Consider the following 115343-nt stretch of genomic DNA (forward strand, 5'->3'; position numbering starts at 1 on the left):
CTTCGGAGGCAGCCATGATTACGTGCCTCGTCTTCCAGTACGAGAAGGAACACGTGCACTTTGTGGACGGGGCGGACGGTGGCTACGCTCATGCGGCACGGGCCTTGAAAGCGCGGGAACGAGCCCGTGGGGCGTGATCGGAAAACGCAGTAGACGGCTCAAAATGTCAGCGGTTGGTTTGTCCCTGGTAGAGCCAGATGTGACTCTCGGTGCCCTGATCAAACCTGCTGTTGACCACCGCGAGATCTCCACCGGCGTTTGCCGCGAGCTTTTCCATCAGCAGGCCCTGTTGACTGCCGTTGAAGCCGTGTTCGGGGTCGGCACTTCCCGGTACGGCCGACGGAGAATCGAACGTGCCCCCACCGTCGGTTGACGTCGTGTAGGCAAGGCCGCGCGGGCGCTCGCTCCGATTTGGGTAGCGTTCCCAAAGAACGTGCACCGTGTCCTGAATCGGTGCACGGAGGGTTGGAAAATGTGCTTGCGCGTCGGCTTCGGCCCGATCAGAAAGGGCAGTGGATTCGCGGAACGAATCCACTCTGGGGGAGGAGCGAGTGTAGCGCACGTGGTACCGCTGAAACGGACCGGTCGGGCTTTCGCCGTAGGCGAGGTGGACGGTGCCGGACGGGGCCACCGCGAGCGATGGGGCGTCAGAATGGCCCTTGCTTTCGGCGACGACCTGAGGTGGAGAAAAGGCGTTCCACGCGTCAGTTGTGTGCGTGTACTGGATGTCGGCACTCGGATCTTCGCCCACGGCCCACGCAAGATGCAGCGTCCCGGTGGAGTCGACGTCGAGGGAGGGGCCACGAGCCGGTCGTTTCGTGCTGCCGGCCACGTGCAGAGGAGAGGAAAAATGAGCACCCGCGTCTGTGGAGTGGCTAAGTAAGAGGCGCCCTTCGTATTCGGTCCAGGCGGCGTAGACCGTGTCCTCCGGTCCCACTGCGAGGTCGAGGCTTCCGTTGTGCCAGAGTTGCTTCGTCAATCGTCCCTTTCCGTCACCCGCCTTGGACTGCGAAAGATTGGTCGGTTCATTGAAGGAGCGCCCGCCGTCCAGCGACCGGGCAAAGAGTGTCTCCCCGCCGTGCGTGCCCCCGGAGAAGATGATTTCCTGCCAGAGGACGTACACCGTATCCGGCGAGCCGGTTGGGAAGGCGACGCGGGGGAGCCAGGAGAAGGTTTCCGGATTGCGGGAGACGTTCACCGGGGAGGAGTGTCTCGGCGTCCCGTCCGGCCCGTAGATCTGAAAGAAGAGATCCTGTGCTACGTGATCGGTCCAGACGACCCCGGCGGTGCCCTCTCGGCCGAGGGCCGCGGTTGGATCATCGACGAACCGCCAGTCCGACTGATTCATGCGCCAGGGACCGCGGTATGCCTCACCACTTGCTATTTGTACAGGGGGACTCCACGACACCCCAGTCGGGACTGACGAATTTGTGAAAGGAGAGGGAGAAGAAGACCACACGAGAATCCCGAGTCCCCCCAGCAGAAGCAGGCCGATCCAGAGGCGAAGTCGAGGCATGGAGCGAAACCGTTCAGCGCGTGAGTGCCTGCCCTCTTTAAGGAAGGTTTCGCCGCCGGAAAATGAAAGGGTCCGGGCACACTGGATCGTGAAAAGGCGCTCGCACAGGGGACGGGACCTATGAGGAGGCCGCCGTCGATTCTTCAGACGACTGCACCGCGCGCCACACCAGCCAGAGGCCAATGGCCACGGCGGGGATACTGAGGAGCTGTCCCATGCTCATGCCAAGGGGGAGCGCCATCTCGAAGTGGGCCTGTTCCACCTTGAACTGCTCTAGCACGATGCGCACGCCAAACACGAGCGTGAAGAACAGACCGATGAGCATGCCGCGCGGCGTCTTTTCGCCCCATTTGCGGTACAGGCCCCACAGCAGAACAAAAATCAGGAAGTAGGAAATCGACTCGTACACCTGCACGGGGTGGCGGGCCGTCTGGTCGATGCGCTCGAAGACGACGGCCCAAGGGAGGTCGGACGGTACGCCCAGGATTTCGGAGTTGAAGAGGTTGCCCAGCCGGATGAAGCTACCGGTGAGGGCGACGGGCGCGGCCAGGCGGTCGAGTAGCCACACGAAAGGCTGATCGTCGCGCCGGCGGCAGTAGAGCCAGATGGCAAAGGGAACGCCGATGAGACCTCCGTGGCTGGCAAGTCCCCCCTCCCAGATGGCAATGATTTCGACTGGATTCATCAGATAGTAGCCGGGCGCGTAGAACAGGATGTGTCCGAGTCGGGCGCCGATGACCGTGCCGCCGAGAAGGTAGAGGAGCAAAAAGTCCAGGTCCGTTTCCGGCCGATCCTCGCGCTGGAAGACGGATCGCATGAGATAGAAGCCGATGAGGAAGCCTGACGCAAACAGCAGGCCGTACCAGCGGGGGGCAAGAGGCCCGAGGCGAAAGATCGTCGGGTCGACGTTCCAGTGGAGTTGGGCGAGCATACTGATACGTGAATGGGTTTCTAAAGAGGTTTCCGACCGGTAGCATACCACGGTCCTCCCCAGACGGAGAATATTGTTTACCTACCCGTGAACGGATCAGTAAACCGGTCGCTGATTGCCGAGTGTAGCGAAGTACGGATCGAGAGCCTGTCAGCCCCGGGCCGCAGGGAATTCCGTCATGAGTCCCGAGTAGGGAATGACTGCCGATGCTACTAGCGATTGCACACAGGTACGTTCGGGCTTCGTTCAACCTTTACATCTCCGTCAACGGCCACAGAAACTTTGGTTGTTTATATTCGATCTAAATAGATAGCATTGCTTACTCACCGCTCGACTCGTCCCCCAACATGAGCTCCACTACGCTTGACACCTCTACGCTGTTTGCCACCGAGCACGGGGCCGTGGACTGGACGGCGGACGAGCGTCTTGCTTTTACTCTTGGAGATCGGGATTGGGTTTTTGAGAGGAAGGAGGTCCGGGCCCTTCACGAGGCGCTTCAGTCCCTGGCCGCGCAGGTGTATCGATGCAACTGCGATTGTCGATGGCAGGTGCGCCTGGAGGGACGAGAGACCATTGTTCTGAGTACCGATGAAGTTCTTCGCCTTCACTCCTTACTGGATGGGGTGGGGGCAATGATAGAACTCTACTCGCTCCTCGACGACGTGTCGGTCGGGCGTCCGACCACGTCGGATCGGTAATCACACGTTGGGGCGCCCACGTCGAGTTGGGACTGCTCGTGTCGCTGGTCCCGGGCGCTTTTGCACCTTCCACTGCAGGTCTCTACGTTTACCTTCGAGTTTCTGGTCCGGCGGTGCGTGGACCAGCATCGCATTCTTTGGTCCTGTGCTCGAAGGTCATGATGTGTCGGTGCGCCTGGTGCGTGTTTCTGAGTCTTCTTCTGATTATGGGGGGAGGGTGTACCTCTGATTCGTCGTCTCCTTCGTCTTCCAGTCGGCCAAACGTCGTTTTTATCCTGGCCGACGACATGGGCTATGGAGATCTTCGAAGCTATAACACAGAGTCCAAGATCCCAACGCCGCACCTCAATCGCCTGGCAGAGAACGGCATGCGATTTACGGATGCCCATTCGTCCGGGTCGTTGTGCGTGCCGTCCCGGTATGGGTTGCTCACCGGGCGATATCCGCATCGGGAGAACATGACCGATTGGACGCAGCGGTCTCTCATCGACGCCGACCAGGCGACCCTCGCCACGCTGCTTCGGGATCGCGGGTATACAACGTACATGGTGGGGAAGTGGCATCTCGGCTTTGAGGGAGGCACCGACTATGACTGTTCGCAGCCCCTCCGTGGAGGTCCCCGTGATCGCGGCTTCGACCATTATTTTGGGCTCCCGGCATCGCTCGACATTCCTCCCTACTTCTACATTCGAAATCGGCAGTGCGTCGCGGCTCCGACCGACACGATCGGGGCAAATCAGAGCGACGCGAAGATCTGGACCGACATTCAGGGCGCATTTTGGCGCGGAGGAAACGTCGCCCCGAACTTTCGTCACGAGGAGGTCCTTCCGCGCCTGAAAGAAGAGGCGCTTTCGTATCTCCAGACGCATCATGAAGAGCGAGAGCAGCGCCCGTTCTTTCTGTATTTGGCGCTAACGGCTCCGCACACGCCGTGGCTTCCGCCCGATTCCCTTCGCGGCACGAGCAATGCAGGCCTCTACGGCGACTTTACGGCCCAGGTCGACGGGGTCGTCGGTCGGGTGGTGAACGCGCTCGATGCGATGGGACTGCGAGAGAATACCGTAGTCATCTTTTCCAGTGACAACGGGCCGGTCTGGTATTCCAAAGACGAGAACCGCTTCAATCACCGATCGACCCACCAGTATCGGGGCATGAAAGGGGACGCCTGGGAGGGCGGGCACCGCGTACCCTTCGTGGTCCGCTGGCCCGGACGGGTCCCGGCCGGCACCAGCAGCGATCAGCTTCTCACGTTTACGGATGTAGTACCTACGATTGCGGACCTGACAGGTCCGGCGCTGCCGGAGGATTCGGCCGATGGGGACAATCTGGCTGCGGTCTGGACTGCGGACCGCGACTCGGTAGCGCGGGGGCCTACAGTGCACAATGCCCTCTCGTATCTCGTGGTGCGGGACGGTTCGTGGAAGCTAATCCCCGGCCTAGGGAGTGGAGGGTTTACGGAGCCTCAGACGCGATCTCCAGCGGCGGGCGACCCCGAGGGGCAGCTCTACCATCTCGGGAGGGATCCGGCCGAGTCGAACAACCTGTACGAGGCTCGCCCCGACGTGGTGGATCGGCTCGAAGAGCAACTGGAGCACTATCGGAGCCAGCGCCCACAGACGGACACTGAGTAACCTGTTTGAACAACGAGACGCCGCTATGACTCTGATTCGCTCGCTGGGCCTCGTTCTCCTTGCTCTTTCGGGAGCCGTATTGGCATCGTCGTTCGGGACGGCGAGGGCACAGGCCCAGGACCGTCCGAACATCGTCTTCATCTTCAGTGACGATCACGCCGTGCAGGCCCTGGGGGCGTATGAGGGGCGCCTGGCTGCCCTCAACCCGACTCCGGAGATCGACCGGATCGCAGAGGAGGGCATGCTTTTCCGCAACGCCTTCGTTGGGAATTCGATCTGTGCCCCGAGCCGCGCCACGATCCTTACTGGACAGCACAGTCACATGAACGGCGTGCGAACCAATGGGGACAGATTGAAGAGGGGCGTGCAGACCTTTCCGGAGTTGCTACAGCAGGCGGGGTACCAGACCGCCATGATTGGCAAGTGGCACCTGAAAAGGAAGCCGGAAGGGTTTGATTACTGGGAGGTTCTTCCGGGACAGGGGCGGTATTATAATCCTCGCTTCCGTACCCCCGACGGCACGACCTCGTACACGGGGTATGTCTCGGACATCATTACGGACCGGGCCCTCCGCTGGCTGCGAAACGGCCGGTCGGAGGACGAGCCATTTCTGCTGATGTATCAGCACAAGGCCCCGCATCGCAACTGGCAACCGGGGCCCGATCACCTCACGACCTATGAGGATGTCAAGGTTCCGGCCCCGCGGACGCTCTTTTACGACTATGCCGGTCTGGCTGCACCGGCGACCATGCAGGAGATGGAGGTGCAGAATGACCTACGGTGGGGATGGGACCTAAAACTACCGCAGCCGCCCTCGGCCTCCAACGACAGTCTCGGGGGCTTCCAGCGGTTTTTCAGCCGATATACCCCCAGGCAGAAGAAGGCCTGGCGGGCGGCCTACGAAGATGAGAATGAAGACTTTTACGAGCAGTATCGGTCCGGAGCACTGCAGGGCCGAGATCTGACGCGGTGGAAGTACCAGCGCTACATCAAAGACTATCTCCGCTCGATTCGGTCGATGGACGACCAAATTGGACGGCTGCTCGATGCGCTGGACCGACAAGGCGTAGCCGACGAAACCATCGTCGTCTATGCGTCCGACCAGGGGTTCTTTCTCGGCGAAAAGGGGTGGTTTGACAAGCGATGGATGTACGAGGAGTCCCTCCGAATGCCGCTGCTAGTGCGGTGGCCTGGGGTTGTGGAGGAAGGGGCGGAGAGCACGGCACTGGTCCAAAATCTCGATATTGCCCAAACGTTTCTCGACGCGGCGGGCGTCAAGGCACCGGGATCCATGCAGGGCCGGAGCCTCGTGCCGTTACTGAAGGGCACAGTCCCCGAACAAGAGCGAGCGGCGATCTACTATCACTACTACGAATACCCGGCCGTCCACAGCGTCATGCGGCACGAGGGCATCCGCACGGACCGATACAAACTGATCCACCACTATTGGGTCGATCAGTGGTCCCTCTTCGATCTGAAGACGGATCCCCGTGAGCTACACAATGTGTATGGACACCCCGACTACGCGCAGGTTACCGAGCGCCTGAAGCAACGTCTCCGTACGCTGAAAGATCGGTACGAGGTGCCGGAGGACGAGACGGAGGTGGAGCCCTATGAGTAGCTGTATTGATTGCATTGGACAGTCCGGAGGACCGTAGGGGAGGACTCCGAAATCCAAGTCTACATGTTCCGCGGCGCCGAGATGCCCAGAACCGTGAGGCCGTTCTTGAGCACGGTCTTGGCAGCGAGGGCCAGGTGCATCCGGGCGGTAGCGAGGTCCTCGTCTTCGCCAATGATCTGGCAGTTGTCGTAGAACTGCGAGAAGGCCGTTGCCACATCGCGCAGATAATTGGGCACGAAGTGCGGAGCACGGGCGTCAGCAGCGTTCTGAAGGGCGCGGGGGAAACGGAGCAATTCTTTGATGAGAGCAATCTCGTCCTCGTGCGTCAACAGGGACAGATTCGCGTCCTCGTCGTACGAGAACCCCACTTCCTCCGCCTTGTCGATGACGGAACAGATGCGAGCGTGAGCATACTGGAGATAGAACACCGGGTTTTTTTCACTTTCCTCCTGCGCCAGTTCGAGATCGAAGTTCAGGTGCGTGTCCGGGGAGCGCATGAGGAAGAAGAAACGGGTGACGTCCTCCCCCACCTCGTCGATCAGGTTGTCAAGCGTTACGTAGTTGGCTCGCCGCGTGCTCATCTTGACCGGCTCCTCGCCTCGCACGAGTGTCACGAACTGGTAGAGTACGACCTCCACCTTCTCCTTGTCGTATCCCAAAACATCGATGGCGTTGAGAACGTCCGGATAGGCCGCGTGATGGTCGGCCCCGAAGACGTCGATCATGAGGTCGAAGCCGCGCTCGAACTTTGTTTTGTGGTAGGCGATGTCCGGTGTGCGGTACGTGGGCTCCCCGCTCTGCTTCACCAGGACGGTGTCTTTCTCCTTCCCGAACGTCGTGGTTTTGAGCCAGAGCGCTCCCTCGTCCTCATACGTCAGGCCTGCCTCCGTGAGCCCGTCAATGACCTCCTGAACCGTTCCCTCGTCGTGCAGCGCCTGCTCGTTTGCGTAGCCGTCCATTTCGATGTTGAGGCGCTGTAGGGTGGCCTCAATTTCGGCAAAGATGGCCTCCTCGGCGGCCTCCTGAAAGGGGGCCAGCGACTCAGTGGTCAGAAGGGAGGCTCCGTGCTCCTCGTAGACCTGTTCGGCAATGTCGATGATGTACTCCCCCAGGTAGCCGTCCTCCGGAAAGCTGTCGGGGACCTCGACAGTCGTATCGTCGTCGAGTGTGAGCGCCTTGGTGGTCACATCCTCGCTGACGAGCGCCTCGTAGCGAGCGCGGACCGACTGGGCGAGCACGCGCATCTGCCGCCCGGCGTCGTTGAAATAGTATTCCCGCGTCACGTCGTACCCAGTCCACTCCAGAAGATTGGCAATCGTGTCGCCGAGGACGGCGTTGCGCCCGTGGCCTACGTTGAGCGGACCGGTGGGATTGGCGCTCACGTACTCCACGAGGGCCTGCTGGCCTGAGCCCACATCGGTGTGCCCAAAGTCGTCGCCTTCTGCCAGTAGATCGGCGAGACCCTCGAACAGATAGTCTTGGGCGAAGCGGAAATTGATGAAGCCCGGCCCGGCCACTTCCACGCTTTTGACGCGACGTGGGTCGACGCGATCGCGAAGCTTCTCGGCCACCGTTTCAGCAATGGAGCGCGGGTTGTCCTCCAAGATGCTACCGAGACGAAGGGCCGTATTCGTGGCGAGGTCGCCGTGTTCTTCGCGGGCAGGGGCTTCGAGGGAAACCGCAAAATCATCGGGCACGTCCCCGAGGTCGTCGAGCACGTGGCGAATTTGGGTCTGTAGATAGTCCTTCATGGAGTGGCGCGGTGATGTGAGAAGCCCAGTAGTATAGAACTCAAAGCTACGGAAGCGGGAGAGAGGCTGAAAGCGCACATGGGGACGTTTTGCTAGGTTTTTGCGGAGAACGTCCTTGGCTCCCTGCAGATGAACGCGGTGCGTCCGCTCGTGACGGACCGGACGCGCGTCTTGGACTAGTTCTATAAAACGGCTGACTCTCCCGAAGCTCAGCAACACATGGAACGGGAGCTTTGCGGCAGGAGAACATCGAGGTTATTGAGCACGTGTATAGAGATTGGAGTCACGTGCCTCCGACCAGGGCCGGTTTTCCCTGAAAGTGGAAGAGGACATCGCTCATTTCAGGCGCCTTCAAAAAGGGGCATATCTCCCGGGGTCCTCGATAAAGAGAGGGCGCCAGAGCTCGCTACCCTGGCGCCTCCTGTGTTCCATGCTCGGCTTTGGATTTCACCGCTCGGGTTCCTATCGTATCACCGTCATCTTACGCGACAGGCTCTGCCCGTCGATCTCCAGGCGGACGAAGTACATTCCGCTGGTCAACCCATTCGCCTCGACAGTCACTTCACTACGCCCCGCTGGCTGATGCTGCGCCACCAGGTTGGCTACATGCTGCCCTAGTGCGTTAAACACGTCGATTCGCACGAAGCTCGGCTGGGGGAGTTCGTAGTGAAGCACGGTGCGATCCCGGACGGGATTGGGGAAGGTCTGATGCAGTACCAGGCGGGTGGGAGCCGTCCGGCTGAACACGATCTCCGGCGAATATGTGGTGGTCCCGTCCAGATCGAACTGCTGAAGCCGGTAGGTGATCGTTTCGGCGTTGAAGGGCAATGCCGAGTCTGTGAAGCGATAGATCTGGGGGGCAGTCGTCGTGCCGGCTCCCTCCACGAACCCGATGGACTCGAACGTGTGCTCCGCGTCGATACGCCGCTGCACCTCAAAGCCAGCATTGCTGGTCTCTGAGGCCGTTCCCCAAACGAGCCGTGCTGCGTCATCTGTTTCAGCAACAGTAAACGAAGTGAGCTCGACGGGCAGGATACTATCGTACGAGAAGGTGAGCCGGCTGTCGTTCTCCCAACCGGACACGCCGGCGTTCCACGCTTGATCAAGAACCTCCAGCAGGTTGTCGTTGCTATCGTACGCCAATTCAGATCGCGTGTCATTTACCCACGCTGTCCCCGTCCATATTTCCGTCACGGTGACGGTCGGCAAGTGACCGCTTTTGCTGGTGAGGGCCAGGCTGTTGCCGCCGTACACGTACGAAATGAGCTCACTATTTTCCCAGCCATTGCTATTGGTGTCCCACGTCTCAAGGAGCTCCTGGATTAGGCTGCCGCCGCTGTAGGTATTCGTCGTGCGCTGGAAATTGATGAGCTGATTGAGCAGGAAATTCCGCGTCTTCAAGACTTCCTCGATCAGGTTGCCACTGCCGTCGTATGCAAATGTGACCTGCCGCTGTGGTATCCAGACTCCCCCACTGGGAAATTCTTCTAATTCCTCAATCAACTGACCACTTGCGTTGTACGTGTATGTAATACGTACATTGTCCAACCAATCCATTCCTGCGGGACTCCAGCCTTCACGGATTTCAGTCACGAGTCGTCCACTGCCGTCGTAGGTGAACAGGACCTGTTCGAAGTTTACCCAACCGCTGGTGGTCCACAGCTCTTGGAGGCGCCGTGTAATCCTGCCCGACCCATCGTGCTCGTAGGTGTAGCGGGTGGCATTCAACCATGCATCGTTTTCCCACGATTGCAGAGTGCACGTTTGCCGACGACTGCCGCTAAACGTCTGGAGCAGTCGCCCATTCGAGGCCCATGCGTTCCCAGATCGCAATTGGAAAACGAGCTCGACGAGGTTCCCGCCCTCATGCGTAAAGATATTCCGGGCCGTCGCCGACCAGTCGTTGCCGGTCCAGTCCGCAGACAGCGTGCTGCGAATGTCGTCGGGCTGATCGAACCCGAACGAGATACAAATATCGAACCCCGCCGGTGTGGACTGTGCCTGTAGCCGAGGGGCCGTCAGGAGGACAATCGGTAGAAAAAGGGCAAGTACATAGAAGTATTGTTGATGTGTCTTCATGGGATCGTCCCGTTTTGAGGTGATCTGGGTGGAGTAAATCGGACAGTGCCACTACCCATTATGACTACGGTTGTATAAAGAACGGCATCGCCATCCGTTGAGGCGCAGGGGCTTTGGAGACTATCGATGTGCGCGATAGGTTGCAAAACGAGGTGCTGCACCGCACGCTCCCGGCTCGGGCTCAGTATGTTCCCTTCAGTGGCTCTTTCAGGATGTCCTTATCGAGGAAGGGGACAGCGATGAGTTTCTTCAGCCGAGCATTCTCGTTTTCGAGATCTTTCTGCCGCTTGAGTTGATCGCGATCCATCGTGCCATAGTCCCGCTTCCATCAGTAGTAGGTCTGCTCGGCGACACCAACGCCGCGGACTGCGTCTACCACGGTGTACCCTTCCATGGTGACAAATTCTATCAACCAACCGTACCAGTGACGTGACAATCCAGAGAGCCACGCCAGTGACAGCGCCACGTGAGGCGTGAGGGACTGTTAAGATGTGTGCTCATCCACAGACGGCTCTGTCACGGCTACTACGTGGGGATGAAGGGCACGGTTGATCCGGTCTTCCGGCCTTTACCTCCTCTGCCTCACCGCCGCCGGCCAGATCCGTACACGCAAGCTGACTGTGGTTCAGTAGGGGGGCGGTAGGAGCTGACATTGACGGCTTTCACGCGGGATGGTCACACCTGCAGGTGGCCCGGCGCTCAGGGGCGTTTTTGCTCTATTCCCGAAGAGGCCCTCAATCCCACGCTCCTGTGAGGGAAATGGAATGGGGAGACCATTGGAAGCGGTGAATTTAAACACGTCCCGAAATTCAGGATCATTGGAGGACCGGCTCGACGAGCGATTCTTCGTACTGTAGCTGATCCCCCGATCGGAGTGTAGTCGAAACGGAATTTCTCGTCGCTGTCTTTACCAGCCATCCGGCGGAGATATCCTGCCGCTCTCCAGGATGGGTTCGAGCTCCGAGGCATCGATCATGTAGAGCGCTTTTTTTGCAGTAGGTGGTGAATATTGACAGTTTCAAGAGGTACAAAGGTTGTGTTTCTCTCTGGTCGTGAGTTCTGAAACCCGGTCGGGCAACTCGCTTCTAACAGATCGGGCCGGGCGGTTCCTGCTGCTGAACATCAAACCGCTCCGGGTGTATTTTGGATGCTTTTGGACGCCAATTCCGGGGACGACGTCGATCTGCCGGATTGGACGCAAGCATTCTGCTCTGCTCAACGATTTTCTTCTGCATGATCCCTCTCATTTCCCCCGACGACACGGATCGGCTCAATGCCATCCTCAGCCGCGATGCCACGTTCAGCGACGAGGTGGACGCGGCGGTCGACGACATTCTCGCCCAGGTGCGGCAGAGCGGCGATACGGCGCTCCTCGACCTCACCAAACGGTTCGACGGCGTGCGGCCCGATCCGGTCAAGATTCCCCCGTCGCTGCTCGACGAAGCGTCCGACGCGCTCGAGGGCGATTTGCGCGAGGCGATTGGGGAGGCGGCGTCTAACATTCGCCAGTTTCATGAAAAGCAGGTTCCCGAGTCCTGGTTCACGGACGACGGCGACGGCGTGATTCTGGGGCAGCGCGTGGTCCCGATGGAGCGAGCCGGTCTCTACGTGCCGGGCGGCACAGCCTTTTATCCCTCTAGCCTGCTTATGAACGCCATTCCCGCGCAGGTTGCCGGGGTGGAAGAGATTCACCTGGTGTCGCCGCCACAGGACGACGGGCGGCCGCATCCGCTCGTGATGGCGACCGCTGCGTTTCTTGGGCTGGACAATGTATACGCCGTTGGCGGCGCGCAGGCGGTGGGGGCACTTGCGTTTGGAACCGACACGGTGCCGGCCGTCGATAAGATCGTGGGACCGGGCAACGCGTACGTGGCCGCCGCGAAGAAGAAGGTGTTCGGTCGGGTGGGAATTGATTCGGTCGCGGGCCCCAGCGAGATTGGCGTGCTGGCCGACGAGACCGCCGATCCAGCGTTCGTGGCGGCGGACCTTCTTTCGCAGGCAGAGCACGACGTACGCGCCTCCGCGATTCTGATTACGCCGCACCGCCCGCTGGCTGAGGCCGTGCAGGCGGAAGTGGAGGCACGGGTGCCCGAACTGCCGCGGGCCGACGTCATCGAGCAGGCCCTTGCCGACTACGGCGCCTGTATCGTGACGGAGACGATGGAGGAGGCCGTCGACCTCATGAATGAGCTTGCCGTGGAGCACCTGGAGATTCACGTGGACGACCCCTGGCAGGCCATGACGCGCATTCGTCACGCCGGGGCGATTTTTCTCGGCGAGTATTCCTCGGAGCCCGTCGGCGATTATTTTGCCGGGCCGAACCACGTGCTGCCGACGGGCGGCACCGCCCGCCACGCCTCGGCCCTCGGGGTCGACGACTTTATCCGCACGCAGTCGATTTTGTCCTACTCCCGCGACCGGCTGGAAGAGACCGGCGAGCAGATTGTGACGCTGGCGGAGGCCGAGGAACTGCAGGCCCACGCCGAGGCCATCCGCACGCGTCTGAATCGGGAGGAGTGATCGGTACGAAAAAGCCGTGACGGGGAAGACATTTCGCCCGTCCGGTGGTATGTTGGAGATGCATCGTCGTTGGACGAGACTCGTTCGTCCGTGCTTTTGCCAACCGTGTTGCTGTTATGGCCGCTGAGACCTCCGCGACCGACGACGTGCTCGATCTTATTCGTCCCGCCGTGCGGAACGAGAGCGAGTACATTGTGGGCACGCCCCCGGATATTGAGGTCAAGCTCAACCAGAATGAGAGCCCCTACAATCTTCCGGACGAACTGAAAGACGAGTTGCTGGCATCCTTCTCGGAGGTGGAGTTTAATCGGTATCCCACCGAGCAGCCCGACCGGTTGCGCCGGGCTCTCGCCGAGCACAACGACGTGCCTGCCGAAAGCATTATTGTGGGCAACGGCTCGAACGAAATTACCTACACGTTTGGGCTTGCCTTTCTCGAGGCGGGCGCCCCGATGGTGCTCCCCCGCCCTCTCTTTTCGCTCTACGAGAAGGTAGCGCGTCTTCAGGACGCCGATCTTACGCAGGTACCGCCCCGCGACGATCTCCGGTTTGATACCGATGCGCTCGTGCAGGCTGTGCAGGACACCGGGGCCAAACTCACGGTTCTTGCCACCCCCAACAATCCCACCGGTCGGGCCATGCGCCTCGACGAGGTTGAGCGGATTGCCGCTGCCTCCCCGGGCATGGTGGTGGTCGATGAGGCCTACGTCGAGTTCAACTCGGAGACCAGCGCCGTCCAGTTGCTCGATGACCACCCGAACGTGATCGTCCTGCGCACCCTCTCGAAGGCGTTTGGGCTCGCGGGCATCCGCATTGGATACCTCATGGCCCATCCGTCGGTGGTGCGGGAACTCATGAAGGCGCGGCTCCCGTTCATGGTGGACCGATTTGCGGAGCAGACGGCCCTGGCGGTTCTTCGTCGTCCCGATCTTGTCGAAGAGCGGGTCCGGCAGATGCAGGTCTCCATCACAGAGGTGAGTGAGGCCCTGAAGACCTTCGACGAGGTCGACGTCGTGCCGTCGGAGGCAAATTTCGTGATCTTCACGACCTCAATGCCTGCGGATAAGTTACAGGAACAGTTAGCTGATCAAGGGGTGCTCGTACGCAACATGAGCGGGTACTCCGAGCTGGAAGGGTATCTCCGGGTCAATGCGGGCACCCGCGCGGAGAACAAGGCTTTTCTGACTGCGTTGGAAGAGACGCTTTAGGCTGGGGGGAGTGCTGCCGAACGACAAGCCACGCCCCCTCAATCGCTAACGTTTCGCGGCCGTGCAGGCCGCAGGGATCCACGGTCGCAGTCCCCCTGCTGGGGGATGAGGATTGAAATGAATACACTGACACCGCGATGGATTTTACTCGAGTAGACATCATCGGTCTCTCTACGAGTCCGTCCAGTGGAGGCGCCTACGCGCTCGTGCTGGGAGAGGTAGAGGGCAATCGCCGTCTGCCCATCATCATTGGTGCTTTTGAGGCGCAGGCGATTGCGCTGGAGCTGGAGAAGATCCAGCCGCCTCGTCCGATGACGCACGACCTGCTACGCGATACTTTTGAGGAGCTGGAGGTGGAGGTCACGGAGGTCGTGATCGATGAGCTTCGGGAAGGCACCTTCTTTGCCAAGATCCGGTATCGCCACAACGGCGATGAGCACCAGCTCGACTCGCGTCCGAGCGACGCGGTGGCACTGGCCGTGCGGGTGGATGCGCCCATCTTCGTGGCGCCGATGGTGCTCGATGAGGCCGGCATTGTGGCCGAAGACGAGTCCGGCATTTCCTCAATCACGCAACAGGCGGAGGAAGCGTCGGCGGGGGAAGAGGAGGAAGAGATGGGGGGCACCGAACTCGAGCGGAAACAAAAGCAACTCGAAAAGGCGGTCGAAAAGGAAGACTACGAGCGGGCCGCCGAGCTCCGCGATGAAATTCAGCGCTTAGAACAAGAGGAAGAGCAAGAGCAGGAGCAGAATAAAAATTAGCTGCGGCCGTCTTGCGTGACTGGCGCTTCTATGAGCTCGGCCGCTGAACTGGGCGAAGCCATGAGGGATTCCCCTCGGGCTTCGCCTTTTTTGTTGCCGGGCCCTCTGGTTTTTCGATTCATCCCCGCGATTTTTCCATCCCCGCATGCCCACCACTGCCGCTGACGTTCGCCGCTGTTCTCCCGCCGATCTGAATGCCTTTCCTGATCTCTTCGTTGACTACTGCACGAATTACGATGCGGTGGCCGACTTCTATGCCGGCGACTGGCGGGAGGTCGGCGTGCGCCGGGACGTTGCGGAGCGGGCCGCTGCGCGTCCAGTGGATCGGGAGGCGATGGCCGACGCCCTCGCCGATCAGAATGCGGAGTGGAGGGGTGGGGGTGCTACCCAGCAAAATGTAGAAGCGCTCCGCGATCCGGAGACGGTTGCCGTGGTGACAGGCCAACAGGTCGGTCTCTTGACCGGACCGCTATATACCATCTACAAGACGATCACTACGCTTCAACTGGCGGACGAGTGGGCCGAGCAGACGGGCCGAACGGTCGTTCCTGTATTCTGGGTGGAAGGGGAAGATCATGATTTTGAAGAGATTGCGGCCGCCCACGTGCTGCGGCGGAATGAGGTCGTCTCGCTTCCATATGAGGCCGACGTTCAAGAGAATCCGGGAGCAGTTGGACGCCTGCCGTTGACGGATGAGATCGACGACGTCCTGGATCGTCTCGACGAAACGCTGCCGGACTCCGACTTTAAGCCGGCGGTGATGGAGCACGTGCGGGCTGCGTATCGGCCTGGAACGCGAATCGAAGATGCGTTTGCTCAGCTTCTTCGGTCGCTGTTTGAGGGGGAGGGCCTCGTATTTATGAATCCGGACGACAAACGGTTGAAGGAGCTGACGCGTCCGCTTTTTCAGCGCGAGCTGGACGATCCGTCGACCCCCGCTGCCCGTGTCAACGCGACGAGCCAGGCGCTCCGCGATCGGGGGTATCACGCTCAGGTTCACGCCCGCCCAACCAACCTCTTCTGGCTTGAGGAGGGCGGGCGGTATCCCATCGACCTCGCCGACGACGGACACTTTGTGCTTCGTACGACCGATCGGACGTTTTCGCGGTCGGAATTGCAGGAACGCCTCGAGGCCGAGCCGGAGCGCTTCAGTCCGAATGTGATCCTGCGTCCGCTCATGCAGGATCACCTTCTCCCCACGGCGGCCTACGTGGCGGGGCCGGGGGAGGTCTCGTACTTTGCCCAGTACGGCGACGTGTACGAGTGGGCCGGTCTTGAGCGTCCCCTCATCCATCCTCGCGCGAGCGTCAGTCTCGTTGAGGGGAAAGTGCAAAAGGTGCTCGACAAGTACGACCGCTCGGTGTGCGACTTTCGCGCCCAGCTCGATGCGTTGTTCCAGGAGGTGGTGGTCGAGACGATGGACGTTGACGTCGACGCAATCTTTCAGGAGGCCACGACGGAGATGCACAAGGCCCTCAACGCTCTCAAACCCGAGGTAGAGGACGTTGACCGGACGCTTGGATCCTCCACCGAAGCAGCGCGGGCCACGATTGTCGAGGAGATGGAGGATCTGAAGCAACGCACGGTTCGGGCCGAGAAGCGACACCACGATGAGGTTCGGGCCCAGCTCCAGAAAGCACAGGTGAATCTTCGCCCACAGGGAGCGCTGCAAGAGCGCGTCGTGAACGTACTGTACTATCTGAACAAGTATAGCCTTGACTTGATTGGGGATCTCCGTGCGACGCTCAGCACGGACACGTCCTCGCACCAGATTGTTGAACTGTAGTCTTACCCTCGAATCCCGTCCCTCGAATCGATGACCGACGTACCCTCCCCCGACGCGTTGTTCAGTCCTCTCATTGAACACGCCATTGAGTTGTCGGCGCAGTGGCATGACGGCACCTACCGCAAGAGCGTGTGGCGCGATCCGGCTTTTGAAGTACCCGAAGGACAGGACATCCAGATTCCTGTGATGGCGCACCTCGCCGCCGTAGCCTCCATTGTGCACCGGGCGGGGTGGGACGAGGTGACAGTGGCTGCGGCCTACCTGCACGACACGATTGAGGACATGAACGAGCACGGGCAGCGCCTACGGCGTAAGCAGCTTCGCGAGGCGGTAGGGGCCGAAGTGGCGAAGCTCGTAGCACAGGTGTCGGAGCAGAAATTGGATGAGGAAGGAGAGATGCTTCCGTGGCGAGACCGGAAGGAAGATTATCTTACAAGTCTTCGGGACGGAAGTCCTGAAGGGGCGGCCATCAGCCTGGCCGACAAAATCCACAATCTCTGGTCGATCAATCAGAGTCTAGAGTCGGGGGAGGACATTCTAACAGTACTCAGCGGAGATCGGGAGGCGCAGGACTGGTTCCACCGGGCGGTGTTGGAGGCCTCAAAGGCGCATGACGATTCCCGCCTTGTTCCGATGCGCGAGCGTCTGCAGCAAGAGATTGAACGGTTTGAGGCTCACGAGTAGAGGACCTGTACGAAGGGCCAACACTGGGGACGCGTTTTCCGCTCTTTTCGCCAACGCTATCGTTCATACATGTCATCCGTAAGTGCTTCTCACGCTCTCGTGACCGGTGCCAATCGGGGCCTTGGCCTCGAATGGGTACGCCAACTCGCTGATTCCGTCGAGTTCCTGCTTGCAACTTGTCGTCGTCCCGGAGCGGCCGAGGAGCTCAACCGACTTGCTACGAGCCATCCGGATACGATCGAGGTCCTCTCACTGGACGTGACTGAGCCATCGGCAATTGAGTCGGCTGTGGAGCGTGTACAGCACCAGACGGGAGCGCTGGATCTGCTTGTGAACAATGGGGGGATCAGCGGGGGCGGGACGGGCGACCGGTTCGGTACCGTCGAAGCAGAGACGATGACGCAGGTTCTGCGGACAAATGCGGTGGGTCCACACCTGATGACGCAAGCCTTTGCGGATCTGCTGCGGGCAGGGGCCCAGGCTGATGGCGCAACCGTCGTGAACATCACGTCACAGCTTGGGTCGATTTCGCGAACGTCGGGGGGCGGCTGGCATAGCTACAAGGCGAGCAAGGCGGCACTCAACATGTGCACCCGCCTACAGGCGGCCGAGCTGAAGGACGACGACGTGAAGGTAGTGGCGATGCACCCGGGATGGGTGCGCACCGATATGGGCGGTTCTAATGCGCGCTTATCGACTGAGGAATCCGTCTCAGGTATGATTGAGGTGGTGAAGAATCTGACTCGTGAGGATGCCGGGTGCTTTCTCGCCTACGACGGGGAGGAACTTCCCTGGTAAGTCCCGTTCCCGCAGGCGTTTCCAGGGCAATTGCATTTTATGTTTGGCGACTTCCCGGTAAGGTGGGCAGAGTGGACGATCCTCTCCTCTTCTCTCGTTCGCCCGTTCGTTTTGGGCAGAACCGAAGAGCGCAAGGCACGTGAACGTCCATCTCCCCATCGGCGCTCCACCATGTGACTGTCCTGCAGGCGTTTCGGGTCGTTTGGAGATTTTCAGTCCTACTTGGTATTATTTGAAGCACGTGCTTGTCCCTCAAACCCATAGATTTTGCGTCGGCTTATGACCAACGTTTTTTCTCTTCGATCCTCTCACGCGGCATTCATTGACCGTCTCCGAGAGGAAAATGCCTCACTCCTTCTACAGGTGGCAGGTGTGGTGGGCTTTGCCTTCCTGACCGTTTTGGCGGCAAAGATCCAGTTTCGGGTTTATCTCTGGGAGGTGCCGATCACCCTGCAGACGGCAACGGTGTACGCAAGTGGGTTGTATTTAGGGACTCGTAACGGCTTCCTTGCCCAGCTTCTATATCTGGCCCTCGGTTTGTTTATGCCCGTCTATGCGGGGGACGGATACGGAACGAGTTATCTTTTTGGAGCGGTATCGGCAGGATATCTATTCTCCTACCCACTGGCTGCAGCCGCCATCGGGGCGCTCTCAAAACGGTGGAAGTCCTTTTCAGGAAGCACGTTCGCCACTCTTCTTGGAGCCGCCATTATTTTCACCATCGGCGTCGTGTGGCTTCACTATGCCGCGGGGCACGCCACGTGGTATGAGTCGATTGACAAGGGCTTTCTCCGCTTCGTGTTGATCGATGCCGTGAAGGTCGTTGGCGTCGGCCTTCTCTATTCTGGAACACGATTCCTTGGGGGAGGCTTAAGTGAGGGGGCGTAGGGACAATTGCCTCTAGGCAGAATTGCGGGCGGCCCTCCGTAGGGCGGCGGGTGGGCACACATTTTGTTGTGATCCAGACGACTCCGGGGGCGATGTCTCTTCCTCCTCCGTGATGCGCCGTTTTGAAGCATGATTCCTGAGGTGAGCGCAATGCGCCATTCTTCCTTTCCTCCCGAGCTTCGTAAATTTGTTGAATCGGTGGAAGAAAACGCTCAGGCGGCTGGGCACGCCCCGGCTACGGCCCGAATTTTTGGGGCCTGGGCGGCCTGCTTTGTCCGGTTCTGTACGGTGCACGATCGGGGATGGCGCGAACCGGAGCATGTCTCGCCGTTTCTTGAGTACCTTCAGGGCCGGGATGATGTCGACGACGCCTCCTGTGATCGGGCCGCAGACTCGATGGTTTTTCTCTTCGAGAATCTGCTCAAGACGGACGTGAGCGGGGCGGTGTGGCACCCGGACCGCCAACAGGCAGAAGAAGAGGAAGAAACGAAGGAAGAGAGTGTAGACACCGAGGCCAAGAAGAAAGAGGGGGAGCAAAGCACACTTCTCACTCGGCTTCTCTTTCATACATCTCTTCCCATCAACGAAGCCCTTGAACTTTGTGCTGGAGACGTGGATCTGGACGCTGGGTTGATCTACGTGAGCGATCCGATGGGGACCCCGAAGCGAATCATCGAACTCCCCGATACCTTGCATGACCCGCTTCGGGACCACCTCGATCGTCTGCGGAAGGAGCATGGACCGCGGTTTTTCGATGCCCCGCTCTTCCAGGCCCGGGCGATTCAGGGACGTGTCGATCGCGATGAGGCTGAGGAGCAGGAGGCCGATGAGCCGGTGCCTGCCGACCCGCCGGAGGAAGGAGAGGCCTCAGATCGCCCCGCCTCCCTCTGGGGATATGCCTCAGAAAACTGAGGGCTTCTGCTCTCGTCTCGTACGCCCCGGGGAGGATCCTTGAGGGAGCGTTCCCATCTATAATTCTTCGAACCGGGCGGTTCGACGATAAGGCGCGGCGCAATAAAAAAGGAGGAGATGACCCAGCAAGGGACACCTCCTCCAATCTAATGGGTAGGATTTTTGGGTCCATCCGAAGTCCCCGTTCAACGGACCCGAGGTACTAAAGACTGTCGAGGTCAACCTTTTCCTTAATTGCCTTATAGGTTTCCCACGAAATTAGGACTGCGTGGGGTTCATTGTTCTTTTGAATGAGAACGCCGTTGTTCGTGTCCCGAACATGATCGATGAGATCTGAGGTCTCCGATCGGAGTTCAGTGATCGTTGCAACGGAGTCTACGCCTTCAGTGTTATACATCTGGTGGGGGTAAGGGTAGGTCATGAAAGGACGTAGTGAATCCCCTAGGTGCGGGGATATATGCCCTGCTGAACAGGAAGTAAATGTTCGCCTCTTCTGCCTAGAAAGGTCCCGCCCGATAGCATGTTAACGTAATATTTCTGAAAGTAGGTAAAAACATCGTCTGAGCAGGGGGGCATGACGTGGAAAATCCCTCAGAGAGTTAGCATGTATGTGTTAGTGATAAGTCTCCTCTCATGTCCGTCTCCTTTCTTGTGACGTATGGGACCCTCATGCGCACCTACGGGAACCTAGATGCATTCGGCCTCGAAAAGTCCCTAACGTTTCTTTCCCGGTGCCAATTCAAGGGGAAGTTGTATGATCTTGGTTCGTTTCCGGGGGCCGTTCCCGGATCGGATGTTGTGCACGGAGAACTTTTTCGGTTGACGTCCCCGAGCGTTTGGGACGTTCTCGATGACTATGAGGGGTACGTCCCGAACCAGGAAGAGGCGTCGCTTTTTGTGCGTCGGAAGGTGTCGCTTCAGCACCCTGCCGACCGGTTGGCCTGGGTGTACTGGTACAACGGAGATCCGTCGGGGCATCCACGGGTGCCGTCGGGGGATTGGGCAGCGTACACGGATGGGAAGGGAACCTAACAAGGCTCGTTTGCTCCGATCTCGTGGGCCTTGGGGGTACAGGAGAGCGGAGGAGTCGCCCCGGCCGGCCGATTGACAGGAAGGAAAAAGGGCACCAAACACACAATTTTTATCCGGATCGCTACCATCTCCCGTCTGTACACCTTACGTTCTACAGATGCGAAGGGCTGCTTACCCGATCCCGTATATCAACACTACGACAGTACACTATGGGCAAAAACGTTGCAGAGAAACTAATTGAGAGTCACCTCGTCGAGGGCGAGATGGAGGTGGGGGAGGAGATTGGTCTTGAGATGGACCAGACCCTCACTCAGGATGCCACTGGGACGATGGTGATGCTTGAGTTTGAGGCCATGGGCATTCCGCGCGTGCAGACGGAACTGTCTGCGCAGTACGTGGACCACAACCTCATCCAGTCCGACTTTAAGAATCCGGATGACCACCTCTTCCTCCGCAGTGCCTGCAAGAAGTTTGGGGCATGGTACAGCCGGCCAGGCAATGGGGTGAGTCACCCCGTCCACCAGGAGCGATTCGGGGAGCCGGGCAAGACGCTCATCGGCTCGGATAGTCACTCGCCCGCCGCGGGGGCTATCGGCATGCTTGCCATCGGGGCCGGAGGGCTCGACGTGGCGATGGCGATGGCCGGCAAGCCGTATACGATCAACATGCCCGAGGTCTGGGGCGTGAAGCTGACAGGCGAGCTGCCGGACTGGGTGAGTGCGAAGGACGTGATTCTGACCATGCTGGAGCGCCACGATGTGGATGGTGGCGTGGGCCAGATCATTGAGTACTACGGACCGGGCCTCGACAGCCTGAGTTGCATGGACCGGCACGTGATCGCCAACATGGGCACGGAGCTGGGGGCCACCAGCACCGTCTTCCCGGCCGACGAAGAAGTGCGTCGCTTCCTGAAGCGGCAGGGTCGTGAGGATGCCTTCCGTGAGATTCAGGCAGACGCCGACGCAGAGTACGACGAGTACGAGGAAATCAATCTCTCCGAGCTGGAGCCGAAGATCGCCAAGCCGAGTAGCCCGGGCAATGTGGTGCCGGTGCGTGAGGTCGAAGGCAAGGAGATCTATCAGAGCTACGTCGGCTCGTCCGCCAACCCTGGCTTCCGTGACTTTGCAAGCGCCGCCGAAATTGTGGACGGCCGCCAGGTGCACGACCGCGTTTCGTTCGACGTGAACCCGACGTCGCGTCAGATCCTGGAGAACCTGATGAACACAGGTCACCTCCAGATGCTGACCCGTGCCGGCGCCCGCATCCACCAGGCCGGTTGCAATGGTTGCATCGGCATGGGGCAAGCTCCGGCCACCGGTCAAATCTCGGTGCGTACGGTGCCGCGCAACTTCCCCGGTCGTTCCGGCACGAAGGAGGACGCGGTGTATCTCGTCAGTCCCGAGACGGCTGCTGCCTCGGCCCTCACCGGCGAGATTACCGACCCGCGCGACTTGGCGGATCTCTATGATATGGAGTATCCGAATGCCGAGGAGCCGGACGACATCAGCATCAATACCGACCAGCTCGTCCCGCCGGTCTCCGAGGAGGAGGCGAAGGGCATGGAGCTGGAGAAGGGGCCGAATGTGGTGTCGCTTCCCGAATTCGAAGAGCTGCCGCAGGAGTTTGATCTCCCGGTGCTGTTGAAGGTGGGCGACGATATCTCGACCGATGAGATTATGCCGGCCGGCTCGCGCATTCTTCCGTACCGCTCCAACATTCCGAAGATTTCGGAATTCGTCTTCGAGCAGGTCGATGAGAGCTTCTTCGATCGCGCGATGGAGCACCAGGACAATGGCTTTGCCGTCGTCGGGGGCACCAACTACGGACAGGGATCCAGTCGGGAGCACGCTGCCATTGCGCCGCGGTGGCTTGGCACGCGCGTCAAGATTGCCAAGAGCTACGCTCGGATTCACCGGCAGAACCTGGCAAACTTTGGCATCCTGCCGCTCCTCTTCAAGGACGATGAGTCCTACGACAGCATTGAGCAAGGCGACACGCTTCAGTTCCGCAACCTGCGCGATCAGGTGAAGGCGGGCACGGACGTGGAGCTCACCAATGCGGATAAGGACGAAACCTACGTTGTGGAGCACGACCTCTCAGAGCGCGAGCTCCAGATGGTGCTTGAAGGCAGCCAGATTAGCGTCGTGAAGCAGGAGTTTGCTACGGCGTAGTCGGGGGATGAACATTCGTAAAGACGAACGGGGAAGCCGGCTTTTCGGCTTCCCCGTTTGCTATTTCTGGGCGGTACGTGGATTTGAGGGCATTTCGTCGGTTGTGTGCTGGCGTCTGAGACTGTTGTTGATTGTTGGCCGGATGGAACATCGGAGGGGGGTTTGCCGACCGGGGGACCCTTAATCGTTCGGAAGCCCCCAACACAGACGGATCTCGACGATCTGCGGTCGTTACGCTCAGCCTAAAATGCGATCGTGTGAAATCAAAACAGGCTCTAAGTTCGAGTGCCTACTGATGGTGAGAGCGGACTCCGCTAGAATGGGGATCCAAGCAACATTCTTTTTCCCGCTACGTAGCCACTCTGTGTGTTTGTAGCCAGTCACAGCCCCAAAAATCTGCTCGTTCTTGGCCTTCTTTCCGAGTAGGATTCCGCCGTGTCGTATTGCGGAATGGATCGCCAATCGAGAGCCGCTCGGACTACGCAGGATTTCAGATGAGGGGGCGGCCCCTCGTCGTTCGTACGCACCCATTTTTATACTGAGTTGTGGACCTTCCTCGACCATTTTACAACCAGTGGTCCTCCCAGCGACGGCCCGCTGCCCACGCCCTTTGGGATTGGCACTCGGCCCTCACGCAACCGCAACCCATTGGAGAGAACGGGACCGAAGAACGTCAGCAGCACTTTTTTGAGGAAGAACGGGCCCGCGCCGAAGCAGGCGAACCGATGCGTCTGGTTCGTAAAGAGGTCTGGCAAGAGGCCTATTCAGTGTGTCACGAGCATGACCTGGATCGGTCGCTTCTGGCGGCGCAGGTCGCCGGGGCCCGTCATCTTCAGGGGACTGTCCAGTTTGAGACGAGCGCAGTGCTTAAGCAGTTTGTGGGCCTCTGGGCCGTGCCGCACGGACAGCTATTGGCCGGATTGGCGGGCGCAGGGCTTTCCATCCATCGCCAGTACGCTGGGGAACTCGCTCGAGGGTTTTTCCATCTCAACCGGCTCATTTCCCTCCCGCAAGATGTAAAAAAAGGGAAGCTGTTTCTTCCCCTGGACAATCTAGAGCAGCGAGGAGTATCTGTCGAACAACTCCGCACCGGTGACATCGACGAGGGCATGCGGGGGCTTTTGTGGAAGGAAAGCGTTCGGATTCGCGATGCCCTCGCGCAGGGGCGTCCCCTGATCGCAAACCTCTCGTTGCGGCAGCGCTTTGCGCTGAAGCGATTTTGGGTGGGGGCGCTCGAACTATTAAAGGAACTGGAGCGTCGTGACTTCGATCTCTGGAGCCGTCCGCTGAACCTCCCGTTCTTTCGGCGCGTGCAGGTATACGTGCAAACTCTCCTCGGCCGCTCGGTGTCACAGTAGCCGGCCAAATCGTATGGCAGGGCGCCTCGGGGGCCTTGAGGAGACGGAGTAAGGAGGCGCCGATATGCGAATTGTTCTCCATTACCCACATCCCGATAGAAGCAATGACTACCTACAAAGAGGCTGGGGTCGACGTCGACGCCGGTGACGACGCCGTCGATCGCATTCGCCCAATGGTCCGCGAGACGTTCACGCCCGGTGTGCTGGCCGACATTGGCGCATTTGGGTCGTTTTTTGAATTGGACCTAGACGGGGTGGAACAGCCGGTACTCGTTTCCTCCATCGATGGGGTCGGGACGAAGGTGAAAGTGGCGGCGCGGGCCGAGCGCTACGACACGGTGGGGCAGGATCTTGTGAATCACTGCGTCAACGATATCGCCGTGTGCGGGGCCAAACCCCTTTATTTTCTGGACTACGTGGGGACTGGCGAACTGGATCCTGGCGTGGCGGAAGAGGTGGTGCAGGGATTTGCAACAGCCTGCAAGGAAAATGAGTGTGCCCTCGTAGGCGGGGAGATCGCGGAAATGCCGGACGTTTACGGATCCGATGATTTTGACCTTGTAGGGACCATTGTCGGCGTGGTCGACAAGCCGAAGATTGTAAATGGGGAGACAGTGCAGCCGGGCGATGTGCTTCTGGGGCTGCCGTCGACGGGGATTCACACGAACGGATACACTCTTGCTCGGACCGTTCTCTTTGACCGCTATGACGTGGACGATACGCTCGACGAGCTGGGCGGCGAGACGATTGGGGAGGCACTGCTTCGGGTTCACCGCTCGTACCTCAGCGCCATTCAGTCCCTCGTAGACGCAGGCCTAGCGCAGGGGCTCGTGCACGTGACTGGAGGTGGGCTGCCGGGGAATCTGCGCCGCGTTATGCCGGAAGGCTGTCGCGCGTCCGTCGACTACGAGGCCTGGACCCGACCGCCCCTCTTTGATCGCATTCAGCGGGATGGGGAGGTGCCGGAGGCGGATATGCGACAGACCTTCAATCTTGGCATTGGCCTCGTGGCCGTTGTGCGGGAGGCCGACGTCGAGGAGGCGCGGCGCGTACTGGAGCAGGACGGGGAGTCTCCGGTCCGTATCGGCGAAGTGACGGCTACGGATTAGGGGGAGACGGGTTGAGGAACAGGGGGGAATAGGAACATTCGGCGGGAAAGGAAGGGTAGGATTCGTGCTTCGCGTCTCGATCCACGGGTCGTACCGAAGGGACCGAAGCCTTTTCACGGACGGTTGCTCATCCACGCGGGTCCACTATGCTGAGTCTTTTTCTAATCGCACTGATCAGTTACTTCCTGGGCTCCATTCCCGGTGCTCTATGGTCAAGCAAAGCCCTCCACGGTGTAGATATCCGCAACTACGGAAGCAAAAATGCGGGCGCTACGAATGCCTTTCGGGTTGTGGGATGGCAGGCCGGGGTGCTCGCGACGATTGTGGACATGGGCAAAGGGTACCTTGCGGCGGGGGTGGTGGCGAGTGTCATCCGAATCGATCCGCTGCCAGCCCTGAACATCTTTGGATGGGACACTGGTGTTGTTGTGGGACTGATGGCTGGACTCGTGGCCATTCTTGGTCATATGTTTCCCATCTTTGCGCGCTTCGAAGGAGGGAAAGGCGTTAATTCGGCAGCCGGCATCCTCATTGCCCTCACGCCGTGGACGATGCTCTACACGATGGCCGTGTTTGTGTTGGTGCTCTTTACGTCCCGATACGTCTCATTGGCCTCAATTACGGCCGCGGTGGCGTTTCCTACCATCGTTGCCATTCGAAAGTACGGATTTGGGGTGGATCTTGACCCCAGCCTCCTCGTCGTTGGGATTCTCATCGCGACCGCAATTGTGGTTGCCCACCAGTCCAATATCCGGCGCTTGCTGCGCGGAAATGAGAATCGCGTAAGCTCGTTTTCCCCTGCACAGGGCATGCTGGGACGGGGAGAGATTTAACCGGACTGGGTTTTCCGTATCACCCCTTGCTTGTCGCTTAGTCGAAGTTCATGTCCTCTTCTATTACACTCCTCGGGGCTGGGAGCTGGGGGACAGCCTTGGCCGTGCATCTCGCTGAAGCCGGTCGAGACGTTACGCTCTGGGCCCACCGCCCGGCGGCCGTGGAGCGGATGCGCCGCACCCGGCAGAATGCGCCCTACCTTCCCGAGGTTCACATTCCGTCGTCCGTGCGCCTCACCGCCGACCTTGAGGCGGCCACGGCGGCCGCTGACCTCTGGGGCGTGGCGGTTCCCTCTCAGCACCTCCGGAGCGTAGCCGAACGCCTCCGCTTCGTTCTGCGTGACGATGTGACCATCGTGTCCCTTGCGAAGGGCATCGAGAACGACACGCTTCTTACCATGTCGCAGGTGCTGGAGGAAGTGCTTGGGACAGAGGACCCGCAGGCCCACATTGGAGTGCTGTACGGACCGAGCCACGCTGAGGAGGTGGCCGACGGTCGGCCGACCACGGTAGTGGCCGCGGCGCCGGAAGAGACGGTGGCCGAGCAGATCCAGGCGGCCTTCATGACGGAGCGGCTTCGGGTCTACGTGAATACGGACGTGATTGGGGTGGAAATTGGCGGGTCGGCCAAGAACGTGCTGGCCATCGCTGCGGGCATCGGGGATGGCGTTGGGTATGGGGATAACGCAAAGGCGGCGCTGATTACACGGGGCATTGCCGAGATTCGCCGCCTGGGCCTTGCCATGGGAGCGAAGCCACAGACGTTTGCAGGGCTTGCTGGGATCGGCGACCTCATCGTGACGTGTATGAGTCAGCATAGCCGGAATCGGTACTTGGGAGAGCAGATCGGACGCGGAAAGACCCTCGAAGAGGTGCTGGACGGAATGGAAATGGTGGCCGAGGGCGTGCGAACGACACAATCCATCCACGATCTGGCAGAGACGTACGGGGTCGAGATGCCGATTACAGAAGCCGTCTACGCCATCTTGTTCGACGGACGCCGTCCCCGCGAGATGGTGGAGCGACTCATGACCCGATCCGCCAAGCATGAGAACTGGCTTCCTGATGCGCTTCAGGAATCACGTCCCAAGTCGTAGGAATACGCCAGAACAGCGAGCACATCCTTAGAGACTGTTTTGATTGTTGACCGGATGGGAAATCGGAGAGGTGTTTCGCGACCTGGGGAACCGTTAATAGCTCGGAAGTCCCTAACATAGACGGATCTCGATCATCTGCGGTCGTTACGCTCAGCCTAAAATGTTATCGTGTGACATCAAAACAGCCTCTTTGAGCAGAGGTATCGGGAAAAAGCGTTCGTCGGTCGTCGGAACGGGTAGTGTGCGCTAGAGCGGGACTCACGTTTCTACTTTCCTAAACGCCACTCCCGTAGCCACGCGTTGCCACCGCCAATGTGGGAGACGGCACGCGGCGATTCTGGCATGTTGCATTATAGACCTGAACCATGACCCTTCGTGAATTAGAACAGTTGGTCGAACTCGGCGAAGGGATCAGTCTGGAGTTTAAACGCCGCGTGCCACGCCCGGAGCGGATCGCGAAAGAAATTGTCGCCCTCGCCAACACGAATGGGGGGCGGATCGTGCTCGGAGTCAGTGATGACGGCACGATCGAAGGATTTGAGAACATCTCTGAACAACAGTTCTTGCTTCGTCAGGCCACGGAAGCACACTGTGCACCTCCAGTCGACTACGAGACGGAGCGCATCATGGTGGCCGACCTGCGCGACGTCATTGTCGTGACGGTACCGGAGAGCAATAACAAGCCCCACTTTGTTGTGTCGGATCCGTCCTCGAACGGGGAAGGGCCGGCGTACGTGCGGGTGGAGGAGCGCAGTGTGGAGGCCAGTAAGGAAACTGTTGAGCGCCTTCGTAATCAGGAGACGGACGGGGGGGTGACGTTCGAATTTGGGGAGACAGAGTCGCTTCTTATGCGCTACCTCGATGATTATGGGCGAATTACGGTTGCTCAGTTTGCCCAGTTGGCTGACATTTCTCCAGAGCGTGCATCGCAAACGCTGCTGCGTCTTACCCGGGCCGATCTTCTCTACCTGCACAATGCCGAAGAGGGAGACTACTTTACGCTGAACTACTGAGCCAGCGGACAGGACAGAGTCGGCCTCCACTGGGGTTACTTCTGTTATTGCATAGGAGGCAAAACCCAAGGAGTCTCAACTGTGGGCAAGGAGGAAAGAGCACAGGAAAGTCGTCCGTGAGCATCGATACCAAGAATGCAATACGGGACGTGGGCCGCTCTGGTCGGTCGAACTGCTGGTGTATCGGAGCGTTGACCTAGAGCATCCCTGGAAACCCCTTGTAGTCGGTCGGGGGTTGTATCTCCGATCGAGTGTATGTAAAATATGTGTGCGCGATCAACCTCCGTTATTGATCGTCTCCGGAATCCCGCGATCCTTTTCCATCCTGACTGCGTGTTATGCCTGTTACGGAAACGATCCCGCTTCACGAAACTGCGCGCAAGCGGTATCTGAACTACGCCCTCTCGGTCATTACCAGCCGGGCCCTGCCCGACATCCGAGACGGTCTGAAGCCGGTACAGCGTCGCATCCTGTATGCGATGTTTAACAACCTGAACCTATATCCCAACAAGCGGCACCGGAAGAGCGCTACTGTCGTCGGAGACACGATGGGGAAATACCATCCGCACGGCGACAAGGCGATCTACGACGCGATGGTGCGAATGGCGCAGCCGTTCTCGCTGCGGGCTCCCCTGGTGGATGGACACGGCAACTTTGGATCCATCGATGGGGACAATGCCGCTGCGATGCGGTACACGGAGGCGAAGCTCCGCCCCCTGGCAATGGAGATGCTGGAAGAGTTGCGGGATGAAACGGTCGACTATCGGGACAACTTCGACGGCACGATGGAGGAACCGGTCGTGTTGCCGTCGCGCGTACCGAATCTTCTGGTGAATGGCGCCAGCGGCATTGCGGTAGGCATGGCGACGAATATTCCCCCGCATAACCTGGGAGAAGTGGTGGATGCGGCGCTGCACATGGTAGACGAGCCCGATGTGTCGAGTGCTACGCTGGTGGAGGAGCACATTCAGGGACCGGACTTTCCCACGGGAGGACAACTCCTGAACACCCAGGAGGAGATGAAGGAGATCTACGAGACGGGGAAGGGGACGATTGAGATGCGAGGGGGGTACCGGAAGAAGGGAAAGACGCGGGTCATCATTGAGTCGATCCCGTACGGCGTGGACAAGAGCAAGATCGTGGAGGAGATTGCCGATCATATTGCGGATGAAAACGTGCCGCAACTCTCCAATGTGCGGGACGAGTCGACGGACGACGTGCGGATTGTGTTGGAGTTGAAGCGCGGCTCCGACACGGAAGCGGCGATGGCGTACCTTTTCAAGCACACGAAGCTTCAGAAGCGATTCCACGTCAACCTCACGTGCCTCGTGCCCACCGACGACGCCGAAGTGGGAGCGCCCCGACAGGTGGACCTCCGCACAATTTTGCGGCACTTCCTGGACTTCCGGATGGAGGTGGTGGTCCGGCGCCTTGAAAATGAGCTGGAAGAGCTGGAAGACCGGATCCACATCCTGGAGGGATTCGAGATCATCTTCGATGCGCTCGACGAGGCCATCAAGATGATTCGGGCGTCGAAGGACAAGAACGATGCGGCCCAGCGGCTCATGCACCGATTTCAGCTGGACCGTGAACAGGCTGACGCAATTCTGGAGACCCGGCTCTTCAAATTGTCGCAAATGGAAATTGAGGCCGTTCGGGAAGAGTTGTCCGAGAAGCGGGAGCGGGCCGAGGAGATTCGCGGGCTGCTGGACGACGAGCAGGCCCGGTGGGAGCTCATTAAGGGGGAGCTCAGAAATGTCCGGGACGAGTACGCCGACGAGCGACGCAGCACACTGGTGGGGCCGGATGCGGAGATGGAGTATACGGAGCGCGACTACATCGTGGACGAGGACGTGTTCGTGATTGTGACGCGGGACGGGTGGATGAAGCGACAGGGCTCGTATTCAGATGTCGACTCGATTCGGGTACGGGATGGAGATGAGGTGGGGTGGGTCTTACCGGGCTCGACCCGCGCCACGGTCGGCTTCTTTACGAACTACGGCACCTGCTACACGACTCGCATTGCGGATATTCCCAGCACGACCGGCTACGGGGATCCCGTGCAGAAGCTGTTTAAATTCGACGACGGGGAGTACGTCGTTGGGGTCGTCTCCTTCGATGAACGCGTATTGCCCGATCCCTATCCCCCGGAGCCGAACGATCAGGCCGATCTCTTTGACGAAGAGGACTTCGATCCGGACGATCCGGACGCACCCGATCAGCCGTATGTCGTGGCATTATCGAAGGGAGGACAGGCCACGCGCTTCACGGTGAACGGATTCATGGAGCCGTCTACGCGGACCGGGCGCATGTTCATGAAGCTTGAGGACGGGGACGAGGTGGTCGGCGCGCGGCTGGCACGAGGACAGGAGAACGTCTGCCTCGCCTCGCACGATGGCCGCGCGCTCATCTTCCCCGTGCATCAGGTCTCCGTATACAAGGGACCGGCGAAGGGGGTGCGGGCGATTAAGTTGCAAGAGGACGACCGCGTGCTCGGCTTTACGTTGAGCACCAAGGCCCGCGAGGGGTTCAAAGTGGCGACGAACAACGGGCGGGAGGAGATCGTGCGCACCACGAAGTTTGACGTGACGAATCGGGGGGCGAAGGGCACGCTCGTAATCAAGCGCGGATATTTCGCGGACGTGTTTCCGGAGCCCATCGTGCGGTCGGTGGACGGAGAAGAATAACGGACCGCGGACTGGATGCCTCAAGAGGGTCCGTCGTCGGTTGTTTCTGAGGACGATTTCTTCGCGCAGGGGCAACTCCTTCCCTTCACATGCCCAGACGCACACACTCACACACGCAGTAGCACATGCCCACGACGTATACCGGAAAAGACATCGACGTTCTTGAAGGCCTGGAGCCGGTGCGTAAGCGGCCCGGCATGTACATCGGCGGCACCGGCCGGCCCGGCCTGCACCACATCCTCTGGGAAGTAGTGGATAACGCGGTCGACGAGGCCACCAACGGCTACGCCTCGACCATCGAGGTAACGCTGCACGAGGATGGGACCAGCGTCACCGTGTCGGACAACGGGCGGGGCATTCCGATCGACGAGCACCCGGAGAAGGGCGTTCCGACCCTGGAGCTGATCCTGACCACGCTCCACTCCGGCGGTAAATTCGACGCCAGCAACTACATCACGTCCGGCGGCCTGCACGGCGTGGGGGTCTCGGTCGTAAATGCCCTCTCCGAGGAAATGGTGGCCACCGTGAAGCGGGATGGGCAGGAGTACCAGCAGACCTTCCGACGTGGAACGCCCGTCACTGAGCTGGAAACCACGAAGAATGGGGCACGGGGAACGGGGACGTCGATTTTCTTTCGCCCTGATCCCGACATCTTCGAGTCGGTGGAGTTTGATCCGGCCTGGATCCGAGAGCAGCTGGAGGTGAAAACATACCTGAATCGGAATCTGCGGATTGTTTTTACGGACGAGACGAGCGGCGAGCGGGTGGAGCTCCAGCACGAAGGGGGCATCGAGGAATACCTGGAGCACATGGTGGAGGATCTCCAGGTGAGCACCATCCACGATGACATCTTCATGCTCGAAGATGACGATGTGGAGGGAGAAGGACGGCTCGAAATTGCTCTTCAGTGGACCGACGCGCCCAACCAGCAGCTCCATACGTTCGTGAACGGCATTCCCACGCAGGATGGGGGCACACACGAGCAGGGATTAAAGAGTGGCATTCGGAGCGTGGTGCGGTCCTACATGGATACCCATGATCTCGTCCCGCACCGCTTGGAAATCAAAGGGGAGGACACGCGAGAGGGGCTCGTGGGCATCGTGAATCTCTTCGTCGTCGACCCCCAGTTTCAGGGGCAGACGAAGGACAAACTCAACAATCCGTCCGTGCGATCGATGGTCACGGGGTCGCTTCGCACACACTTCGAGCAGTATCTTAACGATCACCCGTCGACGGGCGAGGCCATCGCGTCGCGGGTGATCCAGGCGGCGAAGGCCCGGCGAGCGAGCCGATCGGCCTCCAGCGGGGGCGGGGGCAGTTCCGGCTCCAAGACCCGCCTCAATCTGCCGGGCAAGCTAGCGGACTGCTCCTCGAGTACACCGAGTGAGTGTGAGCTCTTCATTGTAGAGGGCGACTCGGCGGGCGGCTCCGCCAAGCAGGCCCGCGACCGGTCGACGCAGGCCGTCCTGCCGTTGCGGGGGAAGGTGCTGAATGCTGAGCAGGCCTCTCTTAGCCGGGTTCAAGGCAATAAGGAGCTTTCCAACATCGTGCAGGCGCTGGGCTGTGGCATTGGGGACGATTTGGATCTGTCCGATCTCCGCTACCACAAAATCATTCTCCTAATGGATGCGGACTCGGATGGGCACCACATCGCTACGCTTCTCCTTACATTCTTCTACCGCTACATGACACCCCTGCTGGAGGGCGGTTTCGTCTACATTGCCCAGCCACCGCTCTACCGCATCGACGCGGGGAAGGAGACGCACTGGGCGCTCGACGACCAGGACAAGGCGCGCATCCTTGAGGAGATTGAACAGGACGGACGCAACCTCTCAGTCGACATCCAGCGCTTCAAGGGCCTCGGCGAAATGATGCCGGACACGCTTGACGAAACGACGCTTGCGCCGGACACGCGGCGCCTTTTGGAGGTCGACATTCCGGACACGGAGCGCATGGTGACGGAGCAGACCATCACTGAACTCATGGGGCGGGATAGCTCCGCCCGGTTCGACTTCATCATGCAGCATGCTGCCGATGCCGACGAGCTGGATGTGTAATGGGAGGAGGAAAGGGCCGTCCACGCCTTCAGGGGCGGCCCTCAATCAATCGTGGGTTTGCGTTCATCCCACCTGTTGAATTCATTGTTGAAGCGTGTGTAAACACGTTTCTCGCTTTTTGGTCTCAATTCCGTACTCGTATGTCACGTCGACCGTTGTATCGGGCGTTCCTTCTCATCGTCCTTTTTGCTTTTGGCTTTGTGCTTCCGGTTGCAGCACAGGAGGAGCCCGAGTCCGACGAGCCGACCCCTACGATTGCCGAGAAAACAGAGGGCATGGAGGCATTGGACGGGTTTGTTCCGCTCTACTGGGATGCGGAAACGGGGACGCTTTGGATGGAGATCTCGCGTTTCGATACTCCTTTCTTGTATGTGTCCTCTTTGCCGGTAGGATTGGGATCGAATCCTGTCGGGCTCGACCGAGGACAGCTTGGCACCCAGCGCGTGGTGCGGTTTGAGCGAACAGGGCCGAAGGTGCTTCTCGTCGAGCCGAATCTCGACTATCGCGCGGTGACCGAGAATGAGGCCGAGCAGCGCGCTGTTCGACAGGCATTTGCTTCGGGCGTGGTGTGGGGGTTTGAGGTTGCAGCGGAGGAAAAAGGGGGCGAAGCTGTGCTCGTAGACGCGACGGAGTTTGTCGTACGGGATGCGCACGGGGTGGTCCGACGTCTCAAGGAGACCGATCAGGGCAGCTATGCCCTCGATCAGAGCCGGAGTGCGCCGTACCTGGACAACGTAAAGGCTTTTCCCGAAAACACGGAGATGGAAGCCCGGCTCACATTTACCACGGATGAGGATCCTGGAGAGTATGTGCAGCGGACCGCCGCGGACCCCTACGCCGTGACTCTTCGGGTGCGGCATTCCTTTATCCAGCTCCCCGACACGTCTGGGTACGCTCCCCGCTCATTTGACCCTCGGTCCGGTCTTTTCTATGAATCGTTTCAGGACTATGCAACCCCGATCGGAGCCTCGATGGATCGACGGTATATCAATCGCCATCGGTTGTCGTGCGCCGAAGCACCGGGCCCCGATGGCCTTTGTCCGCCGGAAGACCCGATCGTGTACTACCTGGATCCCGGCACGCCCGAACCGGTGCGTAGTGCCCTCCTTGATGGCGCCCGGTGGTGGGCGGAAGCCTTCGAGGCAGCAGGCTTTGAGGATGCGTACCGTGTGGAGGTCCTGCCGGACAGTGCCGATCCGATGGATGTTCGCTATAACGTGATTCAGTGGGTGCACCGGCGGACACGAGGCTGGAGTTACGGAGCTTCCGTAACGGATCCGCGGACCGGCGAGATTCTAAAGGGACACGTGACGCTCGGATCCCGACGCGTTCGACAAGACTACCTCCTGGCGGAGGGACTCTTAGCTCCGTATCAGGGGGCGCACGTCGATGGGTATGCTCCGGAAAACGATCCCATGCTCGACATGGCGCTGGCTCGGATCCGACAATTGTCGGCACACGAGGTGGGGCATACGCTAGGCCTTGCCCATAATTTTGCCGCCTCGATCAACGACCGGGCATCTGTGATGGATTACCCGGCGCCTTTGGCGCGTGTGCAGGGAGATTCCATTTCGCTTCGGGAGGCCTACGACACCGGTGTGGAGCGCTGGGACAAGGTGGCGACCCGCTATGCATACGCACAGCCCGACTCGGGCGAAACGGAAGCCGACATGCTGGATCGCATTCTTCGAAGTGCTCGGGAGCAGGGACTACTGTACGTCACCGATCGTGATGCTCGACCCGCCGGGGCGGCGCAGCCGGAGGGCAACCTGTGGGACAATGGGGAGAACATGGTCGACGCTCTCGAGCGCGAGATGAACGTCCGATCCGTGGCGCTGGATCGCTTTGGACAATCCGTCGTGCGTAGCGGGGAGCCGCTGGCGCTCATGGAGGAGGTTCTCGTGCCGCTCTATCTCCGCCATCGGTATCAGGTCGAAGCGACGGCCAAACTCGTCGGCGGCGTGGCCTACGACTACGCCCTTCGAAATCGGGGCACGCCGCGACTCTCGGCCCGTGTGCCTGCCGATCGGCAGCAGGCGGCCCTGAATGGGCTTTTGGAGACAGTGACGCCTGGTCAGCTTGCGCTTCCGGACGCGGCCCGAGAGTACATCCCCCCACGTCCCCCCGGACATTCGTCCAATCGAGAGCTGTTCGATGGGCGGACGGATCCGACGCTCGATCCCTATGCTCCGGGGGAAGTGGCGGCGACCATGGTCTTGGAAGCTCTGGTTCAGCCTGAGCGTGCCATGCGCCTCGTGGTTCAGCACGATGCGAATGCAGATCTTCCGGGTCTACGGGCCGTTCTGACTCAGATTACCAACCACGTGTGGAAGAATGAACAGCCGAAGGACCCGTATCGGGCGGAACTCCAACGCACAGTGCAGCAGGTTTGGACGGACATCCTACTGAGCCGTGCCAGTGGTGCGCAGGCTGCTCCTGCAGTGCAAGCGCGCCTCGTTCAGCATCTCCGTGATCTTGAGGATTGGCTTGGCCGAAACCAGGGCACGGATGCTGAAACCCAGGCCCACCGTCGATCACTTCAGGCCTTGATCCAACGGTACCTCACCCGAGATTACAGCACCGAGTCGTCTGCTCCTGAGCTCGAAACGCCTCCGGGCTCTCCGATTGGAACTGCGTCGCCCTCGTACAATCAACGGCAATCGCGACGTCATAACTGGCTCGAAACCTGGTCTCCGGCACTCCCTGCGTGTTTTCGGTGAGAGTAAAAAACCGTTATTGCCGCAAAGGGGAGGTAGTGCAGATCTTATGAATCAACGTAAGAATGGGCCTGGTCGGGTGTTTTTTCCTGTGTTTGGTACGGAATTCGTGCATCCATAACCCGCAGGCCTCCAATACTCCAGCAGTTTCATTTTCTGGAGGTTTGTCGGAGGACTTCCTTCTGGCTTTTATAGGAGAGTATGAATAATATTTTCCCCTAGCGACCGCTCCGTTCATGTCTGATGCACCGGTCGATAAGGAGGCTTTATTTGAGCTTGTTGATGAAGATCCGGAATTCTTGAAGCGCCTCATCAAGACCTTTCTGGACGACTGTTCGGTCTACATGGAGGGGATTCGAGAGGCAATAGAGACTGAAGACGCCGATTCTTTGACGAGAGAGGCACATGGATTGAAAGGAGCTGTGTCAAATCTTCAGGCCGAGCCTGCTCAAGAGGCGGCCCGCCGCCTGGAAGAGATTGGACGGTCGGACACCCTTGAAAAGGCTCCAGGCGCTCTGCAGGACTTGGAGGAGGAAATTCAGCGGCTCCGATCTGTGCTGAAGGCGTATACAGACGAACTGTGATACTGGAGGAATACCCGATCTCAGGATCGGGAAGGACAACCGCTCTGTGTTGGGTTGTTTTGTACACCTGGAGAGTTAAGTGGTAGTTCTGTTACTCTATGGAGATTGAGTGGGTGGTATTTTCCGGTTGGAAATCGAGGGCGGTGGGGCGAGAGATACGACAGGCGCATTGCTGCAAATCGTGAAGGTCTACCGACGAAAGGCCGCCCTGTCTCTCAAGTCCAAGAGCGCTCCACACCCGTTCGACATATCGGAAGGGGAACCCGTGCGTTTATTCTAGACCTCTGTCCGGTCATCTCATGATTTCTTAGAGCAACGTCAGGTGCTGACATCTGCCGGGGCGATATCGCATGAGTCCCGTGGGGTCAGGGAGCCTGCACCGAGAGGAACGGGACCGTAAACCCACGACAAGAGGGACGTGGCGAGGTGACACCTCCGACCGAGGCTTCTAACGACCGCGCTCAGATAGCCTAAGCAAATGTGAACGCCCTCGTCGGCATAATACCGCATCCGGCAACATTATTCAGTACGAGAAAGGCATCCGAAGCATCATTGGCCTCCAGCATCACTTCGGATTGAGTTTCCATCTCCGAACGATGCTGAAGGAGTTGGTATCCCCTGGTGGATCCTAATTGCAGACGGCAGGAATTGGGAGATCCCGTTGCGCCATTGGCGATATTTTTTCCGTCCAGTTGAGCAAGTTCACTAGGACTGGGGGGGGGCTTCGTCGTCGAAGTGATCGAATCCGCCCGGCTGCAGGGGGACGTTTTCGCCGTCGGCTCGTTGAATCAGAACAGGATGCTCCGGGTCGTCCGGCTCCACGATGTCGCCGATGACCGTGTACGACTGCGGATCGGCTGCGTCCAGCTCGTCCTCTGGAATCGTAAAGACCAGCTCGTAGTCCTCGCCGCCGAAGAGGGCGTAGATGCTCACGTCTTCGCCAAAGTCAGTGGCGGTGTTCCGGGTTTCCGGGTCAATGGGGAGAGCCGGTTCGTACAACTGTGCGCCGACCTCGCTGGCCTCGCAAACGTGATGCACCTCAGAGGCAAGGCCGTCGGAGATATCGATGAGCGCATGCGGCTTAATACCGGCGTCGGCCCAGTCGCGCACAGTTTTGAGCTGGGCGGGAGGGGCGAGATGACGTCGAATCACGTACGAGAACGGATCCAGGTTGGGCTGGAAGTCCTCTCCCTGCTCCTCCATGCGTTGACGGTTACGCACCAGTGCCTTCAGGCCCGCGTAGGATGCGCCAATGTCGCCGGTTACGCATAGCTTATCGCCGACCTTGGCGCCGCTGCGATAAACGACATCGTCTTCCTGGGCCTCGCCCACTACGGTGACGGAGAGCGACAGCGCGTGTGCACTGACCGTGTCGCCCCCCACCACGGTGACATCGTAGGCATCGCAGGCTTCTTTTACGCCCTCGTAGATGGTTTCCACCATCTCGACCGACACCTGCTGGGAGAGGCCAAGCGTGACAGTAGCGTATCGCGGCTCCGCGTTCATAGCGGCAATGTCGCTCACGTTCACCGACATCGCCTTAAAGCCGAGGTGCTCCATTGGCATGAAGGCACGGTCGAAGTGAATGCCTTCCGTGAGCGCATCCGTAGTGAGCAGGTGTACCCGGTCGTCACCCACGCGGTAAACAGCAGTGTCGTCTCCAATACCGGAGACGAGACTGTCGTCGGACGCGTGGCCGAGCGTGTCGCGCATGAGGGCGATGAGACCGAACTCGCCAATGTTGGCAATGTCGGTTTGCTGCGGGGCGTTTGGGGCTTCCATGAGGCAACGCGGAACTGGAAAGCGAAAACAGCTCGTAGGGAAGAGATCCGTACCCCAAGCAAAGGGGGGATGTTTGCTTGATTGCCGCTTCTTTGTCCACCTTCGTCAGCTTTTTGTGTCGCCCGGTCGTTAGGCTGTTGTATGCGGGACGCTGATGCTCCCAAGCAGTGTAGGGGCGGATGCCCCCGTTACGGACGGAAGGTTTGTTGGCTTCCCGTTCACGGTTTCGTGTGCCAGGACGGCGAAGCAGAGAGCCTCTTTCGCGTCGGCGTCGAGGCCATAGTCGGCGGCGGAGCGGACGGGGATTGGGGAGAACGCATTCTCCAACATGCCCATGAGGGTGTCGTTATGCACGCCTCCCCCGCTCACGATGAGCGTGTCGATGGACTGTTCGGGATGGAACTCCGCAACGTCTTCGCCAGGGGCAGGCCGAATATACCGGGCGTAGGCCTGATACACCGAGGCAGCGGTGAGGAGGGTAGCCGTGGCGATTGTGTCTTCCGCAGAGAGGCTACGGGACTGAGCTGCTCCGATCAGTCGATCCACATAGTCTTCCCCAAACTCTTCCCGACCGGTCGATTTTGGCGGTTCGCGATGGAAGTAATCGCCCTCCAGTAGATCGGCAAGCAAATCGTGGTCCGGCGTTCCCGCGGCGGCGTGTCGTCCGTCTGGATCATAGGGCGTGTCGAAGAGGCGGTTGGCCAGGGCGTCGATCACCATGTTGGCCGGTCCCGTGTCGAAGGCGCGCACCTCAGTCGGGAGGCCACCGGCAGGAAGGACGGTGAGGTTGGCAATGCCGCCCAGGTTGAGGAGGCCTCTATGCTCGTCCGGCGCCGTACACGTCACGTAGTCGAAGTAGGGAACGAGGGGAGCGCCCTGGCCGCCCAGGGCCATGTCGGCAGAGCGAAAATCGCCTACCACCGGCACGTTGAGCCGATTGGCGAGAAGAGAGGGATTGCCAATCTGGAGCGTCCCGCGAACGTCCTGTCCGGCACAGTCCGCCGGTTCAGGAAGGTGGTGCACCGTCTGCCCGTGCGAGCCGACGAGGTCGAGCTTGTCGCGTGCGGCACCAATCTCATCCAGCACCCGATCGACCGCATTCGCGTACACGTCCGCCAGACGAGCATTCAGGCGGGTTAGATCTTCGACCGAGGAGTGTTCAGGAGTGGAGTTGCGGCGGAGCAGGGACGAAAGGGCCTCCGGGTAGGGCTGGTGCACAAACGCGTCCTGGTGCACCGAGAGATCCGTTCCGCTGCCCTCGACCGTAGCGAGCACAGCATCCACGCCGTCTAGTGAGGTGCCGGACATGAGGCCCGCAACCCGTCGAGAGGATTGGTCGTGGAGGCGGAGGAGGGCGTCCATAAGAGGAACTCGGAAGACGAAAAAGAAACAGGACGGGACGGCCCGGTGCAGGAAGAAGACGCCACAGCAGCGCGGCAGGGCAGCAGTCACTCAGAGTTTTCCTGTTCTGCCTTCTGCTCCGCCTTCTCGCGCATTTCGGCAGCCTTCTGGAGATGTGCACGAGCCTCGTCCGGTTCCTGCGAGGCCAGTTTGACGTAAATCTGTGCGGCTTTTCGGTACTGGTCCTGGGCCTCGTGGATGCGAGCCAGCGTTTCCGAGACGATATCATCCACGTCATTCTCCAGATCGGGAGGCGGGATGTCGTCCACGTCGGGGCGGGGCTCGATGCGGGCCGACTCCAGCTCGTCGATCAGGCGGTCGAGATCGTCCTCATCGTCCCCTTCCTCCTCCAGCTGGTCGGCCCGATCTTGGGGCGTATCGACCGACTCCTCGCTCGACGACGGGGTCTCGGGGTCGGCAGTGGCGGCAAGACCCGCTCGTGCCCCTCCTTGGCGAGCTTCGGCCTCGGCCTGGCGGCGCAGCTGTTCGAGCTCGGAAACTGCCTCCGTAGCAGTTGTGGGGGAATCATCCTCTGACTCTTCCTCCTCGGAGGACGCATCCGCAGCTTCGGGGGCTTCCGCTGACGACTCGTCAGTGGGGGGCGCGTCGGACGGGGCGTCCTGAGACGCCGTCTCTTCCGAAGAAAGGCGCTCAGAGGGAGTATCGTCCGCTGTGGAAGCCGGCTCGTCGAGTCCTTGCAGATGGCGGAGCACACGCTGCTTCCCTTCTCGCCCGACGGGGCTGTTCGGCATCAGGAAACGCACGTTCTCCCAGCACTTGAGGGCAAGATCCCACTCTCGCTTTGCCTCGTACGCACGAGCCAGTAGCACGTGGGCGGTAAGGTGGGCCGGAAGGTCGTCAATTTTGTGCTCCAGCGATTGGATGGCCGCGTCCAAGTCCTTTTGCTGGAGATGATTGATTGCGTCCTGGAGGTCAGGGACAGCCATGAGTGCAGAGTGTCGGCAGAACCACGTGAGGGGAATGAGCGGGGCAGCGGAAAAGCGGCACACACGAAAGTACAGTGCAGCCGGAACGATTGAAAGATGACGATCCGCGTATGTTGGCAAGAACGAGAGAAGGAAGAGAGGGGGGCGGTCGTTTCAAAAAGCCTGGGAACTCATCGATATTGCGTATTTCCTATCGCCACGTAAATCGCGGAGCCGAGCAAAAAACGGGCACACGCCATACTGATCTCTTTCGAGACGCCTCGGGTTGCACAGTGCAGGGGAAGGTCGGCTTCTGGAGTCCCTCGTGGCCGGTGCTGGCCGAAGAAGTCGGCGGTGCAAAGCGGGGGCACGGGCTGTTCAGGCCTGTGCAGGGGTCGCCTGGCGCACGGTGAACACCTGACTGAGGCTAGAGGCCGTTACTAGTATAAACCCGACGGCAAAGAGGGCCTGGAAGGGGATGGCGGCCCATTCCCCGAGAGCGATCACAATCCCGAGCCCCGCCGTGCAGTAGACGGCCAACAGGGCTTCCCACCACACGACCTGTGGAAGGTCGGCCATGGCGTATCGACTTTGCCACCATCCATCCGAGCCGTCTCCTCCGTACTTCGGCGTTCGGATGAAGGCCGTATCGGTACCGCGCAGGGCTTGCCAGAAAGCATTGGTATTGCTGAGGGAAAGGCCCATCGTGCCGGCCATGAAGGCCGGGAAGAGACGCAGACGGTGTCCCCAGTCGGGATACAGCCGGCGCTGGGCAAAGAGTTGGGCCAGGAAAAAGCCGAGAAAGCCGAAGAGTCCGAAGCCCATCACGGCGAAATACATCTCTCCGGGGCCGTGGCCGAGCCCTTTCAGCAACAGAAGGGGCGCGTGCGTGAGCGCAGCCAGGAGGATGAACGGAAAGGCAAAGTGGGCTGTGAGGTGGAAGGTGCCCTGGAGCTTGACGCGGACAGGCTCGTCGGAGTGCCAGAGTCGGCTGGTGAGTTTGAGGGCTGTTTCCACGCCGCCTTTCGCCCAGCGGAATTGTTGGGATCGCAGAGCATTCATGTCCGGAGGAAGCTCGGCAGGGACCTCCACGGAGGGGACATATTTGAAGTCCCAGTCCCGTAGCTGGGCGCGGTAGCTGAGATCGAGATCTTCGGTGAGAGTGTCGTGCTCCCAGCCGCCCGCATCCTCAATGCAGGTGCGACGCCAGAGGCCGGCCGTGCCGTTGAAATTCATGAAGCAATCGGCTTGCTCCCGGACGTGCTGCTCGATGGCAAAGTGAGCGTCGAGCCCGAAGGCCTGCACCTGCGTCAGCAGTGAATCGTCCTGATTGAGGTGGCCCCAGCGGGCCTGGACCATGCCCAGGGTTTCGTTCTCGAAAAAGTGGGGGACCATGCGACGCAGGAAGTCCGGATCGGGCACAAAGTCGGCGTCGAAAATGGCGACGTACTCGCCGCGGGCAAGGCGAAGCCCATTGGCAAGGGCCCCGGCTTTATACCCCGTTCGGTCGTCGCGGCGCACGTGGACAATGTCGATGCCCTGGGCCTGCCAGTAGTCGACGCGATTGGCGACGCGTTCGGTCGTCGCGTCGGTTGAGTCGTCGAGCACCTGGATTTCGAGCTTCTCGCGGGGGTAGTCCAGGTCGACGCAGGCATCGATCAAGCGATGGGCGACCTCGGCCTCGTTGTAGAGGGGCAACTGCACAGTGACGACCGGCCAGTCGTCCGGAGGAGCAGGGACCGACGTGTGGTCGGGCACGGGGCCGTCAATGAGCTGTTCGTTGCCGGCATGGAAGAGGGCCAGCCATAGCAGGTTGCCCCCGTAGGCTGTGAGCACCACGATGGCGATGGCGTACAGAACCGGGAGGGCAACTTCAAGCGTGGCGAGCATGAACGTTGGACGTTATCGGATGAATCATGGAGGGGGCGGGGAGAGCGCCGGATGTTGCCCCCGATGATAGATATTGGTTCGCGCGTACGTGTTTGCTCGAGGATCACCGATTGCGCCCGTAGGTTTCGTGGCTCGACACCCAGTCAGAGGAGGAGATCGCGGCGCCCAGTGATAACTCGCCGGCCAGGGCGGCCCCTGCCACGACTTCCGCAAACTTCTTAACCTTGCCTTTGCCGTAGCAGTCCATCACCTCCAGGCACTCGCGCTGCGTGGCAAGACTGGTCCCCCCGCCATACGTCGCGACGATGAGCGACGGAATCGTGAGGGAAATGTAGAGGTCGCCGTCTTCCGTCAGGTCGGTGTACAGGACGCCTGCAGAAGATTCGGACACGTTGGCCACGTCCTGGCCGGTGGCAATGAACATGGCCGTAATGGCGTTCGGAGAGTGCGCCCCGTTGTTGTTTGCCCCGGAAAGGAAGGCGCCGACGGTCGAGACATTCCAGTGGTAATGCAGGCTTTCCGGTTCTACTCGCATGTGCTGAATGAGCGCCTCCCGTTCGATGGTGGCCTCCGCCGTCACGCGCTTGCCTCGCGTATTCATCACGTTAACCTGCGAGGCCTTTTTGTCCGTGGCAAAATTGGACTCCAGGTAAAAGTGCTTCACGTCGTGCGGGTACTGGTCGATGATCCAGCCGCAAGCCGTGAAGGTGGCACGGCCCACCATGTTCTGCCCGGCAGCGTCGCCAGTTTCGTAGTTGAAGCGCAGGTAGGCAAAATTATTGGACAGGTACTGGTCGATATTGAGCAGCGTGGCGACGCTGGAGGTGGACTCAGCCTCCTCTCGGATCTCGTCCATGTGGTCCTCTACCCAGTGCGTGAAGTCGCGCGCCTCCCGGGCGTCGTCGAAGACGAACACCGGTGCGCGTTGCATGGCATCCTCGACTACTGTGGATTTCACCCCGCCGCTCAGGTTACAAACCTTAATTCCACGGTTGTACGAGGCGACCAGCGTTCCTTCCGACGTGGCCAGCGGGATGAGAAAGTCGTCCGTTGCGTGTTCACCATTCACCGTAAGCGGGCCCGCAAAGCCAAGGGGAATTTGAGCAACACCGGTGAAGTTTTCGACATTCCCCTCCGTCGTGTGGGGATCGAACGAGTAGTGCGTTACGTGGTCGAGCGACGTGTCGCTGTAGTCGGCAACAAACTGCTGCCGCTTGTCGATGATGGCCTGGCTGTAATTGTCGTCGGGGTCGCGCGGAATGCGCTGGATGGTGTCGTTTTGCTCTGAGATGGAGTCCTCAACCGCAAAGCTGAGCTTGCCGAATGGCTTCGCTCGGAAGGAGAGCTCGATTTTGTGTTTGCCACTTTCGAGGGTGGGATGATCGACCCGCAGGTGAAGCGTACGGCGGAGGGGGAAATCGATGCTGTTGTCACTGGAAATTTCCTGAGCCGTGTACGTGTCCCCGTCCCCCATAAAAAGGTGCACGTCGTCGTGAGGCACCGACGTACCGTCGATCGTTACGTCGATCAATTCGGTGAGCGTCGCGTCCTTGAGGCGATTCTTGAGGGCAAATTCGACGCCTTGGTCGGTGTTTTCGAGACTGCCGAAGGTGTAGAGTTGCTTCAGCAAGGCGCTGGGTACGAACATAGGCACGGAAGCGGTCGGCCAAGAAAGGAGTCAGTTTGCAGTAGATGGCGCATCAACGGGAAGAATGCGAGCGGGTTCGCAACCGGAGGTTACGCTTCTTCCGAGGCAAAGTGGACCCGGAGCCATCCTTCCTCCAACGTGTGCTCGGTGAGGGAGAAATAACTCAGGAAATTAGGCAGGATGTAGTTGCGGCGTTGGTTGGCGACCTGCACGACGAGCTGGTCGCCACGATGACGGACGTCAACCGACTCGTCTTCCACAAACGGCAGCCGAATCTCCAGCATGTACCCGTCATCGCCTTTCTCGCGCACCTGGAAGGTGGGCTCGTCGTGGAGAACAGCGGTCGGGTCGGTATTGTCGTACATTGCTTCGGCGATGCGTTCCAGTCGCTCCGCCCCGAAGACCTCTTCTCCCAGGTGGGGGACCTCTAGGATCGGGAGGGGACTGAAGCTCTGGCGGATTTGCTCCAGATACTTTCGCTGGGAGGTGACGTAGCCTTCAAAAAACGAATTCTCCGGGACCTGCTCTTCCGGCAGCACGCGGTTCACGATCACGCTATCCACGGCGTAGCCGTACAGCTGGAGGTACGTGTAGGCACGCCGTGCTTCCTCGATCACCATCTTCTCCGGATTCATGACGAGACGGATGGAGGTGGTTGCGGGAGTCGCCAGAACATCCTGGATCCGTTCCAGCTTTTCGAAAATCACCTCCAGTTCTTCGTAGCCTTTGTCCAACGGAATCCCGGTTGTTTTTCGGACCCCAAACCCAAGCGACTTAAACGCGAATTTCTGAAATGGGAAGGCCTTTGCGAGCCACCACTGCGTCACCTGCGGCAGGGTGAGGAGCGTGAGCGTTTCGCCTGTAGGCGCACTGTCCACCACAATGAGGTCATAGTCGTCTTCGCGGAGGGCCTGCTCCAGCCACAAGAGTACCGACCCTTCGTTCATGCCGGGCAGGGCCGCCATCTCCTCTGCCGCAATCTGGTCGACGCCCTGCCAGCGGAAGACGGTAAGCATCAGCTCGCGCATGTTGCCCCAGTACTTCTTCATCGAGTAGTAGAGGTCGACCTCTTGGGCAAAGAGGCGCTCCTCGATGGCTTGGGCCTCGGGGCCGAGCTCCTGGTCGAGGGCGTCGGCAAGGCTATGGGCAGGATCAGACGATAGGATGAGCGTTTTTTTCCCGTTTCGGGCTGCACGCTGGGCCGTGGCGGCCGCACAGGTGGTCTTTCCTACGCCGCCCTTGCCGGTGAAGAGAAGAATGCGCGTACCGATGTCGGAGGGCGATCCATTCTCCCCGGTCGGAAAAAGCATAGACGGCAGCGGGCGTGGGTTAATGGAAGAAGAGACAGGGAGAGGCAATACTCGGGACGCTGATCCCAGTTCACTAATGCCCTTGGCTCTTAAAAGTGCCAGTCCCATCCATGTGCATAAGGAAGGGGCATCAGTCGCAGGAGCGGATCTTAATCAAGGGGACGCATCCGCATCGACGGTTCGGAGATCTTCAGGCCATTCCCAACGTGCCCGGGCCAGAAACGTGCTCTACGGTGCCATTACATGATCTCCCGTGTCCTTCCGGACGGGAAAATTCAAAATCCCAATTCCTGATCCTATCCGTGGCACGTTGATTTTTCTAAAATCTCCGCCAGGGTCTTCCCGAACCGATCCCGCTCCATATTACCTTTATGTTACTAAAATCGGATCCTGAATTGTAAAGCTGGATCATGATGTCTTGCCTTCGGTGGTTGTTCGCACTTTTTCTTCTCCTGGGGATCGCTTCTGAGCGCGCAGCAGCGCAGAGCGTCGATCTGGGAGGACGGATCTATATGGATTACCTCTACAACATTGCTGATCCGTCTCCCGAGAGAGAAGGACAACATGGATTTCAGTACCGACGCTTGTACTTGACGGCGGACTTTGACCTTTCGGAAGAGTTCGCGGGGCGGGCTCGGCTGGAGGCTCCGGAGGGCGCGACGGGCGTAAGTGGGGTAGAGGTCAAAGACTTGTGGTTGACGTGGGACTACAGCGAGGAGCATAGTGCAACGATTGGAGTGACCCCCCCGCCGGCATTTGGCCTAGCGGAAGACGTCTGGGGATACCGAAGTCTCGAGAAGACCATCATGGATCTCCAAGGCGTGGTGGATTCGCGTGATTTTGGAGTGCGAGTCGATGGGCCTCTTCTCGCCGACGGCACGGTGCGCTACGCCGCTATGGTTGCCAATAACACAAATACGGGATTTACGGAGACGGACAAGTACAAACGGGCCTACCTACAGCTTCAGGCCCGCCCCACCGGACGCCTTCTCTTTGTGGCCGGGGGCGACTACACCGCCTTTCCGGACGAGCGGAAGAGTGGCACGCGGCTGTCTGCCCTCGTCGGCTACACGGCGGAGACGGTTCGCGTTGGCCTGGAGACGTTCTGGTACCGTTTGGCTCGGACGGCAGCAGAGGCCCGGACGGACGTAGGGGGAAGTCTGTACGGGCGCGTGCAGGTGGCCTCGGCCTGGGAGGTGGTCGGGCGCCTCGACCGGATAAGGACCTCCGGTGTGGGGCCCAATCAATACGAGACACTCATCGTAGGTGGGGTTGCCTACTATCCGCATCCGAATGTGGCCTTCATTCCCAATCTTCGGCTGCAGGACCGGGACAGCGACACGGCAGCCGTCACAGGGCGGTTCACCCTTGAGGTGAATTTTTAGGTGGGGGACTGTCCGCGTGATTGAAGAGAGCCATGTTCGGGGCTACACCATCGGTCCGCTGCGGTATGCATCGAGGGAGCGCGGGCCTGCCCCGGCAATCGACAGCACTAGTGAGCCCAGCAGCATTGCCCAGTCCGTACGGGCGGCGTGCATCATGGCCCAAAAGCCGTACGTCTCCAGCTCTCGTACGCCGAAAGGACCGAACCCGTGTCCCAGGAGGATGGGCAGTTTTGTGATGAGAAGAGCGCCCGTCATCAGAAGTACGAGCGGCATGGCGGCCCAGCGGGTGTACAGGCCCACGAGCAGTAGGACCCCGCAGATGACCTCCACGGTGCCCACGCCGAATCCAAAAAACTCGGGGGCAGGAAAGCCGATCTCCGCAAATCGGCCCGGGCCCCGCAGGGCCGGGAATAGAAACTTTTGAAGCCCTTCGGACACGAACACGACGCCCACCATCAGACGAATAAGCGGAAGTGTCCTCAGGGCCCGGCGGGCATCGGCGGAGGAAAACGGCATGGGAAGGAGCGGTTAGCAAAGATAGATCGGGAGTGCGCAGTTACTCGCGCAGTGAAAAGGCGTCAGGGAGGAGCTCGACCATCTTGTGCGAGCCTGTAACGAAAAGGGCGTCGCCCGGTTGAGCAAAATGCTGGTAGTCCGTGAGGGCCTCCGCAAGAGGGCGAGTGGGGAGGACCTTGACGCCGTGCATCCGCAAGGTGTCGGCAATGTCTTTCGGAGAGAGGGCGCGTGCAGTGTCGACTGGAATCGGTATGACGTGGGCGTCGCGTTCAGCGAGGAGACGCGCGATCTCCGGCAGATTTTTACCCTGGACGGCGTTCATACAAACGTACAGTTGTCCGCCCCGCTGTGTAAGAGCGGCATCGATCGTCTGGAGGCCGGCGGCGATGCCCGGGGGGTTGTGGGCCACGTCGACCACGATGAGAGGCTGTTCTTGAAGGACGTCCAGGCGCCCGCGGAAGCCGGTAAGGTTCCGCACGTTGCGCAGCCCCTCGTGTACCGGATCCGGACGGGCCTGTACGGCCGGAACGACGAGCTCCGCCGCCCGAAGCGCCAGCGCCGCGTTGGCCTGCTGGTGCTCACCGGCCAGGGCCAGATGAATGCGATCATAGTCCCGCAAGGGGGTCTCCACATCCATAATGCTGCCAAAGAGGTCGGCTTTCGGCGCCCACCATGCCACCTCGTCCCGAAGATTGTACAGGGGCACATCCTGTGCCCGCGCCACCTCGGCAATAGTCGCTTTGGCGTCGCGTTGGGTGACCCCAGAGAGTACGGGCGTCTGGGGTTTAATGATGCCCGCTTTTTCTCGAGCAATTTCCGGGAGCGTGTCCCCCAGCAGGTCCGTGTGGTCGAGGTCAATGTTGGTTATGACCGACAGTGCGGGATGGAGCACATTCGTGCCGTCGAGGCGCCCCCCGAGGCCTACCTCAATCACAGCGAGATCGACCCCCCGGTCGGCAAAGTACCGAAAGGTAAGGGCGACCATGACCTCGAAAAAGCTGGGGGATACGCGGTCGAAGAGGTCGCGGTATTGATCGATGGCATCCACGAGCCACTCCGTAGGGGCAGGGACGCCGTCCACCCGCATCCGCTGCTCAACGTGGGTGAGGTGAGGCGAGGTGTGAAGGCCCGTGTTCAGTCCCGCCGCGGTGGCAATGGCGGCAATCATCGACGATACCGATCCTTTGCCGTTGGTGCCAGCGACGTGCACTGCGCGCAGGGCTTCGTGGGGGCGGCCCATCGCGTCCATCATGGTGTCCATGCGCTCCAGGCCCGGTTTTCGTGCGTCGTCACCGACGCTTCCGTACTGCGGAAGCCCGAAAAGATAGTCGAGGGCGTCGGGGCGAGGCATCGAGGCGGCCATGGTTTAGACAGGAAAGAAACCCATGGGAAGAAGCGATCCAATGGATCACCGTTCCGTTACCTTTTCGTGTGTTTACGGAGCGTAAGGCGGCGTTGATGGGCAGCCACGTGGGTGAGGGCCAGGTGCAAGGTGTGCGCCGGAAGGAGGGACTCTACGCGGTCGGCCCACTCGATACAGGTAATGCCGCTGCCGTGTACGTACTCTTCAAATCCCAGCTCGGTGAATTCGTCCGGCGACTGTACTCGGTAGGCATCAAAGTGGTAGAGAGGACAGCGGCCGTTTTCGTAGGTGTGCAAGATGGTAAAGGTGGGACTTCGAACCGCGGCGGCCGAGAGGCCCAGTCCTTCGGCAATGCCTTTCACGAGCTGAGTCTTTCCCGTTCCGAGATCGCCGTAGAGGGCTACGACGGCACCCGAAGAAAGCGTTTCAGCAAGCCGCGTGCCCAAGTTTTGGGTCTCCGATGCCGATTGGGTCGTCGCGGGAAGAAGAGACTGGATGCCGGCAAGGGGGCAGTCGGAAGGAGAGGGAGGATCGGACATAGGATCTTCTGTACAAGGCACTCCGGCAGTCGGGGCGGTCACTGATGGGACGGCTCTCGTATGCAAGGCACGGGGCATACGGGCTAACGGGGCGTCAGGGTGGCGATGGGCAGAATCATCTCTTGCATGGAGGCTCCTCCGTGCTGGAGTGTATCGCGGTAGAGGTTTTCGTAGTGGTGAAAGTTCGTTGGGTAAACGAAATAGAAATCCTCTTTTGCAAAGATGTAATTGGTGTTCATGCCGTATCGGGGCAGACCGAACTCCTTCGGGTTACGCACGAAAATAGCGTCCTCTTCGTCGCATTTGAGGTTGCGGCCGTATTTGTACCGGAGAGCAGTGGAGGTTTCACGGTCCCCAATTACCTTTGAGGATCGGAGGCTTCGGATGGCGCCGTGGTCGGTGGTAAGGACGACGGTACAGTCGGTGTCGGCAAGGGTGCGGAGGCTGTCCAGGAGCCACGAGTGCTCAAACCACGTGCGGGTCAGGGCTCGGTAGGCTTCTTCGTCCGGCGCCAGTTCTTTTAGGACATCGGAGTCGGAACGGCTGTGTGCCAAGATGTCAACGAAGTTGACGACGACCGCGCTTAGATCGTGCTGCGTGAGATTAGTGGCCTGCTGGGCAAATTCTTGTCCTTCCTTGCCGGTAATGAGCTTGTCGTAGCGGATGCTGAGGTCGCCGTAGTGGTGGCGGTCCAACTGGTCGTGGAGGAAGGGCTCCTCGTGTTGGTTGCGGCTATGCTCATCCTCCTCGTCCGTTTCCCAGGCCCCCGGAAATCGGTCCACCAACTCCACCGGAAGAAGACCGCTGAAGATGGCGTTACGCGAGTACGGAGTAGCGGTGGGGAGGAGGCTGTAGTAGAAGTCGGTCTCGATCGAAAAGTGAGGATGCAGAAGCTCCTCAAAGGTGCGCCATTGATCGTAGCGCAGGCAGTCGATCACGAAGAATACTACTGGATCGTCTCCCAACTCGGGAAGAACGAACTCGGAAATGACCTCGTGAGAAAGAGGCGGCCGGTTCGGGTCGGGAGGCGCATCCGTCGCGTCAATCCAGTCAGCGTAGTTGCTCTCGATAAAGTTTCCAAACTCTCGGTTCGCCTCTTTGAACTGGTCCTGAAAGATCTGACGCGCGCCCTCGTCCTCCGTCAGCTCCAGATCGTAGTGCACGAGCTTGCGGTAGAGGGCGGTCCAATCGGCGTGTGTGAGCGGCTCGCGGAGAGCCTGCGAGATTTCATTGAACGATTCGAGGTAGTCCTGGGAGAGGGTTTCCTGCCGCAACTGCGTGCGCTCGAGCAGACGCTTACAGGTGAGGAGAATCTGACTTGGATTGACAGGCTTCGTGAGGTAATCGCTGATCTGGTTGCCCAGGGCCCGCTCCATGAGGTCCTCTTCCTCGCTCTTTGTAACCAGGACCACCGGCAGTTCCGGGCGCACCTCCTTGATCGCTTCTAGCGTTTCGAGCCCGTCCATTCCGGGCATTTGCTCGTCAAGGAGTACGACGTCAAACAGGTCTTCCCGGACATAGTCCACCGCGTCGGCCCCGTTCGAGGTGGTCTGCACCTCATAATCCTTGTTTTCCAGAAACATGACGTGGGAGCGGAGCAGATCGATCTCATCGTCCACCCAGAGAATCCGGGGTGCGCTCATGGTCGGGTGTGGAGTTCGGAGTATGAACGGGGGAGGGAGAAATGGAGTGAGGGAGGGGCCCCTCTGGAATTCCGAATCGTTTCGCCTCACCCACGGGGGCCTTTCGGCTTACCATTCGGAGGGAGCGCGTACGGGGGTGCCGTTGAGGGTGATGTAGCCCATTTCTCCATTTTGCAGTGTCACGCGGGCTAATCCGTCCCGGAAAGTCCCGGCCGTTGCAAACTGGGGCGGAATAACGACATCTCCGTCTCGGTCAATGAAGCCCCAGAGGCTGTCGGGACGTACAGGGGCCAGGCCCTCGGAGAATGGACCTGCGGCCGCGTACGACGGCGGAATGACAGCCGTGCCGTTCGTATTGATGAAGCCGTACTGCCCATTTTGACGAACGAGCGCTCGGTTGTCAACAAACCGATAGGCCCGGTCAAACTGAGGCGGAATGGCCGGTGTGCCCTCGCGCGTCATATAGCCCCATTCGCCCTCTTGTTCGATCGGAAACAGAGGGCCGGACGCGTCGAGGGCCGGCTGAGAGACCTCGCGACAGCCGGTGAGGCCGAGTAGGAGGACGACGATCCCCAAAAGGGTAGGGTGACGAAGAACCATGATTGGAATTGGGGCGTCTGGACAATTTCACGCCGACCTCCATGTACCCGCCGGTACGGAAAACGTTCACTCCGATTCCTCATCCCATAGGCTCTCCTGCGTATACGGACTGCCGGGCATGGACCAGATCTTGCCGGGGACGTAGCGGCGATGACGGTCGAGCTCTTCGATGGCGTTCATGTCCTCCTGGGTCAGAGAGAGCTCGGCGGCGGCCAGGTTTTCTCGAATGTGTTGGGGCGTAGTGGACTTCGGAATAGTGGCTGTCCCCCGTTGAAGCGCCCAACTAATGAGGACCTGTGCGGGCGTGGCGTCGTGCTGGGTGGCAATGTCGGCGATGGTGGAGTCCTCCAACAGAAGAGGTTCATTTTCTGCCTTCATCCCTTCGGGCCGGTCCTTTGAGCCGAGCGGGGAATACGCAGTGGCATGGATTCCCTGATCGTTCATGAAGTCGAGCAGGTCCGGCTGCTGGAGGTACGGGTGCAGCTCTACCTGATTCATCTCGGGCAGGTGGTCGGCCGCGTCGATGAGCTGATCCAGCTTCTGGGCGCTGAAGTTGGAGACGCCAATGTGCCGGGTAAGACCATCCTCTACGAGCGGCTCCATTGCGGCCCACGTTGTGGCTGGAGGCAATTCCTCGGGCGAGAAAATGTGGTCGGGGGCGTCGGGCATGTCGAGGCCCGATTGAATCGCCACCGGCCAGTGCATGAGGTACAGGTCGAGATAGTCGAGCTGAAGGTCGGCGAGTGTGGACTTGAGTGCCGGACGGACATCCTCCGGGGCGTGGGCGTCGTTCCAAAGCTTCGAGGTAATCCAAAGCTCGTCTCGGGAGACGAGGCCTTGATCAAAGGCGTCGGACAGCGCCTCTCCGACCTCTGCCTCGTTTCCGTAAATGGGGGCGCAGTCGATGTGTCGGTAGCCGGCCTTCAGGGCTTCCAGTACGGCGTCGTAGACCTTTCCCGGCTCTGATTTCCAGGTGCCGAGCCCAAGCATGGGCATCTCGTCGCCGTTGTCGAAGGAAAGTGTTTGCATGATGTAGAGGTCCGATTCGAATGTGCGGTGGAGGATAGGGAAAAGGGTACTTTCCCCGTCCGTCGTCGTTCGGGGAAGACTCTGTAAGGACAAATCCAAGGGGAAATTGTTGCCCTTTCGGGCGAGGGAGTCTCCTTTCGTGGGCGACAAACCGGAGGAGAAGGGAGAAGAACCGTATCTTGGAGGAAAGCCATTCGGGCTGTCTTATGACCTCCTGGAACTATTCCGTGTGTTGCCACGCAGTCTTCTTTCGGCCAAACGGAAGACATACGGCAGACCAGCCGGGTTCTCTTGACCCGAGTGTTGAATACTGCGGGCCGGGCAATCTGCAATCATCGCCGCCGATTTGTATTCTGGAGCTAGATCATTTCCCAATCTACACTCCGCTATGTATCCTTGCTTCCGCTCTGCGCCCGTCATTGGGGGCATGCTTGTTGTCCTGTTGGTCGGCGCAATGGGAGGCTGTGCGTCCGATTCGTCCTCCTCGTCCGACGCAGCGTCCACTTCTGGTCCTCGGATTTACGTAGGGACGGGAAATGACAACCCGGACAGTGGGATCTACACCTACCGTCTCGATTCGTCCAGCGGGGCCCTTACTCGGACCCAGGACGTCACGCCGATTCTGAACCCGACATTCCTTGCCTTGTCGCAGAAGGAAGAACACCTCTACAGTGTTCGGGAGACGGTCGACTCCGCGGCGGTAGCGGCCTTTGACGTCGAGGCATCAACGGGACGCTTGCAACAAATAAACACGGTTTCGGCGGAGGGAGGGGCGCCCTGCTTCATCAGTCTGGACCAGACCGGCCAGTGGGCGCTCATTGCCAATTACGTCGGCGGGAATGTGGCTCTCTTTCCGGTGCGGGCAAATGGAGGGCTTGGGCCTGCGTCGCAGGTTGTGCAGCATACCGGGGCCGGAGCCGATCCGGACCGGCAGGCAGCGCCCCATGCGCACTCATTCCAGGTGGACCCACAAAATCAATACGCTCTGGCTGCGGATCTTGGCATCGATGAAGTGCGAATTTACCCGTTTGATGCCGACACCGGCCGGCTCGATACCACCAGCGTGCGGGTCGTATCCACTCCCCCGGGCACGGGACCGCGTCACCTCGACTTTCATCCGAATGGCGAGTACGTATATCTCATTGGTGAGCTCAGTGGTACGGTCATCGTGTATGAGTATGACGCCGAGGAGGGACGGATGACTGCTGTACAGACGGTGTCTACTGTGCCCGACGACTTTGAGGGCAACGCCGCCAGCGCCGATATTCACGTGCATCCGTCCGGGAATTTTCTCTACGCTTCCAATCGAGGCGATGCGAATGACATTGTTCATTACACGATTGACGAGACGACGGGCCGTCTCAGCAAAGCGGGGCGGCAGCAACAGGCCGTTCGCTGGCCTCGAAACTTCGCCATTGGCCCAAGAGGCGAGTTTCTCGTTGTTGCCAACCGCCGCGCCGATGCCGTTACCGTCTACCGTATTGACGCAGATACCGGAGTCCTCACGTATACCGGCCAGTCCGCTGAGGTCCCCGAGCCGACTAAGATTGAGTTTGCTACGGATCCGGGATCATAGCACGCTCTGGGGCCGAGGGAGAGGCTCAGTCGCGGGAAAGGAAACCAGTCTAGATGTTGTCGGAAAGACGTTCTGTGGCCGTCGACTTCGTGGATTTTGTGTTTCACATTGACCCTCCAGGCAGCTTCATATTCTCCTTTTCGGGGGAGACGTACAGGCAGAGCGCTCCGTCCCGCTCTTCGGACAACCGGGTGAGTTGGTGGTACGCGAAGTCCGTGTGGGGCTGAGCCGGAATGAACCACATCTGCTAGTGGGTCTCCGGCCGGTCGGTCGGGTTTGTCTCGCTGTGAATCATGCCGTCGCGCCCGGCACTGATGAGCTGCATTTCGCCCACTGAAATGTCCGCCGATCCTCCCCGATTGTTGGGGTGGCGGAAGACCCCAGAGGTGATGTAGCTCACGATGTCTACATTCCGATGTGGGTGGGCATCGATGTGGGTGGGCATCGAATCCGGAGTGCGGCTCGATCTCGCTTTCAATCAAGACGCGCAAGGGGCCAAAATGCATCCAGTCGGGATCGTAGTACTCCGCAAAGGAAAAGCTCATTCGGTTCACGGCCCCCCCGAGATCCTGATGGCCTCGCTCTTGACTTCGACGGATTCAGGGGGAAGAGAGGATGGATGTGGGGGACGGAGAAGGCATAGAAGGGGCAATTGGTGAATGATCGAAAAGGGGCGAGGGCCGTCACGGGAGACGGACGGAGACACGTTCTAGGCGGAAGGAACGGGTTGATCTGCATCCGCCTCGATTTGAAGCCGGGCGGCCACCTGTGTGACGCGCCGGCCCAGCGAACGAGCGGTTTCTTGTTCGGCCGGAACGGGGGCCTCCACATCGTCGCGCTCCTCTCGGGGCATGGTCGAGGCGCCGTACGGCGACCCCCCAACGCCATCGGGGGGTCATCATCTGGTCGTTGGCGCTGTACCGCACCCCGACGAAGACCATTCCCAGATGGAGGAGAGGCACGAGGCTCGTGAGGATGTCGGTCATGTTGGCCTGTGCGGCTTCGTACGCGTCCTGACCGGACATGGCGTCTTTCGCCGAGGATAACTCTGGAATGCGACGAAGCCGAACGGTCGAGCCCGGCAGGTCGGAGGCTCCGTTCCGAACCGCCTGGGCCAGCCGGTGCGTGGTGCCGTAGGAGGAATAAAAGGGGATGACGATGTTTGCAGAGGGATCCATGGTATCGGGTTGGAATGATAGATTCGGAAAAGGCGAATAGACCCCCACGGTTCTAAGTTTAACCGTTCAACATTGAACTATATATCCAAAAAAGTTAGGGTATACGCGCATTAGTCTACGTTGGCGAGTCCCAGTTTCTTGCAAAGACGACCGAGCTCCTCGATTTCCTCATCGTCCAGGGCACTGAAGGTCTGTCTGATGGTTTGTACGTGTTCGGGAAAGAGGTCTTCGATTAAACTTTTCCCTTCCGCAGTGAGGTGGATCTTGACGTAACGCCGATCCGCCTCATCTCGTCTGCGTTCGACGAGGCCGCGGTCCGCAAGATTGGTAACGATGGTGCTGATGTTGCCCTTACTCTGGAGAAGTTTCTCTCCGAGCTGACCCTGATACATCGGGCCGAGGTGGTACACCGACTCCAGAACGCCAAACTGACCGGAAGTGAGGTCGCGTGCCTGGAACGTTTCACTGATTGTTTGATCAATAGTATTGAAAGCCCGAGTAAAACGAATATACGCATTGAGAATGCGTTCTTCGTCGTCGGTGCCCTGGTAGTGTGTCGGCATCGGAAAGGGAGGTCAGCTATACGAGGCAGTAGGGCGGGGCGGGCCCACTCTGGGCAGGCCGTTCCGCCTCCTTCTCTATCTACGCTGGCTTAGATGGGGTTTTCTGCTGAACTGTTCAATATAGAACTATCAATTGGTTTTTTCTTTACATTGTGGCAGTGGCATGGAGGTGGTCTTCCGGTAGACAGAAAAAAGCACGCGGTTGTGTCCCGAATTTTGGACCGGTTGGACGGCCTATTTTGGGCAACTCGCAGCGGAGGCTCTCCGTTTGAGTTCCATTGTTCAGATGCTGTATGAGGGCGAAACCACATTCTGAGCGGCGGTCATCCGTTTTGGGACAGAACAGCCGGCAGGCCGCCCCGTGGTGCTTGAGGGACAGGGCAGGGACATGCCTCGTCCGGATTTGCTCGAGATCGAATTAATCGTTGATCCAGTTCGAGGATGAATCTTGCGAATCTACAGCGTAATTTTAACAGGACCTAGCCGAACAAAGGGATTGCCGCTGATTGCATTTTGCCTAGGCGCCTCCTATTTTCGGCGATAGATTTGTCCCGGTGTCGTGCCGGACATTCAATGAGGGGCCACGAACGCCCTCTTGATCACGCGTTACCGTTCTCACCAAAGGATTCCTCACATGGCATCGCGTAGCAAGCAGATTCGAATTGGCATTCAGGCACTGCTATTCGTCGCGATCATCGGGTTGGCGTATTTTCTGTATTACTCGATCACCGCGCCCTACGATCGAATTGAGCGTCAGCAGGAAATCACCGAGCGGACACGCACCCGCATGTCTCACATCCGAACGGCACTGATCGATTATGAGCGGGATAGCACCGCCTATCCGGACTCGCTGGACGTTCTGCTCCGGCATATTCAAAACGATTCGATCCTTTCGAATGCCCGAGACAGTGTCTTCGGCGGCCCCATCAATCTTGATTCCCTCTTTTACTCTCCCCGTACCGGCAAGCGGTTCCAGTATGCCGTAAGCGACACGGGACGAGTGGAGACGTACCTGCTTCAGGATCCGGATACCGACGATGAGATCGGAACCCTGAGCGGCGATCCCACCCAAACCAACGCTGCAAGTTGGGAGTAAGGGGACGGTTCTTTCGGGCGTCGGGGCGTCGTTCGGCTTCGGAGGAACCGGTCCGGGAGACGAAGAGCACCAGTGACGGGAGCTGTTTCTTGGGGGAGAAGAGAGATAGGGCCGGGCGAGCACGGGCTGTTTACGAACGGGCTCAGCAATTGGTATGAGCGAGTCGGTCTCGGCCGCAATCTCCATTCAAGGACAGACGCTTCGGTGTGCCGAACTCGAGCGTCGGGACGAAAGCTACGTTCTGCGTCGACTCGGGGAAGAGACGTTTTCCTTTGAGCTTTCGCAGGCTCTGCTTCGTCCCGAGGGCGATGCCCAGAAGGCGAGGACGGTGGGCCAGGCAGTGGCGGAGGAGTTGGCGGGCACGGAGGCACGCATTCTCCGGGTGGCCATCCATCCGCCCGACGGCTACAGCTTCTTCACGCCCATCTCATCGGATGTCCCGGTGCGGGATCGAAAGCGCCAGCTTCTGCAGCAAGCGGCCCTCGTTACGGGGGTGCGCTCGACTAAGGAGCTTCACATGACGTCCGATACGGTGCGGACCACGCAGGATAGCGAGGGGGAGCCGTTCATGTGGGTTCACGTGCTGGCCGTGCCCGATGCAGTCGACCAGCGGATGGCGGAGCTCGTGGATCCGCTTCCTGTGCGCGAGCATCAGTGGATTGTCAGCTCCGAGGCAGCGGCTCGTGTGACCAGCCGGACCGAACGGACGGGAGGGTCGGCCACGGAGGCTCTCCGTCCCTACACGCTGGCGGTCGGGCAGTATCCATCGCATACCGAGTATGCCCTTTCGCGGAATCGAGAGTGGTACCACGCCCATTATGCGGAAGAGGCGGAAAGTCCCGAGAATCGAGCGTACTTTGCCGTCGGGTTCATGAATCGGGTGGACGTTCCCCTCAACGCTGTCGGCCGGGTGTACGTATACGGGATGGATGTCGACCTGGACGAATATGTCTCCTTCGAAGGGGTCTTTGGACGAGAGCCGCAGGCTCTTAATCCATTCCGAGTTGTGCGTACGCCTTCCGAGGAGTCTTCGGACCAGGCGTGCGCCTATGCCCCCTGCATTGGGGCCGGCATTGATCCGTACATGGGGTAGTATTGCGGGACCGGTTGATCGGATCTCTTTCCGGATCGGTCGTTACTATGGACGGACGTGAGGCATAAGTTCGACCGACCCCCCCCGCTTGAAAGAGCGGGGACGGTGCCCGTTATTTGCCGGATCGGCGAGGCCCACGTGCGTGGTTCGCTTCTGTTGGATAGCATTGCATGCTCACGATGAGAATTATTGCCGGCCATTACGGCGGTCACGGACTCAAGTCGCCCCAAGGCCACGAGACCCGCCCGTCTACGGAGCGCGTCCGTGAGTCGCTCTTTAGTCTCGTAGACGCCCGCATCTACCTGGAAGGGGCCGAGGTCCTTGATCTCTTTGCCGGGACCGGGGCACTGGGGCTGGAAGCCATCAGCCGAGGCGCCTCGCTCGTTACCTTCGTGGAGCAGAAGGGACACGTGCTCGATTACGCCCGTGAGAATGCCGAAAAGCTTGGCGTAGAGGACAAGTGCATCTTCATTCAGGCGGATGCGGTTGAGTATCTTCGGCAATACCAGGGGCCGGAGCTTGACCTCATCATGGCGGATCCTCCCTACAAGCTTGAGGCAATGCAGGAGCTTCCGGATCTGGCCATCCCGTGTCTCGACGTGGATGGGGTCTTCACGCTGGAGCATAGCTCGCACGACTGGTTTGACGACCATCCGCATCTGATGACCAGTCGTCCGTACGGGCGGACCATCGTGAGTTTGTTTCGCCCCCCCTTGCCGCCGGCGGAGGGAGACGAAACTGCGGAGGCCGATGCGTCCAACAACGAGTCCGTCGCCTCGTCTTCCTGAGTCTTTCCTCTGGTCATGGACAAGGATTTTGCCCTGTATCCCGGTACATTTGATCCGTTTACGTATGGCCATCGTGACGTTCTAGAACGAGCCCTTCGCGTGTTTGACCGTGTGGAGGTCACGGTGGGAGTGAACGTGGAAAAAGATACGCTTTTTACCACAGAGGAGCGCACAGCTCTCGCCCAGCGATGTACCGACGACCTCGACGGCGTTTGCGTCGTGGCCCACGAAGGACTCATTGTGGATCGGGCACAGTCGGTTGGCGCCGCGGCACTTGTTCGTGGGCTTCGGCAGGTGAGCGACTTCGACGCGGAGTTTCGAATGGCCTTTGCAAACCGAAAACTGGCCCCCGAGTTGGAAACGGTCTTCTTCATGACGTCGGAAGAGTACGCCCTCATCAGCTCCTCCATGGTCCGCGACGCTCATCGGTGGGACGGCGATGTCTCAAAGTTTGTGCCGCCCCCGGTTGTGGAGGCTCTGGAACGAAAGAAGGCCGAATTGGCAGAATGAGGTGCCGGGGCCGCCTCGCAGGAGCCCATGCCTGCCTGTTCCGCCGGCGTTCATCGCCGCCGGTTCTGTCCTGCTCAATAGGATTGTCGTATCCCCCTTACGTTTTGTCTCGCAATTGCCTATGCCTTCCTCCTCCCAGTCCATTCGCCTGAACAGTCGTGTCGCCGACATGCAGCCGTCGGCTACGCTTGCCATGAGTGCTAGAGCCGAAGAGTTACGTCGAGAGGGGCGTCCCGTCGTGGCCCTCAGCGCCGGCGAGCCGGATTTCGACACGCCTGATCCCATTGCCCGTGCGGGAATGGAGGCGATCGAAAATGGCTTCACGCATTACACCGAAAACACGGGGATGATGGAGCTTCGGGAGGCCATCTGCGAGAAGTTTGAGCGCGACAATGGACTTGACTACTCCCCGGAGCAGGTGGTCTGCTCAAATGGGGCCAAGCAGTCGCTCGCTCTTGCGATTCACGTCCTCGCCGATGAGGGGGACGAGGTGCTCGTGCCTGCTCCCCATTGGGTGAGTTATCCTGAGATGACGCGTTTCGCTGGGGCCGAGCCTGCCATTGTGTCCACAGGGGTGGAGGAGCAGTATCGAATGTCGGCGGAGGCACTGGATGCGGCATTGACGGAGCGTACTCGTGTCGTGGTTCTTTGCTCGCCGTCGAACCCGACGGGCTCTGTCTACCCGCCGGATGAGCTGGCGGCCCTCGCCGAAGTGATTAGCGACTACGACGATGTCTTCGTGATCTCCGACGAGATTTACGAGCACGTCCGCTTTGATGCCGAGCATCGATCGTTCGCGTCTTTTCCTGGCATGATGGAGCGGACGGTCACCATCAACGGCTTCTCGAAGGCCTATGCCATGACGGGATGGCGTCTCGGCTATATGGCGGCGCCCCAGCCCGTTGCCGACGCAGCGGCTAAGATCCAGAGCCAGTTTACATCGGCGCCCAGCAGTATTTCTCAAAAGGCGGGCGTGGCTGCACTCAACATGGATCCGGCTCCAGTGGAGGAAATGGTGGCAGCATTTCGTCGTCGTCGGGATCACGTGCTGGAGCATCTGCGCTCGATCGACGGGGTGCGCTGCCCGACGCCGGAAGGGGCATTCTACCTGTATCCCGATCTGTCGGATTTTTTCGGAATGACGACTCCGGAGGGAGAGACCATTGAGAATAGCACTGACCTTTGCTTCTACCTTCTGGAAGAGCACGACGTGGCCCTCGTGCCGGGCGATGCCTTCAATGGACCCAACGGCCTTCGCCTTTCCTACGCGTCCTCGATGGAGGATTTGGAAACAGCCCTGAAGCGGATTGAGCAGGGCCTCCTGGCGCTGCAGTAGTCCCGCTGGCATGCCGGCGGCGTTGTTGTATCTCGTCCTCACCGACCAACGATCATCCCTGTGGAACCGAGCCACTCGTCCCGTTCTGCGTCGTCCGAGGCCAGTGAGGCATCTGCGTTCGAGCCCGACGCCGATCCGCCTCAGAACGGACAGCCCGCCGAGCCGCGCCGAGAGGCGACCGATCGGCCCTGGCTGCACGCCTTTCTGTTTGTGCTCACGCTGGCGTCGACCGTGTACGCGGGAGGGCAGTGGGTCAATCGGGTGTTGTTTTATGAGGCACAGGGCGAGACCGTGTCGCTTCTCTTCATGACGGTTCCCATGGGCTGGCTCGTCGATGGACTCCGCTACGCGATCCCCTTACTTGGATTTCTCACAGTCCACGAGTTTGGGCACTACTTTGCGGCTCGGTACCACCGGGTCAATACATCGCTTCCATATTACATCCCGTTTTTTCCACAAATCAATCTGATTGGGACGTTCGGGGCTGTCATTAGCATCCGGGAGGCCATTCCCAGCAAACGCAAGCTATTCGATATTGGGGCGGCCGGGCCGCTGGCAGGCTTCGTCGTGGCGATGGGGGCGCTCCTCTACGGCTTTGCGACGCTTCCCCCGCCGGAGTACTTGCTGGATTTGACGGGGCATGAGGCTCTGAAGGAGCACATCCGCCAGTACGGCACCTTTCCGGCGACACCGCCCGAGCCGGCCTCCGGTGCCCTCGTCATTGTTGTGGGGCAAACGCCGCTCTTTTGGCTCCTCTCACAGTTTTTTGCGAATGTCCCGCCGATGTACGAAATCTACCACTATCCGGTGCTCTTTGCCGGATGGCTGGGACTCTTCTTTACGGCACTGAACTTGCTGCCGGTGGGGCAACTGGACGGCGGGCACATTCTCTATGCATTGCTAGGGCCCACGTGGCATCGGCGGTTGGCACAGGCCTTCGTCCTTTTGCTTCTGGTCCTGGGGGGAATGGGGTTTGTGAGGGAAGCGCAAACGGTCGTGGAAGGGGGCGGTCTGCTTTGGCGGGGGGGCGCCTGGCTTCTTCTGGCAACCATCTTCTATGGCTATCTCACGCGCATCTTTCGTACGTCGTACCCGGCGCGCTTCCTGGCGCTTGCGGGGCTCATGGCGGGCGTAGGGACGGCGGCGCTCATCGGGCCGTCACTGCTCCAGTACGGCTATTCGGGATGGTTGATTTGGACCCTTCTGATCGTCTTTCTCGTTCGTGTGGAGCATCCGCCGGTCATGCGAGCGGAGGAACTGACCCCGACTCGTCGCGTGCTGGGGTACGTGGCAATGGCCATTTTCCTTCTTTGCTTTAGCATTCAGCCCCTCTCGGTGCTTTGAGGGAGGGGAGGTGCGTCGAGAGGTGTGAATTGAGGGGGGCACAAGATGTGGAATCCCGGGCGCGTTGTCCTGAGTCCCCCGTCCTGTATCGCACGACGCGAGTCGACATCAACGGGGACTCCCCGAGCCTGATTTCAAATCCGTCCTTTTCTTTCGTGACTGCATTCCGTATCCGCATTGTTTGCCTGGTCGTTGCTGTGTGGATCGGAGGAGGGATCGTGGCGGGGTGTGACCAGGTTGCGCCGGTCGAAGGCACGGGGCAACGCCCATTGGTGTCCGACGTCCTGGTTCGGCCTGACAGCGTGAATGCTGCCGACCTCTCCCCTGATCAGGTGGAGGACTCTCTTGCACGGATCCCGCTGACGATTGCGGCAAGCATTGCCGATCCGGACGGGCAGATCGAGCGCGTCGTTTTTACGATTGAGCCGTCTGCGAATCCACGAGGGACTGCCTCCGGGTCCCTCGTAGGGCAAGGGGAGAACGTGTATGCCCGCCAGGTGGGGCTCCAAGTACCGGTGGGCTTGAATGAAGTCTATACCGTTCGAGTCTTTGCCGTCGACGATGATAGCCTGGAAAGTAATCAAGGCGTCGGGCGTTTTCGTTTCGTTCCTGAACAATAGACGGTCGCTCGTCCTCGTGCTCTTTCGGTCGTTTTCGGTCCCGATCATGAAGCGTTTGGGCCTCTTTGCCGTACTGGTTGGGCTTCTCGTCCCGACCATCCACGCACAATCGCAGGATTGGAAGCAGCAGGCGAAGCAGCTTTCCCCAATCGGGGCGCCCGTCAGCAATCAGATCCAGGTCATGGCCGCTGCGGGCGATTCGCTGTGGCATGGGCCACTGTTGTCGGTGTACGTAGAGGAGGCGGAGCGATTCGAAACCGCTGAGGTGGACGTGTTAGAACGAGACAATGTCGTGTTTTCCCTTGCGGCTCAGAATGACGCACGGAATGCGCAGATATGGGCCGGGCTGGCCTTCGACACCGGGAGCGGAGCGGGGACAAATGGGTTCCTCGTATCCACGGATGGGGGCAGATCGTTTGTCCGCCGATCGCCGCAACTCGATGATCCGGCAGATACGACCGTTGCGTACGGGGCCTCCATGCTGTCGGCGGACGCCGTGACGCGGCAGGCCGGAAGCTCGCCACAAGATTTGGCGCTCAGCCCGGAGGGGGATACGACGTGGGTGGCGGGCGGACGGAGCGGCCTGCGGTGGACCGTCGACCAGGGACAAACGTGGGTCCGGGCCGTCCTGCCGCCGGATACGAGCCGAGCCATCGAGCCGGGCACGCGCTACGATTTTCGCGTCGGTCCACGCCTTGAGGATGGGAGCGGCCATCTGAATCACATCGTCTACAGTGTCCTGGTGGACGAGACAGGAACAGTGTGGGCCGGCACGGTGGCGGGATTGAATCGGTCGCGTTCTGGCACAAAGACGGCGGCGGGCGATCGGGGCTGGCGGCGATACACGGCGCGGGATTCGCAGCGCAGCGTGACGGGCAACTTCGTCGTGGCCCTTACCGAACAGCCACGCCCGCGGGGGCGAAACCCGGTTTGGATGGCTACGTGGGCTGCTCAGCAGGGAGGAGGCCGGCTTCAACGATTCGGGGTGTCCGTCACGACCGATGGAGGGACCACCTTCCGGCAGGCTCTTGTTGGGGAACGCATTTTTGACATTGCCGCGCGTCAGGATCGGGTGTACGCCGCAGGATCGTCTGGGCTTTTCGTTTCCGATGATCAGGGCAAGACGTGGCGCTCGGTGGCGTCGTTTCCCCTCCAGAGCGACGAAAAAACCCTTCCGGCGTCCGTAACGCCTCGGACAGTGGCGACCACGGATGCGGCCCTCTGGGTGGGCACCAACGAGGGCCTTCTCCGACTTGACCGGGACGCGGAGCCTGCACTTGTGACCGGCCGACCCGCATGGCAGCTCTTCCGGGCGGAGGTTCCGGTCAACCCCGAGGAGCCGACGGAGCAGGTGCCGGACGTATCTACGTATGCGTATCCGAATCCGTTCGTCCCGTCGCGGGACCAGCTCGTGCGAATTGCCTACGAGCTTTCTGAGCCGCAGACCGTGGAGGTGAACATCTACGATTTCAGCATGAATCGGGTGCGCACCCTTACGGCACAAAAGCCCGCCGGGCAGCAGGAGACAGTGTGGGACGGCACTGATGCTCAGGGCCTGCGGGTTCCAACCGGGACCTATTTCTACACGGTTCAGCTTGACAACCGCACCGTGGATGGCAAAATTCTCGTCGCCAATTAGGCGTTATTTCCTTTTGCAGCGAACCGACTCGATTTGATGCGTTCGACCCGGAGCGGCCGATTTCCGATGATTGCCCGTACGCTCTGTGCCCTCGCGATACTGATGGGGGCGAGCGGAGGGGGCGTGCTCTACGCACAGGAAGGAAACGGCGTGGGGGCATTCTCACGAATTGGGTTTAACGCACGGGGGTTGGCATTGGGGAATGCGCTCGTGGCCGATTCTTCGGCGGACGTGAGCCCGTACTATAATCCGGCCCTTCTGCCATCGGCGTCGCAGCAGCGCGTATCGGCGACCGCCGCGCTGCTTGCGTATGATCGTCAACTACAGTCGCTCGAATTTACGACCCCCTTAGGGCCCACCGCGGGGGTAGGCGTGGGACTGCTTCATGCAGGAGTTACAGGCATCGATGGACGCAACTCGGACGGCGTCCATACCGAAACGCTCTCGACGGACGAGTTTGCGCTTTCTCTTTCGTTTGGCAACCGCATTCTTGAGCGTCTTTCGGCGGGCGTTAGCCTCACGCTTTATCAGTCCGATGTGGTGCCAGACGCCAGCCCCGTTCGGGGATTTGGCGTTGATCTCGGTGTCGTATACCAACTGTCGTCGCGCCTCCGGTTAGCGGGACGGGTATCGGATCTTCTCGCGAAGTACGAGTGGGAAACCGGGAGTGTGAACGGGCAATCGCGTGTCGATCACTTTCCGGTACGCGTACACGTGGGGGGGAGCTACGTTCTGCAGAACGGACGGCTGCGCCTGCTTGCGGAGTTTGAGTCTCGTACCGTGCAGCGCTACCGACAGGTCGTCGACCGGATTATTACCACCTCCGCTGGACCGCGCCGCGAGTTGCGCACGGAGACGTTTCGACTGCATAGCTTGCAGGGACGGGTGGGGGCCGCGTACCGTCCGATGGACATTCTCACCCTACGGACGGGACTCGACCACATTGGGTGGGGCGGGACCAGTGGGCTTCAGCCCAGTGCCGGGTTTGGGCTTCGGCAAACGGTGGGCGAACTCGACGTGCGCATCAGCTACGCGGCGGTGCTGGAGCCGTACGTGCGGACCCTCATGAACGTGGGGACAATCGAGATCTACCTGTAGGCACTGCGCGCTCACCGTCCGAGGTGAGACACGAGCTGGGCGAAGGCCTCCAGGCCCACGCCGGAGACGCCGGTACGGACGCGGAGGGTGCACCAGAAGTCGAGTAGCATCATCTGTGCGGCGTGGATGGGCACCGCGATCCAGAAGGACCGACAGCGCCACACTAGCGCCCCCAAGGCAATGCCCCCCACAATGGAGAGTAGTGCCTCGGGCCAAGGCTTGGAGACGTGCAGGGCAGCAAACGGAATCGCCTGCACGAAAATCGCGTAGAGGCCCAGGGTGGGGGCGCTTCCAAAGAGGACAAAGCCCCGCCATAGGTACTCCCACCCAAGCCAGTAGAAGAGGAAGAGGGCCTCGTAGATCAAGAAGAGGGTCCAGTTCTGGGAGGCGGGAGAGTAGTGCGGGTACTGTTGCTGGAAGGCACTTCCGTCTGAGAGCACCCAGGTACCCACAGCCACGAGGGGAAGGTATAAGGCCGCGATCCCGGTGGCCAGTCGCCAATTCCCAAGCCCCAGACCTGCATCTTCCAGGTCATTGGAGAAGAAGAGCAGGAGTCCAGCGGCCGGGAGTACAAATCCGAGGAGGCCTTGCATGCCGAACCACCATCCCCAACTGGCAAGTTCTCGCCAGTCCGCCGGGAGGGAAGCGGCAACATGCTCATAGAAAAGCCCCCGATCCCCGAGAATGAACTGGAGGACGACCGCGACGGCGGCGAACACGAGAACAAAAGTCGTCTGCCGGTCCAGCGAGGAGATTGCCGTCCGGAGCCGACTCCACTCGTTTTGGAAGAGGTCGAGCATAAAGGCGAAACAGGAAATACAGAAAAGTGCGAGCCGTCCCCCGCGACGTGAGAGGCATGGAATCTCTACGGACGACGGCCCCCAGGAGCCGTAAATCGGGCGATGAACTCGTAGAGTCGAGCGAGCCGGTCCATCCGTTGTTTCGGGGTGGCCGTTTGAGAAAACGCGTGCCCTACTCCCGGATAGCGGACGTACTCGGTGGGAATCCCGTTCATCTTGAGCCGACGATACAGCATCTCGGGTTGAGTCGGGCCAGTCACGTGGTTGCGGGCTCCGTGAAGTAGGAGGAGCGGGGTGGTAATCTCATGGGCATTCGTGAGTGGCGAGTTGCGGCGAAGGGCCGGGCCGGGGGCCACGGTCGAGTCGGGGGGAGGCAGAAGGCCCGCCGTGAGGCGGGGAGAGGGCGACGGATCGGATGTACGGGCGGGAGCCGGGGGGGCATTCGAGGCCCACGGATATCCACCGAACTGTTCGACGACGGTAGGTCCCGCTTCGCCCGCGTCAAAGAACACCGTGAGGTCGTACACGCCACTCTGCGCCACGGCGGTTTCAAAACGGTCGGTCCGGCCGAGCAGCCACGCGGTCAGGTAGCCGCCGTACCCGCGTCCAGCCAAGGCCTGTTGCGTTGAGTCGACCCAGGCCCGCGACGCGATCGAGTCGGTCAGGGCCAGCACATCTTCTCCAGGGCCTGGCCCCCAGTCCTGAAAGTTGCGACGCCGAAAGGTGGATCCGTAGCCGGGCGTGCCGCGCGGCCAGACCTCCACGACGCCGTATCCGCGACCCGCGAGAAATTGACGGTCGATCCACGCGGCAATCGGCGCCGACGGATGCAATGCCGAGGGCCCCCCACGGGGGCGCACGACGATCGGATATTGAAGCGAATCCGTGAAGGAGAGGGGCCGGGTTACCCGGCCGGGGACCGGGACGTTCTCGTTCCAGGCTGTCACGGACGTAGACGAGGCGAGCCGTCGACGAGCGATCCAGGAGGCATTATGCGACGACAGTCGCTGTTCGTTGTTGAAGTTGATCGTGTTGCGATAAAGTTCAGAGGGATTCGAGGGGTCGAATACGGCGTACACGGCGTTGGATGCCGTCACGTCGAAGGCCTGCACCGCTCGGTCGGCGTCGAGCACCTGCTCGACCGTGGCCGTTCGCACCATTGTTGAATCAATCGAGAAGGTGTCTCGGGACGTGGTGTAGTCATCCCGAAGCGAGGTGCGGCGGGGCTGTTGAGTGGTATCGTTTCGAGCAAATGGCGCGAACCGGAAGAGAGGACGCCCCCCTCGTGCCTGTGCTGCGGCGTACAAATACCATCCGTCTGGCGACCATCGGAGACGCTTGACGTTATGGTCGAACGTCGAGGTGATAAATTGAGGATTGGACCGACCGTCGAGTTCAAAGAGTCCAATCTCGACGGGATCGTAACTACCAGTTTCAAGCCGCTCAGCCCGAAATGCTAAGGTGGTGCCGTCGGAGGTGACGCGCGGGGTGGTGAGGCGGTAGCCGTCGATCTGCAGCAGTTGCTGGATGCGGTAAGGGGCGAGGTCGACGACGTAAAGATTCCGGTTCCGAAGCCGATCCGGGTGGGCCTTCACGCGAGGAGGCGCACTCACAACAATTTGGGATCCTCCCGGGAGCCAGGAGGCGCCGTGGTACGATCGATACCCCTGGGTAACGGGACGGGGGCGTGGACGCTCGGGCGCCCCGGTCGTCACGTTGGGGGGTACGTCGACAACGAAGTAGTGCTGGTAGGTGGGCGTGGGTTGATACCGCCCGTTTTCTCGTAGGTCGGGCCGGGAGAAGACCTGCTGTTTGGTGGACGAACGACGGTCCAGCCAGCGGCGCATCTGGAGCAGGTCTCCGTTCGGGGTTGCGGCTGTATCTTGGGCGACGGGCACCGTGGTCGTGTCCGGGATGAGCCGCAGATGGTCGAATACGGCCCGCAGGCTGTCGGCAGAGAGAAGCCGGAGACTGTCCGTCGGAAAAGAGCGGAGCGAGGGCGGCACGGACGGCCCTCCGGGAGAGCGGAGGGCCCGGCTGGTGTCCGACGGAAGGCGAGGCGTGCCGTTCGGGCCGAGCGCCAGGGTGTCAAGGGCCTCGAGGGTGCGCTGATGGCGAAGTACCAAAAGCGTATCCGGCGGAATCCGCCGAAGGGTATCCTGGGGCAGTCGGCTCGGCCGTTCGGAGGGAGGCCGGCGGCCCGTTTGAGGACGAACGGCGGGTTCCGGAAGAGAGCTTGCATACAGAAGCCGATTTCCATTCGGGCCCCACTGTGGGTTGGTGGCGCCGTGCGGGGCATCGGTGAGTTGGTAGGGCTCTCCCCCGCTCAGGGAGAGCACAAACACCTGCGGGGTACCATGCACAGGACGCACGAAGGCAAGCTTGTTGCCGTCGGGGTGCCAGGCCGGTTGAGAGGCATCGTGGGGCGATCGGGTAAGCAACCGAGGGGCATCTCGTCCATGGGCGGGGACCACATAGAGTCGGCGTCGATACGTCTGCGTCGAGCCGGTGGAGACCGCCGTGCGAACGGTGTACGCGATGCTGCGACCGGAGGAGGAGAGAGTGAGCTGCTGCACCTCCTGGATTTTGAGCAGGTCGCTGGGCTGGAGAGGGGAGCGGCTCTTCTGGGCGGCTGCGGGCCGGGGACGGCCTGTGCTTACAGCAAGGACCCCGAAGAGAAGAAGAAGAAGGAGACCGACGCGAAGTCGAAGGCCGGAGGAGTTAAAGGGCGGTTCCGACTCCGAGGTACAGCACATTTGCATCGAGTCCAGGATTGATCGATCCACGAAAACCATTGGAGAGGTGATGGTACCGGTACGCCAGGGTAAGGAATGTTTGGGAGGCAATCGAGACCTCAACACCTCCACCGATACCCGCCGCGAAGTTCAGTTGTTTTCCGCGCTCGTCGGGCACCGACTCGAAGAAATAGAGAACCCCCGTATGGCCGGCCAGGAAGGGCCGGAGACGCCTGTGAGGACGAAAAGTGATCTGCAGTCCAACGGGATACGCACCGATGCCGCGCGTCGTAAGGGCTTCGCTTTCCGGTCCCCCCAGAAAAAATGCGTCGGGCGTTGCGGTTTCCGGGATGTGAGCCCGGGCGAGAGGGATGAGGTCGGCCGTGTACACAAGGGTGGGAGACTCGTATCCATCGTTCATTTGTTCGGACGTGGGAAGGAGCCGACGGTGCACTCGAAGGCCAAGCAGGCGCAGCTGACTGTCCGAAATTGTGCCCAGCAGACCCCCTGGATGGGCCGAGTGGCCGTACCAGAGCCCCATGGTGATCGTCGGGAATGGGGAACCGGAATGGGTCTTTTGAGAATCCGGGGGAGGGCTGCTCCGGGTGCAGGCAGGGACGGGGGATCCAAAGGTGAGTAGGGGGACGATCGCTCGCCCCCCTCCGACACAAAGAAGAGTCGCGGTAAAAACCACGACGAGACGCCAGTGCACGGAAAAGCAAAATCAGTGGAAGGAATCTGTTTTGCCGCGAACAGCGTATCGGCATCCATACGCTCCGTTGGGTGTCCACGGGGGATCCGAGTCAGCGGGAAGCAGATGCTCTTGGACAAGGGGGCAGGGGAGGGGGACAGGGGCACTGCCCCCTTGTAGGATTTCACGACAGTCGAATCCTTTCCAATCAAGCAGGTATGGAGCTCTTTTACAACAAGTACGGTCAGGACGGTCCACCACTCGTCATTCTCCACGGATTGCTCGGGGCCAACGGCAACTGGCACACCCTCAGCCGCACCCGGTTTCAGGACGTTGCCACGGTGTATGCCGTCGACCAACGCAATCACGGCCGCTCTCCCCACACTGATCGGATGGACTATCCCAGCATGGCGGCGGACGTGAAACGATTTGCGGAGAATCACGACCTTTCGTCGGTGACGCTGCTCGGGCATTCGATGGGAGGGAAAACGGCCATGGAAGCGGCCCTTTCATACCCGGACCTAGTCGATCGGCTCATCGTCGTTGATATGGCACCGAAGGCGTATCCCCCTCATCATGAAGACCTGCTTGCGGCCCTGGCTCGGATCGATCCATCTGAGTACGAGGATCGAGAGCAGATCGACGACACTCTGGCCGACGATGTGCCGTCATGGGCCATTCGGCAGTTCCTGTTGAAAAATCTCAAGTACGACGGAGAGGAGTACGAGTGGACGATGAACTTGGAGGCCATTCGTACACACTACGATAAGATCAACGCCGAAATTCCCTCCGACCGGTCGTATCATGGACCGACTCTCTTTATCCGCGGGGAGGAGTCCGGCTATGTGTCCGACAGCGATTGGCCGGGCATTCGGGACCGGTTTCCAACTGCCGACCTTGCAACCGTTGATGGGGCGGGGCACTGGGTGCACGCCGATGCGCCGACGCCCTTTGCGGATATCGTGGTCGACTTTCTTTCAGAAGGATAATTCCTGTGGTCCCTTCAGAGGACGATCAGTTGCGGAAGGGGACGATGCAAAGGTTGTGTTGCTTGCAACGGGATCGTCTTGGGCTGTGCTAGAGGAGAAACGAGTCTTTCCCGGGGGCAAAACAGTTCGCGTTACGGGGCAATAATGAAAGCACATTCTCAAAAAGACGTCCAAGAGGGACGAAGGGGAAGATGGATAAATCTTCACGGAAAGGCTCTAGGAAAATTCAGGTAAAGATCGGGACCGACCGGACTGATCGGCACTATAACAGGACCTTCTCGCAGGAGAGGACACAATCCCTCCGCGAAGGTGTACAACCGAAACATAATTGATCTTGATCGCCGCGGTCCAGTGCTTTAGAACCATTCCCTCCTCTTACACACCGAATCTTCCCCACGAACGAGCGGGGACGTTTGCAGGGACAGTTGCAATCGGCCGGGTGTAGGGGAGACGAGATCGTCGCTGGCCGCGAATGCAGCGGCATGTACTCATTACCACAAGCAGTTTATCTGACGTGGCTAACCGAACTCCTGACAACGAAGAAGAAAATAGCGGCGGAGTGCCGGGCCAAGCGCCCGGAAGCGGCCGCTGGCGCCTCATTATCTGGGTCGTTCTTGCGACGCTGTTTGGTCTTTGGGCATACGGCTACTGGGGACAAGGCGCAGCGGGCGGGGAGCGCATTAGCTACAGCGAGTTTCGCTCGCAGCTCCAGAATGGCAATGTCCAGCGGGTCGTCGTAGAGGGCAATAGCGTAAGTGGCGAACTGAAGTCCACCGCCTCAAAGACACAGCAGGACAACACGGTCGAATACGACCAGTTTGTGACTTACCTCCCCTCGTTTGGGGACGAGAAGCTGATGACCCTTCTCGAATCGAAAGGGGTGGAGGTCGTCACGGAACCTGAGAGTTCGTTTCCGTGGAGCCTTGTCATCATGGGACTTCTTCCCGTTCTCCTCCTCTTTGGCGTCGGGTACATCTTTCTCCGACGCATGCAGGCGCAGGGCCAGGGGCTCTTCTCGGTCCGGAAAAGCAAGGCAAAGCTCTTTGATAAGGGGGAAGAGGACACCACGTTCGATGACGTGGCGGGGGCCGATAGTGCGAAGGAGGAGCTCCGCGAGATTATCAAGTTCCTGAAAGATCCGCAGCGCTTTGAGCGCCTTGGGGGCAAAGTGCCGAAGGGAGTGCTCCTGGTAGGCCCGCCGGGCACCGGGAAGACTCTACTTGCCCGTGCAGTGGCCGGTGAAGCGGATGTCCCCTTCTTCAGCGTCTCCGGGTCCGACTTCATGGAGATGTTTGTGGGCGTCGGGGCCTCTCGCGTTCGGGACATGTTCAGTGAGGCGAAAGAGACGTCCCCAGCCATCATCTTTATCGATGAGCTCGACTCCATTGGGCGCAAGCGAGGCGCCGGAATGGGCGGCGGGCACGATGAACGGGAGCAGACCCTAAACCAGATGCTGTCGGAGCTTGACGGATTCGAGGAGAATGAAGGAGTCGTCGTCATGGCGGCCACCAACCGTCCCGACATTCTCGACTCGGCGCTTACGCGTCCCGGTCGGTTCGACCGGCAGATCACGGTCGACCTCCCGACACAGAAGGCCCGAAAGGAAATCCTCGAGATCCATGCTCGCAACAAGCCGCTTTCCGACGAGGTGAACATGGAGGAGATTGCCCGCAGCACGCCCGGATTTAGCGGAGCGGACTTGGAAAACCTTCTGAACGAAGCGGCGCTGCTGGCTGGGCGTTATGATCATGAGCGCATCGAGCCCGGCGACATTGAACAGGCGCGAGATAAGGTAATTATGGGCCTGAAGCGGGACGGGTTGGTTCTCGACGACGAGGAGCGGAAGCTCTTGGCCTATCATGAGGCAGGGCATGCCATTGTGGCGGCGGTCCTCGCCAATGCGGATCCGGTACACAAGGTCACGATTGTGCCGCGCGGCAAGGCGATGGGGGTAACTCAACAACTGCCGGAGAAGGACAAATACCTCTATCGGGAGGACTATATCCTCGATCGCCTGTCGGTCATTATGGGCGGACGTGCCGCGGAGGAGATCATCTTTGATACCGCCACAAGTGGAGCTGAGAACGACCTGAAGCAGGTGCGCAAGATGGCCCGTAAAATGGTCCTCGATTGGGGAATGGGCGAGCGCTTTAAGCACATTGCCCTTGGAGAGGATCAGGGAAGTGTGTTCCTCGGGGAAGAGTTGGCCAAGGGACGCGATTACAGCGACGAGACGGCACGAGAGGTCGATGAGGAGATTCAGCGCATTACGGCCAATGCGTTCCAGCGGGCCGTGGATACGCTCACCGAGCATCGGAACGCCTTCGATCGGTTGGCTGAGTTGCTGATCGAGCGTGAAGAAGTGCCCGGCGATGAGGTCTTGCGCCTCGTGGATGGAGACGTTGAATCTCTCGACGACATGACCGCGACCAATGGGGCTCCGCACGATACGACGGAGACGGCTGACGGAGAGGCATCGACCGAAGCAGATGTCGTGGACGAGTCGCCTACTTCTGCGGAACCATCCGAAGAGGACGAAGAGTCAACCACTGAGCCGTCGTCCTAGGATTCTCGACGAACTGGGCGGGGCGGGAGGCAGTGTGATTCATTACGGTTCTGCTTCCGGCCCTGCCGGTTTAGCGCTGATTGGGACTGGCTGTAAAGGACGGATTCCAAGTCGGCCCTCGTTTGTTCTCTCATATTCACCGTTTCACCATGGCTGAGTCCATCCCCAACCGTCGATCCGACGACGAGCTCCGGAAGAAGCTTACGGAGGAGGAGTACCACGTGACGCAAGAGGCGGGTACCGAGCGCGCCTTTTCTGGAGAGTACTGGGATCACAAAGCGGACGGCACCTACTGCTGTGTCGTCTGCGACACTCGGCTCTTCGATTCTGACACGAAGTTTGAGTCCGGAAGCGGGTGGCCGAGTTTCTACGAAGCCATTGAGGAGGCGAACGTAGAGCTTCGGGCTGATCATAGCCACGGGATGCAGCGGACGGAAGTGGTCTGTGCCGAGTGTGGAGCGCATTTAGGCCATGTCTTTGACGACGGCCCAGAGCCGACCGGCAAACGATACTGCATCAACTCGGCCGCCCTCGATTTTGAAGACGAGGGGGCGTAGAGCGGGGAGCTTAGGGGACCGATTCCCCTCTGGCCTTTACGTCGTCGGGCCCTCTTTAAATCGCGATTCTCTGGATCCTTTTTGGGCCGGAAGGGAGAGGCAAATGGACGGTCGGACTGTGGACTTGGATCCTCCACGCATATTGTCTATAGTTAGTAGTCACATACCGAAACCGGAGTCCGCTGCGGATCCGTACGACAAGTGACTAGCCCCCCGCGGTCGTAATCGCGGTGATGGGCCTCGGGAGTCTAGACGATTCGGTGTTCACCGATCACGGAAGCTGATCGATTTTTCCGCCGGAGGAGCGGCGGTTGGCAGCGTTGCAGGGGGCTTTGAGGTCGGAGGCCCCGGTTGGGCAGGCGCATTTGAGGGCAGGGCGCGCGCCACCGTTCATTCGTTTCCCCCTTCGAATATATCCGCTCGGCGTGATGACCGAACTGCAGAAGGCAAAGCAGGTCCACTACTTCAACGTCCTCGACTACAACGACGATGGCGTCCTGGAGAAGCAGGACTTTGTAAAAATAGCCGATCGCCTTGCGGAGATGCGCGATTACGAGGAGGGATCGTCGAAGCACACTTCTGTGCGACAGGAAATCCTTCGGATGTGGACCAATGCCCGGGCCCTGTCTGGAAAGGAGGGGAAGTCACAGATCACACTCGACGACTGGCTGGCCCACGAGCAGAAGGTGATCGACTCGAACGTATTGGTTCACTCGTACGTGCAGGGCATTGCCCGGGCCGTGTTCGACATCCTCGATGCAGACAACGACGGCGTTATCTCGGAGGACGAGTACCTCAAGTTTTTTCGGTCCTTTCGAGGAGATACCGAGAATGGGGAGCTTGCCTTTCAGAAGCTCGATCACAAGGATCAGGGCTATCTCACCCGGAAGGAGTTTCTGGAGGCCGTCACGGAATTTCACCTAAGCGACGACCCGGATGCGCGTGGCAACTGGCTCTTCGGGCCGTACGAAGAAACCGAGTCGTCTGCGTAGCACCTCTGTGCTCCCTTCGGGCCCGCTTTACAGATTGCCGCGGCGAGCCTGCTCCCGTTCAATGGCTTCAAACAGGGCCTTGAAGTTTCCGGCCCCGAAGGTGCGAGCCCCTTCGCGCTGGATGATCTCGTAAAACACCGTGGGACGATCCTGCACCGGCTGGGTAAAGATTTGCAGGAGGTAGCCGTCCGGGTCGCGGTCCACCAGGATGCTTAGATTTTCGAGTTCGTCGATGGGCTCATCGATCGATCCAACGCGGTCGTGCAGAAGGTCACGATTGTAGTACGTGTCGGGAACCTCCAAAAAGTCGACCCCTCGGCGCCGGAGGGTGCGTACCGTGCTGATAATGTCGTCTGTGGCCATGGCAATGTGTTGCACTCCGGCGCCCTGGTAGTACTCCAGGTACTCTTCGATCTGGCTTTTCTTCTTTCCTTCCGCCGGCTCGTTGATTGGGAATTTGATCTTCTCATCCCCATTGGCCATCACCTTGGACATCAGCGCTGAGTATTCGGTCGAGATGTCCTGGTCGGTGAAGTGGAGCATGTTGAAAAAACCCATCGTTTGGGCATAATACTCCACGTAGGTGTCCATCTCCCCCTCGTGCACGTTGCCCACACAGTGGTCGACGTACTGAAGGTCGGTCGGAGCCGGAGCAGTCCAGTTGCTATTGGTCCATCGTTCAAAGCCGGGGAAGAAGAGACCGTCGTACGCCGAGCGCTCCACGAAGGTGTGGATGGTATCGCCATAGGTGGCGATGGCGGCGGTCACGATTTGTCCATTGTCGTCCTCGTGGACGGTCGGCTTCTCAACCGGAGTTGCGCCGCGCCCGGTTGCTTCCCGGAAGGAGCGTTCAGCGTCGTCCACCGTAAGGGCGATATCCTTTACCCCGTCGCCGTGGCGGTGTACGTGGGTGCTCACGGCTGTATCTGGGCGCAGAGACGAGGTAAGGACAAATCGAATGTCGTTTTGCTCGAGGAGGTAATGGACCGTATCCTTTGCTCCAGTTTCGGGCCCGCGATAGCCCTGGATCTGAAAGCCGAACAGGTGAGCGTAGTATTGCGCTGCCTGCTTTGCGTTGCCGACATAGAATTCGACGTAGTCGGTCCCGTTGATTGGCAAAAAGTCGTCCGGTGCGTCTACATCTGGGGCGGAGGCCGTAGGGGTTTCAGACATGAGATGATCAGATATGAAGTGAGAGAGAGCGACGACGGTTTTGTGTTGGAAGCGCTTTCATAAGGAGTCCTTTAACATTTGCGGTCAGGAAGGCGTTCCGGTCCTTAGAGAACAGACGCTCCTATGGGGTTGACGAGCGATGCCGTTGCGTATGGAGCGGACGGTTGCCGTTGGGACGGATTTGAAAGCGAATCGGAAGCGTCATGCGCACGGGGATTCGCTGTCCACGGTGGATTGCCGGTCGAAACTCGACGGAACGCAGGGCTCGGACGGCGGCCGAATCGCAGAGAGGATGAAGAGACCGGGCAACCTCGATGGCCTGCACCTCCCCTTCTCGACTGACGGTAAACTCAAGTTCGAGGCGTCCTTCAATGCCTTGTCGGCGCGCCGCCTCTGGGTACTGAATGTGGAGGTAGAGGGCTCCGCTGCCCCCTTTGATCTGCGGGTGCCGGTCCTGAGTGGTCAGCGCGGCTAGCCGTCTGGGAGAGGATGACAGTTTGGTGGAGTCGGCGCTCGTATCGGATGCGCGCTCGGCGGTCGATTCCTCCGTGGGGTTCTGAGCGCCGTCGGGGGAGGGAGAAGCGTGTCGGGTTGGAGGAGGCCCCTCGGGATTGGCGGCCTCTTTGGTTGGCTCGTCTTGCGTGGCGTCCTCAGCGGAGAGCTCGTGCAGGGCGATGAGGTCTGACGAGTGCTGGGTGGTCCACCCAATCTGGGGAGTGGAGTAGGGCAGAGGAAGGTTGACGAGGAGTCCCACGCCGCCGAGGACCCCAAGAAGCATCACAAGCAGGCGGGTCGTATATTGATTCAAGATCGAAGACGGAGAACAACGGTAGAACGGCGTGTCGTAATTCATAGTGGAGCCCCCGTTCGGGTGAATCGGCACATCACTCATTCTTCATACGCACCCAATATCGAATTGTGCCGATTCACGTCCTGGATTGTTGATGTTCAGTCCATCGGGGAAGAGCCGTCTCCGATGGACGTGCGCTTTACTCCTTGAGAGTGTCGAGGACGCCTTCTACTTTCCCATGCGTTGATCAACATCTCAGAACGTCAAGGCCCCGGAGATCAATCAAGCTCTGGGGAGGACGATCTCACTACGTTTTATCTCAGCAGTGATCCCGAAATCTATGTTCAATGCTCTCGTGCTCGATCGGTCCGAGGGGCGCCTCCAGGTGGACGTACAAGAGCTCGTCGTGGACGACCTTCCAGATGCCGGCCCCCAACAGGTTCATGTCGAGGTGCTGTACTCCAGTGTGAATTACAAGGACGCCCTCGCTGTGACAGGGGCCGGGAAAATTATCCGAGGGGGGTATCCGATTGTCCCCGGCATCGATCTAGTGGGTCGGGTGTTGGAAAGCAAACGAGAGGACTTGGAGGAAGGAGAACTCGTGATTGGAACGGGGTGGCAGTTGGGAGAGGTAGACTGGGGAGGGTACACTCAGCGGGCGAAGGTGGACGGGAGCAAGCTCGTGCGACTTCCGAAGCACATGACGCCTAAGGAGGCCATGGTGGCCGGAACGGCTGGCTTCACGGCGATGCTCTCGGTCATGGCCCTTGAAGACCACGATGTGGACCCGGATGATGGCGAAATTGTCGTTACGGGGGCCTCCGGCGGGGGCGGAAGCATGGCCATCACACTTCTCGATACCCTCGACTATGAAGTCGTGGCGTCCAGCGGAAGCGAGGAGGCGCACCAGTACCTCCGAGACCGAGGGGCGGACCGGATTGTGCACCGGAGTGCATTTGAGGACGGTCCGGAGCGTCCCATGGAGTCCGGGAAGTGGGCTGGAGCAGTGGATGCAGTGGGAGGGCAAACCCTTGCGACCCTTCTTGCGCAGCTGCAGCGTCACGGCACGGTGGCGTCGTATGGAAATGCTGCGGGACATGAACTGAACACGTCCGTATTTCCCTTCATTCTCCGCGGCGTCAATCTGATTGGTATTGATTCGAACACGTGCCCCAATAAGCGTCGGCAGGCAGCGTGGCGACGGATGGCATCTGTGCTATCGTCGGACGACATCCAGGAAATGACGGCTCGCACCGTTGGTCTTGACGAGGTGCCGGAGGCTTGTGAAAAGCTACTGTCGGGAGACATTCGTGGTCGCGTCGTCGTCGATCTGCAGTAGAAGAGAATGCAATCGGGCGGCCATTCCGAACTGTGGCCCCGAGCGGTTCGTATCGTTCTGCACGCAGTACTCGCTCCACAAATGTTGCGTCGGCAGAGCTGTACGTAACGGTTTCCATGAGTCTCTCCTTTTGGCAACAGCGCCGCCGGGCACAGGCGTTGGCGTACGACGTCGTGATTGTAGGTGGGGGAATTGTGGGATGCTCTACCGCCTACTGGCTCCAGCGCCACAATCCGTCCCTCAATGTGGCCCTCGTGGAAGCGGAGGCCCTCGGGTCAGGGGCGAGTGGCCGCAACGCCGGCTTTATTCTGCAGGGAACGGCGGCCGATTATCTGTCAGACGTGGAGCGGTATGGCGAGCGGACGGCCCGGCGTCTGTGGCGCTTTACGCGTACCAGTCGGGATTTGATGGAAGCCGAACTCCGGGGGCACGCCTTCGGGTGGACGTCCGACGGCAGTTTAACCGTTGCGGGAGATGAGGAGGAAGATGAACGATTACGGGCCAGTGTGGGGCGATTGCGGGCGGCCGGGGCTCCGGTGGTGTATTTGGAGCCGGAGCAAACGAACCAACGCCTTCACTCTACTGGGTTGTACGGTGGCCTTTTTGTGACCACGGGGGCCGTGGTGAATCCCCTCAAGCTGGTGCATCATCTGGCGGCAAAAAGCACGGCCGACGTGCACACCCACCTCCCGGTCAAAGGGATCCGCTGGGATTATGACGACGGCGTTTTGCTGGAAACGCCGGATCAGAGCCTCTGGTCGCGTCGTGTCGTGCTGGCGGTAGGATCTGCGCTGCCCTCGCTCGTGCCGGCACTCTCGTCGGTTGTTCGACCGGTTCGGGCGCAGATGCTGGCAACGGCGCCCGCCGAGACACAGGCAATTCCAGTCCCGGTCTACTCCCATCGAGGCGGGTTCTATATTCGGCAAGAGGAGGAGGGACATGTACTGGTGGGAGGAGGACGGCATGCCCATCGCCGGGCGGAAGAAACGGACGTGGATGCTACGACCCCGGCAGTGCAGGCGACCATCGAGCGCTACCTCCACACGCATTTTCCGTGGACGCAGGATCTCCCCATTCAGCGACGCTGGAGTGGGACGATGGGCTTCTCACCCGACGGTCGTCCGGTCGTGGGGCCAGTGCCCGGGCAGCCGGATAGCATTTTCGCGACTGGATTTACCGGCCATGGAATGGGCTACGGCTTTCGGATGGGGCGGCTCCTCGCGCAGCGGATCACGGGGGCGAGGCGTCCCGATGGATACGAACTCTTCTCGGTGTCTCGATTGGACGAAGAAACCGGGTGTCCCAACGCCTCCCCTCGACCCTCGTCGTCCAATCGCTAGCTTGGAGAGCGTGGTGGACAAGTGGGGGAGTAGGCTCGGTTGCTTCATGGACGCCACTTGAGGCCTCGCGAAAGGGGGACAGGCAGGTGCTAAGATCCATGCGCGGCGATTTCTAACAGATCTACCAGTATCACATTCTCGTCACGAGCCTCTGTGGATCGGCAGCGTACGGAGGGAGGTTTAAAAGATCCCGTTTCTTCCGAGACGCGAATTGCTGATTCATGCGGCCAATCCTACTCGCTCTGCTCCTGAGTCTGCTACCGGTTTCTCTTATGGCCCAGTCCGCGCCCGACACTGTCGACTTTCGGCTGGAGGCTCACCGGTGGGAGCATCGACTGCTCTTCGTGTTTACACCGACAGAGGCTGCGGATCAGCTACGCGCCCAGAAGGATGCACTTGCTGAGCAAGACGCGGGCTTCCGGGACCGCGACCTTCTTCTCATAACCCTGACCGGCGCGGCCGACGGAACGGTGCGGGAGGGGCCTGGGAGAGACGCGCAACCGCTCACGAATGCTGCCGTCACGCGTCTCTACGACCGCTTTAATGTGCCGTCCGATGCCTTCCGGGTCGTCCTCGTGGGAAAGGACGGCACCGAAAAGCGCCGGGATGCCGAGCCCGTCACCGGCCGCTCTCTCTTCGACACCATTGATGCGATGCCGATGCGGCAGCGGGAGATGCGGGAGGAGAATACCGGCGGAGAGTAGCGGGGACCGGACAGGGACCCATGATACGCTCTGTGTGGGAGGGCGGCGTAGGTGGGGAGGTGCGCTCGACCGCACGAACGCACCCCCCGCACGCACTACAGCTCGATTCCGATCAACCAGCGGAATTTGAATTCGTCCTGTCCGGATTCGAGGAGACCCGGATCGCTCGCCCAGACCGGAAATTTGGCTACCACGTCAAGTTCCTGCAAGAAGTCGGACTGCGCGGTCCAGCGGTCGAGGTGAGGGATGGACGAAAGGTCGTAGCGTGCACCGAGGCCCGCGTCGGCCACCCATTCTCCAGAATCGTGCTCCGGATTGATGGTGATATCGTTCCACACCGTTCCGGCCCCTGAGAACACGGAGAGCTGGAGAGGAGACAGTGGATTGACGGACGGGAACGGGGTGCCGCCAAGCGACAGACGTCCACCGATTACACTTTGTCCGGACAAGCCAGAGGACCGAAAGCCGTCCGACTGGAGGTAAGCGACCGGTCCCGCAGGACTGAAGCCGACCAGATGCGCGTCGCTAACGGGCTGTTCAAACGAGGCACTTCCCTGACGGTACGTGTCGTTGCGCCACTCCGCTTCTACTGAGCTGCCTCCTAGCCGAAATCGCTTGTGAGGGAGCAGCCCGTCCGTCCCGACGCTCAGCTGAAGAGCGGCTTCTCCGGTAAGGGCGCCGAGGGACGCCGTTTTTTGAGCTTGCAGGGAGGCACGGGTTGCGTTGTCGAGGGGGGCGGGCCCCGAGAGTTGCGTTCCACCATATCCCGTGAAGCTGCCTCCTGCCTCCGCAAAGGCTGAAATCCAATCTCGTCCGTTCGTCACGGAGTAGTCGATCCGAGCGGAAGCCGTATGCGACTGGCCCCACGGATTGATGAGGTACGTTGAGGTCCCGATGGGAAGGCCCTGAGGGTCTCGGAGCTGGATTGTTGAGCGGTAGAGGCCGAACACACGGTCGCTCGGATTCAACTGCTGGAGCAACGCGAGTCGCAGTTGTTGATTCGTGTCGGCAAGCGGGGAGGTCAGGGGCGTGCCGATAGAAATCCGATTCTCCAGTACGCCCTGGTGTTTTTCCGCTGAGACTTGAAAGGTGGCCCGGGGAGAGACCAGCGGAAGGGGATGCTCGTACCGGAGCTCGTAGTCGATACCATCAAACCAGCTTCCGGTCTGGTCATCCTCCGCAAAATCAAAGGGACGGCTCGGAGCAAGGCGGGGGTCGTCTCCGCCTGAGAAGAGCACTTCCGGCCAGAGGGTCACGCTCGTCCGGAGGCGGTGGTCGCCCAGAAAATACTGGCCCCGCGCCTGCAGCCCGCCCCCGAAGCCGAAGTCGTGGGCGTACAGGGCTAGCGGACGGAGGCCCAACTCGTACTGCGACCAGTTCGACTCTGGGGCGTGAAGGAAGCGGGTGCGCAGCGGAAAGTCGGTTGAGTTATTGAGCCGGTTGACGTCTGGCGTGCGCTCGTTCGGATCCAGCGTCGCCGATACGGCGGGAGACGGGACCTCTACCGTGAACCGTTTCTTCGGATACACCCAGGGCCAGGGCTCTGCCACGATCCAGTCGTCGGGCACCGGTTTGTGGCCGTGCATGGTGGCGAGCGGAACGTTGACCCACTGCGTCGAGCCGTCTTCCAGCGTCAACTTCACGTCGTGGGGCATGCGGATGGTGCCCTCGCGTTCGAGGGTAAAGGAGGCCTCGTAGCCGCTGCCGGAGCGGGTGTTTTCGAGGTTGTCGATTTCGTCGTCGAGCGTGCGGGTGGATCGCGTGAACTGCCAGAAGTACCAGTCCAGCATCAGGCCGCTTTCTTGCTCGGCGAAGAGCTCAAGGTCGAACGGGTCCGGATTCTGATATTCTCGCTGGCGGAGATAGCGCTTGAGCCACGCGTCGCGGTTCTGCTCGCCCATCACGTAGCCCAGCATGTCCACCACCAATTCACCGCCGGGGTACGAGGCCACCCCGTACGCCGTGTTGGTCTTGAACCAGTCGGCCGGCGTACTAAACGACTCGTAAAGGCCTTGTTTGTGAAGCCAGACGAGGCTGGTGGGCGAGTGAGAGGCCGAGCCGCCCGTGAGGTGCGCCATGCCCTCTGCGGTGGCGTAGCTGGTAAAGCCCTCATCCATCCAGGCGTAGTCGGCCTCGTTGCTGCCAAGAGCAGCGTAGTACCACATGTGGGCAAACTCGTGGACGGTGGTGCCGAGCACAGAGCGGCGACTGCTCTTCTGCTCGAAGGCCGGGCCGTCGTAGCTGCTGACGACCGTAAACATCGGGTACTCCATGCCGCCGTCGCCGCCCTGGGCAACCGTCATCTGCGGGTAGGGATAGTCGCCGTACTCCTGGCTGAAGTAGGCCGTGAGGTCGGGCATGTCGTCCTTGAGCGGCGTCCACTGCTCGGCCACGCTCGGCTTGTAGAGAATGTGGTGTGTTGTGCCGTCGGCCGTCACCTTGTCGTGGATGTAGTCGGGGTCGGCCGACCAGGCAAAGTTGTGCACGTTCTCCGCCGTAAAGTGCCAGGTGAGCGAATCCGCCTCCGGCAGGCCGTCGGACGGGCGCCACGTGCCGTTGCCGTCGATGTTATATCCGTGGCCGATCGCTTCCGGATTTTGAAGGACGCCAGTAGCCCCAATGGTGTACTCGGTGGGAAGTGTGATTTCCACGTCGAAGGTGCCGAAGGGGGCGTAGTACTCGCGATTGACGTAAAAATTGGCGTGCCATCCGCGCTCGTCGTACGCCGCCATCTTGGGAAACCACTGCGTCATCGTGAAGTCGATGCGGTCGCCCCGGCTGTCGCGCCCGCTGCGTCTCGTTTGGAGGGGGACCTGTGCTGTCCACTGCATCTCAAAGGTCGTTGACTCCCCCGGCAAAATGGGCTCTGCCAGGTCGACGCGCATCACCGTGTCGGTAATCTTGTACTCAACCGACTGCCCATCCTGCCTTAGTGAGCGGATGCGGTGCCAGCCCTGCTCTTCAGAGTCGAGACGGAAGATGCGTGGCACGATGCGGCCGTCGGGGTCGGGCAACTGCCGGTTCCGTTCTGCCATCATCGACTCTGGATGAAAGGCATTGAAATAAAGGTGATAATACACCGTCGTCAACGTGTCCGGCGAGTTATTGGTATAGGTGAGGGTTTGCTCACCCGTATACTGGTGGTCATCGGCGTGGAGCGTAATGTCCATGTCATAGTCGACCCGCTGCCCCCAGTTTTCCGGGGACTGGGCCCGAGAGGGAAGAATGACGAGGAGGGCAGTGGCGAACGCAAGAAGAAAACGGGAGGCCATGTTCGAGAGTGACATCGGTGGAAAATGGCAATGGAGAGCCCCGCGAGGGCAACCGCTGGTTCGTTCTCAAAACGGACCGGAATGTTTCTGAAAAGAACCGGTCGCGCAGAAATTTCGACGATTCGTGTTGGTTTCGGAATCACCGAGAGGGACTGATTCGTTCTACGGCCCAAGAAGCTCTGTTCCAGCACCTTACTTCCAATTACCCGCAGGAGGCCGCCATGACGAAAGCCGATATCGTAGACCGCATCGCGAAAGGAACCGGGTTAACCAAAATCGAGACGAAGGCCGTCGTGGAGGGCTTCATGACGACCGTTAAGGACGCAATGGAAGAGGGAAAACGCATTGAGCTTCGGGGGTTTGGCGTCTTCGAGGTGGATCACCGGGCGCCCCGCACGGGGCGAAATCCGCAGACCAACGAGCCCGTTCCGATCGACGAGCGGTTCGAGCCTGTTTTTCGTCCGTCCGACCAGTTTCGAGAAGCAGTCGATGAGGTGCACAAGGAGCGCCGGGAGGAAGAAGAGGCCGATGCGTAAGTCGCCTCCGAAATTGTCGTTTTTGCTAAGCGAAGCGTAGTCCATTCCTTTTATGGCCGACGATGCTCATTCGTGTCCCTCCTGCGGTGCTCATGTGCCTGAGGGGGCGGAACAGTGCGATCTCTGTGGAACTCCGATAGATGCTCCGTCGGGCGATCCGGCCTCGGAGGAGCCGGTCCCCGATCCCCCCGAGGAGGGTCCGACCGAGGCCGAAAGGAAATCGGAGGCGCCCGGGGCGGATGAGCACGTGTACTGCAATCAGTGTGGCTTCCAGAATCCGATCGAGGCCAACTACTGCAGCCAATGCGGTACGGAATTGCAAGACCTTTCGGCGAGCCCCGAGGGGACGCGAACGGTCACCGCAGATCTGCCGGAGGGAGGTGATGCGGGTCCGTCGGCAGAAGAAACGGACGCACCGTCGGAAGCGGAGACCGGGGAGCAGGCGGCGATGGGAAAACAGATTGTGGTGATGGTGGGAATTGGGCTCGTCTTTGTACTGGGCTTTTTCTTTGCCACGCAGTGGAGCCAGCAATACGAGTGGGGAGAGGACGACAGCGCCTCGTCTCCATCCGCCGAGGCCACCGCCAGAACTAACGACGCTGGCGGCTCCTCGTCTCCCGCCGGGCCGATGACAGGGGCTGCGCCGGGAGGTGGTTCAGCGTCGTCGGGCACGCCCCAGACCGATCTCCAGACGCTCGTAGACGAGTTAAGTGGCGCGGTCGATGGACCGGTGGCGAGCAAGATTGACTCGCTTCGGGGGCAGGTGGAAGATGCACAGGGGAGACAAAAACGACAGCTCCGATCGGAGCTCGTGCGGCTCTACATCGGGGCCGGTGCGCCCGGCCGGGCCGCGCTGCTCCAGTCGCAAATTGCCGATGCCACGGGAGCAGTGGACGCCCGTCGCCGAGCCGCTGACCTCTTATACCGCTGGATGCGGCAGGTGGAGCAGCAGGGGGACCGGGCTCGGATTGCGGAGGTGGCCCGGCACGTGGCGACGGCGTACGAGCAGGTGGCTGAGCAGCGCACCGAGGACCTGGATGCTCGGACGCGAATGGGCGAGGCGTATCTCCTCACCAACAATCCCATGAAGGGGATTCAGGCCATCAATGCGGTGCTGGAGGAGGATTCGACGTTCGTCCCGGCACGGTTTCAGAAAGGACTCGCTCTTCTGCAGATTAATCGGCTGGACCAGGCCATTCAGCAGTTTGAACAGGTCAAGCAGTACGCCGGCGAGCAAGAGCCGTTTTACAAGCAGGCCGAGCGAGCAATCGAGGTAATTCGGGAGCAATCCTCGTCGTCAGGCGCCACCCGGAGCGGCAGCGATACGGAGTAGGGGAAAGGGAAGCGGAGCGTCTCGATGCGCAAGGGACCCTGTCTCTCCAAGCGGGGCAGTTTCGCGAATGCCACCCGCGTGTACGTCTCTGCGGAGCTCCTCGATCTGTTGTGGGGAAACAGGGACGAGCGTTTTTTTTGCAGTGCTGCGCAACGGCGTCCTTTGCGCGAGGATATGGATTCATTTATGGACTGAAAGTAGACGGGTTGATGGCTAAAAAAACAGATGTTCTCGTCATTGGAGGGGGCATGGTCGGCCTCGCCGCCGCCAATGCTTTGCTCAACCGGGGCCGTTCGGTCACGATTCTCGAGCGGAAGTGTCCAGGTGCGGGGGCGTCCTGGGGGAATGCCGGTCTCGTGGCACCGCGCTACATCGTTCCGCTTGCGGCGCCCGGCGTTGTTGCGCAAGGGCTGTGGTGGATGCTCGATCGGGAGAGTCCGTTTCGCATTAAGCCGCGACTCGATCCCGATCTGCTCCGTTGGCTATGGGCCTTCTGGTCGTTTTGTAGCGAGGAGCACGTTGAGCGGGCAATTCCGATTCTCCGGGATTTGAATCTGGCCAGTCGGGACCGCTACGAAAAGTGGGCTGCGTCCGATGAGTTGGAGGAGTTTGGGTTTCGGACGAGTGGCTCGGTTGTTGTTCATCGTACCGAAAAAGGGGGGAGGAAGGATCGAAAGAAGGCACAGCGTGCTCAGAAGGCCGGTCTGAATGTGAGTGTATTGGGGCGTAGCGAGCTGGACGACGTCTTGCCCAACGGCCCGTCCGAGGCACGAGGGGGCGTGCAGTACCACCAGGATGCGTTGCTCAATCCGGTGCGACTCTTGTCATCGTTGAAGCATCGGATTGAAGACGCGGGGGGGACGCTTCGGCCGGGCACAGCCGTTACAGGATTTGAGGAGCGAAACGGAGGGATCCACGCCGTTCAGACTCCCCGGGCGGAGTGGCGGGCCAACGACGTTATTCTCGCGGCGGGGGCTTGGTCGGCCCCGCTGGCCCATCACCTCGGGCTCGATTTGCCGATTCAGCCTGCAAAGGGCTACAGCGTCACCTATTCGGACCCGGCGGAAACGCCAGACCTGCCCTACGTCCTTTCAGAGACAAAAGTGGCGGTAACGCCTATGGATGGTCAGATCCGGTGTGCGGGCACCCTGGAGCTGGCAGGATTTGATGGCGCGGTAGACACCCGGCGAGCTGTGCCCATTTTGGAGGAGGCCGCCCGGTACGTGCCCCATATTAGTCCCGATGCCCCCGAGCAGGAAGACGTATGGACGGGATTTCGTCCCTGTACCCCAGACGGACTTCCGGTCATCGGACGGGTGCCGTCGGTCGACAATCTCGTCATGGCAACCGGGCACGGCATGATGGGGATTTCGATGTCTCCCATTACGGGGGAGCTTGTGGCTGATGCCGTGCAGGGGGACGACTCGTCCGTCGTGGACCGATCTCCCCTGTCTCCTACGCGCTTCGGTTAAGGGGGGCTTTTCATTTTACTGGTGCGGGCTATACATTTCCGACGCCCCGTCGGGACAATTTTTCACGGTTCGTTTCCACTGGTCCTTCAGGCCATCATGCAATCTCACATCGAGCGCCTTGACGAGAAGCGGATTCGAGAGGCCGTCCAGCGGGCCGAGGAGCGTACGGCGGGGGAGATCGTTCCGGTTGTGGTGCCGCGAAGTGCCTCGTACGAGTCGGTTGCCTGGCGGGCGGCGGCCGGAGCCACACTGCTTGCGCTGACCGGCGTGCTGCTCGTACTTCAGTTCTACGATGGGTGGGGATTGGGGTGGCTTTATACGCCGTGGGGCGTGGTACTTGCAGGTCTTAGCGCTGCGATTGTGGGAGGAGTTCTTGGCATGTACGTTCCTCCGGTACAGCGATTTCTAGCGGGGGAAGACCTTCTAGACGAAACGGTGCACCGCCGGGCCCTGCAGTCATTCGTGGAGGAAGAAGTGTTCGACACGCGCGATCGCACCGGCATCTTGCTCTTCGTTTCGCTCCACGAGCATCGGATCGAGGTGCTGGGCGACACAGGCATTAACGAGCTCGTTCGGCCCGACGATTGGGCGGAGGTAGTGACCCGGATTCGAGAGGGCATTCGCAACGACAATCTCACGGAGGGGCTCGTAGACGCCATCGGGATGTGTGGGCGCCTCCTCGAACGACGAGGCGTGAACCTTCGGCCGGACGACGAGAATGAACTGTCAAATACGGTACGGACCCCGGAGACAGGGACCCAAGACCCTCCGGAGGATGCCGAAAGGGATCCAGAAGAGTGAGAAGAGGGTTGTCCCGGCGCCCCGTTTGGCGCCCACGTGCAGAGTCGGTGTACGAGAGACTCTGCGGGGATAGAGAGGGCAGTACGCCTAGAGGAGGAGTCACTCCTTCTCGATTTCGAGCACGAGCCCGTCGGTGTCGCGTACAAAGAGACGCCCCTTCACCTCTCGGTAGGCGTAGTCGGCCGCGTCCAGGCGAGAGCGGAGCGAGTGCCAGTCCCGGTCGGACAGATGGAAGCCGATGTGATGAATCGCTCCACGACCGGGCACGGACGGATGCTCCATTTCCGGCATCTCGATGAGTTCGAGAACCGCGTGGTCGCTGCCGTCCCCCAGCATGGCTCGACGTCGTCCCTTCCGCACCGGATCGTCTTCAACCGTACGGAGGGTGAGCCCGAGAAGCTCGACGTAGAAGTCCGTTGCAGCCTCCAGATCCGTCGTCATGACGGAGGCATGGTCGAGGCGGACATCGAGTGGCACGTCGTTGGTAGTATCGTTGGAAGGAGGAGGCATGGGCAGATGAACGAATCCCCACGGGATCGTCCGTTAAGAAGAAATCGGGGCAGGATCGGACTCCGGTTGGAAGTCGGAGGCATCGATGCCCAGGCGTTTCATTTTCTTGTAGAGGCCTTGCCGGGAAAGGCCCAGCACTTCGGCGGAGGCGGTCACTTGTCCTTCGCAGGCTTGGAGCACGCGCTTGATAACTGTCGCTTCGGTTCGAGCAAGCACGTCCTCCAGCGATTGATTGGGGTGCAGGATGGCGTCCCGCTCATCGCCGGGGACCGACTCGGAGGACTGTGCGTCTTCGACAATGGTGTCGAGGAGAACGTCGCGGTCAATGGTTTGGACCGGTTCGCTGGCGACGTGAACGAGGACCCGCTCCAGCTCGTTGCGGAGCTGGCGCACGTTTCCGGGCCAGTCGTACCGCAGGAGCGCCTCCATGGCAGGGTGTGTAATCGAGGGCCGAAGGCCGTGTGCGTCCGGGGGCTGGAGGGTATCCAAGAAGTGGCGGACGAGTAACGGAATGTCGGCCCGCCGGTCGCGCAAGGGGGGGATCCTGAGGGAGAGGGCCTGCAGGCGTTCACTAAGGGCAGGGCGAAAGTGATCGTTTCGGACCTGCTCATTGAGACGTTCACTGGTCGTGGCCACCACACGCACGTCCACCGGGCGCGGCTCGGTTCCGCCGTCGGGCACCACCTCGCCGGTGTTTAGCAGATGGAGCAAGGCCGTCTGGGCGGAGGGGGGAAGAGCATCCACATCCTCGATGAGGAGGGTGCCCCCGTCCGCTTCGTGGACCGCACCCGTGCTGGCGATGGTGCCGTCCTCGGCCGCCGTCCCGAACAACCGTTCGGTGAGGGGGTCCTGCTGCATGGTTGCGCACGCGACGTGCCGGAGCGGTCCTTCAGCACGGGGGCTTTCGGTGTGTAGCACACGGGCCATCATGCGTTTCCCTACGCCCCGTTCGCCCGTTATGAGTACAGGATGTGCGCTCGATCGAAGAAGCGTTATGCGATGGGCTACTGCCTGCATCGCGTCGCTTTCCGTTACAAGGCCTGCGACAGACGTCGGTTGAGTCGTCTCAGTCACACGGTGGGCACGCTGGTGGAGCAGGGCGCGCTCCAGGGCAAGGCGCACGAGTGGAATTCGGGCCTTAATTCGATTGCGCACCCAGTCCCAGTTGTTTTCCGCTTCGGGGCCGTCCGCCACCCCGAGCACGAGGGTGGGAGGGACAGATCGCAGCCGGAACCACCGGGCCGGACCAGAGTCGTCCAGGGTGGCATCCGAGGGAGGTTGGATCCGCTCCGGCCGCGTGCCGTGTTCGTGTAGCAGAGAGGCAATGCCGTCCGACGATACTCGGTACACGCCCACCCATCGGTCGGGCACGAGGGCAGCGACGGTCTGCAGCCAGGCGTTGGCGACGAGGGGAACCGAGAGCGAGGCGCGGGCCAACGTTTCCGTAAGTGCGGAGTCGGACGAAGAGAGGGGATGGGGAAGCATGGAGGCGGGGTCGTCGTCCGACTCCGCGCCGTGGGCCAGGGCCGTTGCGACTTCGGCTTCTTCCGACGCATCGAGGGCGTTAAAGGTAGCACGGGCACCAGAGGCCAGTGCATGCGCCCGATCCTCCTCTTCGAGTTGGGCAAGGGCGAGTTGGAGGGAGGCTGTCCGGTATCGATCCTGGATCATCGTCGCCGCCGAGAGGGCGTGCCGGTAGGCGTCGGTTGCGTCGTCCGGCCGGTGCGTCGACTGCGCGATGGTGCCTTCGGTGGCAAAGCGACGGGCCGCAAACGGCAATACGCTGAAGTAATCGTCGTATTCGTCGGCTGCGTCCAGGTGAGCTTGAGCCGTGTCGTTGTCCGATCGGGCGGCCGCAATGCGAGCGAGGAGAAGCAAGGTGCGAAGCTGGCGACCGCGATGACCGGTCTCACGGGCATTCCGGTGGGCTCGTTGCATCCACCTGTAGGCCTCTCCGAGCTGGTTTTGGCGGGCACGGAGTCGTCCCCGCAACATTGCAAGGAGGGCGTGATTCCGACCGTGCGGGAGAGGAGACGCGTTGTCCTCGAGATCCACGAGGAGGTCTTCTGCATGCTCGTTGCGGCCCCGCCGCACGGCAAGGCGAATTCGAAGGAGCGTGAGGCGGGCCTGTCCGGCAGCGTCATCCCGCACGGCCGATTCGGCTTCGTCGAGGACCGTGTGGGCATCCGTCCATTGGCCCTGTCGGAGGAGGGCCCCGACGTGTGCGTGGTAGGCGGTGAGAAGTGGAGAAGAGGCGCGCGTTTCAGACTGACGCAGGAGCGCCTCGGCCGTCTTGGCCGTATCGAGGATATCAACGGGCGACTGCCCGAGATCGTAGCGTAGGGCGGCCTCGTACGCGGTGGCGGTTCCGCGAAGACGTTGGTCGTTCCACTGCCGCCCCAGTGCTCGGAGGGCGTGCAGGTGCGTTTCCGCCTCGTCGTATCGCCCCTCAACCCGCAGGGCCGGAATGCTGAGGGTATGCAACCACCGGTCGGCCTGCTGATTGTCGAGTTGGTCGACCAGGGCGTGGGCCTCCTCAAGGGCAGAGCGCATGAGGGCGTACTCCTCTAGTACCACGCAGGCCTGTGCCCGGCCGAGCATTGCCCAGCAGCGACCGCGGGGGTCGTGTATCGAGTCAAAGAGCGTCTCCGCCTGGTCAAGCAGCCGCACGGCTCGGATGGACTCAGCATTATCGGTGTGGCGGCGGGCATGCGCCCAGCCGCGCCAGAGGGCGACCTCGGCTCGGACGCAGGTACAGCGATCGCTGAGGGTGGAAAGAGAAGGGAGTAGATCCAGCACGCGACCCGGCTGGTTTCGGTGAAGGACCTCCACCTGAGCCCGAAGCCCACGCAGCAAGAGTTGTCCCGTGCTTTGAGGAGATTCCTCCACCGGACCCAACAAGGGGTCAACCATTTGCACCACATCCTCGGCTCGCCCTTCGGCGAGGAGATCTGTGGCCATTGCTATGGTTTTTGCGTGGTCCATCACGAGTTCGGAATTTGGAGTGCGGAGTTCGGAATGGTAGCAGAGATAGGGGGATTCCCACTCCACATTCCCCATTCCGAATTCCAGAATCTACATGAAGCCGAGTTCGAGGCGCGCCTCTTCGGACATCATCTCGGGGGAGAAGGGCGGCTCAAACGTCATTTCCAGGTTTACGCTCTCGACCCCCTCCGTTTCTCGCACGGCATCCTCGGCCTGTCCCGGAAGAATGCCGGCCGCCGGACAGTTCGGCGCCGTGAGGGTCATGAGCACATCCACGTGGTTATCCTCGTCGATCTCGATGTGATAGATGAGGCCCAAGTCGTAGATGTTCACCGGGATTTCCGGGTCGTAGATTTCGCGCAGAGAGGCAACAACGCGCTCGTAGAGCTCGTTTTCAGGCGTTTCTTGAACGTGGTCCGGGATGGTTTCCGGCAGTTCAATGTCCGTATTTTCCTTATCGTCAGGGATGTCGGCAGCGCCGCCCCCTCCGCCTCCGGGGGGCATGCCGCCCATGGCTCCAGCTGGGTTCATGATTCAGTTGACAGTAGTTGGAAAAAATCTTGTGTGAGGGGACGCTTCCCCGGTATTCTGCCGAATGCGAGGCATAATGTATGAAACGTGACGGGTGAAGCTGCTCTCCTCTCACGGATCACGATTCACGTATCACTCGGAATCAATTCCGAAACGTCTTCGCGCGCTCCTGCATCTGCTCGATCATGGCCTGAAGACCATTGTTGCGCTGTGAGCTCAGGTTGTCCTGTAGGCCGATGTCGTCGAGGAAGTCAAAGCTGGCGTTCGCGACGGCCTCGGGCGGCTGTTCGTTCAGCACGCGGATGACGAGGGCGGCCAGTCCCTTCGTGATTTTCGCGTTGCTGTCCCCTTGAAAGTGAAGGACGCTGTTTTCGTCGTCGTACTCAGCGTGAATCCAGACATCCGACTGGCAGCCGTGAACGTAGTTATCGTCGGTCTTATGCTCATCCGGCAAGAGCGGGATGTCGTCTCCCAGCTCGATGAGGTACTCGTACCGGCCCATCCAGTCGCTAAAGAGGGAGAACTCGTCGACAATCTCCTGCGCGCGGTCGGACACCGTATCAGTCCCTGGCATGGCTGCGTCTGTCAGTCACTTAAAGTAAATTCCGGGTGTGTTGCCAAGAAAAAGTCTGTAGTATGGAGGTATGAAAATATGGGGGTAAGCGAGAACACTTCAACATTCACACCTACACACGGTCCATGCCTACAGACGCCTCATCCCAGCATCGATTTCACGTTCTGAATGCCTTCCACTAGCCGATCGACGTCCTGCCGGGTGTTGTACGCGGCGAACGAGGCACGGATCGTTCCCGGAAGGCCATACCGCTTCACGAGCGGCTGTGTACAGTGGTGGCCCGTTCGCACCGCGATGCCGAGACGGTCGAGGAAGGTGCCGGCGTCGTACGGATGAATGTCGTCAAACACGAACGACAGTACGCTCGTTTTCGCCGCTGCCGTTCCGATGAGACGCAATCCATCGATCGCGCCCACCTTTTCGGTCGCGTACGAGAGCACGTCGTCCTCGTGGGCCTGCACGGCCGTCCAGTCGAGGTCCATCATATATTCGGCCGCCGTGCCGAGGCCGATCACATCTGCTATGTTTGGGGTGCCGGCTTCAAATTTGTGCGGCGGAGCGTCGTAGGTCGTGCCGTCGAAGGAGACCTCATCGATCATGTCGCCCCCGCCGTGATAGGGCGGCATGGCCTCTAGGTGCTCGTGTTTGCCGTACAAAATGCCAATGCCCGTCGGGCCGAACATTTTGTGGCCGGAAAAGACGAAGAAGTCGGCGTCCAGCGCCTGTACGTCAACCGGCAGGTGAGGGGCGGATTGCGCTCCATCCACCACCACCGGCACGTCCACAGCATGCGCCGCATCGATCAACGCCTCGATCGGATTGATTGTCCCCAGCGTGTTCGACACGTGCGTGACGGCGACGAGCGCGGTGTCGTCCGTCAGAAACTCATCCAAGCGGTTCATCTCCAACTCGCCCCGATCATTGACCGGCAGCACCCGAATCTCGGCGCCGACCCGCTCGGCCAGCATCTGCCACGGCACAATGTTGGAATGGTGCTCCATCTCCGTGAGGAGGATCTCGTCATCCTCCGATACCGTCATTTCGCCGAACGTTGAGGCGATGAGATTCAGGCCCTCGGTCGTGCCCCGCGTGAAGATGACCTCCTCTTCGCGCTGGGCATTGATGAACTCGGTCAGCGACTGGCGGGCCGATTCGTACTCATCGGTCGCCTCCTGGCTGAGCCGGTGCACGCCCCGGTGCACGTTGCTGTTCTCGTGCCGGTAGAAATGGTCCAGCCGGTCGATCACCGCCGTCGGCTTCTGCGAGGTCGCCGCATTGTCGAGGTAGACGAGCGGCGTATCCTCGTAGATGTCCTGCTGGAGGGCGGGAAAGTCCGCACGGAAGGCCTCGGCGTCAAAGGCAGGCGCGTCGGTCTGTGGGGACGTCGTTGCGGGCATGGGCTCTTTGGGGTGGATGTATGGAAGAGTGGAGGTACGGAAGTGGGACACGTCAGACGCCCACACTCACACCCCCACACGCCTACACGTACGTCGCAAAGCGGTCGCGGACAAGCTCCGTCACGTACTCACTCAACGGCTCGATGCTAAGTTCACTAATCACCTCTTCCGTAAATGCCTGCAACATCAAGATGCGGGCCCGGCGTTCCGAGAGGCCGCGGGAGCGGAGGTAGAAGACGCCTTCTTCGTCCAGCTGGCCGGTGGTAGCGCCGTGACTGCACTCCACGTCGTCGGCGTAGATTTCGAGCTCGGGCTTCGTGTAAATCTGGGCATCGTTGTTCAGAACGATGGTGTCGTTCTGCTGGTACGCGTCGATCCGCTGCGAGCCGCGCGAGACGAACACCTTTCCGTTGAAGACCGCGGTGGCCTCGTCGTTGAGCACGTGCTTGTACAGCTCGTTGCTGTTGCAGTCGGGCTGCACGTGGTCCATGCGCGTGTGATTGTCCACATGCATCTCGTCCTTGCCGATGCAGAGGCCAAAGAGGTTGGACTCGCAGAAATTGCCGTCGGCTTCCACCGTTGCGTTGTTGCGCACCACTTCGCCCGTGTAGGTCACCGTCTGGGTGGAGTAGACGCTGTCGTCCTTCTGCTGGGCGGCGCGGGTGTGCACCTGCGAGGCGGTAGGCCCTTCGTCCTGCAGGAGGTAGTGGTCCAGGTTGCCCTTCTCGCCGACGAAGGCCTCACCCACCGTATTGGTGAAGGTTTGCGCGTCGGTGAGGGAGTGCTGGGCCTCCACGATCTTTGCGATGGCGCCATCCTCCACTACGAACAGGTGCCGCGGCTGGAGGAAGAGGTCCTGGTCGGTGGCCGTCACGTGGAGGAAGAAGATCGGCTTCTCTACGACGGTGCCCGAGGGCACGTACACGAATGCGCCGTCTTGCACGAATGCCGTGTTGAGGGCCGTCAGCGCCTCATTCTCGTAGTCGGCGTACTGGCCGTAGTGCTCCTCTACGATGTCTGGGTGGTCGTTGCCGGCCTGCGCAAGGCTGCTGACGACGACCCCAGGAGGAAGTTCACCGATGTCGGAGAGCGACTCGTCGACCCGTCCGTTCACGAGGACGACCCGATGGGCATCCATTCCATCGATGAGAAACGGCTCAATCTCAGTCCGGTCGACCGACGTGGTCTCTCCGCCGAGGGGAAGCGTGTAGGGCCGGTCGATGATCTTTGCTATGTTCGTGTACTTCCAGGCCTCCAGGTCGTTGGTTGGAATGCCAAGCTCCGCGAAGTGCTCGATGGCGTCCTCGCGTTGCTGGGCGATGGAGGCGCTGGTCCCATTCAACGTCTGGCCGTGGTTCACCTTGAAGGCGGAGATGAACCGATCCTCCGGGCGAACGTCGGTGTCGAGGGCAGTGGTCATAATGCGACTGGAAAGTTGAGTTCAAGGGAAAGAGAAGGGGCGGAATATCGAGGGCCGTTCCGAGGGCGCACCCGCCCCCGGAACGAGACCGACGCTATGCGGCCGCAGCGGCCGTCTCCTCACGGATCCAGTCGTAGCCCTTCTCCTCAAGCTTCACGGCCAGCTCCTTGTCGCCAGAGCGGGCAATCCGACCGTCGATCATCACGTGCACGCGGTCGGGCGTGATATACTCCAATATGCGCTCGTAGTGGGTGATGACGAGAAAGCCCCTGTCATCGTTGCGGAGCTTGTTGACGCCGTCCGCGACGCTCTTAAGCGCGTCGATGTCGAGTCCCGAGTCCGTTTCGTCGAGGATGGCAAGGCGCGGCTCCAGCATGGCGAGCTGGAAGATCTCGTTGCGCTTCTTCTCGCCGCCAGAGAAGCCCTCGTTCACCGAGCGCTTCGTGAGATCGGCGTCAATGTCGACGAGGGACGCCTTCTCGCGCATGTACTGGAGGAAGTCGGCGGACGACAGCTCGTCCTGCCCTCGGGCCTCACGGACGGAGTTTACGGCCTCTTTCAGGAAGTTTGTCATGCTCACGCCGGGCAACTCCACCGGGTACTGAAAGGCGAGGAAGATGCCTTCTTCGGCCCGCTCTTCCGGTTCCAGTTCCAGCAGGTCCTCGCCGTCATAGAGAATTTCGCCGTCCAGAATCTCGTATTCCTCGCGCCCAGCCAGCACTGCGGCCAGCGTGCTTTTGCCGGAGCCGTTCGGGCCCATGATGGCGTGGAGTTGACCAGTGTCCAGCGTCAGGTTCACGCCATTGAGGATCTTGATGTCCTCGTCTTCGACGCCAACGTGCAGGTTCTTGACTTCTAGGAGTGCCATGTTTCGGATTGTCTTCTGAGTGTGGTGCAGTTTGAAAGTCGTGGTGCCAGGTTCAGCAAGCGAGCCCCTGGCAGGCGGGGTGTGTATGGAAGTGTGTACGTATGGAGGTGTGTAAGTGAGTCGGGGACACGTACACACATACATACCTCCACACTTTCACACATACAGACCCAGAGGCGTTAGCCGACGGACCCTTCCAGTTCGATGGCGAGCAGCTCCTTGGCCTCGACGGCAAACTCCATCGGGAGCTCCTGCAGAATCTCTTTGCAAAAGCCGTTCACGATGAGCTTGAGGGCTTCCTCCTCCCCCAGGCCGCGCTGGTGGCAGTAGAACATCTGGTCTTCGCCCACCTTCGAGGTCGTGGCCTCGTGCTCGATCTGAGCAGAGGGATTGCTGCTCTCGATGTACGGGTAGGTGTGCGCGCCGCAGTCCGGCCCCAGCAACATCGAGTCACACTGCGAGAAGTTGCGGGCGTTCTCGGCGTTTTTGCCCACTTTCACTAGGCCTCTATAGCTGTTGTCCGCGTAGTCGGCCGAGATGCCCTTCGAGATGATTGTGCTTTTCGTGTTCTTTCCGATGTGCTGCATCTTCGTGCCGGTATCAGCCTGCTGGTGTCCCTTCGTAAAGGCTACCGAGTAGAACTCGCCGACGGAGTTGTCGCCCGCGAGAATCACGGACGGATACTTCTGCGTGACGGCCGAGCCGGTCTCCAGCTGCGTCCAGCTGATCTTGGAGTTGTCGCCCTTACAGATCCCCCGCTTCGTGACGAGGTTGTAGACGCCGCCGTTGCCGTCCTCGTCGCCCGGGTACCAGTTCTGGATAGTCGAGTACTTGATCTCCGAGTCCTCGTGGGCCACGAGTTCCACTACCGCCGCGTGCAACTGATTCTCTTTGCGCATCGGCGCGGTGCAGCCCTCCAGGTAGCTCACGTAGGCGCCCGGCTCAGTGACGATGAGCGTGCGCTCAAACTGGCCAGTGCCCTGCTCGTTGATCCGGAAGTAGGTGGAAAGCTCCATCGGGCAGGTCACACCCTCCGGCACGTAGACGAAGGATCCGTCGCTGAACACGGCGGAGTTGAGGGCGGCGTACAGATTGTCGGTGTACGGCACGACGCTGCCCAGATGCTCGCGCACGATCTCCGGATGTTCGCGGGCGGCCTCGCCGAAGGATTTGAAGATCACTCCCTTCTCCTTCAGCTTCTCCTTGAAGGTGGTGGCCACCGAGACGCTATCCATGACTGCGTCGACGGCCACGCCGGTGAGGGCCTTCTGCTCTTCGAGGGGAATGCCCAGACGCTCAAACGTCTCCAGAATTTCGTCCGGCACCTCGTCAAGGCTCTCGTAGTCGGCCTTCCCCTTCGGCGCGGCGAAGTAACGCATGTTTTGGAAATCGGGGCGCTCGTAGTCGAGGTGCGCCCAGTCCGGGTAGTGCCCGCTTTCCAGCAACTGCTCGAAGTAATTGTAGGCCTTCAGGCGCCAGTCGAGCAGCCATTCCGGTTCGTCCTTCTTGTTGGAGATAAAGCGGACGATGTCCTCGTTGAGCCCTTTCGGCGCCTTTTCCGACTCGATGTCGGTGTACCAGCCGTGCTCGTATTCCTCGCTGGCCTTGCCTTTTAGGTATTCGGTTTCGGACGTGCTCATAAATGGTGCCTCGTTCGTTTCGTGTGTGCCGATGCAATGGGTCGAACCGTGCAAGCCTCCACGCCGAGGTGCCCGGGTCGCTGAGGGCAGTTGACGCGGAAAGGGGCGCGGGGGCCCTCGATACGCTGGAGCGGCGCTCTCCCATCGAGACGGCATCCATCTCGGGAGAAGCGGGAGTGTAAACTACTGTTTACGGGTCATTCCGTGTCAACGTGCGATTACAAACCCAAGGGTGCACCCATCGTTCCTCTTGCGAAACTGAAGTTCACGTCTTCATTGCAAGTTGGTGGCTCCTCAGTCGGCCCCTCCGCACTGGGGCATGACAACTGGAGCATATGACCCGATGGCAACTCATATCCGATTGTGTTCCACGTCTAAATGAGGGGCCAAAGTGCACCCTTGATCGGGGCCCAGAAACCTTCGGGCGCGGGGAGAGGTACGGATGCTACGCGTCGCTTATTGCTGTCACTGTCGCGCTTGTCTGCTATGACGATTACGATGACCGACCGAGCGGCCGCCCAGATTCGGGCGGTGGCCGCCGAGGAGAACGTTGACTTGGAGGATACGATGCTTCGCGTGGCGGTGGTGCCGGGGGGCTGTTCGGGGTTGACCTACGACCTGGGCTGGGACACGACGGTCCGGGAGGAGGACAGCGTGGAGCAGCACGAGGGGATCACGGTGCTGCTTGACAAGAAGAGCCGGTTGTACTTGGACGGGTCGGAGTTGGACTTTACCGACGGGCTGGACGGGGATGGATTTCACTTTGCGAACCCGCAGGCCACCCGCGAGTGTGCCTGTGGCGAATCGTTTGCGCTTTAATAAATTTCACGTCTTGGTGTAAACGAGTGTTGACAACTTAAATTAGATTTATAGTAAAGGGCGTGGGACATTTCTAATCTACCATCATGAGGGGGGGCGATTCGAATCCTGGATACGGAATATTGACATTGGGGGAGGACACGACGACTCTGTCGAGGAGTGATCGTTGCTCCGTTCCCTTGCGCTGATACAATCCGCATGTCTCGTGTGTCTTCGCTGCTGAGCTTCTCGAAAGGGTCGTCTCAAGAGATGGACTATAGGCCGTCTGGTGGACTCTTCTGGTTATTTGTTTTCGTTCTGTTGATTGGGAGTCCTACGAGGCGCTGTGCAGGGCAAGGGACAGCGCCCGATCGTCCCAATGTATTGTTCATTTTGGCCGATGACCTGGGCTATATGGACGTTGGGGCGTACAACCCCGACACGTTCTATGAGACGCCGAACCTCGATTCGCTTGCGCAGGCCGGACTGATGTTCACGGACGGTTACGCGGCCAATCCGGTGTGCTCGCCGACCCGTCATAGCATTATGACCGGGCGCCACCCGAGCCGTGACAACCACACGGACTGGTTTTGTGGCGGTCGAACGGAGCGCTACCGGCATGCGCCGTACGACTGTTCGATGGACACGAGTCAGGTGACAATTGGGGCGGCCTTCCAGCGCGGGGGCTACGACACCTACTTTGCTGGGAAGTGGCACCTGGGACCCGAGCCGCGGCACTGGCCCGAAAATCAGGGCTTTGATGTCAACAAGGGCGGATGGCGGGCAGGGTCGCCCTCTGCCCACGGGGGCGGCGGCTACTTTTCGCCATACGGCAATCCGCGGCTGGAGGATGGGCCGGAGGGAGAATATCTCCCGTACCGGCTGGCGGAAGAGACGGAAGCGTTCATCGAACAGGAGCGGGAGAACCCGTTTTTTGCGTTCCTCTCCTTTTACGAGGTGCACAATCCGAAGCAGGCCCCCGACTCGCTCGTCGAGAAGTATCGCCGCAAGCGCGAGCGGATGGGCCTGGACGAAGTCGATGAATTTGAAGGCATTGAGCAGGTGTGGCCGGACGAACAGACGCGCAGGGCGCGGGTCGTGCAGGGGCATCCGGTCTACGCTGCCATGGTCGAGGCGATGGACCGGGCTGTGGGGCGGGTGCTGCAGGGGCTCCGGGAGAATGGCCTCGCGGACGAGACGATCGTGGTGTTCACCTCCGACAACGGCGGGCTCTCGACGTCGGAAGGGCACAACACCTCCAACCGGCCGCTGCGGGGCGGGAAGGGCTGGCTCTACGAGGGCGGCATCCGGGAACCGTACGTCATCCACTGGCCCGGCGTCACGACTGCAGGCCGCAAGTCGGACGTGCCGGTAATGAGCACCGACTTCTACCCGACGTTGCTGGACGCGGCGGGGCTTCCGCTGCGTCCCGATCAGCACATGGATGGTGTGTCACTTGTACCGGTATTGAAGGGACGTCCGACGCTGGACCGAGATGCTCTCTTCTGGCACTATCCCCACTACTCCAATCAGGGCGGCTTTCCGGGCGGGGCCGTCCGGATGGGCGAGTGGAAGCTGATTGAGGATTACGAAGACGGGAAGGTTCGTCTTTTCAACCTGGAGGCCGATCTGGGGGAGCGCAACAACGTGGCCGGGCAGTATCCGGGGCGCGTCGAGCAGATGCGACAGCGCCTCCACGCCTGGTACGAGGAAGTGGGTGCTCACTTCCTTCGGGCCCGGGAACACGGGCCGGAGCCATGGCGACCGTAGAGGGGGCATAGTCGAGAGATTGAGGCTGGTTCGGGGGCGGGAGGCGTGCTGCGAAGCCGCCGTCCGGTGCCATCTCGATCGTGATGGTATTCTGGGCTGCAGCCTCTTGTGTGCGTGTCTGTAGGCCTTCCGCGTAGCAATCGGCGTTGGGTTAGCCCACGTCGTCAGGTTGTACGACCGTCCTTCCTCTAGGAAGAGCGTCCCCTCAAGCGTCCGCGCCTCCTCGTTGCTCATGGCTCCGAGGCACCATTCCTCATCGTGCCGACGTGCCAGGTGGCGGGCACGATCCGGACGAAGTGGCACGAGATGAGATTGGAGACGGGGGCATCAAAGCAGAAATTGAGGAAAAGAGCGCATTTCGAACCGGTTGGAGTAAAATGAAACCGATAGCCGTTCCGCAAATATGCATAGCATCGGTAGAGTTGGGTTTAACTTGACGTCGAACCCGCTGACCTGAAAGACTGGAGGCCTAGGAAAGCCAATCTACTGTTCTCGTGCGCCATTCCATGGTTGTTTGAGTGGGCTACGGGACGATTCTCTGTGGAAATGAGTAGAGGGGCGAATGGCCCGCATGGGACGCGATTTGAATTGTTTTCCTGCTCATAAGACTAGCTGCGCACCCACCTTATGGATCGGCGTCATTTTTTACGGCAAAGCGCTCTTGCGGGCGGAACGCTTCTTGGCACGAGGGAGGTCACCGACGCAGCGTCGTCTCTTTTCCAATTGGAGGAGTCCGAGGGCTTTCGGCTAAACTACGCCCCTCACCTCGGACTTTTCGACGCTCACGCCGGATCCGATCCCGTCGACCAGATTGCGTTCATGGCCGAGCAGGGGTTTTCGGCGTTTGAAGACAACGGACTGCGGGGGCGCTCGACGTCGGAGCAGGCCCGCATTGCCAACGCCTTGCAGGAGCACGACATGCAGATGGGCGTCTTTGTCGCGCATTCGATTAGTTGGGAGCAGCCTGCCCTTGTGACGGGCGATCAGGCGCCCCGTCAGAAGTTTCTCGATGAGATTCGTGAATCTGTAGAGATTGCGCAGCGGGTAGATGCGACCTGGATGACGGTGGTCCCCGGGGCCCGGGACCTTCGCCTCGATGCGGGATACCAGCGAGCGCACCTCGTGGACGTGCTTCGAGAGGCGGCCGCCATTTTGGAGCCACACGATTTGGTGATGGTGCTGGAGCCGCTCAATACCCGCCGAGACCATCCGAACCAGTTTCTTACTCACACCGCGCAGGCCTACGAAATCTGTCGTGCAGTGGAGAGTCCCGCCTGCAAGATTTTGTACGACGTATATCACCAGCAGGTCACGGAGGGCAATCTCATTCCCAATCTCGATGCTGCCTGGGAGGAAATAGCCTATGTGCAGGTGGGCGACAACCCGGGACGAAATGAGCCCACCACGGGTGAGATCAATTTCCGCAATGTGTTCGAGCACCTTCACGAGAAGGGATATGAGGGCATCGTGGGAATGGAGCACGGAGCCTCAATGGAGGGAAAGGAGGGAGAGCGCGCCGTGCTCGACGCATACGCCACGGTGGACTCGTTTGGGCCGGGAGGGGGAAGGTAGGCCCTGTCGTGGAGGGGCGGGAAGACATCATTCACGGCGAAGAAGTCGCTTCGGGATGGGAGCGAATGTAGGCGGTGACCCTAGGGTAGTACTTATCCAGAAAGGCACGGCCGGGGGACGAGCCGAGGACACTGACAGTCGTTGCGAGGCCATCAGCAGTGACGCCTTTTTCCGCTATAATTGTGACCAACAGATGATGCGTCAGGCCAATACCGGTACGGGGGTCCACGACGTGGGAGTAGCGAGTGCCGTCGATGACGACGGACTGATAGGTGCTGCCCGAAGTGGACACGGCTGCGTCAGTGAGGCGCAGGGGCTGCGGCGGGGCATTGGGTCCTGTGCCGGGAAGGTGTACCGTCCAGCCGGTCTGGGAGGGCGGCGGGCGGCCGACGACGAGGTCTCCGCCCGCTTCGATGAGCGCGCGCGAGACGTTCAGGGCCCGGAGGGTATCCAGCGCCTGGTCCAAAATGTATCCCTTGGCAATGCCCCCGAGACTCAGTTGCATGCTGTCGGCTCGGAGCTGCACGGTCTGTCGCTGTTCGTTCAAGTCCATCTTGGACCAGCCCACCCGGCGCTCCGCGCGCTGGAGAGTGGAGGAGTCGGGGAGGGTCCCGGTCGTACGGGCGTTTGCCCAAAGGTCAAAATACGGACGAGCCGTGGCGTCGAAGGCGCCGTTCGACCGGCGGGCAAGTTGCTGGGCGTGTTGGAGGGCGGTAAAGAGAGGCGTACTCACGCGAACCGGGTCCTCAACGGCCCGCTCGCACAGCCGGTTCAGCTCGCTAGTAGCCCGATAACTGCTAAAGATCTTTTCGAGCGTCGTCATCCGGCGGTAGGCCGCCTTTCCGGCGTGCCGGGCCACGCTGTCGTTCGGGGCATAGAGCACGATCCGGACGGCCATGCCCATGCGGGTTTGACGGTACTCAAATCGCTGGAGGGACGACTCCTGGGCCCGCACCGACAGCCCGAGTACGCTCAAGAGCAGGGCCGTGGCCCATGCTCGTATTGCAAGAGCCGACACATCAGACGTTGACACACAGATCGTAGGCACGTATGCGCATGCTCTTGTCGAATTTTCTTCTCGCGCTTCTGGTCGCGCTTGGGGGACCGTTGGGGGGGGACGGCAGGGGGCCAGGTGACACGGAGCGCCAGTCTTTCCCGGCGCTGCGCGAGGATTCGTCGGACACCTACACGGAGTCTATCCCCAATACGCTGGTCGAATTCGATATGGTGCGGGTGCCCGGCGGTTCCGTTACGGTGGACGGCAAAGAACAAACGGTAGAGACATTCTGGATGGCCGCGATGGAGGTCCGCTGGGAGGCGTTTGATACCTATCGCCTAGATGAGGACATGGAGGATCTCGAGGATGCGGAAGCGGATGCGATTTCGCTGCCGAGCAAGCCCTACGGCTTCGGCAACGAAATTCCGGGCTTCGGACAGGAGAAATATCCAGCCCTTGCCGTCACCCGCAACGCGGCCCAGCAGTATGCCCGCTGGCTGTCGGCAAAAACAGGGCACACGTACCGTCTTCCCACGCCTGCAGAGTGGAAGCACGCCTGCCGTCTCGGATACGGAACCCCGCAGAACTGGAGCTCCGACCGGATTGGGGAGCACGCGTGGTACAAGGGCAACGCGGACGATGAGGCACATCCCGCTGCAGCCCTGCCCCCAAACGAACTGGGCATTTATGACCAGCTCGGAAACGCGGCCGAGCACGTCGTTCCCCCCGAGGCAGGCGAAGACGATCCCTCCGAGGTCTGGGGCGGGTCGTACTTGAGTTCCGCAGGCGATGTCCACTGCTCGGCCCGACAGCAGAAAACGCCGGCCTGGCAGGAGTCCGATCCCCAACTGCCGAAAAGCCAGTGGTGGCTTTCCGACGCCCCCTTCGTCGGCTTTCGGGTCGTCCGGGGGGCGGGCAGCTAACGAGCGCAACGATTCACTGACAATCCTACCTCAAGTCCATTACCATTATGTCGACTGAACACGAACAGCACAATACCGACCCTCTTGGGGGGATTACCCGCCGCGATTTTGTGAAGCGAGGTACCGTTGCTACGGCTGGGGTTTCGGCGCTGATGGCGTCGGGCAACTTTGCGTACGCGGGCGGGACCGACACCATTCGTCTCGGATTGGTCGGCTGCGGGGGACGGGGCACTGGTGCGGCGAACGACTGCTATCGTTCCTCCGACGGGATTGAACTCGTCGCGATGGGAGACCTCTTCCAGGATCGGATGGAAGAGTCGAAGGAGCAGCTGAAGAAGCGCCTCGGCGACAGCTTCAAGGTCACCTCGGACCGCACCTTTCTCGGATTTGATGCCTACGAGAAGGTGTTGCAGACGGACCTAGACCTAGTGATTTTTGCGACCCCGCCAGCGTTCCGCCCTCAACATCTCCGAGCGGCGATTGAGTCTGGAACGAATGTCTTTATGGAGAAGCCTGTGGCGGTGGACCCGGCGGGCATTCGGTCGGTGATGGAGTCCGCCGAGATGGCTGAGGACAAAGGGCTTGCGATTGTTGCGGGCACCCAGCGCCGTCACGATCCGGCGTATCGGGCCGCCATGAAGCGCATTCACGATGGGGCGATAGGGGAAGTCAAAACCGCCCAGGTGTACTGGAATCAGGGCGGGTTGTGGCATCACGAGCGCGAGCCCGGCATGAGCGACATGGAGTGGCAGGTGCGCAACTGGCTTTACTTTACCTGGCTCTCCGGCGACCACATCGTGGAGCAGCACGTCCACAACATCGACGTGGCAAACTGGGCCCTACAGGCGCACCCGGTAAAGGCACTGGGCGTTGGGGGGCGACAGGTGCGGACCGACCCGTCATACGGGCATATCTTTGATCACTTCGGAATCGAGTTTCAGTACGAAAGCGGCGCACGGGTGTACAGCATGTGTCGTCAGCAAGAAGGCACGCCGTCCCGCGTGGGGGAGCATATCATTGGCACGAAAGGCACCTCCGACGGGCATTCGACGATCGACGGAGCAACAAACTGGACGTACGAAGGCGAGGACGTGAATCCGTACGTGCAGGAGCATGCCGATCTGGTGGCGAGCATCCGCGAGGGCGAGCCTTTGAATGAAGGGCAGCGGGTAGCGGAGAGCGTGCTGACGGCCATCATGGGGCGGGAAGCGGCCTATACCGGCCAGGAAATCACCTGGGAGGAGGTTTTGAATGCCGACCTTGATCTTGGACCGGACAGTCACGAATTCGGTTCGCTTCCAATTCCCGACGTGCCGGCACCGGGGCAAACGACGCTCAATCGTGGAGCGAAGACGAACGCTTCCTCGGCGGACGCCTAATCTCGTGACGGTTGTAATGGTGGGGCGGCCCAGGCCATTCGGGCCGGCAATCATGACCCTTTCGATGCAGACAGTATCCGATGTCACAGTCTTTCGAGCAACGCCGGGGTCAGAAGTCGGTCGACGAGTGGGCTTCGGACGTTTCTCTAATCCTGGACGGAAATACGAACGAAGGCATCCGGGCTTCGGCGCCGGGACGGGTGGAGTTTATTGGCAACCACACGGACTATAACGGCGGCTGGGTGTTGGGCGCCACCATCGACCGACGGGTCGAGGTAGTCCTGCAGCGTCGATCGGACCGGCAGATTCGCCTGCAAAGCGAGGCGGCGGTCCCGCCGGTGGAGGTCCCGCTCGGATCGGTGGAACGTCAGTCCGGGGAGTGGGCCTGGGCGAACTACATCCTTGGCATGGTTGAGGTGCTTCAGGGGGAAGGGATGACGATAGAGAGCGGATTCGATCTGCGGGTGGGAAGCACATTGCCGGTGGGGGCAGGCCTCAGTTCCAGTGCGGCGCTGGAGTTGGCCAGTGGGGCAGCCTTGAGTGAAGCATACGGAGGTGAGTTTCTCCGGAGGGATCTGGTGCGGATGGCTCAGCGGGCGGAAAATGAATTTGTGGGGGTGCCGTGCGGACTGTTGGATCAGGCCGTGGTGGCACTTGGCGGGGCCGACCGCCTGGTGCGGCTTGATGCCCGGTCGGAGGCGACCGCCGCGGTGCCGTTTCCGCCGGAGACGGGGATCTGGATTTTTCGGACGCACCAGGCTCACGCTCTTTCCGAGTCTGGGTATCAGGAGCGGCACGACGAGGCTCGTGCCGTGCGAGAGCGGCTGCGGGAGCTCTTAGGGAACGAAGAAGCCGAGTATCTGGTGGATGTCTCTCCGTCCCAGTTAGAAGAGGTGAAACGGGAGCTTTCGAAGACGCTGTACCGCCGGGCTCGGCACGTGGTAACGGAGCATCGGCGGACCCAGCGGGTGGTGCAATTGCTGAAAGCGGGCCGACGAGCGGCAGCAGGACGACTCTTGTTTGCCTCGCACGAGAGCTCGCGGGTCAATTACGAAAACAGCACAGAGGCGCTGGATTTTGTGGTTGACCGATTGGCTGAGCAGGAGGGAGTGCTCGGGGCACGACTCACGGGCGCAGGGTTTGGGGGGGCGGCAATGGCGTGGACGCGCGCTGGGTACGGCGAAGAACAGGCGCACGAGGTGGCTGGGGCCTATGCCGATCGGTTCGGGATGGAGCTGGAAACACTGGCCTGCCGTCCGGCGCCCGGTCTCTACGTATGGACGTGACGTTCCGGGGCAGGGGGGACGCCATTTCGCGCCCCGTTTGGCGGCCGAATGGCGTCTCATCCCCTTGGCCGGTGGGGCCAGACGGCTCGTCGTCCCTCTCCAATGGGGCTGAGGGATCCCTAGAGCAGGGGGGTTACGATGCCGTCCCAGAGAGGTCCTGCTCCACACGCTCGGCATGCTGGCGTCGGAGCAGGGCCACGGCGTCCCGGTACCGATCGCGGTCGACGGAGTGCACCTCGATTCCCTCTCCGATCGCGTTTAATAGCATGATGGTGAGCTCGCCTCCGAGGTGCTCTCGGAAGCTATCGAGCCCTTGAAAGAGAGAGTCGGGATGGTCGGGGGCGTCGAGGTGCGCGTCCAGTTCAGGGACATACAGATCAAACCCAAGGGCCGCGGTCAGATCCAAGATCCGATCCAGCGCCTCCGAGGAAAGGTGGCCGGTGAGGTGAGAGTACGCGCAATCGAGGGCAATGCCGATGGCGACGGCCTCCCCGTGCCGAAGGGTGTAGTCCGTGAGCTCTTCCAGCTTGTGGGCAGCCCAGTGGCCGAAGTCGAGGGGGCGAGAGCTGCCCTTCTCAAACGGATCGCCGGAGGTGGCAATGTGGTCGAGGTGGAGTTCGGCACAGCGGTATACGACATGAGTCATGGCCTCCAGATCACGGGTCGGCGGGGCGAGGGCAGAGGCGTGATTGCAGAGGTAGTCAAAGAAATCCGCGTCTTTGAGGAGACCCACCTTGATTGCTTCCGAGATGCCCGCGCGCCAGTCGCGATCGTCAAGCGTGCGGAGAAACGAAAGGTCATTGAGGACCGCGTCGGGCGGCTCGAAGGTACCAAGGAAGTTCTTTGTATCAAAGGCGTTGATGCCGTTCTTGACCCCGACCCCTGAGTCGTTCTGGGAGAGCACCGTCGTGGGCACACGGATCAGACGAATCCCCCGATGTGCCGTCCCCGCCGCGTACCCGGCAAGGTCCAGTACGGCGCCGCCGCCCACGGCGAGCACGTACGCGTGACGGTCCAGTCGGCTCTCATAAATCACCTGATGGATGTGGTTCACCAGGTCGGGGTCGTTTTTGGCAGCTTCCCCTCCGGGTACGACGATTGGCGAAGCAGCAAGCGTCAGCGTATCGTCGTGGGCCTTCGCATAGGTCTCAATTTGGTCCGGAAGGTCCTCGTGGTGAGCAAGAAGGCCTTTATCAAGGACTGCCACCATCTTTTTCGGCATCGGCTCCTCCGGATCAGCGACGGCATCAGTCAGCAGTTCATTTTCCGGCTGAAAAAGGCCCGTCGTGAAGTGGACGTCGTACGAGAACTCGACCGAAAAGTCTTGATGGATCGACTGCATGCGGTGGGAGGATACGACTGATCGAGAGCAATTCTTGTATCGTTGGGGGCGGTCTATGTTACGTCGAAGAGCCGAGACAGGCCAAACGACACGGGAAGCAGGGCAAGGACGAGCACGCCGTACAGCCAGCCGCCAAATCCAGCCGCGAGGGCTGCGTTCAGAGGGATTAGGGCTACCACACCGGCTTCCACGGCGTTTTGAATGAGTTCCGGTGCTGGGGTATGGGCGGCACGCACGAATGGGGGGAGGACCTGTACACCTAGGAGGAGAAGAAAGGGAGCGGTGTGCAGAAGAGAGACGCCGGGACGGCTCCCGAGTGCGAGAAGGCCAGCGAGGACGAGACCGATGAGTGTGACGGCCAGCCATCCGGTTCGTCGACTGCCCCCATGTACCTCTCCCTGACTGATGCTTGTGATGGCGCCTACGAATGCGAGGGGAAAGAGGAGAAGAGGGAGGTTGGGCAAAAGAAGAGAGGGAACAGCGCTCACTCCAAGCAGCAGATTTCCACCGCGGCATAGGCCCATCGTCACCGGACCAAGGACTGTATGATGCTTTGCGTAGGCATCGTAGAGCACGGCGCCGGCTGCTACGAGTATAGCAACGATCGCGCTTGTTATGCTGAGGCCCGCCGCGGCTCCAATGCCACCTGCAAGAAAGAGGCCGCCAAATAAAGCAGCACCGGAACGGGAGGCGCTTCCACTGGGAATGGGGCGCTCCGGCCGCTCGTCGGCGTCGAGTGGGGCGTCGAAGACATCATTGAAGACCACGCCGCCGCCGTACAGTCCGACCGTGGCTACGAGAAGCGCTGTGATACCGAGGGGGCCAACGGGAGACGTTCCGCCGCTCAAAGACAATGAGGCTCCCGCAACTGCAAGCCCCGCCAATACGTCGGCAAGAGCCGTGATAATATTTGGCGGGCGGAGTAGTTGCAGGTAGGCCCACACGCGGCGGGAAGCGAAGAAAGCACGATCGCTGGTCATGGGGGCGAAGGGGCGTGGCACGAAGGGCGACTGGTTATTCGGATGTGGAGGCCGGCATCTGGGTCATGCCCGGCCCCTCGAAGCGGAACCAGTCGAGTCGAAGAAGCGGAACCTCCTCGCGGCCCCGGAAGACCAAGTAGAGGGGGGCGGGCCCTTTGGGAGCAGAGAAGGACACGGAGAGCTGTTGCCAGTCGGAGGCTGCTTTGCCGAGAGAGCTATAGTCTCGTTCGGTGGTGGCAGAATCGGCGGCGGAGGAATGGGGCGAGGCCTGTGGGACGGCAGTCTCCGCCAGGATGAGTCCATTTGGGCCGCCACGCCGGACTTCAATGCGTCCCCCGGCCATTGGGGCGACCCGGAGCGTCAGACCGGTAATATTGCGGAGGTTGACCGTGGGGTAGGCAATGTAGTGATCGGTCTCGGCCGTGATGAGGGTCCGGCTCGTGTCCTCTTCTTCGTTCTGGAGGGTTTCTTTTTGGATTCCCTTGGTGATGGGAGCGAACTCAGCCTCGTTGCGCTGAGGATGAAGGGGAATATGGGCCTGTCCGGTTAAGGAATCGGTGCCAGTGGCCCCTCCATCCGTATATTGCGCATCCAGGGCAGCGAAGAGTCGCTCTTTGGGTTCGTAGTGGTCGGTTCGCGAAACCGTAAAGGTGCCGCTCGCCCCTGATTGATCGTCAAGAGGCCACTCGTGGGAGTCTCGGCCGAGAAGGGACCGTACCCTGATGCGATCATCCGCGATCGATTGATCCTCAGGATCGGTGATTGTCAGACGGTAGGGAATGGGAGTATCGAACGGCACAATGCCACCAGGAAGGGGCCACTCAAAGGAGACGGACGGAGCGGTATTGCCCACGACGATAGAGACGGTGTCGGTGGCCGAGTGGCCGCTGGAATCGGTGACTGTGAGGCGAGCGGAGTAGCGGCCGGGTCGGTTGTACGGGTACTGCACGATCGGGCCCCGCCGTTCCGTCGTGCCGTCGTCGTTCAGGTCCCAGCTGTACCGAAACGCGGAGGCACCGTCGGGTCCGTGTGTCGTGTCGGCTCGGAACGTAACGGTGCGGGCGGGGCCGGTAGGGGACGAGGCACGTGCGTCAGCGACGGGCGGACGTTTCGGCGAGCCGTAATAGTCGAGGCGTACGATTTCGGAGTTGGGGCCACCGCCGAAGTTGTTTCCCCATTGCAGCACGTACAGTCGTCCTTTTGGACCCAGCTCCACGTCCATCGGCCGAATGAACTGCTTGTCGGGGAATAGCGGGTTGATCGCCGCCGGGTGCCCCGTAGAGTCGAACGTCACCTCTTTAATCCAATTCCGTCCCCACTCATAAATGATGAGGCTCTCATCAAAGTAAGCGGGGAGTCCGCGCGGCCCCGGGGCATCGGGGGAACGATGGACCACGGGGCCAACCATGGCTGATCGGGATCCGACGCCCATCTCGGGAAATTCTTCGGAGGGGCCGTAGGGATACCAGATCATTGGTGGCTGAGCGGGGGGCAACTCGCGGAGTCCGGTATTATTTGGCGAGTCGTTGATTGGGGCTTGGGGGTCAAAGGGCGCCCCGGCAGAGTCCGTGGAAAAGTCGTAGTCGTGATAGGCTTTATTATCCCCGATGAAGTACGGCCAGCCGTAATTTCCGGCGCTCCGGGCCTGATTGAATTCATCGTGGCCGGCAGGGCCGCGTGCGGAGTCGGAGGAAGCGGCATCCGGCCCGATGTCGCCCCAGTACAGCCAGCCAGTCTCTGAGTCCACGGTAATCCGGTACGGATTTCGGTGGCCCATCGTGTAAATCTCGGGTCGACCGCGCGAGGAGTCGGCAAAGAGATTCCCGTCGGGAATGCTATAGTGGCCGTCCGGCTGCGGATGGATCCGGAGAATCTTGCCCCGAAGATCCTGCGTGTTGGCCGACGTGCGCTGGGCGTCCCAGTATTTTCGCCCCTCTCGTTCGTCGATGGGGGCATAGCCGCTGGAGGCAAACGGATTCGTGTCGTCGCCCGTACTCAGGTAGAGGTGGTCATCGTTTGGCCCAAACGCAATAGATCCCCCAGTGTGACAGCACTCCTTGCGCTGGGTCGGTACGCGGAGGATTTCGGTTTCCCGTTCCACAAGCACGCGATTGCCCTGCACGGGAAAGCGAGACAGCTGGTTGCGCGGAGGGCCTTCGATTGGGGAGTAGTAAAGGTAGAGCTGTTGGGTTTCGGCGAAGTCGGGCGCGAGCGCCAGTCCAAGCAGGCCATCCTCTTCGACGGTAGAGACTGGAAGATACCCGGCCAGAGAGCGGGTGTCCGTTTTGGGATCCCAGACCCGAATGATCCCTCGGCGTTCAATGTAAAACACTCTTCCGTCCGGGGCCACGTCCAGATCCATCGGGTCCGTGGTCGTACTGTCGAGTACCACCTTCTCGTAGCTGCTGTTTACAGTCGCCGCCGCGTCGCCCGGCGCAACGCCCGCTGCCCATTCGAGGCCACCGAGAAGGTGCGTTCGAAACGACGGGGAGGAGAACTGTTCGGCTGTGTGCCCGGCGCCGGTGTAAAATGATCGTCCGCCGTCGTGCGTCTGTACCCAGGCGACCGGGTGATCGGTGCCCATGGTGCCCCCGTCGTACGACTGCTCGTCGAGTGTGGCGAGCACGTGGACCTTGCCGCGCGGATTGGGGCGGTAGTTGTACCAGACATCCGATTGGGGCCAAACGACCGGCAGTGCGCGGGTGGCCGGATGGACAGGATCCGAGACGTGCACAGTTGCGGGCTGGAGGGACGAATGGCCGCGTGCACGAGTGCCTACGAGCTGCCCGTACCAGTCCCACTCCGGCTCAGTGGTCGCCGCGGCATGAATGCCGATAAACCCGTGACCGTTTTGAATGTAGCTCCGGAAGGCACGCCGCTGAGCGGCCGTGAACACGTCGCCGGAGGTGTTTACGAAGGCGACGGCCTCGTACTCAGCGAGCCGGGTCGGGGTGAAGGGGGACGCCGTGGAGGTTGTGTCCACGTGAAAGGAGTGTGCCGCCGCGAGCTCTTGAAAGGCCTGCACACCAGCGGGGATGGAGGCATGCCGGGTACTATCGGTCTTCGTGAAGACCAGGACAGAGAAGCGGGCCTCCGATTCCGCGGGCTGGGCTTTCGCGGAACCGGAGACGCCCGTGAGTCCCGTTAGCAGGAAAAGCGAGAGTGCCCAGAGGAGGCGTCGTGGAGGCATGGAGCGGCGGCAAATGGAAGGAAGGCAATCCCGGGACAGGAACGGGGGGCGACGGTGAATCTAGTCGATAATCAGATTTTCCTCGCGTCGTTCGTCGGGATCCCGAACCACCGGGTCGCGTCCTCCACGAAGGACCGAGTTGCCGCTATAGAGTTGCCGCTGATCGATGGCGGGCGGGTCTAGCCAGTCTTCTTCGTCAATCTGACCGCTCTGGCTGTAGGCGGTAAGGGCATTCTCGTAGCACACCTTCCGCACGTCCTCCTCCGGAATGCCGCGCTGGAGCATCAGCTTGGCTGTTTTGGGCACGCCCAGCGGATCGCTGACGCCCCAGTCCGCCGCGCTGTCCACGAAGATGCGCTCCGAGCCGTAGTGCTGGACGATATCCACCATCCGCTCGTTGCTCATCTTCGTCTCTGGGTAAATCGTGAAGGCGCACCAGTAGCCGCGGTCCAGCACCTCCTCGACCGTTTCCTCGTTGTTGTGGTCGATGATGACGCGGGAGGGGTCCATCCCGTGCTCTTCGCAAAGGTCCATGCTTCGACTCGTGCCCTCCTTCTTGTTGCGGTGGGGCGTGTGCACCAGCACCAGCATGTCGAGCTCCTTGGCCAGCTCCACCTGCTCGTGAAAAAAGCGGTCCTCGGCGTCGGTCATGTCGTCGTAGCCAATTTCGCCGATGGCCACCACCCCTTCCTTGCAGGCGTAGAGCGGGAGCAGGTCCATCACGTCCTCGGCGAGGCCCACGTTATTGGCCTCCTTCGAGTTGAGGCCGATCGTGCAGTAGTGGCGAATGCCGAACTGTCCAGCCCGAAATCGCTCCCAGCCCACCAGCATGCTGAAGTAGTGCTCGAACGCGCCAATGTCGGTGCGGGGCTGGCCGAGCCAGAAGGCCGGTTCGATGACCGCCACCACACCCGCGTCCCGCATGGCCTCGTAGTCGTCGGTGGTGCGAGACACCATGTGGACGTGGGGGTCCAGAAACATCATCGGATTGTCGGAGGAGGCTGAGGATGTAGCGTCGCTCATGGCTGTATCGTTGACTGAAAAAGTCGAGGCAGAGGAGGAAGACGTGGCTCTTTAGGGACGGCCGACCGCAGACCGCCGCACTGTAATCGGAAACGCTAGGCCACCGGTTCGAGCCGGTTTTCTTGGAAATGCTCCCACGTCAGCGATCCCGACTCGGCCTGCTGTTTGAGTTCAGGTGCTTCGCTTTCCAGGAGTGTATCGGCACGGCTAGCCGGGCTTGCGGAGAGGGCCAGGGCCGCAGCCTCTCGCTCGGCGGCGGTCCCGTCCCGCAGCACGCGCTCCAGGTCGTCCAACGCGCTGGCCTGGGCAAACGGCCCCACGAGGCGCCAGAGCTCGGGGGGCACGGACCGGTCGGCGGCCCAGCGTTCGTGAGCGTAGTCCACCAGCATGCGGGCGAGCGTGGGATTGGCGCGCTCGTCGAGCTGCTGGATCGGGTAAAGGGGACTTCCCTCGAAGACCAGCTTCAGCACCATCTGATTCCAGGCCCCTTCGTCAAAGTGCTCTGCCGGGTAGGGGTTGCGATGAGCCACGGCTTCGAGTACCGAGGTCATGTTGCTGCGCACCCCTTCGGCGGCGCGATCGCTGTGAGCCTCCGGGTAGGGGAGGAGGGGAAGGGCCTGGTAGAGCGCCACCGACTCGCCCACGTCGGCATGCGCAAAGACACGGTCGAGCACGTGGAGGTATTCGTCTTTGTCCTCATGGGGGAGGCTCAGCACAATCAGCGTGCGCCCGGCTTGGTCGGCACTCCAGCCGGCGGGGTGCCAGCCGGCGCGAGCCTCATCCGCTGCGTCGAGGTCTTCGCCCGAAAGCTCCAGGTCGTCTTTGTCGATGTACCGGGTCACGGCGCTGAACGACGTGTAGAAGGTCCGTCGTGGAGCACCGGTTGCGATTTGTTCTCGTTGCTCGTGTAGCCAGTCGAGTCCGTCGTCGTCGGCCACGCGGCCAAGCCATTCGGACAGAAGCTCCTTCACGCGTGATCGGTCCATGGAGAAAGCGGTTAGGTACGAGGGAAAGCGGTTTCAAGGGCAGGACGATTTTCAACGGAGCGATGGGGGGCAGGTGCCCCCACTGTCCCCGCCTACTGGTCCCTTGACGCACTCTTTATCTGCTCCATCGATTGTTCGGTCAGGTGAGACAGAATCACATCGTGAACGTCGGTCGCCTGGAGGGCGTCGGTCGATAGACCGGACGACTGGTTGCTGATGAGGAGCGGCCCTTCGTCGGTGGAGTCGGGCAGGCGGCCGTGTGAGCCCTTCACTAGTTTGCCATTTGTGGGAATCACGTCCATCACGTAGCGGAAGCCGAGCTTTTTCTGAAGCAGGCGCGCCGAAGCACGCAACTGCGGGGCCGTGAGGTCGGGGTCCAAGAACAGCTCAGCGGGGTCATAGCCGGGCTTGCGGTGGATCTCGACGGTCGGGGCAAAGTCGGGCGCCATATCATCGTCCAGCCAGTAGTAGTAGCTGAACCAGGCATCCCGCTCCGAAATGGCAATCAGTTCACCGGAGTGGGGATGGTCGAGATCGTAGTCGGCCTTCGTGTTGTTGTCAAGCACCTGGTCCACCCCATCCGTCGCGGCCACGAGAGAACGAACGTCGTCAATGTCGTCCTCGTCCCGCACGTAGATGTGCGCCACTTGATGGTCGGCCACGGCGAATGCGTCGGAGGCCCCGGGCACCAGCAGCTCGCCGCCCATCTCTTCACGGACGGTGATGTAGCCCTCACGCCGCAACATGCGGTTGAGCGCCACGGGGCGGTCGGCCTCGCGGATGCCGTACTCCGAGAGGAGGATTACCTGCGCGCCCCGGTCCTCGTAGAAGGTGACGAGGTCCTTGCAGACCTCGTCGATCTCCCGCAGGTCTTGGGCCAGATCCGGATCGTGCGGGCCGATGCGCTGAAGGTTGTAATCGAGGTGAGGGAGGTAGAGGAGCGTGAGCGTGGGATCGAACCGACGCTCCGTCATCTTGGCCGAGGCAGCCACCCATTGGCTGGATTCGATGGAGGAGGTGGGGCCCCAGAAGTTGAAGAGGGGAAATTGCCCGAGCTCGTCCTGCAGCTCGAAGCGGAAGTCGGACGGCGTGGTGTAAAGGTCCGGAATTTTGCGCCCGTCCGCCGCGTACATCGGTCGCTCGATGACGACGTGGTCGGCGCCGGAGTAGGCGGCATAGCGCCAGTAGAGGTTCGCGACCGTAAAGTCCGGATCCATCTGCCGGGCGGTCTCCCAGAGGTAAGGTCGCTGGATGAGCCGGCCCGAGCGCAACCAGAAGCGGATTTCGGCGGTGTCGCGGAAGTACCAGCCGTTGCCCACGATGCCGTGCTCGCTAGGGGGGGTACCCGTGAGAAAGGTGGACTGCACGGAGCACGTAACGGCGGGCAGCGACGGCTCGACGGTGGCTTGTTGTCCACGCTCGGCCCACTCCGAGAGGAAGGGCGTGTGCTCTCCCAGTAGCTCGGGCGTGAGGCCAACGACATTCATCACGACGGTTTTTTCCATAACGCTCCGATCATTCCAGGTTCGACAAAATCCATTGGTACTCCCGCAGGAGAGACGTGGGGAGGTCTTCTTTCAGGGGCGTGGGCAGTACGTCCCAGGTGTAGGTTTCAATTTCGAGGTGGGAACAGATCGATGCATCCGACACCAGCTCCAGAGTGCGGGCAATGTCCCCTCGCGTCGAATGCAGGCCCTCGTACGCGTCGGTGTAAATGGGCACGTGATAGTGGATGCGCCATTCGTCAGCGTCAGTGTCGGCAAGGTG

At 60.5% G+C, this 115343-nt stretch carries 94 protein-coding genes (2 of these 94 running past the window's edge); 51 read left to right on the top strand and 43 right to left on the bottom strand.

Annotation, left to right across the window (positions count from 1 at the left end; translation table 11 throughout):
* Window positions 1-137, top strand: partial view of a DUF3095 domain-containing protein gene (locus BSZ35_RS16910; RefSeq protein ID WP_105013542.1) — the 3' portion only. It extends 1039 nt beyond the left edge of the window; 137 of the gene's 1176 nt are visible here — the last part of the coding sequence; the start codon falls outside the window, past its left edge; it ends in the stop codon at window positions 135-137.
* A 29-nt stretch (window positions 138-166) separates the two neighbouring features.
* On the opposite strand, the gene BSZ35_RS16915 is transcribed toward BSZ35_RS16910, so the two are convergent.
* Together BSZ35_RS16915 and lgt are read right to left on the bottom strand one after the other, a co-directional pair.
* Window positions 167-1516 carry an exo-alpha-sialidase gene (locus tag BSZ35_RS16915; RefSeq protein ID WP_146110143.1) on the bottom strand — a complete coding sequence of 450 codons (1350 nt, stop codon included), beginning with the start codon at window positions 1514-1516 and terminating at the stop codon, window positions 167-169.
* A 118-nt stretch (window positions 1517-1634) separates the two neighbouring features.
* Entirely contained in the window at window positions 1635-2447 is an 813-nt protein-coding gene (gene lgt / locus BSZ35_RS16920) for a prolipoprotein diacylglyceryl transferase (RefSeq protein WP_105013544.1), read from the bottom strand.
* Between the two features lie 347 nt (window positions 2448-2794).
* Here lgt and BSZ35_RS16925 point away from each other — a divergent pair, with 347 nt between their 5' ends.
* From BSZ35_RS16925 to BSZ35_RS16935, 3 genes are all read left to right on the top strand, one after another.
* Window positions 2795-3145, top strand: a complete 351-nt coding sequence (locus tag BSZ35_RS16925; protein WP_105013545.1) for a citrate synthase — start codon at window positions 2795-2797, stop codon at window positions 3143-3145.
* A 206-nt stretch (window positions 3146-3351) separates the two neighbouring features.
* Window positions 3352-4776, top strand: a complete 1425-nt coding sequence (locus BSZ35_RS16930) for an arylsulfatase (RefSeq protein WP_105013904.1) — start codon at window positions 3352-3354, stop codon at window positions 4774-4776.
* A gap of 25 nt (window positions 4777-4801) precedes the next feature.
* Window positions 4802-6397 (top strand): sulfatase, encoded by a 1596-nt coding sequence (locus BSZ35_RS16935; RefSeq protein WP_105013546.1) that lies wholly within the window; start codon window positions 4802-4804, stop codon window positions 6395-6397.
* Between the two features lie 59 nt (window positions 6398-6456).
* Here the strand turns inward: BSZ35_RS16935 and argS are convergent, their stop codons facing one another.
* From argS to BSZ35_RS19980, 3 genes are all read right to left on the bottom strand, one after another.
* A complete protein-coding gene (argS, locus tag BSZ35_RS16940) occupies window positions 6457-8148 on the bottom strand; it encodes an arginine--tRNA ligase (RefSeq protein ID WP_105013547.1) in 1692 nt (563 codons plus the stop codon).
* Between the two features lie 462 nt (window positions 8149-8610).
* Window positions 8611-10227, bottom strand: coding sequence for a T9SS type A sorting domain-containing protein (locus BSZ35_RS16945; protein ID WP_105013548.1), 1617 nt, complete (start codon window positions 10225-10227; stop codon window positions 8611-8613).
* A gap of 181 nt (window positions 10228-10408) precedes the next feature.
* Entirely contained in the window at window positions 10409-10534 is a 126-nt protein-coding gene (locus BSZ35_RS19980) for a hypothetical protein (RefSeq protein ID WP_258096760.1), read from the bottom strand.
* A 926-nt stretch (window positions 10535-11460) separates the two neighbouring features.
* On the opposite strand from BSZ35_RS19980, the gene hisD reads away from it, so the two are divergent.
* The 8 genes from hisD to BSZ35_RS16985 all read left to right on the top strand — a co-directional run bounded on the left by hisD (window position 11461) and on the right by BSZ35_RS16985 (window position 19784).
* Window positions 11461-12747: a histidinol dehydrogenase gene (gene hisD, locus BSZ35_RS16950; RefSeq protein ID WP_105013905.1), complete on the top strand. Its 1287-nt coding sequence runs from the start codon at window positions 11461-11463 to the stop codon at window positions 12745-12747.
* Window positions 12748-12863: 116 nt separating this feature from the next.
* Window positions 12864-13955: a histidinol-phosphate transaminase gene (gene hisC, locus BSZ35_RS16955; RefSeq protein WP_105013549.1), complete on the top strand. Its 1092-nt coding sequence runs from the start codon at window positions 12864-12866 to the stop codon at window positions 13953-13955.
* A gap of 137 nt (window positions 13956-14092) precedes the next feature.
* Window positions 14093-14716 carry a bifunctional nuclease family protein gene (locus BSZ35_RS16960; RefSeq protein WP_105013550.1) on the top strand — a complete coding sequence of 208 codons (624 nt, stop codon included), beginning with the start codon at window positions 14093-14095 and terminating at the stop codon, window positions 14714-14716.
* A 145-nt stretch (window positions 14717-14861) separates the two neighbouring features.
* Window positions 14862-16502, top strand: coding sequence for a bacillithiol biosynthesis cysteine-adding enzyme BshC (gene bshC / locus BSZ35_RS16965; RefSeq protein ID WP_105013551.1), 1641 nt, complete (start codon window positions 14862-14864; stop codon window positions 16500-16502).
* Window positions 16503-16532: 30 nt separating this feature from the next.
* A complete protein-coding gene (locus BSZ35_RS16970) occupies window positions 16533-17186 on the top strand; it encodes an HD domain-containing protein (RefSeq protein WP_105013552.1) in 654 nt (217 codons plus the stop codon).
* 69 nt (window positions 17187-17255) lie between these two features.
* On the top strand, window positions 17256-17984 hold the full coding sequence (locus BSZ35_RS16975; protein ID WP_105013553.1) for an SDR family oxidoreductase: 729 nt from the start codon (window positions 17256-17258) through the stop codon (window positions 17982-17984).
* Window positions 17985-18263: 279 nt separating this feature from the next.
* Window positions 18264-18872, top strand: coding sequence for a biotin transporter BioY (locus BSZ35_RS16980; RefSeq protein ID WP_105013554.1), 609 nt, complete (start codon window positions 18264-18266; stop codon window positions 18870-18872).
* A 150-nt stretch (window positions 18873-19022) separates the two neighbouring features.
* Window positions 19023-19784: a hypothetical protein gene (locus BSZ35_RS16985; RefSeq protein ID WP_146110144.1), complete on the top strand. Its 762-nt coding sequence runs from the start codon at window positions 19023-19025 to the stop codon at window positions 19782-19784.
* 202 nt (window positions 19785-19986) lie between these two features.
* On the opposite strand, the gene BSZ35_RS16990 is transcribed toward BSZ35_RS16985, so the two are convergent.
* Complete coding sequence (locus BSZ35_RS16990) at window positions 19987-20205, bottom strand: type II toxin-antitoxin system Phd/YefM family antitoxin (protein ID WP_258096761.1); 219 nt, start codon at window positions 20203-20205, stop codon at window positions 19987-19989.
* 212 nt (window positions 20206-20417) lie between these two features.
* Between BSZ35_RS16990 and BSZ35_RS16995 the strand changes: the two genes are divergently transcribed.
* From BSZ35_RS16995 to BSZ35_RS17045, 11 genes are all read left to right on the top strand, one after another.
* Window positions 20418-20816, top strand: a complete 399-nt coding sequence (locus tag BSZ35_RS16995) for a gamma-glutamylcyclotransferase family protein (protein WP_105013557.1) — start codon at window positions 20418-20420, stop codon at window positions 20814-20816.
* Between the two features lie 209 nt (window positions 20817-21025).
* Window positions 21026-22987, top strand: coding sequence for an aconitate hydratase (locus tag BSZ35_RS17000; protein ID WP_105013558.1), 1962 nt, complete (start codon window positions 21026-21028; stop codon window positions 22985-22987).
* A 545-nt stretch (window positions 22988-23532) separates the two neighbouring features.
* Window positions 23533-24345 carry a squalene/phytoene synthase family protein gene (locus BSZ35_RS17005; RefSeq protein ID WP_105013559.1) on the top strand — a complete coding sequence of 271 codons (813 nt, stop codon included), beginning with the start codon at window positions 23533-23535 and terminating at the stop codon, window positions 24343-24345.
* Window positions 24346-24449: 104 nt separating this feature from the next.
* Window positions 24450-25454: a phosphoribosylformylglycinamidine cyclo-ligase gene (gene purM / locus BSZ35_RS17010; protein WP_105013560.1), complete on the top strand. Its 1005-nt coding sequence runs from the start codon at window positions 24450-24452 to the stop codon at window positions 25452-25454.
* A 146-nt stretch (window positions 25455-25600) separates the two neighbouring features.
* Window positions 25601-26287: a glycerol-3-phosphate 1-O-acyltransferase PlsY gene (gene plsY / locus BSZ35_RS17015; protein ID WP_105013561.1), complete on the top strand. Its 687-nt coding sequence runs from the start codon at window positions 25601-25603 to the stop codon at window positions 26285-26287.
* 50 nt (window positions 26288-26337) lie between these two features.
* Complete coding sequence (locus BSZ35_RS17020) at window positions 26338-27384, top strand: NAD(P)H-dependent glycerol-3-phosphate dehydrogenase (protein ID WP_105013562.1); 1047 nt, start codon at window positions 26338-26340, stop codon at window positions 27382-27384.
* A gap of 365 nt (window positions 27385-27749) precedes the next feature.
* Window positions 27750-28397 carry an ATP-binding protein gene (locus BSZ35_RS17025; RefSeq protein ID WP_105013563.1) on the top strand — a complete coding sequence of 216 codons (648 nt, stop codon included), beginning with the start codon at window positions 27750-27752 and terminating at the stop codon, window positions 28395-28397.
* A 338-nt stretch (window positions 28398-28735) separates the two neighbouring features.
* On the top strand, window positions 28736-31084 hold the full coding sequence (locus BSZ35_RS17030) for a DNA topoisomerase IV subunit A (RefSeq protein ID WP_105013564.1): 2349 nt from the start codon (window positions 28736-28738) through the stop codon (window positions 31082-31084).
* Window positions 31085-31209: 125 nt separating this feature from the next.
* Entirely contained in the window at window positions 31210-33141 is a 1932-nt protein-coding gene (locus BSZ35_RS17035; RefSeq protein WP_105013565.1) for a DNA topoisomerase IV subunit B, read from the top strand.
* A gap of 140 nt (window positions 33142-33281) precedes the next feature.
* A complete protein-coding gene (locus tag BSZ35_RS17040; RefSeq protein WP_105013566.1) occupies window positions 33282-35861 on the top strand; it encodes a zinc-dependent metalloprotease in 2580 nt (859 codons plus the stop codon).
* 233 nt (window positions 35862-36094) lie between these two features.
* Entirely contained in the window at window positions 36095-36442 is a 348-nt protein-coding gene (locus BSZ35_RS17045; RefSeq protein WP_105013567.1) for an Hpt domain-containing protein, read from the top strand.
* 705 nt (window positions 36443-37147) lie between these two features.
* On the opposite strand, the gene thiL is transcribed toward BSZ35_RS17045, so the two are convergent.
* The 6 genes from thiL to BSZ35_RS17075 form a co-directional block, all read right to left on the bottom strand.
* Window positions 37148-38224, bottom strand: coding sequence for a thiamine-phosphate kinase (thiL, locus tag BSZ35_RS17050; protein WP_105013568.1), 1077 nt, complete (start codon window positions 38222-38224; stop codon window positions 37148-37150).
* Window positions 38225-38353: 129 nt separating this feature from the next.
* The gene (locus BSZ35_RS17055; RefSeq protein ID WP_105013569.1) at window positions 38354-39586 is read right to left on the bottom strand and encodes an anhydro-N-acetylmuramic acid kinase; all 1233 of its coding nucleotides are present in this window, start codon (window positions 39584-39586) and stop codon (window positions 38354-38356) included.
* An 86-nt stretch (window positions 39587-39672) separates the two neighbouring features.
* Window positions 39673-40572 (bottom strand): hypothetical protein, encoded by a 900-nt coding sequence (locus BSZ35_RS17060; RefSeq protein ID WP_258096762.1) that lies wholly within the window; start codon window positions 40570-40572, stop codon window positions 39673-39675.
* 357 nt (window positions 40573-40929) lie between these two features.
* Window positions 40930-42441: a cellulose synthase family protein gene (locus BSZ35_RS17065; protein ID WP_105013570.1), complete on the bottom strand. Its 1512-nt coding sequence runs from the start codon at window positions 42439-42441 to the stop codon at window positions 40930-40932.
* Between the two features lie 103 nt (window positions 42442-42544).
* Window positions 42545-44089 (bottom strand): hydroxymethylglutaryl-CoA reductase, encoded by a 1545-nt coding sequence (locus BSZ35_RS17070; RefSeq protein ID WP_105013571.1) that lies wholly within the window; start codon window positions 44087-44089, stop codon window positions 42545-42547.
* A gap of 89 nt (window positions 44090-44178) precedes the next feature.
* On the bottom strand, window positions 44179-45399 hold the full coding sequence (locus BSZ35_RS17075) for a TRC40/GET3/ArsA family transport-energizing ATPase (RefSeq protein ID WP_258096763.1): 1221 nt from the start codon (window positions 45397-45399) through the stop codon (window positions 44179-44181).
* Between the two features lie 410 nt (window positions 45400-45809).
* On the opposite strand from BSZ35_RS17075, the gene BSZ35_RS17080 reads away from it, so the two are divergent.
* Window positions 45810-46784, top strand: a complete 975-nt coding sequence (locus tag BSZ35_RS17080) for a hypothetical protein (RefSeq protein ID WP_146110145.1) — start codon at window positions 45810-45812, stop codon at window positions 46782-46784.
* Window positions 46785-46826: 42 nt separating this feature from the next.
* Here BSZ35_RS17080 and BSZ35_RS17085 read toward each other — a convergent pair whose 3' ends face one another.
* From BSZ35_RS17085 to BSZ35_RS17110, 6 genes are all read right to left on the bottom strand, one after another.
* Window positions 46827-47300, bottom strand: a complete 474-nt coding sequence (locus BSZ35_RS17085; RefSeq protein ID WP_105013574.1) for a DoxX family protein — start codon at window positions 47298-47300, stop codon at window positions 46827-46829.
* Between the two features lie 40 nt (window positions 47301-47340).
* Window positions 47341-48651 carry a Mur ligase family protein gene (locus BSZ35_RS17090; RefSeq protein ID WP_105013907.1) on the bottom strand — a complete coding sequence of 437 codons (1311 nt, stop codon included), beginning with the start codon at window positions 48649-48651 and terminating at the stop codon, window positions 47341-47343.
* A gap of 68 nt (window positions 48652-48719) precedes the next feature.
* Entirely contained in the window at window positions 48720-49202 is a 483-nt protein-coding gene (tsaE, locus tag BSZ35_RS17095; RefSeq protein ID WP_105013575.1) for a tRNA (adenosine(37)-N6)-threonylcarbamoyltransferase complex ATPase subunit type 1 TsaE, read from the bottom strand.
* 83 nt (window positions 49203-49285) lie between these two features.
* A complete protein-coding gene (locus tag BSZ35_RS17100; protein WP_105013576.1) occupies window positions 49286-50845 on the bottom strand; it encodes a bifunctional response regulator/alkaline phosphatase family protein in 1560 nt (519 codons plus the stop codon).
* A 108-nt stretch (window positions 50846-50953) separates the two neighbouring features.
* Complete coding sequence (locus tag BSZ35_RS17105) at window positions 50954-51445, bottom strand: WG repeat-containing protein (protein ID WP_105013577.1); 492 nt, start codon at window positions 51443-51445, stop codon at window positions 50954-50956.
* 66 nt (window positions 51446-51511) lie between these two features.
* Window positions 51512-52474, bottom strand: coding sequence for an aldo/keto reductase (locus BSZ35_RS17110; protein WP_105013908.1), 963 nt, complete (start codon window positions 52472-52474; stop codon window positions 51512-51514).
* 388 nt (window positions 52475-52862) lie between these two features.
* Between BSZ35_RS17110 and BSZ35_RS17115 the strand changes: the two genes are divergently transcribed.
* Complete coding sequence (locus BSZ35_RS17115; RefSeq protein ID WP_105013578.1) at window positions 52863-54050, top strand: lactonase family protein; 1188 nt, start codon at window positions 52863-52865, stop codon at window positions 54048-54050.
* Between the two features lie 247 nt (window positions 54051-54297).
* Here BSZ35_RS17115 and BSZ35_RS17120 read toward each other — a convergent pair whose 3' ends face one another.
* From BSZ35_RS17120 to BSZ35_RS17125, 3 genes are all read right to left on the bottom strand, one after another.
* Window positions 54298-54495 (bottom strand): pirin family protein, encoded by a 198-nt coding sequence (locus BSZ35_RS17120; RefSeq protein WP_105013579.1) that lies wholly within the window; start codon window positions 54493-54495, stop codon window positions 54298-54300.
* A 238-nt stretch (window positions 54496-54733) separates the two neighbouring features.
* Complete coding sequence (locus BSZ35_RS19315) at window positions 54734-55228, bottom strand: hypothetical protein (RefSeq protein ID WP_146110146.1); 495 nt, start codon at window positions 55226-55228, stop codon at window positions 54734-54736.
* Between the two features lie 110 nt (window positions 55229-55338).
* Complete coding sequence (locus BSZ35_RS17125; protein ID WP_105013580.1) at window positions 55339-55791, bottom strand: MarR family transcriptional regulator; 453 nt, start codon at window positions 55789-55791, stop codon at window positions 55339-55341.
* A gap of 634 nt (window positions 55792-56425) precedes the next feature.
* Here BSZ35_RS17125 and BSZ35_RS17130 point away from each other — a divergent pair.
* The 9 genes from BSZ35_RS17130 to BSZ35_RS17170 all read left to right on the top strand — a co-directional run bounded on the left by BSZ35_RS17130 (window position 56426) and on the right by BSZ35_RS17170 (window position 65315).
* Window positions 56426-56887 carry a hypothetical protein gene (locus BSZ35_RS17130; RefSeq protein ID WP_105013581.1) on the top strand — a complete coding sequence of 154 codons (462 nt, stop codon included), beginning with the start codon at window positions 56426-56428 and terminating at the stop codon, window positions 56885-56887.
* A 154-nt stretch (window positions 56888-57041) separates the two neighbouring features.
* Window positions 57042-57980 carry a hypothetical protein gene (locus BSZ35_RS17135; protein ID WP_105013582.1) on the top strand — a complete coding sequence of 313 codons (939 nt, stop codon included), beginning with the start codon at window positions 57042-57044 and terminating at the stop codon, window positions 57978-57980.
* Window positions 57981-58159: 179 nt separating this feature from the next.
* Window positions 58160-58768 carry an RsmD family RNA methyltransferase gene (locus BSZ35_RS17140; protein WP_105013909.1) on the top strand — a complete coding sequence of 203 codons (609 nt, stop codon included), beginning with the start codon at window positions 58160-58162 and terminating at the stop codon, window positions 58766-58768.
* Between the two features lie 15 nt (window positions 58769-58783).
* Window positions 58784-59278 carry a pantetheine-phosphate adenylyltransferase gene (gene coaD / locus BSZ35_RS17145; RefSeq protein ID WP_105013583.1) on the top strand — a complete coding sequence of 165 codons (495 nt, stop codon included), beginning with the start codon at window positions 58784-58786 and terminating at the stop codon, window positions 59276-59278.
* A 121-nt stretch (window positions 59279-59399) separates the two neighbouring features.
* Window positions 59400-60614, top strand: a complete 1215-nt coding sequence (locus tag BSZ35_RS17150) for a pyridoxal phosphate-dependent aminotransferase (protein ID WP_105013584.1) — start codon at window positions 59400-59402, stop codon at window positions 60612-60614.
* 60 nt (window positions 60615-60674) lie between these two features.
* A complete protein-coding gene (locus BSZ35_RS17155) occupies window positions 60675-61958 on the top strand; it encodes a site-2 protease family protein (RefSeq protein ID WP_105013585.1) in 1284 nt (427 codons plus the stop codon).
* Between the two features lie 155 nt (window positions 61959-62113).
* Window positions 62114-62578, top strand: a complete 465-nt coding sequence (locus BSZ35_RS17160) for a hypothetical protein (RefSeq protein WP_146110147.1) — start codon at window positions 62114-62116, stop codon at window positions 62576-62578.
* Between the two features lie 16 nt (window positions 62579-62594).
* Complete coding sequence (locus tag BSZ35_RS17165) at window positions 62595-64217, top strand: FlgD immunoglobulin-like domain containing protein (protein ID WP_258096764.1); 1623 nt, start codon at window positions 62595-62597, stop codon at window positions 64215-64217.
* Between the two features lie 36 nt (window positions 64218-64253).
* Complete coding sequence (locus BSZ35_RS17170) at window positions 64254-65315, top strand: PorV/PorQ family protein (RefSeq protein ID WP_146110148.1); 1062 nt, start codon at window positions 64254-64256, stop codon at window positions 65313-65315.
* An 11-nt stretch (window positions 65316-65326) separates the two neighbouring features.
* On the opposite strand, the gene BSZ35_RS17175 is transcribed toward BSZ35_RS17170, so the two are convergent.
* From BSZ35_RS17175 to BSZ35_RS17185, 3 genes are all read right to left on the bottom strand, one after another.
* Window positions 65327-66115 carry a CPBP family intramembrane glutamic endopeptidase gene (locus BSZ35_RS17175; protein ID WP_105013587.1) on the bottom strand — a complete coding sequence of 263 codons (789 nt, stop codon included), beginning with the start codon at window positions 66113-66115 and terminating at the stop codon, window positions 65327-65329.
* 65 nt (window positions 66116-66180) lie between these two features.
* The gene (locus BSZ35_RS17180) at window positions 66181-68871 is read right to left on the bottom strand and encodes a prolyl oligopeptidase family serine peptidase (protein ID WP_258096765.1); all 2691 of its coding nucleotides are present in this window, start codon (window positions 68869-68871) and stop codon (window positions 66181-66183) included.
* Window positions 68837-69391 carry an acyloxyacyl hydrolase gene (locus tag BSZ35_RS17185; RefSeq protein WP_105013588.1) on the bottom strand — a complete coding sequence of 185 codons (555 nt, stop codon included), beginning with the start codon at window positions 69389-69391 and terminating at the stop codon, window positions 68837-68839. The genes BSZ35_RS17180 and BSZ35_RS17185 overlap by 35 nt, the downstream gene beginning before the upstream one ends.
* Before the next feature lie 368 nt (window positions 69392-69759).
* On the opposite strand from BSZ35_RS17185, the gene BSZ35_RS17190 reads away from it, so the two are divergent.
* The 4 genes from BSZ35_RS17190 to BSZ35_RS17205 all read left to right on the top strand — a co-directional run bounded on the left by BSZ35_RS17190 (window position 69760) and on the right by BSZ35_RS17205 (window position 74645).
* Window positions 69760-70530 carry an alpha/beta fold hydrolase gene (locus BSZ35_RS17190; RefSeq protein ID WP_105013589.1) on the top strand — a complete coding sequence of 257 codons (771 nt, stop codon included), beginning with the start codon at window positions 69760-69762 and terminating at the stop codon, window positions 70528-70530.
* Window positions 70531-71044: 514 nt separating this feature from the next.
* Window positions 71045-73096, top strand: coding sequence for an ATP-dependent zinc metalloprotease FtsH (ftsH, locus tag BSZ35_RS17195; RefSeq protein ID WP_105013913.1), 2052 nt, complete (start codon window positions 71045-71047; stop codon window positions 73094-73096).
* A gap of 149 nt (window positions 73097-73245) precedes the next feature.
* The gene (msrB, locus tag BSZ35_RS17200; RefSeq protein ID WP_105013590.1) at window positions 73246-73653 is read left to right on the top strand and encodes a peptide-methionine (R)-S-oxide reductase MsrB; all 408 of its coding nucleotides are present in this window, start codon (window positions 73246-73248) and stop codon (window positions 73651-73653) included.
* Window positions 73654-74081: 428 nt separating this feature from the next.
* A complete protein-coding gene (locus BSZ35_RS17205) occupies window positions 74082-74645 on the top strand; it encodes an EF-hand domain-containing protein (RefSeq protein WP_105013591.1) in 564 nt (187 codons plus the stop codon).
* Between the two features lie 27 nt (window positions 74646-74672).
* On the opposite strand, the gene hppD is transcribed toward BSZ35_RS17205, so the two are convergent.
* The gene (gene hppD / locus BSZ35_RS17210) at window positions 74673-75818 is read right to left on the bottom strand and encodes a 4-hydroxyphenylpyruvate dioxygenase (protein ID WP_105013592.1); all 1146 of its coding nucleotides are present in this window, start codon (window positions 75816-75818) and stop codon (window positions 74673-74675) included.
* Window positions 75819-75939: 121 nt separating this feature from the next.
* Window positions 75940-76671 carry an energy transducer TonB gene (locus tag BSZ35_RS17215; RefSeq protein WP_219846665.1) on the bottom strand — a complete coding sequence of 244 codons (732 nt, stop codon included), beginning with the start codon at window positions 76669-76671 and terminating at the stop codon, window positions 75940-75942.
* Between the two features lie 277 nt (window positions 76672-76948).
* On the opposite strand from BSZ35_RS17215, the gene BSZ35_RS17220 reads away from it, so the two are divergent.
* The 3 genes from BSZ35_RS17220 (at window position 76949) to BSZ35_RS17230 (ending at window position 79991) form a co-directional block, all read left to right on the top strand.
* On the top strand, window positions 76949-77947 hold the full coding sequence (locus tag BSZ35_RS17220) for an MDR family oxidoreductase (protein ID WP_105013594.1): 999 nt from the start codon (window positions 76949-76951) through the stop codon (window positions 77945-77947).
* Window positions 77948-78063: 116 nt separating this feature from the next.
* Window positions 78064-79287 (top strand): FAD-binding oxidoreductase, encoded by a 1224-nt coding sequence (locus BSZ35_RS17225; RefSeq protein WP_105013595.1) that lies wholly within the window; start codon window positions 78064-78066, stop codon window positions 79285-79287.
* 272 nt (window positions 79288-79559) lie between these two features.
* Window positions 79560-79991, top strand: coding sequence for a DUF4174 domain-containing protein (locus BSZ35_RS17230; protein ID WP_258096766.1), 432 nt, complete (start codon window positions 79560-79562; stop codon window positions 79989-79991).
* Window positions 79992-80086: 95 nt separating this feature from the next.
* On the opposite strand, the gene BSZ35_RS17235 is transcribed toward BSZ35_RS17230, so the two are convergent.
* On the bottom strand, window positions 80087-83263 hold the full coding sequence (locus BSZ35_RS17235) for a M1 family metallopeptidase (RefSeq protein WP_105013597.1): 3177 nt from the start codon (window positions 83261-83263) through the stop codon (window positions 80087-80089).
* A gap of 221 nt (window positions 83264-83484) precedes the next feature.
* Between BSZ35_RS17235 and BSZ35_RS17240 the strand changes: the two genes are divergently transcribed.
* From BSZ35_RS17240 to BSZ35_RS17255, 4 genes are all read left to right on the top strand, one after another.
* Complete coding sequence (locus BSZ35_RS17240; protein ID WP_105013914.1) at window positions 83485-83799, top strand: HU family DNA-binding protein; 315 nt, start codon at window positions 83485-83487, stop codon at window positions 83797-83799.
* A gap of 52 nt (window positions 83800-83851) precedes the next feature.
* On the top strand, window positions 83852-85132 hold the full coding sequence (locus BSZ35_RS17245; RefSeq protein WP_105013598.1) for a zinc ribbon domain-containing protein: 1281 nt from the start codon (window positions 83852-83854) through the stop codon (window positions 85130-85132).
* A 209-nt stretch (window positions 85133-85341) separates the two neighbouring features.
* Complete coding sequence (locus tag BSZ35_RS17250) at window positions 85342-86604, top strand: FAD-dependent oxidoreductase (protein ID WP_105013599.1); 1263 nt, start codon at window positions 85342-85344, stop codon at window positions 86602-86604.
* Between the two features lie 96 nt (window positions 86605-86700).
* On the top strand, window positions 86701-87405 hold the full coding sequence (locus BSZ35_RS17255; RefSeq protein ID WP_105013600.1) for a hypothetical protein: 705 nt from the start codon (window positions 86701-86703) through the stop codon (window positions 87403-87405).
* Between the two features lie 99 nt (window positions 87406-87504).
* Here BSZ35_RS17255 and BSZ35_RS17260 read toward each other — a convergent pair whose 3' ends face one another.
* From BSZ35_RS17260 to sufB, 8 genes are all read right to left on the bottom strand, one after another.
* Window positions 87505-87915, bottom strand: coding sequence for a VOC family protein (locus BSZ35_RS17260; protein WP_105013601.1), 411 nt, complete (start codon window positions 87913-87915; stop codon window positions 87505-87507).
* Between the two features lie 33 nt (window positions 87916-87948).
* On the bottom strand, window positions 87949-90876 hold the full coding sequence (locus BSZ35_RS19985) for a sigma 54-interacting transcriptional regulator (protein WP_258096767.1): 2928 nt from the start codon (window positions 90874-90876) through the stop codon (window positions 87949-87951).
* Between the two features lie 114 nt (window positions 90877-90990).
* Window positions 90991-91431, bottom strand: coding sequence for an SUF system Fe-S cluster assembly protein (locus BSZ35_RS17270; RefSeq protein ID WP_105013602.1), 441 nt, complete (start codon window positions 91429-91431; stop codon window positions 90991-90993).
* Window positions 91432-91573: 142 nt separating this feature from the next.
* The gene (locus tag BSZ35_RS17275) at window positions 91574-92005 is read right to left on the bottom strand and encodes a SufE family protein (protein ID WP_105013603.1); all 432 of its coding nucleotides are present in this window, start codon (window positions 92003-92005) and stop codon (window positions 91574-91576) included.
* Window positions 92006-92145: 140 nt separating this feature from the next.
* Window positions 92146-93402, bottom strand: a complete 1257-nt coding sequence (locus BSZ35_RS17280) for a cysteine desulfurase (protein WP_105013604.1) — start codon at window positions 93400-93402, stop codon at window positions 92146-92148.
* A gap of 82 nt (window positions 93403-93484) precedes the next feature.
* On the bottom strand, window positions 93485-94822 hold the full coding sequence (gene sufD, locus BSZ35_RS17285; RefSeq protein WP_105013605.1) for a Fe-S cluster assembly protein SufD: 1338 nt from the start codon (window positions 94820-94822) through the stop codon (window positions 93485-93487).
* 94 nt (window positions 94823-94916) lie between these two features.
* Window positions 94917-95690 carry a Fe-S cluster assembly ATPase SufC gene (gene sufC / locus BSZ35_RS17290; protein WP_105013606.1) on the bottom strand — a complete coding sequence of 258 codons (774 nt, stop codon included), beginning with the start codon at window positions 95688-95690 and terminating at the stop codon, window positions 94917-94919.
* Between the two features lie 179 nt (window positions 95691-95869).
* A complete protein-coding gene (sufB, locus tag BSZ35_RS17295; protein WP_105013607.1) occupies window positions 95870-97330 on the bottom strand; it encodes a Fe-S cluster assembly protein SufB in 1461 nt (486 codons plus the stop codon).
* Between the two features lie 486 nt (window positions 97331-97816).
* Here sufB and BSZ35_RS17300 point away from each other — a divergent pair, with 486 nt between their 5' ends.
* The 3 genes from BSZ35_RS17300 to BSZ35_RS17310 all read left to right on the top strand — a co-directional run bounded on the left by BSZ35_RS17300 (window position 97817) and on the right by BSZ35_RS17310 (window position 101470).
* Window positions 97817-98149 carry an iron-sulfur cluster assembly accessory protein gene (locus tag BSZ35_RS17300; protein WP_105013608.1) on the top strand — a complete coding sequence of 111 codons (333 nt, stop codon included), beginning with the start codon at window positions 97817-97819 and terminating at the stop codon, window positions 98147-98149.
* 300 nt (window positions 98150-98449) lie between these two features.
* Window positions 98450-99898, top strand: a complete 1449-nt coding sequence (locus BSZ35_RS17305; protein ID WP_272483065.1) for a sulfatase — start codon at window positions 98450-98452, stop codon at window positions 99896-99898.
* 627 nt (window positions 99899-100525) lie between these two features.
* Complete coding sequence (locus BSZ35_RS17310; protein ID WP_105013609.1) at window positions 100526-101470, top strand: TIM barrel protein; 945 nt, start codon at window positions 100526-100528, stop codon at window positions 101468-101470.
* Between the two features lie 31 nt (window positions 101471-101501).
* On the opposite strand, the gene BSZ35_RS17315 is transcribed toward BSZ35_RS17310, so the two are convergent.
* Window positions 101502-102503, bottom strand: coding sequence for an FAD:protein FMN transferase (locus BSZ35_RS17315; RefSeq protein WP_146110150.1), 1002 nt, complete (start codon window positions 102501-102503; stop codon window positions 101502-101504).
* Window positions 102504-102526: 23 nt separating this feature from the next.
* Here BSZ35_RS17315 and BSZ35_RS17320 point away from each other — a divergent pair, with 23 nt between their 5' ends.
* The 3 genes from BSZ35_RS17320 (at window position 102527) to BSZ35_RS17330 (ending at window position 106055) form a co-directional block, all read left to right on the top strand.
* Window positions 102527-103390 carry an SUMF1/EgtB/PvdO family nonheme iron enzyme gene (locus BSZ35_RS17320; RefSeq protein WP_181149391.1) on the top strand — a complete coding sequence of 288 codons (864 nt, stop codon included), beginning with the start codon at window positions 102527-102529 and terminating at the stop codon, window positions 103388-103390.
* 47 nt (window positions 103391-103437) lie between these two features.
* Window positions 103438-104769 (top strand): Gfo/Idh/MocA family oxidoreductase, encoded by a 1332-nt coding sequence (locus BSZ35_RS17325; RefSeq protein ID WP_105013612.1) that lies wholly within the window; start codon window positions 103438-103440, stop codon window positions 104767-104769.
* Window positions 104770-104849: 80 nt separating this feature from the next.
* Window positions 104850-106055 (top strand): galactokinase family protein, encoded by a 1206-nt coding sequence (locus tag BSZ35_RS17330; protein ID WP_105013613.1) that lies wholly within the window; start codon window positions 104850-104852, stop codon window positions 106053-106055.
* Between the two features lie 133 nt (window positions 106056-106188).
* On the opposite strand, the gene BSZ35_RS17335 is transcribed toward BSZ35_RS17330, so the two are convergent.
* The 7 genes from BSZ35_RS17335 to eboE form a co-directional block, all read right to left on the bottom strand.
* Complete coding sequence (locus tag BSZ35_RS17335; protein ID WP_105013614.1) at window positions 106189-107397, bottom strand: 3-dehydroquinate synthase; 1209 nt, start codon at window positions 107395-107397, stop codon at window positions 106189-106191.
* Window positions 107398-107450: 53 nt separating this feature from the next.
* Window positions 107451-108377: a UbiA-like protein EboC gene (gene eboC, locus BSZ35_RS17340; RefSeq protein WP_105013615.1), complete on the bottom strand. Its 927-nt coding sequence runs from the start codon at window positions 108375-108377 to the stop codon at window positions 107451-107453.
* Window positions 108378-108411: 34 nt separating this feature from the next.
* Window positions 108412-111567: a ThuA domain-containing protein gene (locus tag BSZ35_RS17345; protein WP_105013616.1), complete on the bottom strand. Its 3156-nt coding sequence runs from the start codon at window positions 111565-111567 to the stop codon at window positions 108412-108414.
* A gap of 60 nt (window positions 111568-111627) precedes the next feature.
* Window positions 111628-112551 (bottom strand): TatD family hydrolase, encoded by a 924-nt coding sequence (locus BSZ35_RS17350; RefSeq protein ID WP_105013617.1) that lies wholly within the window; start codon window positions 112549-112551, stop codon window positions 111628-111630.
* A gap of 134 nt (window positions 112552-112685) precedes the next feature.
* Window positions 112686-113576 carry an EboA family metabolite traffic protein gene (locus BSZ35_RS17355; RefSeq protein ID WP_105013618.1) on the bottom strand — a complete coding sequence of 297 codons (891 nt, stop codon included), beginning with the start codon at window positions 113574-113576 and terminating at the stop codon, window positions 112686-112688.
* Between the two features lie 92 nt (window positions 113577-113668).
* Complete coding sequence (locus BSZ35_RS17360; protein WP_105013619.1) at window positions 113669-115081, bottom strand: nucleotide pyrophosphatase/phosphodiesterase family protein; 1413 nt, start codon at window positions 115079-115081, stop codon at window positions 113669-113671.
* A gap of 10 nt (window positions 115082-115091) precedes the next feature.
* Window positions 115092-115343, bottom strand: partial view of a metabolite traffic protein EboE gene (gene eboE, locus BSZ35_RS17365; protein ID WP_105013620.1) — the 3' end only. The gene runs 954 nt beyond the window's last position; 252 of the gene's 1206 nt are visible here — the last part of the coding sequence; its start codon lies off the right edge, out of view; the stop codon is at window positions 115092-115094.

Source organism: Salinibacter sp. 10B (assembly GCF_002954405.1).
In the GTDB taxonomy this organism is placed as follows: domain Bacteria; phylum Bacteroidota; class Rhodothermia; order Rhodothermales; family Salinibacteraceae; genus Salinibacter.

Coding starts and splice junctions, on each gene's coding strand:
- BSZ35_RS17040 (WP_105013566.1), top strand. CDS start 33,282: ATGTCACGTCGACCGTTGTATCGGGCGTTCCTTCTCATCGTCCTTTTT.
- BSZ35_RS16945 (WP_105013548.1), bottom strand. CDS start 10,227: ATGAAGACACATCAACAATACTTCTATGTACTTGCCCTTTTTCTACCG.
- BSZ35_RS17035 (WP_105013565.1), top strand. CDS start 31,210: ATGCCCACGACGTATACCGGAAAAGACATCGACGTTCTTGAAGGCCTG.
- BSZ35_RS17275 (WP_105013603.1), bottom strand. CDS start 92,005: ATGCCAGGGACTGATACGGTGTCCGACCGCGCGCAGGAGATTGTCGAC.
- BSZ35_RS17085 (WP_105013574.1), bottom strand. CDS start 47,300: ATGCCGTTTTCCTCCGCCGATGCCCGCCGGGCCCTGAGGACACTTCCG.
- msrB (WP_105013590.1), top strand. CDS start 73,246: ATGGCTGAGTCCATCCCCAACCGTCGATCCGACGACGAGCTCCGGAAG.
- BSZ35_RS17170 (WP_146110148.1), top strand. CDS start 64,254: ATGCGTTCGACCCGGAGCGGCCGATTTCCGATGATTGCCCGTACGCTC.
- plsY (WP_105013561.1), top strand. CDS start 25,601: ATGCTGAGTCTTTTTCTAATCGCACTGATCAGTTACTTCCTGGGCTCC.
- BSZ35_RS19980 (WP_258096760.1), bottom strand. CDS start 10,534: ATGGATCGCGATCAACTCAAGCGGCAGAAAGATCTCGAAAACGAGAAT.
- BSZ35_RS17025 (WP_105013563.1), top strand. CDS start 27,750: ATGACCCTTCGTGAATTAGAACAGTTGGTCGAACTCGGCGAAGGGATC.
- BSZ35_RS17345 (WP_105013616.1), bottom strand. CDS start 111,567: ATGCCTCCACGACGCCTCCTCTGGGCACTCTCGCTTTTCCTGCTAACG.
- BSZ35_RS16935 (WP_105013546.1), top strand. CDS start 4,802: ATGACTCTGATTCGCTCGCTGGGCCTCGTTCTCCTTGCTCTTTCGGGA.
- BSZ35_RS17130 (WP_105013581.1), top strand. CDS start 56,426: ATGGCATCGCGTAGCAAGCAGATTCGAATTGGCATTCAGGCACTGCTA.
- BSZ35_RS16995 (WP_105013557.1), top strand. CDS start 20,418: ATGTCCGTCTCCTTTCTTGTGACGTATGGGACCCTCATGCGCACCTAC.
- BSZ35_RS17105 (WP_105013577.1), bottom strand. CDS start 51,445: ATGGTTCTTCGTCACCCTACCCTTTTGGGGATCGTCGTCCTCCTACTC.
- BSZ35_RS16980 (WP_105013554.1), top strand. CDS start 18,264: ATGACCAACGTTTTTTCTCTTCGATCCTCTCACGCGGCATTCATTGAC.
- BSZ35_RS16970 (WP_105013552.1), top strand. CDS start 16,533: ATGACCGACGTACCCTCCCCCGACGCGTTGTTCAGTCCTCTCATTGAA.
- BSZ35_RS17260 (WP_105013601.1), bottom strand. CDS start 87,915: ATGCCTCCTCCTTCCAACGATACTACCAACGACGTGCCACTCGATGTC.
- BSZ35_RS17060 (WP_258096762.1), bottom strand. CDS start 40,572: ATGGCTGTCCCTGACCTCCAGGACGCAATCAATCATCTCCAGCAAAAG.
- BSZ35_RS17250 (WP_105013599.1), top strand. CDS start 85,342: ATGGCTAAAAAAACAGATGTTCTCGTCATTGGAGGGGGCATGGTCGGC.
- sufB (WP_105013607.1), bottom strand. CDS start 97,330: ATGAGCACGTCCGAAACCGAATACCTAAAAGGCAAGGCCAGCGAGGAA.
- BSZ35_RS17100 (WP_105013576.1), bottom strand. CDS start 50,845: ATGAGCGCACCCCGGATTCTCTGGGTGGACGATGAGATCGATCTGCTC.
- BSZ35_RS17115 (WP_105013578.1), top strand. CDS start 52,863: ATGTATCCTTGCTTCCGCTCTGCGCCCGTCATTGGGGGCATGCTTGTT.
- BSZ35_RS16960 (WP_105013550.1), top strand. CDS start 14,093: ATGGATTTTACTCGAGTAGACATCATCGGTCTCTCTACGAGTCCGTCC.
- BSZ35_RS17320 (WP_181149391.1), top strand. CDS start 102,527: ATGCTCTTGTCGAATTTTCTTCTCGCGCTTCTGGTCGCGCTTGGGGGA.
- BSZ35_RS17350 (WP_105013617.1), bottom strand. CDS start 112,551: ATGATGTTTCTGGACCCCCACGTCCACATGGTGTCTCGCACCACCGAC.
- BSZ35_RS17030 (WP_105013564.1), top strand. CDS start 28,736: ATGCCTGTTACGGAAACGATCCCGCTTCACGAAACTGCGCGCAAGCGG.
- BSZ35_RS17270 (WP_105013602.1), bottom strand. CDS start 91,431: ATGAACCCAGCTGGAGCCATGGGCGGCATGCCCCCCGGAGGCGGAGGG.
- BSZ35_RS17125 (WP_105013580.1), bottom strand. CDS start 55,791: ATGCCGACACACTACCAGGGCACCGACGACGAAGAACGCATTCTCAAT.
- BSZ35_RS17045 (WP_105013567.1), top strand. CDS start 36,095: ATGTCTGATGCACCGGTCGATAAGGAGGCTTTATTTGAGCTTGTTGAT.
- BSZ35_RS17325 (WP_105013612.1), top strand. CDS start 103,438: ATGTCGACTGAACACGAACAGCACAATACCGACCCTCTTGGGGGGATT.
- BSZ35_RS17225 (WP_105013595.1), top strand. CDS start 78,064: ATGAGTCTCTCCTTTTGGCAACAGCGCCGCCGGGCACAGGCGTTGGCG.
- BSZ35_RS16930 (WP_105013904.1), top strand. CDS start 3,352: ATGGGGGGAGGGTGTACCTCTGATTCGTCGTCTCCTTCGTCTTCCAGT.
- argS (WP_105013547.1), bottom strand. CDS start 8,148: ATGAAGGACTATCTACAGACCCAAATTCGCCACGTGCTCGACGACCTC.
- BSZ35_RS17135 (WP_105013582.1), top strand. CDS start 57,042: ATGAGCGAGTCGGTCTCGGCCGCAATCTCCATTCAAGGACAGACGCTT.
- BSZ35_RS17255 (WP_105013600.1), top strand. CDS start 86,701: ATGCAATCTCACATCGAGCGCCTTGACGAGAAGCGGATTCGAGAGGCC.
- BSZ35_RS17180 (WP_258096765.1), bottom strand. CDS start 68,871: ATGTGCTGTACCTCGGAGTCGGAACCGCCCTTTAACTCCTCCGGCCTT.
- BSZ35_RS17355 (WP_105013618.1), bottom strand. CDS start 113,576: ATGGACCGATCACGCGTGAAGGAGCTTCTGTCCGAATGGCTTGGCCGC.
- BSZ35_RS17230 (WP_258096766.1), top strand. CDS start 79,560: ATGGCCCAGTCCGCGCCCGACACTGTCGACTTTCGGCTGGAGGCTCAC.
- BSZ35_RS17075 (WP_258096763.1), bottom strand. CDS start 45,399: ATGCTTTTTCCGACCGGGGAGAATGGATCGCCCTCCGACATCGGTACG.
- BSZ35_RS17150 (WP_105013584.1), top strand. CDS start 59,400: ATGCCTTCCTCCTCCCAGTCCATTCGCCTGAACAGTCGTGTCGCCGAC.
- tsaE (WP_105013575.1), bottom strand. CDS start 49,202: ATGTCCGATCCTCCCTCTCCTTCCGACTGCCCCCTTGCCGGCATCCAG.
- bshC (WP_105013551.1), top strand. CDS start 14,862: ATGCCCACCACTGCCGCTGACGTTCGCCGCTGTTCTCCCGCCGATCTG.
- BSZ35_RS16990 (WP_258096761.1), bottom strand. CDS start 20,205: ATGACCTACCCTTACCCCCACCAGATGTATAACACTGAAGGCGTAGAC.
- BSZ35_RS19315 (WP_146110146.1), bottom strand. CDS start 55,228: ATGGATCCCTCTGCAAACATCGTCATCCCCTTTTATTCCTCCTACGGC.
- BSZ35_RS17300 (WP_105013608.1), top strand. CDS start 97,817: ATGACGATTACGATGACCGACCGAGCGGCCGCCCAGATTCGGGCGGTG.
- lgt (WP_105013544.1), bottom strand. CDS start 2,447: ATGCTCGCCCAACTCCACTGGAACGTCGACCCGACGATCTTTCGCCTC.
- BSZ35_RS19985 (WP_258096767.1), bottom strand. CDS start 90,876: ATGGCCACAGATCTCCTCGCCGAAGGGCGAGCCGAGGATGTGGTGCAA.
- BSZ35_RS17220 (WP_105013594.1), top strand. CDS start 76,949: ATGTTCAATGCTCTCGTGCTCGATCGGTCCGAGGGGCGCCTCCAGGTG.
- BSZ35_RS17070 (WP_105013571.1), bottom strand. CDS start 44,089: ATGTTCGTACCCAGCGCCTTGCTGAAGCAACTCTACACCTTCGGCAGT.
- BSZ35_RS17280 (WP_105013604.1), bottom strand. CDS start 93,402: ATGCCCGCAACGACGTCCCCACAGACCGACGCGCCTGCCTTTGACGCC.
- BSZ35_RS17215 (WP_219846665.1), bottom strand. CDS start 76,671: ATGAATTACGACACGCCGTTCTACCGTTGTTCTCCGTCTTCGATCTTG.
- BSZ35_RS17020 (WP_105013562.1), top strand. CDS start 26,338: ATGTCCTCTTCTATTACACTCCTCGGGGCTGGGAGCTGGGGGACAGCC.
- hppD (WP_105013592.1), bottom strand. CDS start 75,818: ATGTCTGAAACCCCTACGGCCTCCGCCCCAGATGTAGACGCACCGGAC.
- BSZ35_RS17080 (WP_146110145.1), top strand. CDS start 45,810: ATGATGTCTTGCCTTCGGTGGTTGTTCGCACTTTTTCTTCTCCTGGGG.
- BSZ35_RS17090 (WP_105013907.1), bottom strand. CDS start 48,651: ATGCCTCGCCCCGACGCCCTCGACTATCTTTTCGGGCTTCCGCAGTAC.
- BSZ35_RS17330 (WP_105013613.1), top strand. CDS start 104,850: ATGTCACAGTCTTTCGAGCAACGCCGGGGTCAGAAGTCGGTCGACGAG.
- BSZ35_RS17240 (WP_105013914.1), top strand. CDS start 83,485: ATGACGAAAGCCGATATCGTAGACCGCATCGCGAAAGGAACCGGGTTA.
- BSZ35_RS16915 (WP_146110143.1), bottom strand. CDS start 1,516: ATGCCTCGACTTCGCCTCTGGATCGGCCTGCTTCTGCTGGGGGGACTC.
- BSZ35_RS17335 (WP_105013614.1), bottom strand. CDS start 107,397: ATGCAGTCGATCCATCAAGACTTTTCGGTCGAGTTCTCGTACGACGTC.
- coaD (WP_105013583.1), top strand. CDS start 58,784: ATGGACAAGGATTTTGCCCTGTATCCCGGTACATTTGATCCGTTTACG.
- BSZ35_RS16925 (WP_105013545.1), top strand. CDS start 2,795: ATGAGCTCCACTACGCTTGACACCTCTACGCTGTTTGCCACCGAGCAC.
- BSZ35_RS17245 (WP_105013598.1), top strand. CDS start 83,852: ATGGCCGACGATGCTCATTCGTGTCCCTCCTGCGGTGCTCATGTGCCT.
- BSZ35_RS16985 (WP_146110144.1), top strand. CDS start 19,023: ATGCGCCATTCTTCCTTTCCTCCCGAGCTTCGTAAATTTGTTGAATCG.
- hisC (WP_105013549.1), top strand. CDS start 12,864: ATGGCCGCTGAGACCTCCGCGACCGACGACGTGCTCGATCTTATTCGT.
- BSZ35_RS17360 (WP_105013619.1), bottom strand. CDS start 115,081: ATGGAAAAAACCGTCGTGATGAATGTCGTTGGCCTCACGCCCGAGCTA.
- hisD (WP_105013905.1), top strand. CDS start 11,461: ATGATCCCTCTCATTTCCCCCGACGACACGGATCGGCTCAATGCCATC.
- BSZ35_RS17065 (WP_105013570.1), bottom strand. CDS start 42,441: ATGCTCGCCACGCTTGAAGTTGCCCTCCCGGTTCTGTACGCCATCGCC.
- thiL (WP_105013568.1), bottom strand. CDS start 38,224: ATGGAAGCCCCAAACGCCCCGCAGCAAACCGACATTGCCAACATTGGC.
- sufC (WP_105013606.1), bottom strand. CDS start 95,690: ATGGCACTCCTAGAAGTCAAGAACCTGCACGTTGGCGTCGAAGACGAG.
- purM (WP_105013560.1), top strand. CDS start 24,450: ATGACTACCTACAAAGAGGCTGGGGTCGACGTCGACGCCGGTGACGAC.
- BSZ35_RS17205 (WP_105013591.1), top strand. CDS start 74,082: ATGACCGAACTGCAGAAGGCAAAGCAGGTCCACTACTTCAACGTCCTC.
- eboC (WP_105013615.1), bottom strand. CDS start 108,377: ATGACCAGCGATCGTGCTTTCTTCGCTTCCCGCCGCGTGTGGGCCTAC.
- sufD (WP_105013605.1), bottom strand. CDS start 94,822: ATGACCACTGCCCTCGACACCGACGTTCGCCCGGAGGATCGGTTCATC.
- BSZ35_RS17310 (WP_105013609.1), top strand. CDS start 100,526: ATGGATCGGCGTCATTTTTTACGGCAAAGCGCTCTTGCGGGCGGAACG.
- BSZ35_RS17235 (WP_105013597.1), bottom strand. CDS start 83,263: ATGGCCTCCCGTTTTCTTCTTGCGTTCGCCACTGCCCTCCTCGTCATT.
- BSZ35_RS17175 (WP_105013587.1), bottom strand. CDS start 66,115: ATGCTCGACCTCTTCCAAAACGAGTGGAGTCGGCTCCGGACGGCAATC.
- BSZ35_RS17140 (WP_105013909.1), top strand. CDS start 58,160: ATGAGAATTATTGCCGGCCATTACGGCGGTCACGGACTCAAGTCGCCC.
- BSZ35_RS17185 (WP_105013588.1), bottom strand. CDS start 69,391: ATGGGGCTCTGGTACGGCCACTCGGCCCATCCAGGGGGTCTGCTGGGC.
- BSZ35_RS17110 (WP_105013908.1), bottom strand. CDS start 52,474: ATGCAAACACTTTCCTTCGACAACGGCGACGAGATGCCCATGCTTGGG.
- BSZ35_RS17000 (WP_105013558.1), top strand. CDS start 21,026: ATGGGCAAAAACGTTGCAGAGAAACTAATTGAGAGTCACCTCGTCGAG.
- BSZ35_RS17190 (WP_105013589.1), top strand. CDS start 69,760: ATGGAGCTCTTTTACAACAAGTACGGTCAGGACGGTCCACCACTCGTC.
- BSZ35_RS17055 (WP_105013569.1), bottom strand. CDS start 39,586: ATGGACGCCCTCCTCCGCCTCCACGACCAATCCTCTCGACGGGTTGCG.
- BSZ35_RS17120 (WP_105013579.1), bottom strand. CDS start 54,495: ATGCCCACCCACATCGATGCCCACCCACATCGGAATGTAGACATCGTG.
- BSZ35_RS16975 (WP_105013553.1), top strand. CDS start 17,256: ATGTCATCCGTAAGTGCTTCTCACGCTCTCGTGACCGGTGCCAATCGG.